This is a genomic window from Janthinobacterium sp. GW822-FHT07H10, from assembly GCF_058798675.1.
The window spans coordinates 209564-321768 of the sequence record NZ_JBXAKS010000007.1 but is presented as its reverse complement, the minus strand read 5'-3'; the positions used below and the strand labels follow the sequence as shown (position 1 = coordinate 321768).

General features: G+C 64.7%; 105 protein-coding genes and 1 riboswitch (2 of these 106 running past the window's edge). Of the genes, 65 read left to right on the top strand and 40 right to left on the bottom strand.

The annotated features are described in order from the left end of the window. The 7 genes from AC1RDJ_RS18105 to AC1RDJ_RS18075 form a co-directional block, all read left to right on the top strand. Positions 1 to 170, top strand: partial view of a DUF2818 family protein gene (locus AC1RDJ_RS18105; RefSeq protein WP_071322793.1) — the 3' portion only. 160 nt of this gene lie to the left of the window's left edge; only the last 170 of its 330 coding nucleotides appear in the window; its start codon lies beyond the left edge, outside the window; it ends in the stop codon at positions 168 to 170. 73 nt (positions 171 to 243) lie between these two features. Further along, a complete protein-coding gene (locus AC1RDJ_RS18100; protein WP_071322794.1) occupies positions 244 to 801 on the top strand; it encodes an NUDIX domain-containing protein in 558 nt (185 codons plus the stop codon). Positions 802 to 809: 8 nt separating this feature from the next. Continuing rightward, positions 810 to 1514 (top strand): hypothetical protein, encoded by a 705-nt coding sequence (locus AC1RDJ_RS18095; protein WP_493028313.1) that lies wholly within the window; start codon positions 810 to 812, stop codon positions 1512 to 1514. A gap of 26 nt (positions 1515 to 1540) precedes the next feature. After that, complete coding sequence (gene ispD / locus AC1RDJ_RS18090; RefSeq protein WP_493028312.1) at positions 1541 to 2260, top strand: 2-C-methyl-D-erythritol 4-phosphate cytidylyltransferase; 720 nt, start codon at positions 1541 to 1543, stop codon at positions 2258 to 2260. 11 nt (positions 2261 to 2271) lie between these two features. After that, positions 2272 to 2772, top strand: a complete 501-nt coding sequence (gene ispF / locus AC1RDJ_RS18085) for a 2-C-methyl-D-erythritol 2,4-cyclodiphosphate synthase (RefSeq protein ID WP_493028311.1) — start codon at positions 2272 to 2274, stop codon at positions 2770 to 2772. 173 nt (positions 2773 to 2945) lie between these two features. Beyond that, positions 2946 to 4121: a PQQ-dependent sugar dehydrogenase gene (locus AC1RDJ_RS18080; protein ID WP_493028310.1), complete on the top strand. Its 1176-nt coding sequence runs from the start codon at positions 2946 to 2948 to the stop codon at positions 4119 to 4121. A gap of 57 nt (positions 4122 to 4178) precedes the next feature. Then, the gene (locus tag AC1RDJ_RS18075; protein WP_071322798.1) at positions 4179 to 4481 is read left to right on the top strand and encodes a hypothetical protein; all 303 of its coding nucleotides are present in this window, start codon (positions 4179 to 4181) and stop codon (positions 4479 to 4481) included. A gap of 13 nt (positions 4482 to 4494) precedes the next feature. Here AC1RDJ_RS18075 and AC1RDJ_RS18070 read toward each other — a convergent pair whose 3' ends face one another. After that, positions 4495 to 5739, bottom strand: a complete 1245-nt coding sequence (locus tag AC1RDJ_RS18070; RefSeq protein ID WP_493028309.1) for an MFS transporter — start codon at positions 5737 to 5739, stop codon at positions 4495 to 4497. Positions 5740 to 5830: 91 nt separating this feature from the next. Between AC1RDJ_RS18070 and AC1RDJ_RS18065 the strand changes: the two genes are divergently transcribed. After that, complete coding sequence (locus AC1RDJ_RS18065) at positions 5831 to 6451, top strand: TetR/AcrR family transcriptional regulator (RefSeq protein WP_071322800.1); 621 nt, start codon at positions 5831 to 5833, stop codon at positions 6449 to 6451. A gap of 9 nt (positions 6452 to 6460) precedes the next feature. Here the strand turns inward: AC1RDJ_RS18065 and AC1RDJ_RS18060 are convergent, their stop codons facing one another. Both AC1RDJ_RS18060 and AC1RDJ_RS18055 read right to left on the bottom strand, forming a co-directional pair. Next, a complete protein-coding gene (locus AC1RDJ_RS18060) occupies positions 6461 to 6799 on the bottom strand; it encodes an MmcQ/YjbR family DNA-binding protein (RefSeq protein ID WP_071322801.1) in 339 nt (112 codons plus the stop codon). 14 nt (positions 6800 to 6813) lie between these two features. Further along, positions 6814 to 7086: a hypothetical protein gene (locus tag AC1RDJ_RS18055; protein ID WP_493028308.1), complete on the bottom strand. Its 273-nt coding sequence runs from the start codon at positions 7084 to 7086 to the stop codon at positions 6814 to 6816. Positions 7087 to 7325: 239 nt separating this feature from the next. Between AC1RDJ_RS18055 and AC1RDJ_RS18050 the strand changes: the two genes are divergently transcribed. Next, positions 7326 to 7982, top strand: a complete 657-nt coding sequence (locus AC1RDJ_RS18050) for a CCXG family PEP-CTERM protein (RefSeq protein WP_071322802.1) — start codon at positions 7326 to 7328, stop codon at positions 7980 to 7982. A gap of 104 nt (positions 7983 to 8086) precedes the next feature. Here the strand turns inward: AC1RDJ_RS18050 and AC1RDJ_RS18045 are convergent, their stop codons facing one another. From AC1RDJ_RS18045 to AC1RDJ_RS18020, 6 genes are all read right to left on the bottom strand, one after another. After that, positions 8087 to 9064, bottom strand: coding sequence for an FHA domain-containing protein (locus AC1RDJ_RS18045; RefSeq protein ID WP_071322803.1), 978 nt, complete (start codon positions 9062 to 9064; stop codon positions 8087 to 8089). After that, the gene (locus AC1RDJ_RS18040) at positions 9061 to 10464 is read right to left on the bottom strand and encodes a S1 family peptidase (protein ID WP_071322804.1); all 1404 of its coding nucleotides are present in this window, start codon (positions 10462 to 10464) and stop codon (positions 9061 to 9063) included. Before AC1RDJ_RS18040 ends, AC1RDJ_RS18045 begins: the two co-directional genes overlap by 4 nt. 74 nt (positions 10465 to 10538) lie before the next feature. Beyond that, positions 10539 to 11192 (bottom strand): GTP cyclohydrolase II, encoded by a 654-nt coding sequence (gene ribA, locus AC1RDJ_RS18035; protein WP_071322805.1) that lies wholly within the window; start codon positions 11190 to 11192, stop codon positions 10539 to 10541. A 258-nt stretch (positions 11193 to 11450) separates the two neighbouring features. Then, on the bottom strand, positions 11451 to 13688 hold the full coding sequence (locus tag AC1RDJ_RS18030) for a PhoX family protein (RefSeq protein ID WP_493028307.1): 2238 nt from the start codon (positions 13686 to 13688) through the stop codon (positions 11451 to 11453). A 156-nt stretch (positions 13689 to 13844) separates the two neighbouring features. Beyond that, on the bottom strand, positions 13845 to 14231 hold the full coding sequence (locus AC1RDJ_RS18025; RefSeq protein ID WP_493028306.1) for a DoxX family protein: 387 nt from the start codon (positions 14229 to 14231) through the stop codon (positions 13845 to 13847). 106 nt (positions 14232 to 14337) lie between these two features. Then, positions 14338 to 15039 (bottom strand): pirin family protein, encoded by a 702-nt coding sequence (locus tag AC1RDJ_RS18020; RefSeq protein WP_493028305.1) that lies wholly within the window; start codon positions 15037 to 15039, stop codon positions 14338 to 14340. A 166-nt stretch (positions 15040 to 15205) separates the two neighbouring features. On the opposite strand from AC1RDJ_RS18020, the gene AC1RDJ_RS18015 reads away from it, so the two are divergent. Beyond that, positions 15206 to 16129 carry a LysR family transcriptional regulator gene (locus AC1RDJ_RS18015; RefSeq protein WP_071322809.1) on the top strand — a complete coding sequence of 308 codons (924 nt, stop codon included), beginning with the start codon at positions 15206 to 15208 and terminating at the stop codon, positions 16127 to 16129. Positions 16130 to 16328: 199 nt separating this feature from the next. After that, entirely contained in the window at positions 16329 to 18485 is a 2157-nt protein-coding gene (locus AC1RDJ_RS18010) for a putative bifunctional diguanylate cyclase/phosphodiesterase (protein WP_071322810.1), read from the top strand. A 33-nt stretch (positions 18486 to 18518) separates the two neighbouring features. Here the strand turns inward: AC1RDJ_RS18010 and AC1RDJ_RS18005 are convergent, their stop codons facing one another. Together AC1RDJ_RS18005 and AC1RDJ_RS18000 are read right to left on the bottom strand one after the other, a co-directional pair. Beyond that, complete coding sequence (locus AC1RDJ_RS18005) at positions 18519 to 19052, bottom strand: DUF4256 domain-containing protein (protein ID WP_493028304.1); 534 nt, start codon at positions 19050 to 19052, stop codon at positions 18519 to 18521. Positions 19053 to 19116: 64 nt separating this feature from the next. Beyond that, positions 19117 to 20025 (bottom strand): LysR family transcriptional regulator, encoded by a 909-nt coding sequence (locus AC1RDJ_RS18000; RefSeq protein WP_071322812.1) that lies wholly within the window; start codon positions 20023 to 20025, stop codon positions 19117 to 19119. 99 nt (positions 20026 to 20124) lie between these two features. On the opposite strand from AC1RDJ_RS18000, the gene AC1RDJ_RS17995 reads away from it, so the two are divergent. Beyond that, positions 20125 to 21348 carry an MFS transporter gene (locus tag AC1RDJ_RS17995; protein WP_493028303.1) on the top strand — a complete coding sequence of 408 codons (1224 nt, stop codon included), beginning with the start codon at positions 20125 to 20127 and terminating at the stop codon, positions 21346 to 21348. A 3-nt stretch (positions 21349 to 21351) separates the two neighbouring features. On the opposite strand, the gene AC1RDJ_RS17990 is transcribed toward AC1RDJ_RS17995, so the two are convergent. Further along, positions 21352 to 22239, bottom strand: a complete 888-nt coding sequence (locus tag AC1RDJ_RS17990) for an EamA family transporter (RefSeq protein WP_071322813.1) — start codon at positions 22237 to 22239, stop codon at positions 21352 to 21354. Between the two features lie 73 nt (positions 22240 to 22312). On the opposite strand from AC1RDJ_RS17990, the gene AC1RDJ_RS17985 reads away from it, so the two are divergent. After that, entirely contained in the window at positions 22313 to 22813 is a 501-nt protein-coding gene (locus AC1RDJ_RS17985) for an Lrp/AsnC family transcriptional regulator (RefSeq protein ID WP_493028302.1), read from the top strand. A gap of 16 nt (positions 22814 to 22829) precedes the next feature. On the opposite strand, the gene AC1RDJ_RS17980 is transcribed toward AC1RDJ_RS17985, so the two are convergent. Both AC1RDJ_RS17980 and AC1RDJ_RS17975 read right to left on the bottom strand, forming a co-directional pair. Further along, complete coding sequence (locus AC1RDJ_RS17980) at positions 22830 to 23963, bottom strand: YbfB/YjiJ family MFS transporter (protein WP_493028301.1); 1134 nt, start codon at positions 23961 to 23963, stop codon at positions 22830 to 22832. After that, the gene (locus AC1RDJ_RS17975; RefSeq protein WP_493028300.1) at positions 23960 to 24835 is read right to left on the bottom strand and encodes a LysR family transcriptional regulator; all 876 of its coding nucleotides are present in this window, start codon (positions 24833 to 24835) and stop codon (positions 23960 to 23962) included. The genes AC1RDJ_RS17980 and AC1RDJ_RS17975 overlap by 4 nt, the downstream gene beginning before the upstream one ends. Before the next feature lie 97 nt (positions 24836 to 24932). Here AC1RDJ_RS17975 and AC1RDJ_RS17970 point away from each other — a divergent pair, with 97 nt between their 5' ends. From AC1RDJ_RS17970 to AC1RDJ_RS17960, 3 genes are all read left to right on the top strand, one after another. Beyond that, the gene (locus AC1RDJ_RS17970; protein WP_493028299.1) at positions 24933 to 26009 is read left to right on the top strand and encodes an NAD(P)H-dependent flavin oxidoreductase; all 1077 of its coding nucleotides are present in this window, start codon (positions 24933 to 24935) and stop codon (positions 26007 to 26009) included. Positions 26010 to 26099: 90 nt separating this feature from the next. Next, complete coding sequence (locus tag AC1RDJ_RS17965; RefSeq protein ID WP_493028298.1) at positions 26100 to 26399, top strand: hypothetical protein; 300 nt, start codon at positions 26100 to 26102, stop codon at positions 26397 to 26399. Between the two features lie 132 nt (positions 26400 to 26531). Then, entirely contained in the window at positions 26532 to 26966 is a 435-nt protein-coding gene (locus AC1RDJ_RS17960; protein WP_493028297.1) for a DUF5071 domain-containing protein, read from the top strand. 155 nt (positions 26967 to 27121) lie between these two features. Here the strand turns inward: AC1RDJ_RS17960 and AC1RDJ_RS17955 are convergent, their stop codons facing one another. Beyond that, entirely contained in the window at positions 27122 to 28312 is a 1191-nt protein-coding gene (locus AC1RDJ_RS17955) for a serine hydrolase domain-containing protein (RefSeq protein ID WP_493028296.1), read from the bottom strand. A gap of 98 nt (positions 28313 to 28410) precedes the next feature. Here AC1RDJ_RS17955 and AC1RDJ_RS17950 point away from each other — a divergent pair, with 98 nt between their 5' ends. Both AC1RDJ_RS17950 and AC1RDJ_RS17945 read left to right on the top strand, forming a co-directional pair. Then, entirely contained in the window at positions 28411 to 28899 is a 489-nt protein-coding gene (locus tag AC1RDJ_RS17950) for a MarR family winged helix-turn-helix transcriptional regulator (RefSeq protein WP_071326318.1), read from the top strand. Positions 28900 to 29078: 179 nt separating this feature from the next. Then, on the top strand, positions 29079 to 29462 hold the full coding sequence (locus tag AC1RDJ_RS17945; protein ID WP_071322820.1) for a glutaredoxin domain-containing protein: 384 nt from the start codon (positions 29079 to 29081) through the stop codon (positions 29460 to 29462). 18 nt (positions 29463 to 29480) lie between these two features. Here AC1RDJ_RS17945 and AC1RDJ_RS17940 read toward each other — a convergent pair whose 3' ends face one another. Then, positions 29481 to 29717, bottom strand: coding sequence for a DUF3820 family protein (locus AC1RDJ_RS17940; protein ID WP_071322821.1), 237 nt, complete (start codon positions 29715 to 29717; stop codon positions 29481 to 29483). A gap of 232 nt (positions 29718 to 29949) precedes the next feature. On the opposite strand from AC1RDJ_RS17940, the gene AC1RDJ_RS17935 reads away from it, so the two are divergent. From AC1RDJ_RS17935 to AC1RDJ_RS17925, 3 genes are all read left to right on the top strand, one after another. Beyond that, positions 29950 to 31881: an esterase/lipase family protein gene (locus AC1RDJ_RS17935; protein ID WP_493028295.1), complete on the top strand. Its 1932-nt coding sequence runs from the start codon at positions 29950 to 29952 to the stop codon at positions 31879 to 31881. Positions 31882 to 31909: 28 nt separating this feature from the next. Further along, positions 31910 to 32143 carry a hypothetical protein gene (locus tag AC1RDJ_RS17930; RefSeq protein WP_493028294.1) on the top strand — a complete coding sequence of 78 codons (234 nt, stop codon included), beginning with the start codon at positions 31910 to 31912 and terminating at the stop codon, positions 32141 to 32143. Between the two features lie 128 nt (positions 32144 to 32271). Continuing rightward, positions 32272 to 33483 (top strand): MFS transporter, encoded by a 1212-nt coding sequence (locus tag AC1RDJ_RS17925; RefSeq protein WP_493028293.1) that lies wholly within the window; start codon positions 32272 to 32274, stop codon positions 33481 to 33483. A gap of 42 nt (positions 33484 to 33525) precedes the next feature. On the opposite strand, the gene AC1RDJ_RS17920 is transcribed toward AC1RDJ_RS17925, so the two are convergent. Continuing rightward, a complete protein-coding gene (locus AC1RDJ_RS17920; RefSeq protein ID WP_493028292.1) occupies positions 33526 to 34743 on the bottom strand; it encodes a YeeE/YedE family protein in 1218 nt (405 codons plus the stop codon). Positions 34744 to 34894: 151 nt separating this feature from the next. Between AC1RDJ_RS17920 and AC1RDJ_RS17915 the strand changes: the two genes are divergently transcribed. The 12 genes from AC1RDJ_RS17915 (at position 34895) to AC1RDJ_RS17860 (ending at position 56975) form a co-directional block, all read left to right on the top strand. Continuing rightward, a complete protein-coding gene (locus tag AC1RDJ_RS17915) occupies positions 34895 to 35242 on the top strand; it encodes a hypothetical protein (RefSeq protein ID WP_083411687.1) in 348 nt (115 codons plus the stop codon). Between the two features lie 111 nt (positions 35243 to 35353). Then, positions 35354 to 36832, top strand: a complete 1479-nt coding sequence (locus AC1RDJ_RS17910) for a sodium:solute symporter (protein ID WP_493028291.1) — start codon at positions 35354 to 35356, stop codon at positions 36830 to 36832. Between the two features lie 63 nt (positions 36833 to 36895). Beyond that, the gene (gene sppA, locus AC1RDJ_RS17905) at positions 36896 to 38770 is read left to right on the top strand and encodes a signal peptide peptidase SppA (protein ID WP_493028290.1); all 1875 of its coding nucleotides are present in this window, start codon (positions 36896 to 36898) and stop codon (positions 38768 to 38770) included. Positions 38771 to 38966: 196 nt separating this feature from the next. Next, a complete protein-coding gene (locus AC1RDJ_RS17900) occupies positions 38967 to 39506 on the top strand; it encodes a GNAT family N-acetyltransferase (protein WP_493028289.1) in 540 nt (179 codons plus the stop codon). A gap of 453 nt (positions 39507 to 39959) precedes the next feature. Further along, complete coding sequence (locus tag AC1RDJ_RS17895; protein WP_493028288.1) at positions 39960 to 41333, top strand: efflux RND transporter periplasmic adaptor subunit; 1374 nt, start codon at positions 39960 to 39962, stop codon at positions 41331 to 41333. Then, on the top strand, positions 41330 to 44443 hold the full coding sequence (locus AC1RDJ_RS17890) for an efflux RND transporter permease subunit (RefSeq protein WP_071322828.1): 3114 nt from the start codon (positions 41330 to 41332) through the stop codon (positions 44441 to 44443). Before AC1RDJ_RS17895 ends, AC1RDJ_RS17890 begins: the two co-directional genes overlap by 4 nt. Next, a complete protein-coding gene (locus AC1RDJ_RS17885) occupies positions 44440 to 47691 on the top strand; it encodes an efflux RND transporter permease subunit (RefSeq protein WP_493028287.1) in 3252 nt (1083 codons plus the stop codon). The genes AC1RDJ_RS17890 and AC1RDJ_RS17885 overlap by 4 nt, the downstream gene beginning before the upstream one ends. Further along, the gene (locus AC1RDJ_RS17880) at positions 47688 to 49127 is read left to right on the top strand and encodes an efflux transporter outer membrane subunit (RefSeq protein WP_493028286.1); all 1440 of its coding nucleotides are present in this window, start codon (positions 47688 to 47690) and stop codon (positions 49125 to 49127) included. The genes AC1RDJ_RS17885 and AC1RDJ_RS17880 overlap by 4 nt, the downstream gene beginning before the upstream one ends. A 127-nt stretch (positions 49128 to 49254) precedes the next feature. Then, entirely contained in the window at positions 49255 to 51849 is a 2595-nt protein-coding gene (locus tag AC1RDJ_RS17875; protein WP_289885807.1) for a chemotaxis protein CheB, read from the top strand. Continuing rightward, positions 51846 to 53975 (top strand): PAS domain-containing sensor histidine kinase, encoded by a 2130-nt coding sequence (locus tag AC1RDJ_RS17870; protein WP_232251108.1) that lies wholly within the window; start codon positions 51846 to 51848, stop codon positions 53973 to 53975. The genes AC1RDJ_RS17875 and AC1RDJ_RS17870 overlap by 4 nt, the downstream gene beginning before the upstream one ends. Positions 53976 to 54074: 99 nt before the next feature. Further along, the gene (locus AC1RDJ_RS17865; protein ID WP_493028285.1) at positions 54075 to 56231 is read left to right on the top strand and encodes a S46 family peptidase; all 2157 of its coding nucleotides are present in this window, start codon (positions 54075 to 54077) and stop codon (positions 56229 to 56231) included. Between the two features lie 201 nt (positions 56232 to 56432). Beyond that, positions 56433 to 56975, top strand: coding sequence for a DUF4303 domain-containing protein (locus AC1RDJ_RS17860; RefSeq protein WP_156894722.1), 543 nt, complete (start codon positions 56433 to 56435; stop codon positions 56973 to 56975). A gap of 291 nt (positions 56976 to 57266) precedes the next feature. Here AC1RDJ_RS17860 and AC1RDJ_RS17855 read toward each other — a convergent pair whose 3' ends face one another. Further along, positions 57267 to 57902: a TetR/AcrR family transcriptional regulator gene (locus tag AC1RDJ_RS17855; RefSeq protein WP_071322833.1), complete on the bottom strand. Its 636-nt coding sequence runs from the start codon at positions 57900 to 57902 to the stop codon at positions 57267 to 57269. A gap of 79 nt (positions 57903 to 57981) precedes the next feature. Between AC1RDJ_RS17855 and AC1RDJ_RS17850 the strand changes: the two genes are divergently transcribed. The 3 genes from AC1RDJ_RS17850 to AC1RDJ_RS17840 all read left to right on the top strand — a co-directional run bounded on the left by AC1RDJ_RS17850 (position 57982) and on the right by AC1RDJ_RS17840 (position 59735). Next, on the top strand, positions 57982 to 58500 hold the full coding sequence (locus AC1RDJ_RS17850; protein ID WP_493028283.1) for a DUF2867 domain-containing protein: 519 nt from the start codon (positions 57982 to 57984) through the stop codon (positions 58498 to 58500). An 87-nt stretch (positions 58501 to 58587) separates the two neighbouring features. Beyond that, positions 58588 to 59199, top strand: coding sequence for a nicotinamide riboside transporter PnuC (gene pnuC / locus AC1RDJ_RS17845; RefSeq protein WP_289885815.1), 612 nt, complete (start codon positions 58588 to 58590; stop codon positions 59197 to 59199). Next, positions 59196 to 59735, top strand: a complete 540-nt coding sequence (locus tag AC1RDJ_RS17840; protein WP_493028282.1) for an AAA family ATPase — start codon at positions 59196 to 59198, stop codon at positions 59733 to 59735. Before pnuC ends, AC1RDJ_RS17840 begins: the two co-directional genes overlap by 4 nt. Before the next feature lie 7 nt (positions 59736 to 59742). Here the strand turns inward: AC1RDJ_RS17840 and AC1RDJ_RS17835 are convergent, their stop codons facing one another. From AC1RDJ_RS17835 to AC1RDJ_RS17825, 3 genes are all read right to left on the bottom strand, one after another. Then, the gene (locus AC1RDJ_RS17835) at positions 59743 to 61698 is read right to left on the bottom strand and encodes an alpha/beta hydrolase family protein (RefSeq protein WP_493028281.1); all 1956 of its coding nucleotides are present in this window, start codon (positions 61696 to 61698) and stop codon (positions 59743 to 59745) included. A 137-nt stretch (positions 61699 to 61835) separates the two neighbouring features. Continuing rightward, positions 61836 to 64004: a TonB-dependent siderophore receptor gene (locus AC1RDJ_RS17830; protein WP_493028280.1), complete on the bottom strand. Its 2169-nt coding sequence runs from the start codon at positions 64002 to 64004 to the stop codon at positions 61836 to 61838. Between the two features lie 86 nt (positions 64005 to 64090). Further along, positions 64091 to 64188, bottom strand: a riboswitch (TPP riboswitch). 77 nt (positions 64189 to 64265) lie between these two features. Continuing rightward, positions 64266 to 65423 carry an iron-containing alcohol dehydrogenase gene (locus AC1RDJ_RS17825; protein ID WP_493028279.1) on the bottom strand — a complete coding sequence of 386 codons (1158 nt, stop codon included), beginning with the start codon at positions 65421 to 65423 and terminating at the stop codon, positions 64266 to 64268. Positions 65424 to 65570: 147 nt separating this feature from the next. On the opposite strand from AC1RDJ_RS17825, the gene AC1RDJ_RS17820 reads away from it, so the two are divergent. Then, a complete protein-coding gene (locus AC1RDJ_RS17820; RefSeq protein ID WP_071322839.1) occupies positions 65571 to 65876 on the top strand; it encodes a ferritin family protein in 306 nt (101 codons plus the stop codon). 212 nt (positions 65877 to 66088) lie between these two features. Further along, positions 66089 to 66568: an Imm26 family immunity protein gene (locus AC1RDJ_RS17815; RefSeq protein ID WP_071322840.1), complete on the top strand. Its 480-nt coding sequence runs from the start codon at positions 66089 to 66091 to the stop codon at positions 66566 to 66568. A gap of 133 nt (positions 66569 to 66701) precedes the next feature. On the opposite strand, the gene AC1RDJ_RS17810 is transcribed toward AC1RDJ_RS17815, so the two are convergent. Continuing rightward, positions 66702 to 68060: a sensor histidine kinase gene (locus tag AC1RDJ_RS17810; RefSeq protein WP_493028278.1), complete on the bottom strand. Its 1359-nt coding sequence runs from the start codon at positions 68058 to 68060 to the stop codon at positions 66702 to 66704. 13 nt (positions 68061 to 68073) lie between these two features. After that, positions 68074 to 68775, bottom strand: coding sequence for an osmolarity response regulator transcription factor OmpR (gene ompR / locus AC1RDJ_RS17805; protein ID WP_223278807.1), 702 nt, complete (start codon positions 68773 to 68775; stop codon positions 68074 to 68076). 264 nt (positions 68776 to 69039) lie between these two features. On the opposite strand from ompR, the gene AC1RDJ_RS17800 reads away from it, so the two are divergent. Both AC1RDJ_RS17800 and AC1RDJ_RS17795 read left to right on the top strand, forming a co-directional pair. Further along, complete coding sequence (locus AC1RDJ_RS17800; RefSeq protein ID WP_156894723.1) at positions 69040 to 69429, top strand: hypothetical protein; 390 nt, start codon at positions 69040 to 69042, stop codon at positions 69427 to 69429. A 169-nt stretch (positions 69430 to 69598) separates the two neighbouring features. After that, positions 69599 to 71464, top strand: a complete 1866-nt coding sequence (locus tag AC1RDJ_RS17795; RefSeq protein WP_493028277.1) for a flagellar assembly protein A — start codon at positions 69599 to 69601, stop codon at positions 71462 to 71464. Here AC1RDJ_RS17795 and arfB read toward each other — a convergent pair. Beyond that, a complete protein-coding gene (gene arfB, locus AC1RDJ_RS17790) occupies positions 71461 to 71859 on the bottom strand; it encodes an alternative ribosome rescue aminoacyl-tRNA hydrolase ArfB (protein ID WP_071322843.1) in 399 nt (132 codons plus the stop codon). The two genes, AC1RDJ_RS17795 and arfB, sit on opposite strands and share 4 nt — an antisense overlap. A gap of 195 nt (positions 71860 to 72054) precedes the next feature. Between arfB and AC1RDJ_RS17785 the strand changes: the two genes are divergently transcribed. Next, a complete protein-coding gene (locus AC1RDJ_RS17785; RefSeq protein WP_493028276.1) occupies positions 72055 to 72543 on the top strand; it encodes a chemotaxis protein CheW in 489 nt (162 codons plus the stop codon). A gap of 40 nt (positions 72544 to 72583) precedes the next feature. On the opposite strand, the gene AC1RDJ_RS17780 is transcribed toward AC1RDJ_RS17785, so the two are convergent. The 7 genes from AC1RDJ_RS17780 to dapC all read right to left on the bottom strand — a co-directional run bounded on the left by AC1RDJ_RS17780 (position 72584) and on the right by dapC (position 81082). Beyond that, on the bottom strand, positions 72584 to 74578 hold the full coding sequence (locus AC1RDJ_RS17780) for an ATP-binding cassette domain-containing protein (RefSeq protein WP_071322845.1): 1995 nt from the start codon (positions 74576 to 74578) through the stop codon (positions 72584 to 72586). Positions 74579 to 74716: 138 nt separating this feature from the next. Continuing rightward, entirely contained in the window at positions 74717 to 75607 is an 891-nt protein-coding gene (gene prmB, locus AC1RDJ_RS17775) for a 50S ribosomal protein L3 N(5)-glutamine methyltransferase (RefSeq protein WP_071326325.1), read from the bottom strand. Positions 75608 to 75661: 54 nt separating this feature from the next. Further along, on the bottom strand, positions 75662 to 76798 hold the full coding sequence (gene dapE, locus AC1RDJ_RS17770) for a succinyl-diaminopimelate desuccinylase (RefSeq protein WP_493028275.1): 1137 nt from the start codon (positions 76796 to 76798) through the stop codon (positions 75662 to 75664). A 54-nt stretch (positions 76799 to 76852) separates the two neighbouring features. Further along, positions 76853 to 77206 (bottom strand): ArsC family reductase, encoded by a 354-nt coding sequence (locus AC1RDJ_RS17765; protein ID WP_289885829.1) that lies wholly within the window; start codon positions 77204 to 77206, stop codon positions 76853 to 76855. 135 nt (positions 77207 to 77341) lie between these two features. Beyond that, positions 77342 to 78889: an FAD-dependent oxidoreductase gene (locus tag AC1RDJ_RS17760; protein ID WP_493028274.1), complete on the bottom strand. Its 1548-nt coding sequence runs from the start codon at positions 78887 to 78889 to the stop codon at positions 77342 to 77344. A 122-nt stretch (positions 78890 to 79011) separates the two neighbouring features. Then, positions 79012 to 79839: a 2,3,4,5-tetrahydropyridine-2,6-dicarboxylate N-succinyltransferase gene (gene dapD / locus AC1RDJ_RS17755; RefSeq protein WP_071322849.1), complete on the bottom strand. Its 828-nt coding sequence runs from the start codon at positions 79837 to 79839 to the stop codon at positions 79012 to 79014. Between the two features lie 13 nt (positions 79840 to 79852). After that, positions 79853 to 81082, bottom strand: coding sequence for a succinyldiaminopimelate transaminase (dapC, locus tag AC1RDJ_RS17750; protein ID WP_071322850.1), 1230 nt, complete (start codon positions 81080 to 81082; stop codon positions 79853 to 79855). Positions 81083 to 81385: 303 nt separating this feature from the next. Between dapC and tsaB the strand changes: the two genes are divergently transcribed. The 4 genes from tsaB to AC1RDJ_RS17730 are packed head-to-tail and all read left to right on the top strand — an operon-like array spanning position 81386 to position 84492. Further along, complete coding sequence (gene tsaB / locus AC1RDJ_RS17745; RefSeq protein WP_289885832.1) at positions 81386 to 82111, top strand: tRNA (adenosine(37)-N6)-threonylcarbamoyltransferase complex dimerization subunit type 1 TsaB; 726 nt, start codon at positions 81386 to 81388, stop codon at positions 82109 to 82111. Then, on the top strand, positions 82108 to 82617 hold the full coding sequence (gene rimI, locus AC1RDJ_RS17740; protein ID WP_071322852.1) for a ribosomal protein S18-alanine N-acetyltransferase: 510 nt from the start codon (positions 82108 to 82110) through the stop codon (positions 82615 to 82617). Before tsaB ends, rimI begins: the two co-directional genes overlap by 4 nt. Continuing rightward, positions 82614 to 83549, top strand: coding sequence for a uracil-DNA glycosylase (locus tag AC1RDJ_RS17735; protein WP_493028273.1), 936 nt, complete (start codon positions 82614 to 82616; stop codon positions 83547 to 83549). Before rimI ends, AC1RDJ_RS17735 begins: the two co-directional genes overlap by 4 nt. Beyond that, complete coding sequence (locus tag AC1RDJ_RS17730) at positions 83536 to 84492, top strand: DUF1853 family protein (protein WP_493028272.1); 957 nt, start codon at positions 83536 to 83538, stop codon at positions 84490 to 84492. Before AC1RDJ_RS17735 ends, AC1RDJ_RS17730 begins: the two co-directional genes overlap by 14 nt. A 184-nt stretch (positions 84493 to 84676) precedes the next feature. Here the strand turns inward: AC1RDJ_RS17730 and lplT are convergent, their stop codons facing one another. Continuing rightward, the gene (lplT, locus tag AC1RDJ_RS17725) at positions 84677 to 85939 is read right to left on the bottom strand and encodes a lysophospholipid transporter LplT (protein WP_071322855.1); all 1263 of its coding nucleotides are present in this window, start codon (positions 85937 to 85939) and stop codon (positions 84677 to 84679) included. A gap of 245 nt (positions 85940 to 86184) precedes the next feature. On the opposite strand from lplT, the gene alr reads away from it, so the two are divergent. The 4 genes from alr to fliD all read left to right on the top strand — a co-directional run bounded on the left by alr (position 86185) and on the right by fliD (position 90812). Beyond that, the gene (alr, locus tag AC1RDJ_RS17720; protein ID WP_289885835.1) at positions 86185 to 87276 is read left to right on the top strand and encodes an alanine racemase; all 1092 of its coding nucleotides are present in this window, start codon (positions 86185 to 86187) and stop codon (positions 87274 to 87276) included. Between the two features lie 79 nt (positions 87277 to 87355). After that, positions 87356 to 88732: a DNA repair protein RadA gene (gene radA, locus AC1RDJ_RS17715; RefSeq protein ID WP_071322857.1), complete on the top strand. Its 1377-nt coding sequence runs from the start codon at positions 87356 to 87358 to the stop codon at positions 88730 to 88732. Positions 88733 to 88863: 131 nt separating this feature from the next. Further along, on the top strand, positions 88864 to 89184 hold the full coding sequence (locus tag AC1RDJ_RS17710) for a PilZ domain-containing protein (protein ID WP_289885836.1): 321 nt from the start codon (positions 88864 to 88866) through the stop codon (positions 89182 to 89184). Between the two features lie 242 nt (positions 89185 to 89426). Further along, positions 89427 to 90812, top strand: a complete 1386-nt coding sequence (fliD, locus tag AC1RDJ_RS17705; protein WP_493028270.1) for a flagellar filament capping protein FliD — start codon at positions 89427 to 89429, stop codon at positions 90810 to 90812. 127 nt (positions 90813 to 90939) lie between these two features. On the opposite strand, the gene AC1RDJ_RS17700 is transcribed toward fliD, so the two are convergent. Next, the gene (locus AC1RDJ_RS17700) at positions 90940 to 91710 is read right to left on the bottom strand and encodes an AraC family transcriptional regulator (RefSeq protein ID WP_083411692.1); all 771 of its coding nucleotides are present in this window, start codon (positions 91708 to 91710) and stop codon (positions 90940 to 90942) included. A gap of 130 nt (positions 91711 to 91840) precedes the next feature. On the opposite strand from AC1RDJ_RS17700, the gene AC1RDJ_RS17695 reads away from it, so the two are divergent. The 4 genes from AC1RDJ_RS17695 to AC1RDJ_RS17680 all read left to right on the top strand — a co-directional run bounded on the left by AC1RDJ_RS17695 (position 91841) and on the right by AC1RDJ_RS17680 (position 96141). Beyond that, entirely contained in the window at positions 91841 to 93091 is a 1251-nt protein-coding gene (locus AC1RDJ_RS17695) for an MFS transporter (RefSeq protein WP_071322861.1), read from the top strand. A gap of 32 nt (positions 93092 to 93123) precedes the next feature. After that, positions 93124 to 93618, top strand: a complete 495-nt coding sequence (rraA, locus tag AC1RDJ_RS17690; RefSeq protein ID WP_071322862.1) for a ribonuclease E activity regulator RraA — start codon at positions 93124 to 93126, stop codon at positions 93616 to 93618. A gap of 355 nt (positions 93619 to 93973) precedes the next feature. Then, positions 93974 to 95272 (top strand): isocitrate lyase, encoded by a 1299-nt coding sequence (gene aceA, locus AC1RDJ_RS17685; protein ID WP_493028269.1) that lies wholly within the window; start codon positions 93974 to 93976, stop codon positions 95270 to 95272. A gap of 227 nt (positions 95273 to 95499) precedes the next feature. Beyond that, a complete protein-coding gene (locus AC1RDJ_RS17680) occupies positions 95500 to 96141 on the top strand; it encodes a choice-of-anchor C family protein (protein ID WP_493028268.1) in 642 nt (213 codons plus the stop codon). Positions 96142 to 96199: 58 nt separating this feature from the next. On the opposite strand, the gene AC1RDJ_RS17675 is transcribed toward AC1RDJ_RS17680, so the two are convergent. Next, positions 96200 to 96589 (bottom strand): DUF4952 domain-containing protein, encoded by a 390-nt coding sequence (locus tag AC1RDJ_RS17675; RefSeq protein ID WP_493028267.1) that lies wholly within the window; start codon positions 96587 to 96589, stop codon positions 96200 to 96202. Between the two features lie 28 nt (positions 96590 to 96617). Continuing rightward, positions 96618 to 97001, bottom strand: a complete 384-nt coding sequence (locus AC1RDJ_RS17670) for a MerR family transcriptional regulator (RefSeq protein ID WP_493028319.1) — start codon at positions 96999 to 97001, stop codon at positions 96618 to 96620. Between the two features lie 86 nt (positions 97002 to 97087). Between AC1RDJ_RS17670 and AC1RDJ_RS17665 the strand changes: the two genes are divergently transcribed. The 4 genes from AC1RDJ_RS17665 (at position 97088) to AC1RDJ_RS17650 (ending at position 100690) form a co-directional block, all read left to right on the top strand. Next, complete coding sequence (locus AC1RDJ_RS17665) at positions 97088 to 97525, top strand: hypothetical protein (RefSeq protein ID WP_289885844.1); 438 nt, start codon at positions 97088 to 97090, stop codon at positions 97523 to 97525. 90 nt (positions 97526 to 97615) lie between these two features. Beyond that, complete coding sequence (locus tag AC1RDJ_RS17660; RefSeq protein WP_493028266.1) at positions 97616 to 99433, top strand: DUF4153 domain-containing protein; 1818 nt, start codon at positions 97616 to 97618, stop codon at positions 99431 to 99433. Between the two features lie 136 nt (positions 99434 to 99569). Further along, a complete protein-coding gene (locus AC1RDJ_RS17655; RefSeq protein ID WP_156894725.1) occupies positions 99570 to 100004 on the top strand; it encodes a hypothetical protein in 435 nt (144 codons plus the stop codon). A 287-nt stretch (positions 100005 to 100291) separates the two neighbouring features. Further along, positions 100292 to 100690, top strand: coding sequence for a VOC family protein (locus AC1RDJ_RS17650; RefSeq protein WP_071322868.1), 399 nt, complete (start codon positions 100292 to 100294; stop codon positions 100688 to 100690). A 15-nt stretch (positions 100691 to 100705) separates the two neighbouring features. On the opposite strand, the gene motA is transcribed toward AC1RDJ_RS17650, so the two are convergent. The 4 genes from motA to AC1RDJ_RS17630 form a co-directional block, all read right to left on the bottom strand. After that, entirely contained in the window at positions 100706 to 101569 is an 864-nt protein-coding gene (motA, locus tag AC1RDJ_RS17645; RefSeq protein WP_071322869.1) for a flagellar motor stator protein MotA, read from the bottom strand. A gap of 164 nt (positions 101570 to 101733) precedes the next feature. Continuing rightward, positions 101734 to 102090, bottom strand: coding sequence for a glyoxalase superfamily protein (locus tag AC1RDJ_RS17640; protein ID WP_071322870.1), 357 nt, complete (start codon positions 102088 to 102090; stop codon positions 101734 to 101736). Positions 102091 to 102353: 263 nt separating this feature from the next. Then, the gene (locus tag AC1RDJ_RS17635) at positions 102354 to 103058 is read right to left on the bottom strand and encodes a hypothetical protein (RefSeq protein ID WP_493028265.1); all 705 of its coding nucleotides are present in this window, start codon (positions 103056 to 103058) and stop codon (positions 102354 to 102356) included. A gap of 24 nt (positions 103059 to 103082) precedes the next feature. Further along, on the bottom strand, positions 103083 to 103322 hold the full coding sequence (locus AC1RDJ_RS17630; RefSeq protein ID WP_156894726.1) for a hypothetical protein: 240 nt from the start codon (positions 103320 to 103322) through the stop codon (positions 103083 to 103085). A 31-nt stretch (positions 103323 to 103353) separates the two neighbouring features. Between AC1RDJ_RS17630 and AC1RDJ_RS17625 the strand changes: the two genes are divergently transcribed. The 8 genes from AC1RDJ_RS17625 (at position 103354) to nosR (ending at position 111366) form a co-directional block, all read left to right on the top strand. Further along, positions 103354 to 104412: an Lnb N-terminal periplasmic domain-containing protein gene (locus AC1RDJ_RS17625; protein ID WP_493028264.1), complete on the top strand. Its 1059-nt coding sequence runs from the start codon at positions 103354 to 103356 to the stop codon at positions 104410 to 104412. A 183-nt stretch (positions 104413 to 104595) separates the two neighbouring features. Next, on the top strand, positions 104596 to 105852 hold the full coding sequence (locus tag AC1RDJ_RS17620; protein ID WP_493028262.1) for a DEAD/DEAH box helicase: 1257 nt from the start codon (positions 104596 to 104598) through the stop codon (positions 105850 to 105852). An 86-nt stretch (positions 105853 to 105938) separates the two neighbouring features. Next, on the top strand, positions 105939 to 106400 hold the full coding sequence (locus tag AC1RDJ_RS17615) for a hypothetical protein (RefSeq protein WP_156894727.1): 462 nt from the start codon (positions 105939 to 105941) through the stop codon (positions 106398 to 106400). A gap of 149 nt (positions 106401 to 106549) precedes the next feature. Beyond that, positions 106550 to 107416: an ATP-binding response regulator gene (locus tag AC1RDJ_RS17610; protein ID WP_083411694.1), complete on the top strand. Its 867-nt coding sequence runs from the start codon at positions 106550 to 106552 to the stop codon at positions 107414 to 107416. Next, complete coding sequence (locus tag AC1RDJ_RS17605) at positions 107413 to 107763, top strand: hypothetical protein (RefSeq protein WP_071322874.1); 351 nt, start codon at positions 107413 to 107415, stop codon at positions 107761 to 107763. Before AC1RDJ_RS17610 ends, AC1RDJ_RS17605 begins: the two co-directional genes overlap by 4 nt. Further along, positions 107760 to 108599 carry an HDOD domain-containing protein gene (locus AC1RDJ_RS17600; protein WP_493028261.1) on the top strand — a complete coding sequence of 280 codons (840 nt, stop codon included), beginning with the start codon at positions 107760 to 107762 and terminating at the stop codon, positions 108597 to 108599. The genes AC1RDJ_RS17605 and AC1RDJ_RS17600 overlap by 4 nt, the downstream gene beginning before the upstream one ends. Beyond that, positions 108596 to 110038, top strand: a complete 1443-nt coding sequence (locus AC1RDJ_RS17595) for an ATP-binding protein (protein ID WP_071322876.1) — start codon at positions 108596 to 108598, stop codon at positions 110036 to 110038. The genes AC1RDJ_RS17600 and AC1RDJ_RS17595 overlap by 4 nt, the downstream gene beginning before the upstream one ends. Before the next feature lie 14 nt (positions 110039 to 110052). Next, on the top strand, positions 110053 to 111366 hold the full coding sequence (gene nosR, locus AC1RDJ_RS17590; RefSeq protein WP_232251118.1) for a response regulator c-di-GMP phosphodiesterase, NosR family: 1314 nt from the start codon (positions 110053 to 110055) through the stop codon (positions 111364 to 111366). Between the two features lie 5 nt (positions 111367 to 111371). On the opposite strand, the gene AC1RDJ_RS17585 is transcribed toward nosR, so the two are convergent. Beyond that, positions 111372 to 112205: the 3' portion of an ATP-binding protein gene (locus tag AC1RDJ_RS17585; protein WP_071322878.1), read on the bottom strand. Its footprint extends 465 nt past the window's final position; the window shows 834 of its 1299 coding nt (coding positions 466-1299); the start codon falls outside the window, past its right edge; the stop codon is at positions 111372 to 111374.

Below are 112205 nucleotides of genomic sequence, written 5' to 3'. Positions count from 1 at the left end.
TGGAGATGGTGATCCTGTATTTCATCGTCGGCGCCGTGGCGTTTGCGCTCGAAGCGCGTATCGGCAACGGTTTCCCGCAGACGTGGGAGTTCTACGCCATCACCGGATGCCTGTTCCTGGTGCTGGCCTTCCCCGGCTTCGTCACCCGCTACCTGCGCAAACGCCGTTAGCAGCAACGACCGAAAGCGGCGCCTCTGGCGCCGTTTTTTTATTGAGCATAATCAATGTATGGATACTCAACGCATGGATACGAATTTGACTGAAACCAAGGTGGACGGCGAGGTCGTCTACCAGGGCGGCTTCCTGCGCGTGCAGCGCGACCGCGTGACGCTGCCCGATGGCAAGATCACGGCGCGCGAATTCATCCTGCACCCGGGCGCCGTCGTCATCCTGCCGCTGCTCGACGATGGCACGGTGCTGATGGAGCGCCAGTACCGCTACCCGCTGGAACGCGTCTTCATCGAATTCCCTGCTGGCAAGATCGACGCGGGCGAAAGCCACCTGGCCTGCGCCCGGCGCGAGCTGCTGGAAGAGACGGGCTACACGGCGACAAGCTGGCAATTCGTCTCGACCATCCACAACGCCATCGCCTACTCGGACGAGCACCTGGAACTGTTCCTGGCGCGCGGCCTCGTGGCGGGCGAACGCCGGCTCGACGACGGCGAATTCCTGGAAACCTTCACGGCGACGGTTCCCCAGTTGCTGGACTGGGTGAAGGATGGCACGATCACCGACGTGAAGACCGTCATCGGCATCTTCTGGCTCGACAAGATTACCAGTGGCGCCTGGCAAGCGGCTTGATCTTGCGCATGCGCCGGCCCGCTCTCCTGCTGCTTGCCTGTGCCAGTCTGGGTGCGCAGGCCGCGCCGCGCACGCCGTTCCAGGTGCGCTGCGAAGACACGATCAGCAAGACGGTGTCGGTGCTGACGGCGCAGCAGCATGGCTATAGCGTCGACACGCACCTGCCCTACAAGGCCCTGACGGCGATGAAGGGCGTGGCGCGCGGCAATACCTGGGTGCTGGGACTGACGAAGACGGATTCGCAGGTGCGCATCGCGCTGGCCGGTCCCATGCTGCAGGACCCCGCCAGCGGCTACGAATGCGTGGCGCCGCAGATTACCGTGAGCCTGACGTATGCGCCCGTGGTGATCTACATCGGCCGCGAGTTCGCCCCCGGTACCTGCGCGTATGATGAGATACTCGCGCACGAGCTGCGGCACATGCAAACGTATATGGAACATTTGCCGCGCGTGGAAAAGACCGTGCGCGCGGCGCTCGACAAACGCTTCGAGGCGCGTCCCCTGTACGCGCCCAGCGGCACGGCGAAGGCCGCGCTGGCGCGCGAGATCGATACGGGCTGGTTGCCGTATATCAAGGCGGAGATGCGCAAGGTGGAAATCTTGCAGGCTGCCATCGATTCGCCGCAGGAATATGCGCGCCTGGGCAAGGCGTGCAAGGGCGAGATCCAGGCTATCCTGGCAGCCAAGGCGGCGCCGGCGCAACAGAGCAAGTAGTACAGCAAGCCCAAATAAGGAGTGGCATGACAGTAACAACGAATTCCCCGCGTAATTTTGCGCTGATCCCCGCCGCGGGCGTGGGCGCGCGCATGGAGGCGGGCAGTCCCAAGCAATACCTGCCCATCGCGGGCAAGCCCATGCTGCGCCACGCGCTCGACGCCTTTCTCGCCAGTCCCCTGATCGCGCACACCTATGTGGTGGTCAGCGCGGACGATGGCGTGATCGATACGGTGGTGCCGCAGCAGGGCGTGGACCATGGCGTGACCGTGCTGCGCTGCGGCGGCGCCACGCGCATGGAGACCATCCTGAACGCCTTGCGGGCGTTGCACGCCAGCATAGGCGCGGCCGACCAGGTGCTCGTGCACGATGCGGCGCGTCCCGGCCTGACGCCGGCGCTGATCGAAAAACTCATCCGCGAAGTGGGCGACCATGCGGCCGGCGGCTTGCTGGCCTTGCCCGTGGTCGACACGGTCAAGCGGGCCGGGCCGGCCAACGCATCGGCGCAGACCGTGCCGCGCGACGGCCTGTGGCTGGCGCAGACGCCGCAGATGTTCCGCTATGCCTTGCTGCACCGGGCCTTGTCCGAAGCCCCCGACCCGCTGGCCATCACGGACGACGCCAGCGCCGTCGAAGCGCTGGGCCTGGCGCCCAAACTGATCGAAGGTCATCCGCGCAACCTGAAGGTGACCCTGCCGCGCGACATTCACACGGCCGAGCTGTACCTGGCTAACCCTGGCATTTGAAAGAAATTCACATGAACACAAGCACTCCCGTACTCCCTTTCCGCATCGGCCAGGGCTATGACTGCCACGCGCTGGTGGAAAACCGCGACCTGATTATTGGCGGCGTGAAGATTCCCCATCATCTGGGGCTGCTCGGCCACTCCGACGCCGACGTGCTGCTGCACGCCATCACGGACGCGCTGTTCGGCGCGGCCGCGCTGGGCGATATCGGCCGTCATTTCCCCGACACGGATGCGCAATTCAAGGGCGCCGATTCGCGCACGCTGCTGCGCGAAGCCGTGCGCCGCGTGCAGGCCACCGGCTACAGCATCGGCAATGTCGACGCCACCATCATCGCCCAGCGCCCGAAGATGGCGCCGCACATCGCCGCCATGTGCGCGAACGTGGCCGAAGACCTGGGCGTGAACGTGAGCCAGGTCAACATCAAGGCCAAGACGAATGAAAAGCTGGGCTACCTGGGCCGTGAAGAAGGCATCGCGGCCGAAGCCGTGGCCTTGCTGCTGCGCGCCTGAGCGTACCCGGCAGCCCCTTGTAATGATTTCTGAGGATTAATGTTACCTGCTGTATCACCGATCGCATGAGAACGGCGGCGCACCCGCCGTGTAATCCATGTTATTTTTAGAGGGCGGCGCGATGGCAGAAACCATCCCGGCCGCCTTTTTTCATTCAGACAGGAGAATTCCGGATGCCAACGATCAAGCGCACACACCTTGCCACCGCACTGCTGCTGGGAGTCTTCGCGGCCGGCGCCATGCCCGCCCATGCCGAACTGCAAGCGACGGGCGAACCACCGGCGGCGAAACAGCAATGGAAGGCCGTCACCGTGGCCGAAGGCGTGCGCCAGCCATGGGGCATCGCCTGGCTGGGCGAGGGGAGGGCGCTGGTCACCAGCAAGCAGGGCACCTTGCATCTGCTCAGTGGCAAGAGCTTCGCCGACGTGGCGCTGCAAGGCATGCCCAAAGTGTTTACGGGCGGGCAGGGCGGCCTGCTCGATATCGTCATTCATCCGCAGGATGCGGGCAAGCCGAATCCGCGCGTGTACATGACGGTGTCGACGGGCACGAATGACGCGAACCGCACGACCCTCGTGCGCGGCGTGTTCGACGGCAAGAAGGTGACGGGCATCCAGACCCTGTTCCAGGTGGCCACCGACAAGAGCGGCGGCCAGCATTTCGGTTCGCGCCTGCTGTGGCTGCCGGATGGCACTTTGCTGATGAGCGTGGCCGATGGCGGCAATCCGCCGCTGCGCATCGGCGACCGGCTGGCGCGCGAGCAGGCGCAAAACCTGGCCACGCACCAGGGTTCCATCCTGCGCCTGACGGACGAGGGCAAGCCGGCGCCCGGCAATCCCCTGGCCGCCAAGGGCGCGCTGCCGGAAATCTGGTCGTATGGCCACCGCAACGTGCAGGGACTGGCGCTCGATCCCGTTTCGGGCCGCGTGTGGGCCACCGAGCACGGTCCGTATGGCGGTGACGAGCTGAACCTGGTGGTAGCGGGCGGCAACTACGGCTGGCCGCTGCAAAGCTATGGCGCCGACTACCAAACGCATGAGCCGGTCGGCAAGCACGAGGTGGCCGCCATGCTCAATCCGAGCGTGGCCTGGGTGCCGTCGCCGGCGCCGTCGGGGCTGGCCGTCTACACGGGCCACAAGATTCCCGCCTGGCGCGGCAGCATCTTCAGCGGCGGCCTGGCGGCCAAGGATATCCGCCGCATCGCCGTCGATGCCAGCGGCAAGGTGACGGGGCAGGACCGCCTCGCCATCGGCGCGCGCGTGCGCGACGTGCGCCAGGGGCCGGACGGCTATCTGTATGCGCTGACGGATGAAGACAACGGCAAGTTGCTGCGCATCGTGGCGCAGTAACACGGCAGGCGCCGTCTTCGCTTAAGATGGCGCCTTTATTCAAGACAAGGTGGCGGCATGGCCCGTGATACTTATGCATACCGGCACGTTGCCGTCGAATCGCGCGATATCCGCGGCAAGGTGGAAATGCGTCCCGTGCCGGGCCAGGCCTTTTCGCCGGAGCTGGCCGTGCAATGCTCGCGCCGCCTGGCGGACTTGCAGCGCTATCCGCTGGGCAGTCGCTTTTTGTTGTTCGCCAAGCTGACGGACCGCCTGGGCGGCACGCCCTTCCTGTATGCGTATCACGGCGATGCGGACGTCTTGATGACGCCGGCCGAGGTGGCGAAATTCCTCGGCGAATTTCGCCGCGGCCGCATCTGACCCAGTTTGCCGCCTAGGCTTTGCAGGCTGCGGAGCCGGCTGGCGCCTGGGCGCTCGCTGCGGCCTTGCCGAAGAGGGCGATCGTCAAGGCGCAGCCGAGCGCGAACAGGCCACCCACCACCATGGCGCTCGTTACGCCCAGCTGATCGACGGCCATGCCGCCGAGCAGGGCGCCGGAGGCCAGCGATACCTGCACGATGGCCACGAAGAGCGCGCTGCTGCCTTCCATCAGGTGCGGCGCCGCCTTGAACATCCACGTCTGCACGGCAATCGGCATGGCGCCGAAACCGAAGCCCCACACGGCCACCAGCAGCATGGCGGTAATGGAGTGGCTGCCGAACGCGGCCAGCGCCAGGGTGGACAGGCCCAGCACGGCGCCCGTCACCACCAGGGTCGGGCGTTCGTGGCGGCCGGCGGCCCAGCCGCCCGCAAGGTTGCCGATGAAGCCAGAGGCGCCATACACGAGCAGCATGGCGCTGACGGTGCCGGCGGCCAGGTGCGACACTTGCGTGAGGAAGGGCGCGATATACGTGTAGGCGGCGAACTGGCCCGTAAAGAGCATGGCCGTGGCGATCAGGCCCAGCCTGGCCTTGCGGATGCCGAAGATCATCGGCAGCTGGCGCAAGCGGATGGCTTGCGTGGGCGGCAGCCTGGGCAGCAACCACAGCTGGCCGATGAAGACGAGCACGGCAATGGCGCTGGCCGCGCCGAAGGCCACCCGCCAGCCCACGAGCTCGCCGACCAGCGCGCCGGCCGGCACGCCCGCCACCGTGCCCAGCGAGACGCCGGCAAAGATGATGGACATGGCGCGCGACGCATGCTGCGGCGCCACCAGGCGCGGGCCGATGGCGCTGCCGATGGCCCAGAACCCGCCCACGCCCACGCCCAGCATGGCGCGTCCCAGCAGGATCGCGCCATACGACGGCGCCAGCGCCACCAGCAGGTTCGAAGCGACCAGCAGCGCCGTCAGGGCCAGCAGCACGATGCGGCGGTCAAGGCGGCCCGAGCCGATGGTGACGAAGATAGCGGCAAACGCGGCAACGATGCCGGGCGTGGTGATCATCAGGCCCGCCTGGCCCTTGCTGATGGCCAGTTCGGCCGCCATGGCCGGCAGCAGGCCGACGGGCAGGAATTCGGACGTGACGAGGGCGAAGGCGCCTATGCCGACGGATAATACGGCCAGCCACGGCGCCACGGTGGTATCGTCGCCGGCGATGGACGTGCTTGCCTGGGCGGAGGAGTTGGGGGATGCTTGCATGATGGGTTCCTGAAAAGCCGAAAGGTTTTTAACCGGTCGGTATATAATAGCGGGAAATGGACATCGTTGTCATAATTTTTTACCGATCGGTATGAAACTAGAAAAAACAGCTGAGGCAGGCAAGGCAAAAACGGGCCGGCCGCGTACGTTCGACGCGGACGAGGCGCTCGATTGCGCCATGAAAGTGTTCTGGGAAAAAGGCTATGAAGGCAGCTCGCTGCCCGAATTGACGAAAGCGATGGGCATGAACCGGCCCAGCCTGTATGCCGTCTTCGGCAACAAGGAGCAGCTGTTCCACAAGGCGCTCGAGCGCTACAGCGACACGCGCATGCAGTTTTTCGATGCGGCGCTGGAACAGCCGACGGCGCGCCAGGTGGTGGAAGCGTTGCTGACGCAATATGTCGATGCGCAAACCATGCCGGACGGCCCGCACGGCTGCATGGGCGTGAATGCGGCGCTCGCCTGCAGCGACGACGCCTTGCCGATCCGCGATGAATTGTTTGCGCGCCGCCTGCGCGGCGAAATCAAGCTGCGCGACCGCTTGCGGCGCGCCAGGGAAGAGGGAGATTTGCCTGCCGATTCCTGCCCGGAGCAGCAGGCGCGCTTTGTCGTGACCCTGTCGCAGGGCATGGCCATCCAGGCTGCCGCCGGGGTCTCGCGCGAGCAACTGCAGCAGATGGTCGGCTTGTTGTTGCGCAACTGGCCGCTGTAGCCGGCAGTCTTACCCGGCCTGGTCGATGGTCTTGGCCAGGTCGCCGGGCGCCTTGCGCCGCCAGGCGGCCGTCAGGGCGGCGGCCAGCATGTCCAGTTCCGCATCCGCCAGGCGTACCGTGATGCCTGCCAGGCGCTCGCCCCACCACAGCTTTTCGCAGCCGGACGGCGTGATGACGGTGGCGATGTGCGCTGCTTCCGCATCGAGCAGCACGTTGATGTGCTCGTCGTCGGGCAGGGTCGCGAAGATCTTCCCGCCCACGCGGAAGGCCGGACGGTCGTGGTGTTCTTCCTCGCTCGTGTCGGGAAACGACAGTGCCAGATAGCGTAGTTCTTCCAGGTCGACCATTTCCTCTTTCCCCCTCATCGGACAGATAGCAGTGTGTATGCATTTTGCCATGCTGTTTCGCCGCGTGGTGCGGCATCATGCGAAAAGAAATGCGCGCGATGCGACAGTATCGGGCTGGTCTGTGGTGTCGCCGCGACACGCCACGCGCCGCCGCCATGGGGGCCTGGCCCTTGCGCCAGAGTGGCGGGCGGCACTTTTTCCATGCCGGGAAGGGGATTGCCAGAAAAATATCTTTCATGGTTAAAAGAAAAATACTTTTCTTCTAGGGAATTTAAGATAGAATACATTCATCGACTTACCTGACCCGTCAACTGTCTGGCCTTGTCCCGGGAACCCGAACCCTTTCCAGGACGCTTGCAGTGCCGCCATGGCACGCTGCAAGTCCGCATGATCACGCGGAAGTTCACGCCCCCGACCGCTCATCCTTGCAATTTAGCGCGCTACGCCGACACGCCTCAATGCAGCGTGTATTCAGCTCCAGCGCTCCCTGCTGCGCCCACTGAATACTTACTTACTGGATACCATCATGAAAAACTTGCCTAAACTCGCCCTGTCCCTGATCGCTGTCGGTGTGTTTGCCCACGCGAACGCCAGCACCATCACCCTGTCCACCGGCTACTCGGGCGCCGGCGCGCAAAGTTCCGCCGCCGACTACCAGTCCGTGGTGAATGCCGCCGTGGCCACGCCAGGCGCCGGCTATGGCTCGACGACGATCGCCAGCTACAACAACGTCAATAACAGCAGCCTGTTCGGCAGCGGCTCGAACATCGCCTTCAAGTCGGTGATCAACTTTGGCGTCAGCGCGGCCGATGCGGGCGCCTGGAGCTTCCGCAGCGGCGTCGACTTCGGCAAGGGCGGCGCCCTGTTCCTCGACGGCGTGGCGCTGGACTTCAAGAACAACGACATGTGGTGGGCCGGTAACTACAATAATGGCAGCCAGTTCCTCAGCGGTTCGGGCACCCTGGCGGCCGGCAACCATACCCTGAGCATCTACGGCCTGGAAGGCTGCTGCGATGGCGGCCAGCAAGTGCAGTTCAAGGCGGGCAACAACAATTTCGCCAGCTTCGGCGCCAATGACGGTTTGATCTCGGCTGTTCCTGAACCAACCACCTACGCCATGCTGCTGATCGGCCTGGGCTTGCTGGGCTTTACGGCGCGCCGCAAACAGGAAGCCAAGTTCTAAGCTGGTATCGTCGATCTCGCCGCGCCTGACGGCGCGCGATAAAAAAAGCCCGCCGGTCTGCAAGGACACGGCGGGCTTTTTTGCATGCTGGCACACCGATGCGCTTACTCGTCGCTGTCGTCCTCGTCGTCGCCCTTGGCGGACTTGCCGCGCTCGGCATCGACGGCGCGCTGCAGGCTGGCCGCATCGCGGAAGAAGGCGTCCATCGTGTGATTCGGGCTCAGGCGCAAGGCGGGCGGGTAGATCGCGGACATATAGGGCTCGTCGGCCAGGCGGCCGCTAATCTGCAGGTTGCTCAGTAAAATCAGGGTCGAGCCGATGATGGCCAGCACCACGGCCACGAGGGCGAAGCGGCGCGGGTGCTGCGGCTTGATCGTGCACAAATGGTAGTAGATCATCGCGCAGACAATGACGATGAACATATGCCGTCCGTAGCGCGTCAGTGCTTCGAGCGAGAACGCGTACGCCGCCATGTTGCTGGCCAGTTCCCACACCTCCATGGCCAGCAAGCCGCAGCCGATGATGAACAGGTGGCGGCCGAAGCGCGCCACATGGCCGAACAGGCGGTTCGCCACGGCCCAGACGGATGCCCACACGAGGCCGCCGGCCAGCGCGTAGGCGATGATCATCAGATAGGTGATCGGGTCGAAGGCTTCCGCGTCGCCGAGCCAGTTGCTGAAGGCGGCCGAGGCGCCGATCATGGCCAGGCCGGCCATGGCGGGGCGCAAGCCTTCCCAGTTGTGCATGGTGGTGTCGCCCAGTTCGGGCGCCACTGGATGGTCGCTGGCGCGCACGCGCAGGCGCGTGTGGCCCAGGCGCACGATGCTGTCGCCCGTCATGGCCACTTGCACTTGCCGCTGGCCGCGGTGGATCACGCCATTCTGGCTGCCCAGGTCGCGCAGCAGCAGGCCGCCCGCGCCGTCGTCCTCGATGACGGCGTGGCGGGCGGCCGTGTGCGCGTCGTCGAGGATGAAGTCATTGTCGTAGCCGCGGCCGATGCGGATCGGCAGGGCGGCCATGCGCTGGCGCTGCTGCACTTCGCCGTTCTCGGCGAGGATTTCGAGGTAATAGGGAGGCATCATGGCTTGCGACCGCCGGTGGTGGAGGGCGCGCGCGACAGCGCCTCGAGGAAGGTGCGCGTGACGCGCATGCCGTTGGCGTAGGACACGCCGCGCGCGTCGATGCGGCTTTGCAGACTCATCAGTGGCGCATCGGCGCTGGCGGCCAGCAGGGCAAAGTCGTACAGACCCGTAAACTTGCGATAGGCGCGCACGCACAGGACGGCGCGCAGGGGCAGCGTGGTGTTCTTGACGAATTGTTCGGTGCAATGGGGACCCGTCAGGTGCACGCTCTTGTAGCTGCCGAAACTTTCATTCTTGAACGAGGCGCTGGCCAGTTCGGAAAAACGCAGTGCGCCCAGTTCGTTGCTGCGCAGGAATTCGTGGCGCATCGACACTTGCCCCGTCTGCAGGGCGCCGGAGATGAAGATGGCCGATTCCATGGCGCAGCTGGTGTTGTCGAGCATATACGGTTTGTCGGACTTCACGTTGGAGCGGCCCCAGCAGCGCATCTGGTCGGATTCGCGCACGGGCACGCGGTACGGGCCCATGGCTTTCAGGCTCAGGGGCGTGTCCAGCAGGCGCGCCAGCATGACTTCCTGGTGCGCCAGCAGCTGCGCCGTCACCAGCGGCTTGAAGTCTTTCGGCGGCTTGCCCTGTTTCGCCACCTTGTCCAGCAATTGCTGGGCGTAGCGGGCGGGCACGAGGAAGCTGACCAGTTCGCCATCGAGGCGTTTCGACACGTTCACGCCGGCCACGTCGCCATTCGCGGTGACGCTGGGGCCGCCGCTCATGCCGGAATTGATCGGTCCCGTAAACATCAGCTGGTCATAGAAGCTGCGCGTGACGACGCCGTTGTACGAGCCTTCCGAAATGGCGAAGCCCAGGTCCAGCGGATTGCCCATCGAATACAGGTACTGGCCCTGCGTCAGCGGTGCCAGCTGCTCCGGCATCTTGAAGAAACCCGTGCCGTGGCGGTTTACGCGCAGCACGGCCAGGTCGTGCAGCACGTCGACGGCCAGCAATTCCACGTTGCCGCGCTGGCCGCCGGTATCCACCCATTCGCCCACATAGGTATCGGGGTCGAGCGCGAATTGCGACACGACGTGATAGTTGCTCACCACCAGGTCGCCCGTGCCGATCAAGAAGCCCGAGCCGACGGACGACTGCGTGCGGCCGTTCTTCAGCAGCACGCGCACTTGCAGGATGTCGGCGCGCGCCGCCGTGTACAGCTTTTGTGCGGCCGACGAGGGCGGCGGCAGGGCCGCATGTTCGGTGGCGGCGGGCGCGGCGGTGGCCGGCGGCGGCTTGACGGGGGGCGTGGCGGGAGCTGGGGCGGCGGGAGCCGGGGATGCCGGGGCCGCCTGTGCGCCTGCGGCGGCGCACAGGCCGGCCAGCAAGAAGGCGAAGTTAGATAATTTCATGCATCCTTTGTGCGTGAGCAGGAGCGAAGCTGGCGCGGGCCGGCGCGGCACACACGCTGCGCCGGCCCGGGCGATTACAGGGCGCCGTCTTCCAGCGCCGGCGCCGTTTCCGGCGTCATCATGTGACCGAGCTTGCTTTGCTTGGTATTCAGGTAGTGCTGGTTGAACGCATTGCGGTTGACCAGCAGCGGTACCCGTTCGGCCACCGTGATGCCCAGCGCTTCCATGGCCGCGATCTTGCGCGGGTTGTTGGTCATCAGGCGCAGGCTGTGGATGCCGAATTGCGCAAACATGGGCTTGCACAGGGTGTAGTTGCGCGCATCGGCCTTGAAGCCCAGCTGTTCATTCGCCTGCACCGTGTCGGCGCCCGCTTCCTGCAGGCGGTAGGCGCGGATCTTGTTGATCAGGCCGATGCCGCGTCCTTCCTGGCGCAGGTACAGCAGGATGCCGCGGCCTTCCTCGGCGATGCGTTTCAGCGCGCCTTCGAGCTGGGCGCCGCAGTCGCAGCGCTGCGAAAACAGCACGTCGCCCGTCAGGCACTCGGAATGCACGCGCGCCAGCACGGGGTCGCCATTGCCGATATCGCCCAGCACCATGGCCAGGTGTTCCTTGCCCGTGGCGTGCTCGACAAAGGCGTGCAGGGTGAACTGGGCCCACGGCGTCGGCAGTGCGCAGGAAGTCGTGTAATCCAATTCGCCTGTCGCCAGGATGTCTGCGCCGCTTTGCATGGTTGTGCTCATATAAGTAATTGTCAAAAATAAAAGGCGCGCGACACCACTCCGGTGCCGGCGCGCCTTGCCATCATACCAAAAAGCAGGGAAACGTTTTCCCTGGCTGCCATTCGGTGCTTGCAATGTCTGGTGATGGGCCTTACTTAGGGGCACTTCATTGTTTTACAAGGTGGATGGCGGGCCTCGTCCGTCGCCTGCCGCCGCCAGTGCGCGCAAGCGGCAATGGCGGCACAGGCACACGCTAGGCACGGACCATCAGCTGCCGATGCGTCCGCCGTCGTTCTTGGTGATCACGATGGTGGCCGAGCGCGGCCGCTTGCCGGCGCCATAGCCCGCGTTGGCCGGCCACTGGCTCGTGTACTTCGACGGGTCGCCGATATTCGCCAGCGACGTGGTTTCGCCCGGATGCTGGATGTTGATGAACATGGTCTTGCCATCGGGCGTTTCGCTGATGCCCGTGATTTCCGAGCCGACCGGCCCCACCAGGAAGCGCTTGAGCGTGTCGGCCGTGGGTTTCTTGCCGATGAAGGTGTCGACCGCCAGGTTGCCGCCGGCCGCCGTGGCGTAGTTCAGCGTGGACTTGGCGCCATCGCCGACCTTGCCCGGGATGGCCGCCAGCATCATGCAGTTGGTGACGTCCGTGTACGCGCCATCGTCGGTCTGGATCCAGCAGATGCCGGTGTAGGGGCTGAATGCCAGGCCGTCCGGGCTCGAGAAATCCTGGTCGGCCGTCAGGTTCGACAGGTTGATCTTGCTGGCGTCGGCGCCGCTCTCGGCGCCAAACAGGTAGACATCCCAGGTAAAGCTGGTGGCCGCGGCCGCGCCCGTGCCTTCCTTGAAGCGGATGATATGGCCGTTCGGATTGCCGTTCTGCGCGCTGCTGCCCTTCATGTCCGTGTAGGCGCGCGGGTTGGCGCTGTCCGGCGCCAGCTGCGACGAGCCGCTCGGATTGACGGTGCGGTTCGAATTGTTGGTCAGCGTGTAATAGATCTCGCCATTGGCCGGGTTGACCGAGCACCATTCCGGGCGGTCCATCTTCGTCGCGCCCACGGCGTCGGCCGCCAGGCGGGCGTTGACCAGCACGTCGGCCAGGTCGGCGAACTTGTAGGCGCCGTAAGCCTGGATCAGCGCGTTCGACATGGCCAGCTCGATCCACTGACCCGTGCCGTCGGCGGCCAGCTTGGCCACGTACAGCTTGCCCGAATCGAGGTATTTGTCGCCGGTGGCGATGCGGTCGGCCGGGTTGGCATCGGCGGCGGCCCAGACGGCCGCCGTGACGAACTTGTAGATGTATTCGTTGCGCGAATCGTCGCCCATGTAGACGGCCAGCTGCTGGCCCACGGCCGGCACGCTGAAGGCGGCGCTTTCGTGCGCGTAGCGGCCCAGCGCCGTGCGCTTGCGGATGGGGCGGGTCTTGTCGTACGGGTCCATCTCGACGATGTAGCCCATGCCGTTCAATTCATTGCGGTAGTCGTCGCTGCCGTTGGCCGAGGCGCCAATCTTGCTCAGGTTCCAGCGCGCGTACTTGTCGTCGCTGCCGCCCGTTTCCCAGCCGTGGCGCGAGGCGCCGCCCTGGCTGCGGCCATAGCGGTTCAGCGAAGCGACGGACTTGTCGCCGCGCGCGGCGTTGTCGCTGGCCGAGCGCGTGAAGTAGCCGGCCCAGTTTTCTTCGCCGGAGAGGTAGCTGCCCCATGGCGATTTGCCCGTGCCGCAGTTGTTGATGGTGCCGCGCGTCTTGGTGCCGGTCGGCGAATACTTGGTCACCATCAGGGCGTTGCCGCGTGCCGGGCCGGAGATCTCGATGTCCGTCAGCGGCGTGACGCGGCGGTTGAACGCGGAATCGTTGACGGTGGCCCAGGCGCTGCCCGTCTTCTTCACTTCGACCACGCTCAGGCCGTGGACGGCCACTTCCTTGTCGACTTCGGCGGCGGGGCGCGGCAGCGAGGTGGTGCCGCCGTTCACGTGCAGGAAGTGCGAGGACAGTTTTTCGTCCGTGGTCGCTTCGTGGTTCATCGCCAGCAAGCCCCGTTCGGCGCCGGACGCCAGCGGCGCGCCGGCGGCGGAGAGGCCGTAGTATTCCATGCCGTCGTGGTGGTCGCCGGCGCGGTTGTCGAAGTCGGTGTCGGTGCCGTCGTTCTTGTAGGCCGGGGTGGCCGCGCGCAGCGAGTCGCCCAGCGCATACAGGGCCGTGGCCGTGTAGCCGGCCGGCACCGACACGACGTCGGCCAGGCTTTTCGGCACGGCGGTAAACGCCAGCAGTTTTTCGGGCGTCGGCGTCGGCGTGACGGCGACCGCATCGCTGCCGCCGCCGCAAGCGGACAGGCCCATCGAACCCATGACGGCGGTAGCGGCCGTGACGGCGCTGCCGCGCAGCCAGTTGCGGCGGCTCAGGCGGGCGTTCAGGATGCTGTTGAAGTGGTTGTCGTGGGACGCGTTGCTGTCAATGTCGTTCAGATCGGTGGCGCGGATGGCCAGATCGTTGGGCTTGTTCATGGGCTGCGATGTCCTGTGGTTGCGTGATTAAATGGCAACCGCATGATAGTCAGTGTATGTGACAGCGCCGTGTCAGTTTGATGACGGTAAGGTGACAGGCTGCCGGCCGGGCGGGCCGCGTCCGTGACGGCCCCGTTCGATCCGGCAGCCCGGCGCTTACCTGGCCTGGCGAAAACCGCGTTCCACCAGCAAGAGCATGCCGCCGAAGATGGACAGATTCTTCAGGAAGTTCGTCAGCTGGTCCTGGAAGTGGGCCGCATCGGCGCTCCAGAAGGCGTGGAAGATCACGGTGGTCGGGATCAGGAACAGCGCCAGGGCCAGCGCCGCCCAGCGCGCCTGCCAGCCTGTGATCAGCAGCAAGCCGCCACCCACTTCCAGCGCGATCACGACGACCAGCAGGATGTTTGCCAGCGGCAAGCCCTGGCTGGCCATGTAGCCGGCCACGCCCGCAAAGCCGCCGATTTTCAGCAAGCCCGAGACAAAGAACAGCACGCCAAGGGCGGCGCGGCCGACGGGGTACAGCAGATCGGTGTTATTTTTCATGGTAATCCAGTTGTTTTTATCAGGATGTGAGGTCGATGTGCGGCGCCTGGCCCAACCGTAGCGGGCATCGCAGGGTGCGATGCGCAGCAGGTTTGGCCAGGTACCATCATTTAGGCAAGTCGAACAGCAGGAATTCCGCGTCTTCCGCCTGGGTCACTGTCACGGCCGCTTCCTGCGTCAGCTTCAGCGCATCGCCCGCCTTCAAGGCCACGCCATTGACCACCAGGCTGCCGCGGATCAGGTGCACATAGGCGCAGCGGCCGTCTTCCAGCGCGTGTTCCAGCTGCTCGCCTTCCTGCAGGATGCTGGCGTAGATGGCCGCGTCCTGATGGATCAGCACGGAACCCTGGCGGCCGTCGCCCGAGGCGATCAGGCGCAGCTTGCCCCGTTTGCTTTCCGGCGTGAAGTGTTTCTCTTCATAGCTGGGCGGAATGCCCGTCACGTTCGGCTGTATCCAGATCTGCAGGAAGTGCAGGCCGTCCGCGTTGGAATGGTTGAACTCGCTGTGACGCACGCCGCTGCCGGCGCTCATGCGCTGCACGTCGCCGTAGTGCAGGACGGAACCGGTGCCCATGCTGTCCTTGTGTTCGAGCGCGCCGTCGAGCACGTACGAAATGATTTCCATGTCGCGGTGGCCGTGCGTGCCGAAACCCTGGCCTGGCGTGACCCGGTCTTCATTGATCACCAGCAGCGGGCCAAATCCCATGTGTTTCGGATCGTGATAGCTGCCGAAGGAAAAGCTGTGGTGGGAATTGAGCCAGCCGTGGTTGGCGGCGCCGCGTTCTTCGCTATGACGAATCTGTAACATGGTGGACTCCGTTTCTATAAGTTAATGTGCGATAATTTCGAAGGTTGCTTGTGCGGTGACTGCCGTGGCACCTTTGCTGCCCTTCGCTGTACGATGGAGAAAGTATAGGCCCGTCAGCCGAGAAAGAAAAACGGAAAATCTACCACCTTATGATCGAAAAAATCGAATGTTAAGACTGAGCCTGGAAGCCCTGCAAATCGTCGACGCCATCGACCGCCGCGGATCGTTCTCGTCGGCCGGCAAGGAGTTGCATAAAGTCCCGTCCACCATTTCCTATACGGTGGCCAAGCTGGAGGACGACCTGGGCGTGCAGGTGTTCCAGCGCAATGGCCCGAAAGTCGTGCTGACGGCGGCCGGCCAGGAATTGCTGAAGGAAGGGCGCTACCTGCTGAAGGCGGCGCAGGACCTCGAGCACCGCGTGCGCCGCGTGGCCTCGGGCTGGGAGACGGAACTGGCCATCGGCATCGATTCCATGTTTTCCACCGTGGCCCTGGCCGAGGACGTGCGCGCCTTTTACGGCGTGGCGCAGCAGACGCGCTTGCGCCTGGCGCAAGATACGCTGTCGGGCACGTGGGAAGCGCTGCTGGACCGCCGCGTCGACTTGCTGGTGGGCGCGCCCGGCGACGGGCCGGCCGGCGGCGGCTATATCGCGCAGCCGATCGGCATGCTCGATTTCGTCTTTGCCGTGGCGCCCACGCACCCGCTGGCGCTGCTGCCCGGACCGCTGTCGCGCGGCGACCTGCAGCATCACCGCGCCGTCGTGGTGGCCGATTCGGCGCGCCAGATGGCGCCGCGCACGGTGGGCCTGCTGCTGGGACAAGATGCCTTGAGCGTGCCGAACATGCAGGTCAAGTTCGACTACCAGGTACTGGGGCTGGGCTTCGGCTTCCTGCCGGGACCATGCGCGCGGGCCGCCATCGCGCGCGGCCTGCTGGTGGAAAAAGCCGTGGAAGAGCCGAAACCGTCGGAAACGTTTTACCTGGCCTGGCGCGTCGGCGAGGATGGTGCCGCGCTGCGCTGGTGGATGGCGCGCATGCGCGAACCGGACGTGTTCGCCCGCCTGGCGCAGCATTTGCCGGGGCGTGCCTGAACGGCACGCGGGCGGGCTTGTGTCATTCTGTCATGCTTGCAAAATGTTGACATAAGCCAACATTTTCAGGTTACCATATTCATAGTATAAAGATAGTATTCCTGCCCGACCTCCATGCCCCATAGTGGGATTTTGATGATTACACAGACCGCAGCGCCCCTGATATGTTCCCCCGACCTGGTTCACGCGCGGGGTTGCCGTGCTTGAGGCGAAAGTCGCGCTGTGCCTGCGCCTGGCCCAGGATGCCCGCGAGCAGGCCGGCCCGCAGCAGGCCGCCACCCTGGCGCGCCTGCAGGATGAACTGGAGCGCTTGCGCGGCGCCAGCCGCCCCGTGGTGCGCGTGGCGCCGGCCGATGCCTTGCTGGAAATCGACCCCGACGGTTTCCTGATCGGCTGGAACCATGGCGCCGAACAGATGTTCGGCTATTCCGAGCTGGAAGCGCTGGGCCAGCACATCCTGTTCCTGTACCCGGAAGACGATGCGGAAGCGAGCGTGCTGGAGCTGCATTTCACGCAGGGCGACGTGGCCACCGATGTGCGGCGGCGCAAGAAGTCGGGCATGGTGACGTGGCTGCGCATGCACCGCCACGTGATCCACGACCAGGTGGGCAAGGCCTGCGGCATGGCCGTGCGCCTGTCGGCCATGAGCGAGCCGCTGTCCGACGTCGACAAGGTGAAGCTGCACGCGCGCATCATCGAAGACAGCGAGCAGGGCGTCCTGATCACGGATGCGGAAGAGCGCATCGTCTCGATCAACAGCTCGTTTTCCCGCATCACCGGCTATTCGCCGGCCGAAGCCATCGGCCGCACGCCGGACTTGCTGCGCTCGGGCGTGCACGACCCCGATTTCCGCGCCAAGGTGCGCGCCGCCATGCGCGGCCACGGCTCGTGGCGCGGCGAGATCATCGGCAAGCGCAAGAATGGCGAGCTGTTTCCGCAAGACGTCACCATCAGCGTCGTGCGCGACGAGTTCGGCGAAATCAGCCACGTGTTTTCCCTGTTTTCCGATATCTCCGTGCACAAGGATGCCGAGGCGCGCATGCAGCGCATGGCCAACTACGACAGCCTGACGGGCTTGCCCAACCGCTGCCTGCTGAACCAGCTGGTCGACCAGGGCCTGGCCGAAGCGAAGCGCCAGGGCACGCATGGCGCGCTGATGGTCATCGACATCAGCCGCCTCGGCTCCATCAGCGACACGCTCGGCCATGAAGTGGGCGACCAGCTGGTGATCGCCATCGGCCAGCTGTTCCGTGGCGCCCTGCGCGACGCGGACATCCTGGCGCGCGTCGACAACAACAAGTTCGTCGTGGCCCTGCTGCATATCGAAAAGCGCGAGCATGCGGCAAATGTCGCGCAAAAACTGCTGAACCTGCTCGAAGCGCCCATCACCATCGAAACGCACGCCTTGCACGTGGGCGCCAGCATCGGCATCACCGTGTATCCGGAAGACGGCCTGGAAGCGCCGGCCCTGTTCCGCTTTGCCGACGTGGCCGTGGCCAAGGCGGGGCAGACGATCGAATCGACCTTCCTGTTTTACCGCGAAGACATGAACCGGCGCGCCAAGGAACATCTGCGCCTGGAAAGCGAAATGCGGCTGGCGCTGGGCGACAAGGAGCTGGAACTGCATTACCAGCCGAAGGTGAGCCTGGCCAGCGGGCGCATCGTGGGCGCGGAAGCCTTGCTGCGCTGGAAGCATCCGATGCGCGGCATGGTCTCGCCCGGCCTCTTCATCCCCGTCGCCGAGGAAACCAGCTTGATCCTGGAACTGGGCACCTGGGTGCTGGACGAGGCTTGCCGCCAGATCCGCAGCTGGGAAGACCGTGGCCTGCACATGCCGGCCATCGCCGTCAACCTGTCGGCGCGCCAGTTCGACGAGCAGTTGCCGGCGCGCATAGCGGCCGTGCTCGAGCGCTACCAGGTGCGGCCCGACCAGATCATGCTGGAAATCACGGAAAGCCTGCTGATGCGCGGCGCCGACAAGGTCATCGACATCATGAACCAGCTGGTGGCCATGGGCCTGGCGCTGGCGCTCGACGACTTCGGCACCGGCTATTCCAGCCTCGCGTATCTGAAAAAATTCCCGATCAGCACCCTGAAAATCGACCGCTCGTTTGTCATCGGCTTGCCGTTCGAGGAAAATGATTGCGCCATCGCGCGCGCCATCGTCACCATGGCGCAGCAGCTGCGCCAGGAAATCGTCGCGGAAGGCGTGGAAACGGCCGAACAGATGCGTTTCTTGCGCGAACTCGGCTGCGACCAGCTGCAAGGCTATCTGTTCAGCCCGGCGGTGCCGGCGGCCGAATTCGAGCTGATGCTGGGCGAGGGCAGGCAGCTGCGGCTGGAAGCGGTGGCCTAGCGGCGCTCCCTGCCGCCGCCAGGATTTCCGCGGCTAGACGCGCAGCAGGCCGCGAAACCCGCGGGCCGCGTAATACGATTCGGCGCCATTGTGATAGACGAAGACCTGGCCGTAGCGGCGGTCGCAGAACAGGGCGCCGCCCAGCTTCCTGACGCTGGCCGGCGTGGCGATCCAGCTCGAGGTTTTCTGGTCGAATGCGCCCAGTTGCTGCAGTTGCCGGTAATGGGCTTCCGTCAGCAGTGCGATGCCCATCGCGTCGGCGATGGCGGCCGCGCTGCCGGCCGGCTTGTTGGCCTTGCGCGCGGCCAATGCCGCATCGTCGAAGCACAGGCTGCGGCGCCCGGCGGGACTTTCTGCTGAACAATCGCAAAACGTGACGGCACCCGTCTCGCCGGCATGCCCGATGACGTCGGGTTCGCCGCCCGTGTCTTCCATGTGTTGTAGCGCCGTGAGGCTGGCGGGAGCGGCGTTCAGGCGGGCCAGCACGGCATCCCATGCGAGGCCGGCATGGCGTTCCATGTGCTGGCTGAAGCGGGTTTGCAAGGTGCGGATCAAGTCATCATGCATGAGACGGCTCCCGGGAGGATTCACGATACGGGCGATTATACGGCGCGATGCCGGCAGGCGGCGCTCAGCCCAGCTTGACCTTTTCCAGTAGGTAATCGAGCATCACGCGCACGCGGGCCGGCACTTGCAGGCCCGGCCCCACGAAGACGGCGTGCACCAGTTCCCTGTCGCCCGGATTGTAGTCTTCCAGCACTTCCACTAATTGACCTTGCGCAATGTCGCGCTGCACGTGCTGGCGCGAAAAGCGTCCCAGTCCCATGCCCGCCAACACCAGCTGGCGCATGCTTTCGCCATCGCTGACGCAGGCATTGCCTTGCGGCGCCACGTGCACCGTTCCGCCAGCGCCATCGAGGAAGGGCCAGGTTTCGTTCTGGCAGCGGAAGTTGAACGCCAGCAGATTATGCGATGGCAGGTCCTGCGGCGTGCGCGGCAGGCCGTGGCGCGCCACATAGGCCGGCGACGCCACTACGACCATCGCATCTTCGCCGAGTTTGCGCGCCACCAGGTTCGATTCCTTCAGCTTGCCCGTGCGGATGGCGATGTCGGTGCGGTCTTCCAGCAAGTCGACGACGGCATCGCTGACGACGACGTCGAGTGTGATATCGGGATAGCGTTGCGCGAACTCGGGCAGGATGGGCAGCAAATGACGCACGCCAAACGGCACGAAGCAGTTGACGCGCAAGCGCCCGCGCGGTGCCGCGCCCTGCGCCGCCTCGCGCTCGGCGCCATCGATATCGTCGAGGATGCGCTTGCACTGCACGAAGAAGGCGTCGCCCTCGGGCGTCGTGTGCAGCTGGCGCGTGCTGCGTTGGAGCAATCGCGCACCGAGCCGCGCTTCCAGGCGGTTGACGAGCTTGCTGACGGCCGATGGCGTCAGGGCCAGGCGGCGCGCGGCGGCGGAAAAGGCGCCCGTTTCCACCACGGCAACAAACACGGCCATTTCGAATGCGCGGTTGATGTCTTGCCTGGCCATTATTGAATCCATTTCACAGGTGTTTCCATTGTGGGAGTCTATATCAAAAGCTGGAAGCCCGATACACTGGCCGGCTTGAACCATATGCCGGAGAATTCCATGCACACCGCAAGCCCTGTTTCCCCTCCCGCCAGCAAGATGCCGCCCGGCGTGCTGGCGCTGGCCGTCGGCGCCTTTGCCATCGGCGTCACCGAATTCATCGTCGTCGGCATCCTGCCCGCCATCGCCAAGGATTTGCGTATCTCCATCGAATCGGCCGGCTCGCTGGTCAGCCTGTATGCGCTGGCGCTGGCCATCGGCACGCCGCTGCTGGTGCTGCTGATGTCGCGCCTGCCGCGCAAGGCAGCCCTGCTGGGGCTGATGAGCATTTTCCTTGCCGGTAACTTGCTGGCCGCCTTTTCGCACACGTTTGAACTGTTATTGTTCGGCCGGGTCATCACGGCCGTGGCGCACGGCACCTTCTTTGCCATCGGCGCCACCGTGGCGGCCAGCCTGGTCAGCAAGGCGCAGGCGGGCAGGGCGATTTCCGTGATGTTCGCCGGCTTGACGCTGGCCATGGTGATCGGCGTGCCCTTCGGCAGCTTCCTCGGCAACCTGATGGGCTGGCGCCTGCCGTTCTTCGCCGTCGTCGTCCTGGCCGCCTTGGGCTTGGCGGCCATGGCGCGCTGGCTGCCGGCCGGCTTGCAACAGGGTAAGGGCGGCAAGGCCATGACGCAGCTGGCGGCGTTGGGCAGCGGCCCGATCCTGACCATGATGGCCGTCACCACGTTCGGCTTCGGCAGCAGCTTTGCCGCGTTTACCTTCATCACGCCCATCCTGACGGATGTGACGGGTTTTTCCGCCACCATGGCCAGCGCCTTGCTGATCGTGTTCGGCGCCGCCACCTTTGCCGGCAACCTGGCGGGTGGCTACCTGACCAGCCACCTGGGCTGGCAAAAAGCGCTGCGATGGATGCTGCTGTTGTTGGCCGCCACGCAAGTGGGCGTGGCCCTGAGCATCAGCTCGCCATGGATGATGACGGTCATGCTGTTTGTCTGGGGTATTTTCTCGTTTGGCCTGTCGCCCGCCTTGCAGGCCGGCATGCTGGCCACGGCCGAGCGCTACACGCCGAAAGCCGTCGATTTCGCTTCGGGCCTGAACATTTCGGCGTTCAACCTCGGCATTTCATTCGGCTCGATGCTCGGCGCGCTGATGGTCTCGCGCCAGCTGATGGCGTCGTCGCCATGGGCCGGCGTGGCCGCCGCGCTGCTGGCCCTGCTGCCGCTGGCCTGGCTGGCGCGCAAAAACCTGGCATCCCACGTGGCGGGCGCGGCGGTGCATTGAGCGTCAGGTATGCACGGCGGCGGCCGGCGCCCGTTTCAGGCGCTGCGCCATATAGGAACTGCCCATCGACGCGGCCATGATCATGGCGATGGCCAGCCATTGCCCGGCGCCGAGGCGCTCGTCGAGCAGGATGAACGCGAGCATGGCGGCCACGGCCGGTTCCATGCTGCTCATGATGCCGAAGGCCTGCGGCGTCAGGCGCTTCAGGGCCACCATTTCCAGCGAGATGGGAACGGCGCTGGAAATGAGGGCCACGCCCAGGCCCACGGCCAGCACGGCCGGCGACAGCAGGGCGGCGCCGCTGTGCGCCACGCCCACGGGCACCACCACCAGCGCGGCCATGGCCAGGCCCAGCGAGACGGAATGTCCCGCATGCAAATGGCTGGCGCGCTTGCCGAAGACGATATACGTGGCCCAGCAGACGGCGGCGGCCAGCGCGAACAGCACGCCGGTCGGGTCGAGGTTGCTGACGTCGTGTCCCAGCGGCAGCAGCAGCGCCAGTCCGGCCACGGCCAGCGCGACCCAGACGAAATCGAGCGGCCGGCGCGAGGCCAGCAGCGCGACGGCCAGCGGGCCGGAAAACTCGATGGCCACGGCGATGCCGAACGGGATCGTGCGCAGCGCCATATAGAAGCACAGGTTGGTCAAGCCCAGCGCCGCGCCGTACAGGGCCACCGTGCGCAGGTCGGCGCGGCTCAGCTGCCAGCGCCACGGGCGCCAGAACAGCAGCAACAACAGCGCGGAAAAGCCCACGCGCACGGCCGTCGTGCCTTGCGCGCCGACGAGCGGGAACAGGCTGTGCTTGGCCCACGAAGTGCCCAGGCCCAGGCAGGTGACGGAGCCGAGGATGGCCAGCAGGGGAATAAACGAGGAATAGCGGTGTGATGGCATGGTGGGGGCTTGATATCGGAATGATGAAAGTTTATTGTGTCTGTTCTGATATTTGCACTCCATTTTGACCATCATGACGCAACTTTCGCTCGCCAACACTACCGCAGCCCCCGCCCTCGACAGCTTCGACCTGGCCATCCTCGAGATATTGCAACGTGACAACACGACGTCGCAGCGCGAGATCGCCCAGGCCGTGCACCTGTCGGCGCCGGCCGTGCAGCGGCGCATCCGGCGCCTGCGCGAGAGCGGCGTGATCCGTGCCGAAGTGGCCGTGCTCGACGCCAGCCGGCTGGGCTGCCCCCTGACCCTGACGGTGGAAGTACACTTGCACGACGAGCATCCGCTGCGCACGGCCGGCATGCGCGCCCGCATCATGGCCGAGCCGGCCATCCAGCAGTGCTACGGCATCACGGGCGAGGCCGACTATCTGCTGGTGATCACGGCTGCCAGCATGGCCGAATACGAAGCGCTGACGGAGCGCCTGTTCGGCGGCGACGACAATATCCGCCGCTATCGCACGTCGGTGGCCTTGACTTGCCTGAAGGTGGGCCTGCACGTGCAGCTGGGCGGCTGATGGCCCGGCACTCGCCTTACAGTGCGAGCAGGCTCATGACGCCAGCCGCCGCCAGCGCCGTGGCGGCCGCGACGAGGGAGAGGGAAAAGCTGTGGCTATGGCGGTACAAGGCGCCGGCGACGAGCGGGCCCGCAATCTGCCCTGCGCCATAGGCCAGCGTCATCCTGGCCGCCAGGTTGGCGTTCGTCAGGCGCGCGATGCGCTGCGCGGCCGGCATGGCGATCGTCACCGTGCCCGTGAACGTGGCGCCCACGAGCGCGGCGCTGAGCAGGTAGCCGGCCGCATTGGCAAGGAATACGGGAACGATGACGCCGATGGCCTGCAGCAGCAAATTCCAGAACAGCGCCCGGCGCGTGCCGATGCGGTGATGCAGGCGATACCACAGGAAGCAGGACGGCGCCGCCCCCGCGCCGAACACGGCCCAGACATGGGCCGGGTCCAGGTCCGGCAAGGCGCCCTTGACGAGGGTCGGCAGATACGTGGCCGTGATGATGTAGCCGAAGCCGGCCAGGCCGTACAGCATGACCAGCGGCGCCGGCCTGACAGCCGCCAGCGGCGCGGTATCGACAGGCTGGCTGTCCGATACGGTTTCCGGGCCGCTCGCCGCCAGGCCGCGCGCGGCCAGCAGACCCGCCAGCAGGCTGACGCCGCCGAGCAGCAGCCACAGTCCGCCGCTGCGCAAGCCCGCCCACGCGCCCAGCGCCAGCAGTTCGGCCGAGACGGCGATGCCGACGCCGACGCCCGCATACAGCAGCGGCGCGCTGCGCGCCTGGCGCCGCTGTTCCAGCAGCCACAGCGACGCCGCGATCATGGCCAGCGCGCTGAAGACGCCGGCGACGCCGCGCACCAGTATCAGCACGGGCGCCGATTGCAGGACGCCGAGGATGGCCAGGCAGAGCGCCGTGCCCAGCATGGCCCACAGGCACAGGCGGTGCGCGCTGGCCGCCCGGGCGCGCATGCCGAGCAGGGCGCCCAGCAGATAGCCGGCGTAGTTGACGGATGCCGCCCAGCTCCCTTCGGCCAGGCTGATCAGGCCTTCATCGACCATCTGCGGATAGAGGGCCGTGAAGGCGAAGCGGCCGAAGCCCATGCCGATCAGCATGACCAGCGCCGCATCGACGGCCGAGCGCAGCGGCGACGCGGCGTTCATGCGGCCATGTCCCACAGCTGGGCCGTGAAGTGCTGGAATGCGGGCACGTCGAAGCCGTCGCGCCACACCAGGCAGGTGTCCGCCTGCCCCAGCGCGATGGTGCGCAGCGCCCCGGCCGCTGGACTCAGCTGCAGTACGCTGGCCGGCAGCACCGTGACGCAGGCGCCGGCAGCCACGCAGGCGATCATCGCGTGATACGAGCTCATCTCCTGAATCCGCCAGCCGCCGCTGCCGGCCATGCCCAGCCAGTGCTCGGCCAGCTGGCGATAGGCGCAGCCTTGCGGGAAGGCGGCCAGCGAACGCGGCTGGACGTCGCGGGCCGCGTGCACGGCAGGCTGGCCGGCCGGCAATAGCAGCAACAGCTCTTCGGTCCAGACGGGCCTGGCTTGCAAGCCCAATTCCGCCATGGTGTCGAGCTCATCATTGTTGGGCGGCAGCGCGGCGAAGGCGCAGTCGAGCTTGCCCATGCGCACTTGCTCGATCAACTGGCGCGACGGCCCCGTCTGCAATTCGAGGCGGGTGGCCGGATGCTGCCGATGGTAGGCGGCCAGCACGGCCGGCAGGCGGCTGGCGGCCGTGCTCTCCATGCTGCCTATGCGCAACGCGCCGCCGTCGCGCCCGCCCGTCACGACGTGGCGCGCTTCCTCTTCCAGCGCCAGCATGCGCCTGGCATAGTCGAGAAAGCGCTCGCCGGCGGCGGACAGGGCGATGCGCTTGCCCGCGCGCACGAACAGCTCGGCGCCCATCTCCGCTTCCAGCTGCTGGATGCGCGTGGTGACATTCGACGGCACCCGGCCCAGCCGCGTGGCGGCGTTGGTGATGCTCAGTTCAGCGGCGACGGCGCAGAAGATCTTCAGCGATTCGGAATCCATATCATTTCTCCATTAGGAATGATATTATATATTGATTCTTAATTTAAGAATAAACTTCGCTGAGAATAACGCTGATCGTCATTGGAAGGAAACGGCCATGTCTTCATCCCTGAATTTCTTTGCACAGTTGTCCGTGCAGCATCCCATCGTGCAGGCGCCGATGGCTGGCGTGTCCACCCCGCAGCTGGCCGCCGCCGTCTCGGACGCCGGTGCGCTCGGTTCGCTGGGCATCGGCGCCAGCACGCCGGCGCAGGCGCGCCAGATGATCGCCGAGACGCAGGCCCTGACCGGCAAGCCCTTCAATGTGAACGTGTTCTGCCATGCGCCGGCGCGCCGCGATGCCGCCCGCGAAGCGGCTTGGCTGGCGCATCTGGCGCCCCTGTTTGCGCAGGCGGGCATCGCCGTGCCGGCGGTCCTCGATGAAGTCTACCCATCCTTCAATGGCGACGACGAGGCGTTCCGGCTGCTGCTGGAACTGCGTCCCGCCGTCGTCAGTTTTCATTTTGGCTTGCCGCCGGCAGGGCAGCTGGCCGCGCTGCGCCAGGCCGGCATACGCACGATGGCGACGGCGACCAATGTGCAGGAAGCCGTGCTGATCGAACAGGCGGGCATCGACGCCATCGTCGCCCAGGGCGTGGAGGCGGGCGGGCACCGCGGCATGTTCGATCCCGAGGCGAGCGACGAGCGCCTCAGTATGGCGGTGCTCGTGCGCCTGCTCGTCAAGCGCTGCACGCTGCCCGTGATTGCCGCCGGCGGCATCATGGACGGGGCCGGCATCCGCGCCGCCCTCGACCTGGGGGCAGCCGGCGCGCAGTTGGGCACGGCCTTTATCCTGTGCCCGGAAACGGCCGCGAATGCCGCCTACCGCGCCAATCTGCAAAGCGAACGGGCAACGCACACGCGCCTGACGGCAGCCCTGTCCGGCCGCCCCGCGCGCGGCATCGTGAACGACCTGATGGCGCACGGCGACGCCGCAGGCGCACCGCTTCCCGCCGCCTATCCGGTGGCCTACGATGCGGCCAAGCAACTGCATGCGGCCGCTGCCCAGGCCGGCAACCATGGTTATGCGGCCCATTGGGCGGGGCAGGGCGCGCCACTGGTCCGCGCCATGCCGGCGGCCGAACTGGTGCGCACCCTGCTCGAGGAAATGCGTATCCCCGGTAGCGCCAGCTGATACGCCCAGACCATGGCTTCCTGCGGAAATGGAGCGGCCAGGAGCGACCGTGAGGCGCGGCCACGGCCGTCGGCGCTGGCCGAGCAGTTGATGACAGAACTGCAGCGCTATCGCGCGCGCGGCGGTGCGCTGGCGCCGACTATGCAGCGCTTCCTGCGGGCCATCGAGGACAGCGCGGACGCGCCTGACGGCGCACGCCGGCGCGCCGCCGCCATCGCCTACCGCCTCGACCCGGCCATGCTCGATGCGCTGCACGGTGCGGGCACGGCGGACATGCCTCCCGCTGAGTTGTCGCGCATCAAGGCCGCGTTGCCGGACATCGTGCGGCAGGTCGCCAGGATCGCGGCGGGGCTGCCGGTGGCGACGCTGGGCCTGGACGCGCAGGGATAGGCAAGCACATGCGGGGTGCTGGTTGCCGCCGTCATTCCGGCGTAACATGACGCCCGATGCGTTGCAGGCCCGAGCGGCCGGGGCAGCGTCGGCTTTCCGCCAGCAGCCCGGAGCGGACATATCGGGAGACCCATGAAGAGTGCCTTGAATTTACTATTGCCACGCGACAAACACGATACGGATGCGGCCGAAGCCCTGGTGGCGCTGGGCTGGGAAAAGCTGGAGCGTGTCATGCCGCAGATCCTGGAATGGATGCAGGACATCAACTGGCCGGTTGCCGCCATTTTCCGCCCGTTCTTGGTGGCCCAGGGCGCACGCCTCGCGCCCTGCCTCAAGCCGATTTTCGCCGGCGATGACGATATCTGGAAATACAATATCCTGTCGGGGATTGTCCTCCAGTCGCCGGAACTCGCGTCTGCAATCAGTGCGGAACTGGAGCGCCTGGTCCGCAGCCCGACAAGTGGCGAACGGCAGGAATGCGTGACGGAGCAAGCCGAGGAAATCTTGGCGAGCTGGACGGGTAGACCTGTCGCGGCCGGTAGCGGCCAGTCGGTTGACCCACGATAAGCTAGGGAATTCCTGGTGAATGTTGCAGATAAATCAGCCATCGCTCCGGCAGATACGCCAGGCGCCGGGCCCATGCACGCCATTGGTGTCATCGCGGGCATAGACAGCGCGCTTATGTGCGCCTCGATGAGCGCAAATATCATTGCCTTGAATTCTTAGGTGGCCAGTTGAAACAGCCGATTGGCGATATTCTTGACGGCGTCTCTACTTTCCGCCGAGGTGCTCGCGTTGGTGAATACCGCCACGCCGCTGCGCGTGAGCGGATTCAGATACACGGCGGTAAAGACGCCCGGATCGCCGCCCCAATGATTGGGCATCGCCTGCCCTCCCAGCGGGGATGCCATCCAGCCCAGCCCCTGGCCGCTCAGCCAGGCCGGTAGTCCGACCGGCGTCTGCATATCCAACATCTGCGCCATGGCGGACGCTCCCAGCACGTTAACGCCCGCCGAATGACCGGCGTTTGCCGCCGCGGCGACGAACTTCATGAAATCGCTGATCGATGATCGCAACATGCCAACCGGCCAGTCTGGAAAACCGACAGGTTTCACGGCGACCAGCGCCCCATCCACCAGGTCATATGGCTCGGCGCTGCGCAAGGGCGGGGTGCCTTTGATCGTCCAGCTCGTGTCATTCATGGCGAGCGGCGCAAAAATATCCCTGCGGGTCTGTTCGCGCATGTCCACCCCTCCGATGCGGCCAGCAAGATGCCCCAGCAAGGCGAAGCCCACGTTGCTGTAGTCCCATGTGGACGCAGGGGGCATGGCTGAGAAGCATTGCGCTGCCGAATAATTGACACCCTCGGGCGTGAGATACTGCTTGAGGAAGTCGGACAAGACTTGCTCGGCATCGCGGCCCTGCTGCCGGAAGTCGATTTCGTAATACCGGGCGTCGGAAATGCTCGATGTGTGCGTCAGCAGCTGTCGGAAGGTGATTGCCGTGTCGCGGAATCGCGGGTTGATAACGGGGAAATCCAGATGGCCCGCGATCGATTCATCGAGGGCGAGCTTGCCCCGCTCGGCCAGACGCATGACCATGGTCGCGGTCACCACTTTGGTAACGGACGCAAGATGAAACATCGTGTTGGCGGTCACGACCCTGCGCTGGGCGATGTTGGCCATGCCGTAACCTTGAGCAAATTGCACCACGCCATCGCGGGCAAAACCGGCGGCCAGGCCTGGGATGTTGGCCGTGCGCATTTCGTTCCGGATAAAGGACTCCAGGTCGGCGGCCGGAGGCGCGAGACGCTCTCCCGTCGCGACGGCCGGCAACAACAGCGCTGACAGTCCCGCTCCGAGAAACGCGCGCCGGGAAATCGGGGACACAGGCTTGGGGATATGGACTGGCATGTTTCGCTCTCTCTCTACATGGAAGTGGTGCAAACGGGAGGCTGCATGCTATTATGTGTAGGCACCTACATAAATGTCAACTTAAAAACAGAGAGAGCATGATCATGCACGATTATTCGCGGCTTGCCGGCGGAGCAGCGATCGGCGCCAGGCTGAGGCGCCTGTCGGAAAGCCTCGACGGTGACTCGACGCGGGTGTACGCCGCATTGGGAATTTCATTCGAGCAGCGCTGGTTTGGCGTGCTGAACCAATTAGCCTTGAGGGAATCCGCTACCGTGGGGGAACTGGCGGCGACGCTGAAAATCACGCATGTTTCCGTGAGCCAGACACGGCAGTCACTTGAAAAAGCGGGCATCGTGACGTCGGAGTCGGACCCCGAGGATGCGCGCAAGAAGAAAATAACGCTCACTGCGGAAGGCAAGCGACTGGTTGCACAGTTGCGGCCAATCTGGCTTGCATGTGACGAAGCGGCCCGTGAGCTGAACGCGGAGGCGGGTGACGTCGTGGCGTCGCTAAACAGGCTCGATGACGCTCTGGAGCGGCAATCCATCTTTGATCGCATCATGGTCCGCATTGCCAGGCGATAAGGTGCATTTCCCGCTCACACTCACGGCGCTCAAGCGGTATGGCAGTGCCTGCTTCGTGGCGCAAGCTGTCCGACAGCCATTGTCACGGCAGGGCAATGATTGCCAGCCGGGGCCTGCGGCATGGCACAATGCGTGACTCGCACCCCGTGTGCCTAGCTGCTTTTCTCTACAGGACTTTCATGACCCGCGCCATTCTCGACGAAACCCAGATCCATCCCGCCGCCCGCCCCCTGATCGGCAGCAGGCACACGGCGATCGTGCGCGAGGTGCAGGCTGCCATTGCCGCGCATCAGGTGGTGGTGGTCGGCATGGCGCTCAATCCGTTTCCGCGCAAGGCGCGCAAGATCCTCGACGTGCTGGGCACGCCGTATCAGTATTTGCAATACGGCAGCTACCTGAACCAGTGGCACCGCCGCAATGCGCTGAAGATGTGGACGGGCTGGCCCACGTTTCCCATGATCTTCGTCAATGGCGTGCTGATCGGTGGCGCCAGCGAGCTGCAACAGCTCGTGGAAAATGGCGAGTTCAGCGCCATGCTGGCAAAGAAAGTGCGCCAGTTCTGACGCATTTCTTGCGCTACCTTATTCCCCCGGCCGCCATGGCGACTTGTGCGTGCGCAAGGGGTCGAGCAGGCTGCGCAAATCATTGTGGTCGAGTTCATACATGAGCGCGATCAGGCTGCCCAGTTCGCCCGAAGGAAAGCCTTCGCGCGCGAACCAGCCCAGGTAGTGGCCGGGCAGGTCGGCCAGCAAGCGCCCCTGATATTTCCCATACGGCATTTCGCGCGTGACCAGCAGCGCCAGTTTTTCTGAATTCATGATGGTGCTCCCCATTTCCTGAGCGGCAGTGTAGCAGATGCATGGCAGCGTTATGGCGGCAGATGGGCGAGAGAGTTCCCTGTCATTTGCCATCATTATGGCTGGATCAAACCAGCGCCACATGAGCGCTGCGCCCGCCCCGATTCAGCGCATACTGCGGCGATGGTTACTGAGGAGTGCGACGATGCGAGCAGCCATCGCCCCGCGCCGCCCGAGGTGGTGGACATCGATCGTGGCGGCATTGTTTGCCCTGCTGGCGGCATGCGACCAGCCGGCGGCCATGAACCGCGAGGATCCCGGCTGGGTAGACCGTGCCGATCCGCAGCACAGGATCGCGCTCGTGTTTGTACATGGCATCTTCGGCAGCACGCGCGGCACGTGGACAGGCGAAAATGGCGAAAGTTTTTTCCGCCTGCTGAAAAAGGATGCGCGGCTGGGGCCGCAAGTCGATACGTATGCCTTCGGTTTCAGCTCCAACATCATGTCCGGCGGTTCGCTCGATATCCGCGAAGCGGCCAACAAACTGCAAAGCTATCTGACCCCGGCTGGCGTGCTCGACTACCAAGCCATCGTGTTTGTCGGGCACAGCATGGGCGGGCTCGTCATCATGCGCTACCTGGCCAACAATCTGGACAAGCATCCGGAGCTGGCGGAAAAAGTGCCGCTGATTGTCCTGTTCAGTGCGCCGATGGAGGGGGCCCAGGTGGCGCAGCTGGCAACCCTGGTCTTAAAAAATCCCGCGCTGTCCAACATGCGGCCCGTGGACAGCAACGACATGCTCAAGCAGCTCAGCGACGACTGGGCCAGCCTCGCCGTCAAGCCGCGCGTCAGCTGCGCCTATGAGACGGCGAATGTGGGCGGCATGCGCATCGTGCCATGGGGCAGCGCCACCCGGGTGTGCATCGGGCGCCCGCTGGCGATCGACAATGCCGACCACATCACGCTCGTCAAGCCGGACCGGCCCACGCATCCCGCGTACATGTTCCTGTCCGGCGAGCTGATCGAACATGTGTTGCCGCTGCAATTGGGGGCGCGCCTGGAATTGCCCGATTTCCAGCGCGACAAGAACGTCTACACGTTTACCCTCGCCTCGCCCGAGGAAAATGCCCGGCTGATGAACACGGGACGGGGCAGGATGAAGTACTGGATCGCGGAGAAATCCAGCAAGGCACTGCTGGTGTCGCCGGGCGCCACGCCACAGCAGATCAATGGGCAATCCACCGAGCTGCTGACGGTGGCGCTGCGCGTGGATGCCGATCAAACTGCCTATGCCTTCACGCTGAAGAGCGACCTGCCTTCCGAGCAAAGGGTGCGCGTGCTCGTGCCCGACCTGCGCCAGCTGCGCGAAGGCCATCGGCGCAATGCCGTCAAGGTCGCGGCGGAACTGGCCGACTACCTGCGCGATGCAGCCAGGGCGGGCGAGCTTGCCGCCTTGCAGAACGATCCCGACCGTCTCAATGCGCAACTGGCGGCGGTGGCGCGCAAGGCGCTCGGCGAACAGATCAAGCGCCTGCCCAGCGCCGAGCAATGGCTGCTGACGGCGGACTTGCTGGCCGCCGCCAACCTGACCAAGGTCGCCTCCGCGGCCCTGGCGCAGAGCGCCGGCATCGATGCGTTTTACCAGCCGGCGGCGCAGGAGCTGCACGACAAGCTGCTGGCGCAGGGCCGCGCGGACGCGCTGCTGCGCGAGCGGGCGGAGGCATGGATCGAGCATGGCGGCGCCGGACCACCGCAAGACTTGGCGGGAGACCCCGCGCAGCCGGTACAGGCCAGGCCGGCCATTCCGGCGTGGCTGGATACGGAAGATTACCAGCGGGCTACGCGCCAGCTGGTGCAGGAAATGTCGGCCGTGGCCTCGCTGCGGCGCGACGCGGCCAGCCTTCAGGTGGCCACCATGAAAATGCCGCCCGATCTGGCGACGATGGTGCACAAACGGGCCGTGCTGGAGCAGTCTGTGCTGCCGGGTGACGCCATGACGCCGAAGCTGTTTACGCCGTCGGCCACGACCGGGCAGGCGTATCCGGTCAAGCCCGGTCTGCAAGGGTTGGACAGCACTTCGCGCGGCGTGGAGGTGAAAGCACGCGAGAAGCTGCAAAAGCCGGAGAAATTCGAGCAGTGGGAAAAGGCGAAGAGGCTGGAAAACAGGGATGGCAGGGAGCAATAGCGGAAGCCAGGCAATAATTCATGGAGGCATGGAAGGAGAAAATGCTGCGGAAATAGCCGAAATAGCCGAAATAGCGGAAATAGAGGAAATAGAGGAAATAGAGGAAATAGAGGAAACATCCGCAGAAACAGCTGCAAAAACAGCTGCAAAAACAGCTGCAAAAACAGCTGCCTGGCGCCCGCATGAGGGCGCCAGGCAGCGCGGCCATGCCGCTGGCGCTGCTGGACGGCGCTATGGATGGTGCCGGAGGCGCGATGGTTGATGTTCATATTGTTGACTCATGGGCAAATATCTTCTGTCCGGAGACGTATTTTTCGAAACAAAGAAAGCCCCGATACTGCAAGCCTTGCATTTGCATACCCTTTGCATGCACTTATATCGGAGTCTTTCATGCCCATTGCCTTGCTCGCGCTGACCCTCAGCGCATTTGCCATCGGAACCACCGAGTTTGTCATCGTCGGGCTCTTGCCCACCATCGCCGCGGACCTGGGCGTCAACTTGCCATCGGCCGGCTTGCTGGTCAGCCTGTACGCGCTGGGCGTCGCCGTGGGCGCGCCCGTCCTGACTGCCCTGACGGGCAAGATTCCCCGCAAGACCCTGCTGCTGTCGCTGATGGTCTTGTTTACCCTGGGAAATTTGCTGGCCTGGAAGTCGCCCGGCTATGAAACCCTGGTGGTGGCCCGCATCCTGACGGGGCTGGCGCACGGCGTGTTCTTCTCGATCGGCTCGACCATCGCCACTTCGCTGGTGCCGAAAGACAAGGCGGCCAGCGCCATCGCCATCATGTTTACGGGCTTGACCGTGGCCCTGGTGACGGGCGTGCCGCTCGGTACCTTTATCGGCCAGCATTTCGGCTGGCGCGAAACTTTCCTGGCCGTCTCGGCCCTGGGCCTGGTCGCCTTCGTCGGCAGCCTGCTGTATGTGCCATCCAATATCGCGCATAGCAAACCGGCGTCCCTGCTGCAGCAAGTGCAGGTGCTGGCCCAGCCCCGTCTGTTGCTGGTGTATGCGATGACGGCCGTCGGCTATGGCGGCTCCTTCATCGCCTTTACCTACCTGGCCCCCATCCTGCAGCAAGTGTCGGGCTTTGGCGCCGGCGCCGTGGGCGTGGTGATGCTCGTGTATGGCGTGTCCGTCGCCTTCGGCAATATCTGGGGTGGCAAGCTGGCCGACAAGCGGGGACCCGTCAGCGCCCTGAAACTGATCTTCGTGTTGCTGGCCGCCGTCTTGTTGCTGCTGACCTTCACGGCGCCGCACCCGGTTCTCGTGGTCATGACCGTGCTGTTGTGGGGCGCCGTGGCCTTCGGTAACGTGGCCGGCTTGCAAGTGTATGTCGTGCAGCAGGCTGAACACTTCACGCCGCGCGCCGTCGACGTGGCTTCCGGTTTGAACATCGCTGCCTTCAACCTGGGCATCGCCGGCGGCGCCTGGGGCGGCGGCCTGATCGTCGAACGCCTGGGCCTCGTGCATACGGGCTGGATAGGCGCACTGGTCGTGCTGGGCGCATTCGGCTTGACGGCCCTCAGTGGCCGCCTGGACCGCATCAATCCCATTCCCGTGCGCACCGGCGGCGAGAAATCGATCCATGCGGTAGGGCATTAACGATACGCGGGCCGGCCAGCGGACTGGCCCGCCGCGGCTGTTTCAGCAGCCGGTCGGCTTCACTCTTTCCACCTCCAGGCCGAACCATGGACGCAGGCGCGTGCCGACGACGTTGCCCAGGAAGGCGCAAACCAGCCACAGCCAGCCGTGCAGGCTGCCCGAGACGATGCCGCTGAAATACGCGCCGATATTGCAGCCATACGCGAGGCGCGCGCCATAGCCGAGCAGCAGGCCGCCGACCACGGCCGCGATAATCGAGCGCAGCGGGATGCGCCACACGGGCGCATAGCGGCCCGCCAGCGCCGCCGCCAGCATGGCGCCAAGCACGATGCCGATGTCCATCACCGAAGTCTTGTCTTGCGTCAGCGGCGCAGCCAGCGCGGCGGCGTTGGCCTTGGTGGACCAGTAGGCCCAGCTGGCCGTATCGATGCCGACCAGCGAAGCGGCCTTGGCGCCCCACAGCGCGAAGGCGGACGTCACGCCCCACGGCTTGCCCGACAACGCCAGGGTGGCGAAGTTCAGCACGACGAGCGCGACGGCCCCCGCCACCAGCGGCCACGGGCCGTGCAGCCACGGCGAGGCATGGGTCGGGCGCAGGGGCGTGGCGATCAGGCGGCCGTGGCGGCGTTTTTCAACGAACACCGTGATGGCGGCGATCAGCGCAAAGACTATCCAGTTCAGCGCCAGCGCGGGCGCCAGGCCCAGGGTCGTGACGACGGAGATGGGCTTGAGCTGCGGCAACGATGTCCAGAACGGCATGTGGGCGGTGCCGATCACCGAGCCGATGATGAAGGCGACCAGGGTGATGAGCATGCGCGTGCTGCCGCCGCCGACCGTGTACAGGGTGCCGGACGCGCAGCCGCCGCCCAGTTGCATGCCGATGCCGAAGATAAAGGCGCCCACGATGACGGACGTGCCGGCCGGCGAGACGAGGCCCGCGACGGGCGTGCCGAACAAGGTGCCGGCCGACAGCGCGGGAAAGAACAGCGCCACGCCGACGGCCAGCATCAGCATTTGCGCCCGCAGGCCGTCGCCGCGGCCATCGGCAATGAAGACGCGCCAGGCAGACGTGAAGCCGAACGCCGCGTGGTACAAGGTGACGCCGAGCAAGGCTCCCACCACGTACAGCGCGGACTGCGTGGCGCCCACCGTCTGCGCCAGATACCACGCGCCGAGCAGGATGAGCAACAGCGCAATGCCCAGCGGTTTCGGATTGATATCGGCGCGCAGGCGCAGGGTGGACGTGGCTGTATCGGACATGGGAGTGGGCGCACAGGGCGCAAGAGGGAGGGAAGCGCTATTCTCGCCCGTTTTATTGTTTTCTGCCAGCAAGTTACCTGCCGCCAGACGTTGCCATCCCTATTCTTTCTACTGGGCAAGATGCTAAAATTATAATTTAAGTGGAGCCGTCATGAAAAAGATGCATTTGCAGTTGCTGGGATTGATATTCGGTGTATCACTGAGCGGCGCGGCCTGCGCCGGTTATGCCATTGCCAAAATCAGTTCCATTCTGGTGTTCGAGGACGCGGACCTGGTATATGTGTATCCCGTGGGCGGCGTGGTGGACGCACCCGCCTGCCATGGTTCGAACGGTAACTATTTTTCCTTCTCCTTCAAGCGGCCGCGTGCCAAGGAATACTATGCAGGCTTGCTCATGGCATTTGCCTCGGGTAAGCCGGTGATGTTGCGCGGCAGCGGCACATGCAAGGATCAGCCGGTCGCGGAAACACTGCAGTTCTTCGAGATCCGCGACAACTAGGCGGCACGCGGGGGAGCGGCGGCAACCGGATCAGGACGCTGCCTGCGGCATGGCGGCGCGCCTTGCTGTATATTCTTGCCCCTGTCCAACCATGCCGCCAGCGCGTCGCCCATGTCTCCCGCCATCCTGTTTTCCGTCGTCCTCGCGTATTTCCTGATCCTGCTGGGCGTGGCGTGGCGCACCTCGCGCCATGCGACCAACGACAGCTTTTTTATCGGCAACAAGGACAGCAACTGGATGCTGGTGGCCTTCGGCATGGTGGGCACCACGCTGACCGGCGTCACCTTCATCAGCGTGCCCGGCGCCGTGGGGCGCGACGGCTTCGGCTATATCCAGCTGATGATAGGCTATGTGCTGGGCTACCTGGCCATCACGTTTATTTTGCTGCCGCTGTATTACCGGCTGCAGCTGACGTCGATCTACCGCTACCTGGAACTGCGCCTGGGCCGGCGTTCCTACCAGAGCGGGGCGGCGTTTTTCATCCTGTCGCGCCTGCTGGGCGCCACGGCGCGGCTGTATTTGGTGGTCAACATCCTGCAGGCGACCATCCTCGACAGCTTCGGCGTGCCGTTCTGGCTGACGGCGTGCGTCGTGCTGCTGCTGATCCTGCTGTACACGTATGAAGGCGGCGTGAAAACCATCGTCTGGACCGATACCCTGCAAACGGCGTGCATGCTGGCCGGCCTCGTCATCTGCAGCGTGTTCCTGCTGCGCGAGATGGACCTGTCCCTCATCGACAGCCTCGAGCGCATGCGCGCGCAGGGACTCACGCGCATCTTCACCGTCGACCCGGACAGTCCCGCCTATGTGTGGAAGCACATCATCGCCGGCATGTTCATCACGGTTGCCATGACGGGCATGGACCAGGAGATGATGCAAAAGAACATTTCCGTGCGGACCTTGCGCGACTCGCAAAAGAACATGCTCAGCCTGACCGTGGTGCTGACCGGCGTGCTGCTGCTGTTCCTCTTCCTCGGCGGCTTGCTGCACCTGTATGCGCCGCTGGCGGGCGTGACGGCCACGGGCGACAAGCTGTTCCCCGCCGTGGTGCTCGGACACTTTCCTGCCGTGGTGCAGCTGATCTTCTTCATCGCCCTCATTTCCGCGCTGTTTCCCAGCGTCGATGGGGCGCTGACGGCCCTCACGTCGACCTTCTGCATCGATATCCTCGGCGTGCAGCGGCGTGCCGAGCTGAGCCCGGCGGCGCAGATGCGCTGGCGCCGCCGCGTGCACCTGGGTTTTTCCGCGCTGTTTCTGATCCTGATCATGGCCTTCAAGTGGATGGACAGTCCCAGCATGATAGGCGTGATCCTCAAGCTGGCCAGCTACACCTATGGCCCTCTGCTGGGCCTGTTTGCCTTCGGCTTGCTGAGCCGGCGCGGCGTGCGCGACCGCTGGGTGCCGCTGGTGGCCGTGGCCGGTCCGCTGCTGTGTGCGCTGATCGAGCAAGAGCAGGCGCTGCTGTTTGCGCACTACCGTATCGGCCTGGAATTGCTGATCCTGAATGGTACCCTCGTGCTGGGCGGCCTGTTCCTCATTTCCACGCCGACGGGGCAGGGCGGCGAGGGCGCCGCACCCTTGTCAAAATAAGACGATTCCGGGCATTTTCAGTTATATTGGTTTCCTTTAGGTAAATAACCTCACGGAGCATCAATGTCACTCAACCCGTTCCCGCCGCTGCGCCGCGGTTTTGGCGCATTCTGGCGCGCGCTGGACGCCACGCGCCGCGCGGTCTTCAATCTGATTTTCCTGCTGATCGTCATCGCCATCCTGATCGCCATCTTCGGCGGCGGCGTCAAGCCCCTGCCCGAGAAAACCACGCTGGTGCTCGACCTGCAAGGCCCGCTGGTGGAGGAGACGCCGGGCGGCGTGCGCGAAGCGGTGCTGGCCAATGTCAGCGGCGAAGTCAAGAAAAGCGTGCAGCTGCGCGACGTGCTGGCCGTGCTCGACACGGCGGCCAAGGATGGCAATATCGGTTCCATGGTCATCCTGCTCGATGAATTGCAGGGCGGCGGCCTGGCTTCGCTGCGCGAAGTGGCGGCCGGCGTCGAGCGTTTCCGCGCCAGCGGCAAGAAAGTGACGGCCTGGGGTTCCAGCTATAACCAGCGCCAGTACCTGGTGGCGGCCAAGGCCGATGAAGTGTTCGTGCACCCGATGGGCGGCGTCATGCTCGAAGGCTTCGGCCGCTACCGCAATTACTACCGCGATGCGCTCGACAAGGTGGGCGTGACGGTCAACCTGCTGAAAGTGGGCACGTATAAAAGCGCGGCCGAACCCTTCATCGCCAACGGCCCGTCCGAAGCGGCGGCCGAAGCGGATCGCTACCTGAACAATGGCTTGTGGACCACCTACACGACGGACGTGGAAAAGGCGCGCAAGCTGCCGGCCGGCGCCATCATGCAGGCGATCGACGGGCTGCCTGCCTTGCTGACGGCCGCCGACGGCGACCTGGCCAAGGTCTCGCTGAACGCCAGGCTGGTCGACGGCTTGAAAACGCGCGATGAACTGCGCCAGTTCATGATGGCGCGCGGCGCGAAAAACACGGAAGGCACGAACTTCCGCCAGATCGCCTACAACGACTACCTGGCGCGCCTGCGTCCCGTGCATATCGGCGATGCCGTCGGCGTCGTCATCGCTTCCGGCGAAATCGGCGACGGCATCGCGCCGCCGGGCTCCATCGGCGGCCTGTCCACCTCGCGCCTGATCCGCCAGGCGCGCGAAGACAAGTCGATCAAGGCCGTCGTGCTGCGCGTCGATTCGCCGGGCGGCAGCGCCTTCGGCTCGGAACTGATACGCCGCGAACTGGAACTGACGCGCGCCGCCGGCAAGCCGGTGGTCGTCTCGATGGGCAACGTGGCCGCTTCGGGCGGCTACTGGATCAGCACCTCGTCCGATGAAGTGATCGCCGACGCGGCCACCATCACCGGTTCCATCGGCGTGTTCGCGATCTTGCCGACGGCTGACAAGGTGGTGGAAAAGCTGGGCATCCATACGGCCGGCTCGCCCACCACGTGGCTGGCCGACGCCGGCAACCCGTTGCGTCCGCTCGATCCGCGCTTCGCGCAAGTGATCCAGGGTTCGATCAACCACGTGTATGGCGACTTCCTGAACCTGGCCGCCAAGGCGCGCAAGACGACGCCGGAAAAGATCAATGAAGTGGCGCAGGGCCGCGTCTGGACGGGCTTGCAGGCGAAAGAGCGCAACCTGGTCGACCGCATCGGCAGCTATGGCGATGCGCTGGCATCGGCCGCCAAGCGCGCCAATCTGGGCGCCGACTACCGCGTGACCTATCTGGAGCAGGAAACGTCGAACGTGGATCGCCTGATCGGCATGTTCGGCTCCAAGGCCATGGCGTCGCTGGGACTGGGCGAGCACGTGAAACTGGGCCTGGCCACGAGCGGCTTGCCGGCCGACGCGGCGCTGGGGATGGCGCAGGACCTGAGCTGGCTGTCAGGCATCACGCGCGAGCGCAAGCCGTTCATGGCCCTGACGCACTGCCTGTGCGAAGTGCCACTCGGCAGTAAATAACACCTGACCAAATCGACTGCGCTCGATGATTTGCGGCCTGCGATGCTCACTGTGTTCAAGCACAGCTCCGCTTCTCGGTCACAACTCATCTTCGCTCGCTACGATTTTGTCAGGCGTTACACGGCAATATAGATGACATACCCAAGCCGGCTTCGCCCGGCTTGTTTCATATCAGGAGCAAGGCATGGCAAGCGAGATGAGCGGACAAACTGCGCCGGCAATTACCATCCGGCCCTGCGCGAAGGGCGATGAGCAGGCGCTGGCGCTGGTCGGGCAATCGACCTTCCTCGAGGCCTTCGCCGGCATTCTCGATGGCGCCGACGTCATCGCCCACTGCGCGCGCCAGCATGACGCGCAGCTGTACCGCGACTGGCTGGCGCTGCCGGCCATGCGGCTGTGGCTGGCCGAAGCCATGCCGGGCGGCGCGCCCGTCGGTTACCTGGTCCTCAGTCCGGCCAGCCTGCCGGTGGCCGATCCGCATCCGCGCGACCTGGAAATCAAGCGCATCTACCTGCTGCACCGTTTCCAGGGCCAGCGCGTAGGCCAGCGCCTGATGCAGGCGGCACTGGAACAGGCGCGCGCCGGCGGGGCGGGGCGGGTGCTGCTGGGGGTGTACGCGGAAAACCACGATGCGCTGGCATTTTATGTGCGCTGCGGCTTTGCGCAGGTGGGACGGCGCACCTTCCGCGTGGGCCGCACCGACTATCAGGACGTCATCCTCGGCATGACGCTGTAGGGCGCCGCTGTCAATCCAGGTAAAGCGGTGCGGGCGCCCGCGGCCGCTTGAAGCGCCGCCTGGCCCCCGGTCAAGCGGATCGGCGGGAGATTTGTAGCGAGTTTGTATCTGCATGCCAGTCGCGCGCGGCGCGCCGGCACCGTGGCGCCCACCCCCGCAAGCCTGATTTTTCCATCGTTCCCCATAGAGGGCAGGCAGGTCGCCGGCACGCGTGGCCTGGCCGCGTGCGTGCCGTCGTGTGGAATTGTTTCAAGTGGAAATGAAACAGATACATGACTATGCTAGAGTCGTTTCACGATGGGGAGCGATGTTTTTTCAGCTGATTTTCAGCTCTTGACTCCCTGTGGCTTTGTAACGATACCAACCCCGAAAAACGGTCGTCCGGCCTGAGTGTGTCCCACCTCGGCCGGCGCCACAGACTCGCCGTGCCAGCGGCCTATACAAGGATAAGCGATGGATTCGCAGACAGCACCCAATACCCCGCGGCGCAGCCGCCGTTCGAAAATCGTCGGCAGCGTCATCGCGCTGGCAGTGATGGCCGCGCTGGGCGGCGGTGCCTGGTATCTGACCCATACGGGCGTCAGCGCGCAGCCAGGCGCCGGCGGCCCTGGCGGGCCAGGCGGACCCGGTGGGCGCCGCGGCGCGCCATCGACCACGGTCGGCGTGGCCACGGCCGTGAAGTCGGACCTGCCCGTGGTGCTCGATGCGCTGGGCACGGTGACGGCGGCATCGACCGTGACGGTGCGCCCCCAGGTGTCGGGCATCCTGAAGGAGCTGAAATTCAAGGAAGGCGGCATGGTCAAGGCGGGCCAGGTGGTGGCGCAGATCGACCCGGCGCAGTTCGAAATGGCGCTGATGCAGGCCACGGGCCAGCGCCAGCGCGACGAGGCGCAGCTGGAAAATGCGCGCCTGACCCTGAAGCGCTATCAAACCCTGCTGGGCCAGGATTCCATCGCGCGCCAGGACGTCGATACGCAGGCGGCCCTGGTCAAGCAGCTGGAAGGCACCGTCATGACGGACCGCGCGGCCGAAGGCACGGCCCGGCTGAACCTCGGCTACACCAAGGTGGTGTCGCCGATCAGCGGCCGCGCCGGCCTGAAAGTGGTCGATATCGGCAACCTGGTGAGCACCGGCGACACGGGCGGCGTGGTGGTGGTGACGCAGCTCTCGCCCATCGACGTGGAATTCTCCGTGCCGCAGGATAAGGTGCAGACCATCCAGGAACGCCTGAATGGCGGCTCGGCCCTGGCCGCGCTGGCGCTGGACCGCACGCGCACGCATACGCTGGACCAGGGCAGCCTGACGGCGCTCGACAACCAGGTCGACGTGCAGACGGGCACCGTGCGCGCCAAGGCCCGCTACACCAACGAGAAGATGGCGCTGTTCCCCAGCCAGTTCGTCAACGTGCGCCTGGAGCTGGGCAATATCACGGGCGCCGTGCTGGTGCCCGTCACGGCTCTGCGCCACAGCAACAACGGCGACTTCGTGTATGTGCTGAAAGCCGACAAGACGGTCACCGTGCGCATGGTCACGCGCGGCCAGGCCACCACCGACATGGTGGAAATCCGCGCCGGCCTGGAGGCGGGCGAACAGGTCATCACGGAAGGCGCCGACCGCCTGAAGGAAGGCGCGAAAGTCATGCTGGCCGGCGACAAGCCAGCCGCCGGCGGCGCGGGCGCCGGCGGTGCAAACGGCGAACGCCGCCACCGCCGCCAGCACGCTGACGGCGTGGCCAGCGCACCGGCCGCCTCGGCCCCGGCTGCCGCCGCGGCCAGCGCGCCAGCTGCCGTGCCAGCCACGGCGCCAGCGAAGGGCGCCGCGCAATGAGTCCATCGACGCCCTTCATCCAGCGCCCCGTCGCCACGGCGCTGCTGATGCTGGCCATCGTGCTGGCGGGGCTGGTCGGCTTCAAGTTCCTGCCGCTGGCCGCCTTGCCGCAGGTGGACTTCCCCACCATCCAGGTGCAGACCCTGTATCCGGGCGCCAGCCCGGAAGTCATGGGGCAGACCGTGACGGCGCCGCTGGAGCGCCAGTTCGGCCAGATGTCGGGCTTGCAGCGCATGAGTTCCACCAGCGCGGCCGGCGTTTCCATCATCACCCTGCAATTCACGCTGGGCCAGACCCTGGACGTCGCCGAGCAGGAAGTGCAGGCCGCCATCAACGCGGGCGGTTCCTTGCTGCCCACCGACTTGCCGGCGCCGCCCGTGTACGCGAAGATCAATCCGGCCGACGCGCCCGTGCTGACCTTGGCCATCACGTCGGACACGATGCCGCTGACGCAGGTGCAGAACATCGTCAACACGCGCCTGGCGCTGAAGATCAGCCAGGTCAACGGCGTGGGCCTGGTGTCGCTGTCCGGCGGCCAGCGTCCCGCCGTGCGCATCCAGGGCGACACCAAATTGCTGGCCTCGTACGGCCTCGGTCTCGACAGCCTGCGCACGGCCATCGCGGCGGCCAACGTCAACAGCGCGAAGGGCAGTTTCGACGGCCCCACGCGCTCGTTCACCATCAACGCCAACGACCAGCTGGTGACGGCGGAAGACTACAAGCGCCTGATCATCACCTATAAAAACGGCGCGCCGGTGCGCCTGTCCGACGTCGCCAACGTCGTCGACAGCGCGGAAAACACGCGCCTGGGCGCCTGGTCGGGCAAGCAGCCGGCCATCATCCTGAACGTGCAGCGCCAGCCCGGCGCCAACGTCATCAAGACGGTCGACGCCATCAAGGCCCTGCTGCCGGACCTGCAGGCCAGCCTGCCGGCGGCCATGAAGCTCGACGTGCTGAGCGACCGCACGACGGGTATCCGCGCCTCGGTCGAACACGTGGAAATGGAGCTGCTGCTGTCCGTGCTGCTGGTGGTGCTGGTGATCTTCGCCTTCCTGCACAGCCTGCGCGCCACGGTGATCGCCAGCCTGTCCGTGCCGATTTCGCTGATCGGCGCCTGCGGCGTCATGTATCTGCTCGGCTACAGCCTGAACAACCTGTCGCTGATGGCGCTGACGATCGCCACCGGCTTCGTCGTCGACGACGCCATCGTCATGATCGAAAACATCGCCCGCTACATCGAGGAGGGCGAAACGCCGATGGCTGCCGCCCTGAAGGGCGCCTCGCAGATCGGCTTTACCATCATCTCGCTGACGGTGTCGCTGATCGCCGTGCTCATTCCGCTGCTGTTCATGGGCGATGTCGTGGGCCGGCTGTTCCGCGAATTTGCCATGACCCTGGCCATCACCATCCTCATTTCCGCCGTGGTGTCCCTGACCCTGGTGCCGATGATGTCGGCGCGCTGGCTGAAAAGCCACGCCGATGAAAAGGTCAGCGCCACGGGGCAGCGCATCCAGGCTTTCCTCGACCGTGTCATCCATCAGTATGACCATGCGCTGGTGTGGGTGCTGAAGCGCCAGGGCCTGACCCTGCTCGTGGCCCTGGCCACCTTGCTGCTGACGGTGATCCTGTACGTCACGATTCCGAAAGGCCTGTTTCCCACGCAGGACACGGGGCAGTTGCAGGCGCGCCTGGAAACCTCGCAAGCCGTCTCGTACGAGCGCATGGCCGTGCTGCAGCAGGCGGCCGCCAGCGCGTTGCTGGAAGACCCCGATGTCGACACCCTGAGCTCCCTCGTCGGCGTCGATGCGGCCAACAATACCATGCTGCACACGGGTAGCATGCTGATCAATCTCAAGCGCTCGCGCAGCGACAGCCAGGAAGACATCATGGAACGCCTGCGCGGCCGCGTGGCCAGGGTGGCCGGCGTGACCCTGTACCTGCAGCCGACGCAGGACCTGACCATCGATGCGGAATCGGGTCCGACGCAGTACCGCGTCTCGCTCGAAGGCGCCGACACGGCCACCGTCACCGAGTGGGCCGGCAAGCTGGCGGCCCGCATGCGCGAAAAATCGCAGCTGCGCAACGTCGTCACGGACGCGGGCGCCACGGGCGCCGCCGTCAGCGTGGCGATCGACCGCGACAGCGCCGCGCGCATGTCGATCACCACGGCAACCGTCGACGACGCGCTGTACAACGCCTTCGGCCAGCGCATCATTTCGACGATTTTCACGGAAACCAACCAGTACCGCGTCATCCTCGAAGCACAGCCCGGCATCGTCACCACGCCGTCCGACCTGTCGGACCTGCAGGTGCGCACGGGCTCCGGCAAGTCGACGCCGCTGTCCGCGTTCGCCAGCGTCAGCGAAAAACAGGCGCCGCTGCAGATCACGCACGTGGCGCAATACCCGGCCACCACGCTGGGCTTCGACACCACACACGGCGTGGCGCTGGGCAGCGCCGTCGACGCCATCCGCCAGGCGGCGAAGGATATCGCCTTGCCGCCGTCGGTGACGCTGACCTTCCTCGGCGCGGCCGGCGCGTATGAAAATTCGCTGTCGAACCAGCTGTGGCTCATTCTGGCCGCCGTCGTCTGCGTCTACATCGTGCTGGGCGTGCTGTATGAAAGCTACATCCACCCGCTGACGATCCTGTCGACCCTGCCGTCGGCCGGCGTGGGCGCCTTACTGGCGCTGATGCTGTCGGGGCAGGACCTGGGCGTGATCGGCATCATCGGCATCATCCTCCTGATCGGCATCGTCAAGAAGAACGCCATCATGATGATCGACTTCGCCATCGAGGCCGAACGCGACGAGGGCAAGAGCCCGCAGGAAGCCATCCACCAGGCGGCCCTGCTGCGCTTCCGTCCGATTCTGATGACGACGCTGGCGGCGCTGTTCGCGGCCGTGCCGCTGATGCTGGGCTGGGGCGAGGGCGCCGAGTTGCGCCGTCCGCTGGGCCTGGCCATCTTCGGCGGCCTGATCGTCAGCCAGGTGCTGACCCTGTTTACCACGCCCGTCATCTACCTGGCCTTTGACCGCCTGGGCCAGCGCTTCGCGCCGAAGACGCGCGGCGTGAACCTGGACAAGCCGGGTGCGGGGAGCGCCGCGTGAACCTGTCCGAACCGTTCGTCAAGCGCCCCATCGCCACCGTGCTGCTGACCATCGGCATCGCGCTGGCGGGCGTCGGCGCCTTCTTCGTGCTGCCCGTCTCGCCGCTGCCGCAAGTCGATTATCCGACCATCTCCGTCAGCGCCAGCCTGCCCGGCGCCAGTCCGGCCACCATGGCCACCTCGGTGGCCACGCCGCTGGAGCGGCGCCTGGGCGTCATTTCCGGCGTGAACGAGATGACGTCGTCCTCGGGCACGGGTTCGACGCGCATCAATTTGCAGTTCGACCTGAACCGCAAGATCGATTCGGCCGCGCGCGAAGTGCAGGCGGCGATTGCCGCCTCGCGCGTGGACTTGCCGGCCACCCTGCGCAGCAACCCCACCTACCGCAAGGCCAATCCGTCCGACGCGCCCGTGATCATCCTGGCGCTGACGTCGAAGACGCGCACGCCGGGCCAGATCTACGATGCCGTCTCGAACCTGGTGCAGCAGAAAGTGGCGCAAGTGAAGGGCGTGGGCGACGTGGAACTGGGCGGCGGCTCGCTGCCGGCCGTGCGCGTGGAACTGCTGCCTTACCAGCTCAATCACTATGCCGTGTCGATGGAAGACGTGCGCGCGGCCATCCAGGCCAGCAACGCCAACCGGCCGAAGGGGGCGATCTCCGGCGACGAGCGCAGCCTGCAGATTTACTCGGGCGCCAACACGGCTTCGGGCGGGCGCAGCGCGGCCGACTACCGCAGCCTGGTGGTGGCCTGGCGCGACGGCGCCGCCATCCGCCTCGACGACGTGGCCGAAGTGGTCGACGGCGTGGAAAACACGAATACCCTGGGCCTGTTCAACGGCGACCCCGCCGTCATCGTGCTGATCACGCGCCAGCCCGGCGCGAACGTCATCGCCACCGTCGATGGCGTGCGCGCGCTGCTGCCGCAACTGCAGGCGCAGCTGCCCGGCGACATCAAGCTGCAGGTGGCGTCCGACAGCACCAATTCCATCCGCTCCTCGCTGCACGAGATCGAATTCACGCTGATCCTGTCCATCGTGCTCGTCGTGCTGGTGGTCAGCGCCTTCCTGCGCAGCGTGCGCGCCACCATCATCCCCGCCGTCGCCACCATCGTCTCGCTGCTGGGCACCTTCGGCGTGATGTACATGCTGGGCTTCAGCCTGAATAACCTTTCCCTGATGGCGCTCACGGTGGCCACCGGCTTTGTCGTCGATGATGCCATCGTGGTGCTGGAAAACACGCAGCGCCACATCGAGGCCGGCATGGACCGCTTCAAGGCGGCCCTGCTGGGCGCGCGCGAGGTGGGCTTCACGGTGCTGTCGATCAGCCTGTCGCTGGTGGCCGTCTTCATCCCGCTGCTGTTCATGGGCGGGCAGGTGGGACGGCTGTTCCGCGAATTTGCCGTGACCCTGTCGGCCGCCGTCATGATTTCGCTGGTGATCTCGCTCACCACGACGCCGATGATGTGCGCCTGGCTGCTGAAAAGCGGCCAGCAGCACAAGCCGCCCGGCGCCGTGGCGCGCTGGTTCGAGCGCGGCTTCGAGCGCATGCTGAACGTCTATGAGCACTGCCTGGACTGGGCCCTGTCCAGCGCCGCGCTGGTGATGACCATCCTCGTGTTCGTCGTCGGCCTGAACGTGTACCTGTTCGCGGCCGCGCCGAAAGGCTTCTTCCCGCAGCAGGACACGGGCCAGATCAATGGCGGCATGCGCGCCGACCAGAGCATCTCGTTCCAGGCCATGCAGGGCAAGCTGCGCCAGCTGGTCAACATCATCAAGGACGATCCCGCCGTCGCCACCGTCGTGGGCTTCACGGGCGGCGGACGGGCGGGCGGCGGCTTCATGTTCATCGATTTGAAACCGGCGTCGCAGCGCACGGACAAGGGCCAGGCCGTGATCGCCCGTCTGCGTCCGCAGCTGGCCAAGGTGACGGGCATTTCGCTGTTCCTCAACCCCGTGCAGGATCTGCGCATGGGCGGGCGCTCGAGCAATTCCACCTATCAGTACACCCTGATCAGCGACAACCAGGCGGACCTGAAGAAATGGGCGGCGAAACTGGCCGACCAGATGAAGCTGCAGCCGGCCCTGATCGACGTCGACACGGACCAGGCGGAAAACGGCGTGGAAACCTTCGTCACCATCGACAAGGACCGCGCCACGCAGCTGGGCGTGCAAGTCAGGGATATCGACAATGCGCTGTACAACAGCTTCGGCCAGCGCCAGGTGGCGACCATCTACGATGAGCTGAACCAGTACCATGTGATCATGGAAGTGGCGCCGCGCTATGCGCAAAGCCCGGAAGCGCTGCGCTCCGTCTACGTGCCGGCCTCGAATGCGGCCGCCGCTGCCGCCAGTACTACCGCTACGGCCACGGCCACCGCCACCGCGACGGCAAGCGCGGCGACGTCCAACACGACGGCGGCCCGCGACCCGTCCAGCGGCTCGGCCCTGTCCACCACGCTGGCGCACATGGTGCCGCTGTCGTCGTTCAGCAGCTTCGCGGAAAGCTCGACGGCGACGTCGATCAACCACCAGGGCGGCGAACTGGCGACCACCGTGTCGTTCAACCTGGCAGACGGCTATCCGCTCAGCGACGGCCAGGCGGCCGTGGCCCAGGCGGAGTCGGAAATCGGCATGCCGGTCAACGTGCGCGGCAGCTTCCAGGGTTCGGCGAAGAGCGCGCAGGACAGCAACAAGGAGCAGCCGCTCTTGATCCTGGCGGCCATCGTGGTGATCTACATCGTGCTGGGCATCCTGTACGAAAGCCTGATCCACCCCGTCACCGTGCTGTCGACCCTGCCCTCGGCGGGCGTGGGCGCCGTGCTGGCGCTGCTGCTGTTCCGCATGGAATTTTCCATCATAGCCCTGATCGGCGTGTTCCTATTGATCGGTATCGTGAAGAAAAATGCTATATTGATCATCGACTTCGCGCTGGAGGCCGAGCGTTCGCGCGGCCTGACAGCGGTGGAAGCGGTGCGCGAGGCATGTTTGCTGCGTTTCCGCCCCATCCTGATGACCACCCTGGCGGCGGCGCTTGGCGCCTTGCCGCTGGCGATCGGTTTCGGCGAGGGGTCAGAGCTACGCCAGCCCTTGGGGGTCGCCATCATCGGCGGCCTGATTGCCAGCCAGTTACTCACATTGCTGACCACCCCGGTGGTCTACATCCTGCTCGACAAGCTGCGCACGCGCAGCGCCGACGAGCAGCAATTGAGCCGCATTCCTGGGCCAGATAACCCGAGCACACAATCATGAAGCAAGTAAAACCTATCCAGTCCGCCGTTCCCGCACGCCTGCGCCGGCATGTCCTGTCGCTGGCCACCGCGGCCGCCTTCGTCCTGCTGGCCGGCTGCGCCGTCAGCCCCGCGTATGACGTGCCGACGGCCGCCGCGCCGCAGGCGTTCAAGGAGGCGGCCGGCTGGCAGCCCGCCGTGCCGGCCGATACCCTCGAGCGCGGCCCATGGTGGACCCTGTTCGGCGACGCGCAACTGAACCGGCTGGCCGACAGCATCGAAGTGTCGAACCAGAACGTCGCGGAAGCCATCGCCGCGTACGAGCAGGCGCGCGCGCTGGTGCGCGAACAGCGCGCGTCGCTATTCCCGACCGTGAATCTGACGGGCAGCGGCGCCCGCTCGGGTGGCGGCGGCGAGCAGCAGACGAACAACAACTTCAAGGCCGCCATCGGCGCGTCGTGGGAACCGGACGTGTGGGGCAAGCTGCGCGCCGGCGTAACGGGGGCGGACGCCAGCGCCGCCGCCAGCGCGGCGGACCTGGCCGCGGCGCGCCTGTCGGCGCAGGGCGAGCTGGCCACCAATTATTTTTCGCTGCGCCAGAGCGATGCGCAGATCGCGCTGCTCAATGCCACCATCGACGGCTACAAGCGCGTGCTCGACATCACCAGCAACCGCTTCAATTCCGGCATCGCCGCCAAGTCCGACCTGCTGCAGGCGCAGACGCAGCTGGCCAATGCGCAGATCGACCTGTCGAGCCAGACGCGTCAGCGCGCCCAGCTCGAACACGCGATCGCCATCCTCTTGGGCCGCGCCCCATCGGACTGCAGCCTGGCCGTGGCGCCGTGGACCCTGACCGTGCCCGACGTGCCGCTGGGCGTGCCGTCGACCCTGCTGCAGCGCCGTCCCGACATCGCCGCCGCCGAGCGCCGCGTGGCCGTGGCCAACGAGCAGATCGGCATCGCCCGTTCCGCCTACTACCCGAGCCTGAACCTGACGGGTTCCTACGGCTCGGGCGCCAGCAAGGTGGGCGACCTGTTCAATGCATCGAGCAGCCTGTGGTCGCTGGGCGTGTCGGCCGCGCAGACGCTGTTCAACGCGGGCGCCACGACGGCCAGCGTGGACGCGGCCAGGGCCGGCCACGAGGCGGCCGTGGCGCGCTACCGCCAGACGGTGCTGGCCGCCTTTGGCGCCGTGGAAGACCAGCTGTCGGCCACGCGCGCGCTGGCCGAGCAGCTGGCCTTGCGCCAGCAGGCGTCGGCGGCCGCCGACCAGGTGGAACAGCAGATGCTGAACCGCTACAACGCGGGCCAGGTCGGCTATACGGACGTGGTGACGGCGCAGGTGACGGCCCTGTCGGCGCGCCGTTCCCTGGTGCAGGCACAGGCGGATCGCCAGACGACGGCCGTGGCCCTGATCCAGTCGCTCGGCGGCGGCTGGCATACGCCGCAGGCGCAGTAAACGGCGAGGGCGCGCAGGGTGCAAGCCCGGCGCCAATTTCGGGGATTTCGGCGCGGCTTGAGTGCTAGAATGCAAGATTATCAATTGCCAGCCCCGCAGTCTTGCCGTGGCTGTTTTCTTGCAGACGATGACACGCAGCAAACACAGCACATTGTCCGTCCCCGAGGTGGCCGCCATCGTCTTTCCCGTGGTGGGCATCGGCGCTTCCGCCGGCGGACTCGACCCGATAGTCGCTTTCCTGGCCAATGTGCCGCAGGAAAGCGGCATCGCCTATGTGGTGGTCCAGCACCTCGATCCCACGCAGAAGGCCATGCTGCCGGAACTGCTGCAGCGCGCCACCAGCATACCCGTCGCGGAAATCACGCACCAGGCGGAATTGCGCCCCAACCATATCTATGTGATTCCCTCGAATGCCGACCTGAGCCTGTCCAGGGGGCGTTTCGTGCTCAGCGAGCCGGTGCAGCTGCGCGGGCACCGCTTGCCGATCAACACTTTTTTCGAAAGCCTGGCAAGCGAACTGGGCGAATTGGCCGTGGGCGTGATTTTTTCCGGCATGGGCAGCGACGGCACGCGGGGCCTGCAAGCCATCAAGCACGCGGGCGGCCTGACCCTGGCGCAGTACCCGGACACGGCCAAGTTCGACATGATGCCGCAAAGCGCGATTGCCGCCGAAGTGGTGGACTTGATCGATCTGCCCGAGAAGATGCCGGAAAAGATCATCAACTACCTGTTCCGCAGCAGTTTCCTCAGTTCGCCCGGCCACGAACCGAGCGGGCGCAATTCGCTGCAGGACATCGTCGGCTTGCTGACCGAACATACGGGCAACAGCTTCACGGATTACAAGATCAATACGGTGCTGCGCCGCATCGAGCGACGCATGAGCTTGTATCAGATGACGTCGATGGACGAATATGCGCCGTACTTGCGCGCCAACCCTACGGAAATCGATTTGCTGTTCAAGGAATTGCTGATTGGCGTGACGAGCTTTTTCCGCGACCAGAAAGTGTGGGAATACCTGAAGATGGTGGCCTTGCCGCAGATGCTGGCAGCCCACCCGGACGGACGCGCCTTCAAGGCCTGGATACCGGCCTGTTCCACGGGAGAGGAAGCGTATTCGCTGGCGATGGTGTTCCACGAAGTGGTGGCCGACATCAATCCGCCGTCGAAGTACAGCCTGCAGATCTTTGCCACCGACCTGTCGGCCGACGCCATCGACCGCGCGCGCCAGGGACGTTTTCCGCAAACCATCCGCAGCGACGTGTCCGCCGAGCGCATCGAGCGTTTCTTTGTGCTGGAGAAGAACGATTATTTTGTGAAGAAAGAGATCCGCAACATGATCATCTTTGCCCAGCAAAACATCATTTCGGACCCGCCGTTTACCAAGCTCGACATCCTGTGCTGCCGCAATCTGTTGATTTATCTCAATGCCAAGCTGCAGCAACGTTTGATTCCGCTGTTTCACTACGCCTTGAACCGCGATGGTATCTTGTTGCTGGGTAGCGCCGATACGCCCGGTCATTTTTCCGACCTGTTTTCGCCGCTGACCACGTCGACCCGGCTGTACCGCCGCCTCGACAATCTGGCGCGCCAGCGCCTGCCCACCTATTTCCCCACCAAGGTTTCGGCGGCCTCGCCGCCGGCACCGAGCGACACGAGAGAAGTCAGCATGACTGGAAAGATCCAAGCCCATGTCGAGCAATTATTGCTCCAGAAATATTCACCGGCCGCCGCGCTGCTGAACCAGGAGGGGGACATCCTGTATATCAATGGCCGCACGGGCGCCTTCCTCGAGCCGGCGGCCGGCAAGGCCAACTGGAATATCCATGCGATGGCGCGCGAAGGCTTGCGCTACGAACTGGCCGACCTCATCAAGCAAGCCCTGCAAAGCGAAAGCATGGTGCGCCTGAAGGGCCTGGTGGTGAAGGACCATCTGGGGCAGTCGCTGGGCGTGGACCTGAGCGCCGAGGCGCTGAGCCAGCCCGAGTCGCTGCGCGGCATGGTCTTCGTCACGTTTTCCAGCGTGCCGCTGGTGGCCGAGGCGCGCCGCGGCCGCTCGCCCAATCCCAAGGTGCTGGAGCTGGAACAGCAGCTGGTGCAGGCGCGCAATGAAATCCAGGCCGTGCGCGACGAGATGCAGACCTCGCGCGAGGAGCTGAAGTCGGCCAACGAGGAATTACAGTCGACCAACGAGGAATTGCAATCGACGAACGAGGAACTGACCACCTCGAAGGAAGAGATGCAGTCGCTTAACGAAGAGCTGTACACGGTCAATGCGGAATTGCAATCGAAGGTCGATGATTTGTCGCTGGTCAATAGCGACATGAAGAATCTGCTCAATAGTACCGATATCGCCACCATTTTCCTCGACAGCGCCTTGCGCATCCGCCGCTTCACGGCGCCGGCCACGCAAATCTATAAGCTGATCCAGACGGACTTGCGCCGGCCGCTCAGCGACATCGTCAACGACCTCGACTACCCTGGGCTGGAAGCGGATGCGCTGGAAGTCATCCGCAGCCTCGTGTTTTGCGAGCGCCAGGTGCAGACCAAGACGGGGCGCTGGTATAACGTGCGCATCATGCCGTACCGCACGATAGAAAATGTGATCGACGGCGTGGTGGTGACTTTCATCAACATCACGGAATCGAAACTGCTGGAAGCCCAGCTGCGCCAGATCCAGTCCGGCGGCGCGGCTGCAGGCAATGGCGGCGCGAGCGTGCCATGAGCGAGCCATTCGACGGCGGACTCACGCCGGCCAGGCTGAGAGAGCAGGCCGAACAACTGGCGGCGGAGTTGCGCCGGCAGGTGCCGCCGGTGCTGTCGAATGAAGAGGTGATGCGCCAGCTGCATGAGCTGCAGGTGAGCCAGATCGAGCTGGAGATGCAGAGCGCGGCGCTGGCCGAGCTGGAACAGCTGAAGAATGAATTTGAAAGCAGCCGCGACCGTTATGCGCAGCTGTATGAACAGGCGCCCGTCAGTTATTTTTCGCTGGCGCGCGAGGGCGTCATCACGCGCGCCAACGTGGCGGCCTGCGGCTTGTTGCAACGCGACAAGAACCAATTGCTGGGGCGGCGCTTCGAGCAGTTCGTCGCGCCGCATGCGCAGGGCGGCTTCCGGCGCTTCCTCGACACCGTCTTCACCAGCGGCGCGCGGCAAGTGCTCGAAGCGCAGCTGTTCGAAGGCGAAGCGGGCGGCACTGGCGGCATGGTGCGCATCGAAGCCAATTTCGACACCGCCAGCGCCACGGCGCGCATGCTGGTGACGGACCTGGGCGACGAGCATGCGCGCGAGTCGGCGCTGCGGCGCGCCTTCGTCATCCTCGACACCATCCGCGAAGGCGTGCTGGTGACGGACAGCGGCAATCGCATCATTTCCGTCAATCCCGCCTTCACGGCCATCACCGGCTACCAGGCGGAAGAGGCGATCGGGCGCGACCCATCCTTCCTCGGCGGCGGCACGCACCTGCCGCAGTTTTATGAAGCCATGTGGCGCAGCCTGCAGCAGGATGGCAGCTGGTATGGCGAACTGGTCAACCGGCGCAAGAACGGCGAGCGTTTCGTCGAGTCGCTGTCGATCACGCCGATGCGCACGCCGGACGGCGCCATCAGCCACTTTGTCGGCGTGTTTTCCGATATCACGGAACGCAAGCTGGCCGAGGCCGCCTTGCGCGAGCTGCACCGCGAACTGGACCAGCGCGTCATCGACCGCACGGCCGAGCTGCTGCGGGCCAACCAGCACCTGCAGCTGGAAGTGCAGCAGCGCGAGCGGGCGCAGGAAGCCTTGCGCGATGCGGAGCGTTTCTTCCACGCCACCATCGATTCGCTGACGGACCGCGTGCTGGTGCTGGACCAGGCGGGCAGCGTCGTGCATGCGAACCAGGCTTGCCTGGCCTTTGTCGGGCAGATGGAAAGGCCACTGCATTACCTGGAATTTTGCGAGACGGATGCGCGCTGGCAGCGCAGCGCCGGACGCGAACTGGCCGCCGGCATCCGCTCCGTCATCACGGGCGGCACCGACGCGTATGCGCTGGAATACGAATTCGCCGCGCGCAGCGGGCCGCGCTGGTCGCAGGCCAGGGTCAGCCGTTTCCTCGGCGAAGGCCCGCTGCGCGTGGTGGTGGCGCACACGGATATCACCGAACGCAAGCTGATGGATGGCGCGCTGCGCCAGTCGCACGCCCAGCTGCGCCAGCTGGCGCTGCACCTGGAGACGGCCAAGGAAGACGAGCGCAAGCGCATCTCGCGCGATATCCACGATGAACTGGGACAAAACCTGCTGGCGCTGCGCATCGACATCTCCATGCTCAGCGCGCGCACGGAAGGCTCGCATCCGCGCCTGCACGGCCGCGTCGGCGCCGTACTCAGCAATGTCGACACCACCATCAAGAGCGTGCGCGGCATCATGAACGAATTGCGCCCGATGGCGCTGGACCTGGGCTTGCAGGCCGCCATCGAATGGCAGGTGGGCGACTTCCGCAAGCGCAGCGGCGTCGCTTGCCGCCTGCTGATCCGCGACGAAGCCCTGTTCGCCGCCATCGGCAGCCAGGTCGAGATCGTGCTGTTCCGCATCGTGCAGGAAGCGCTCAGCAATGTCATGCGCCATGCCCAGGCCAGCCAGGTCGAGATCGAACTCAGTTCGGATGCCTGCGCCGTGTACGTGGCCATCAGCGACAACGGCATCGGCATCACGCCGCAGCAGCAGCGCAAGAAACAGTGCTTTGGCCTGATCGGCATTGCCGAGCGGGTGACGGCGCTGGGCGGGCACTTCGAGGTGGGCACGCCGGCCTCGGGCGACGGTTGCCGGCTGGCCCTGCAGATCCCCTTGCAAGGCGCGGGGCGGCCAGCCGTTTGATGCGGCAATCGATACAGTAATTGCAGCAGGATAATTTTTGCCGACTCATGCAGGCTGGACAGGCTATACTTTCGCCTGCTTTTTATGGAGGGGCATATCTTGTTCAAAACAATCGTTTTACCAGTCGCCTTGCTGGGCGCGTTCGCCGGCGCACACGCCGACGAAGGGCAGTGGCAACCACACCAACTGCCGCAGCTGAAATCCGAATTGAAAAGAGTGGGCATCGAGATTCCTGCCGAGAAACTGGCAGACTTGAGCAAGCACCCGATGAGCGCCATCGTTTCGCTCGGCGGCTGCTCGGCCGCGTTCGTCTCCGACGCGGGCCTGGTGGTGACGAACCACCATTGCGCCTACGGCGCCATCCAGCGCAATTCGACGCCCGAACACAACTACATCACCAACGGCTTCCTGGCCAAGACGCGCGCCGCAGAGCTGCCGGGCGGTCCGAACAGCCTCGTGTATGTGACGGACAAGGTGGAAAACGTCAGCGAGCGCGTCCTGAAAGGCTTGACGGCCGACATGACGGGCCGCGCGCGCCATGAAGCCGTGGAAAAGCGCATCAAGGACCTGATCGCCGAATGCGAGACGGACAAGATGTACCGCTGCTCCGTGCCCGCCTTCCACCGCGGCCTCGAGTACTACCGCATCCGCCAGATGATGATACGCGACGTGCGCCTCGTGTACGCGCCATCGGACAAGATCGGCAACTTCGGCGGCGACATCGACAACTACGAATGGCCGCGCCACACGGGCGACTACTCGTTCCTGCGCGCCTACGTGGGCAAGGATGGCCGTCCGGCCGACCCGTCGCCGGACAACGTGCCCTACAAATCGAAGGATTTCCTGGTGGTCTCGGCCGAAGGCTTGAAGGCCGGCGACGGTATCTTGCTGGCGGGCTACCCCGGCCGCACGAGCCGCTACAAGCTGCCGTCGGAAATCCGCTTCGCGCGCGATACCGCCTTCCCGCTGAAAGTGTCGGAACTGCAAGCCGACCTGGCCGTGATGGCCGACGCCACGAATGGCGACGCGGCGGCCGCCGTGCGCTACGCCAGCGTGGTGAAAAGCATCAACAACGTGCTGAAGAAAACCCAGGGCTTGCTCGACGGCTTCGCGCGCAAGGATATCGCCGCCATCAAGGATGGCCAGGATGCCGAGTTCCGCGCCTGGTATGCCAAGCAGCCGAATGTCTCGTCGACCCTGCTGGCCGAACTGGACGCGGCGATCGCCAGCGACATGGCCCTCAGCGAAGAAGAGTTCGCCTGGTCCGTGGCCACCAACAGCGACCTGCTGAAGAGCGCGCGCTCGCTGTACCGCTTGTCGCAGGAGCGCCAGAAGCCGGACGCCGAGCGCGAATCGGGCTTCCAGCAGCGCGACCTGGCGTTCATCAAGGCGCGCCTGGCGCGCCTGGAGCAGTCGTACGTCAACAAGGTCGACCAGGCCCGTTTTGAGGCGGGCCTGAAGCGCTACGCCCAGCTGGCGGCGAAGAGCCATCCGCAAGGCCTGGACGCGCTGCTGCCGGTGCCAGCGGCCGTGGCGGCCCTGTACCAGCAGACGCAACTGGCCGACACGGCCAAGCGCCTGGCCTGGCTGGACAAGGACCAGGCTGCGATTGCCCAGTCCGACGACGCCTTCATGCAACTGGCCATCAAGCTGCAGCCGGTGGAAATGGCGCTGGAAGAGCGCCGCAAGGAAATCGACGGCAACCTGGAGCGCGTGATTCCGCAATACATGCAAGCTGTGATTGCCTGGAAGAAATCGCAAGGCAAGCCGGTGTATCCTGACGCCAACTCGACCCTGCGCGTAACGTACGGCACCGTTTCGGCCTTCTCGCCACGCGACGGCATCACCAAGGGGCCGTTCACGACCGTGGAAGGCATCGTCGAGAAAGTCACGGGCAAGGCCCCGTTCGAAGCGCCGCAAGCGCTGCTCGACGCCGTCAAGGCAAAACGCTATGGCCAGTTCCGCGACCCGGTGCTGGGCACCGTGCCCGTCAACTTCTTGACCAGCGCCGACACCACGGGCGGCAATTCCGGCTCGGCCGTGATGAACAAGCGTGGCGAACTGATCGGCCTGAACTTCGATTCGACGTATGAATCGATCACCAAGGACTGGTACTTCGACACGGCCATCACGCGCGCCATCCACCTCGACATCCGCTACCTGCTGTGGGTGATGAAGGAAGTGGACCACGCGGATAATCTGCTGCAGGAAATGACGGTCAAGTATCCGCAGGCGGCCAAGGCTGCGAAGAAGTAAGCTGTCACTTGCGCTAGCGCAAAGCCGCATCCGCCTGATCGGGGGATGCGGCTTTTTTTATGCGGGGCGCAGGGCGCGCAAGCGCCTTTATTTGCCGGGTGGCGGTCGCCGCACCGCACACCGCAGAGCCGCCTGTCGCCTTGAAGGGGCATCGTATAATTGCCCTCACTTTCCACCACCATTTTTCCGACAGGCCCCGCCATGCCCATGACTCCCGATTCGCCGCTTGACTGGCACACGTTTGAAACGGCATACGACGTTGAAGAGACGTGGTTCCAATTGGCCCGCGCGTCGCTGGCGGCGCTTGGCGCGTCCGCTTTCAAGGATCAGACATTTTCAGCATTTGCCTTCAACGCCGTATCGTTCCCATCCATTTCGTTGAGCCTGGATACCGATCCCGATAGCCGGAAGCGCGACTATTACCCTCCCGACTGGTCGAACGAATGCATGGAGGTCGATGTGCCGGAAATGGGACAACTCTGGACGGATGGCTGCGCAAGGATCGACGGCGCGCTGATCGAGCTGATCGACGCCGCCGATGACGAGCAGCTGGGCGCCATCGAGGAAGGCTATCTGCACAGCCTCAGGAAAACCATGGTGCGGCTGGAAACGAGCCAGGCCTTCGACCAGATCAAGACATGCGCGGGTTTCTGGACCGTGGTCACGCAAGTCGATGCCGATACCGATGCAGAGGAGCGGCTGCTCGAGCAGGTGCGGCTGGCGGCAGCGAACAGCGACGCATGACGGGGCGGTGCGGGCAGGGACACCTGCAAGGCGGCGCCGCCGGCAGCCCCTGAAAATGGCCTTCGCTGCAACGGCGGCTTGCATGCCATATCAGGGCTGGCCATAGCCTGATTCCTCCATCCCCGAGCGCCGGATCCCGGCCGCCACGCAGGGCGGCATCCTGCCGCACATACGCTGCTTCTCCGGTGCAGCCGCATCATGCCTGCCGCAGAGGTGCTGGCGCGACAGCCGCCACGCAGGGCGGCACATGACAGCAGGTGCGGCCGGCAACGCGATTGCCTGTCATCATTGCTATTGTTGTTCTCCCGCTTGCGGCTGCGCGGGCCGCAACGCTTCCACCGGCAACTGAAAAAAGCGCGGCACCATGGCCGGCGACAGATCGTCACCGCCGTCCGTCATGGCCAGGCGGCCGCTCAGGAGCAGCATCACGTAGCCGTGGCCCAGCGACCAGCCGGCGCTGGCGGCGGCCTTGTCCCAGCGCGCATCGAGGCCCGCCTCGCGTACGGCCGCGCCCGCCGTCTGCAGCACGTACTGGAAACACGCCTGCGCCGCCTCCTGCAGGGCGGGGAACTGGCGCACGTCCTGGTGCTCGAACATCAGCCGGTAGTGGGCGGGCGCGGCCAGGGCGAATTCGATGTATTGCTGGCCCAGCAGCTGAAAGCGCTGTTCGGCGGGCAGGCTGCCCGGCGGCGGCAATTCGGCCTCCCATGTGGCGATCAGGCTGGCGAAGCCGGCCGCCGCCACCTCGGCCAGCAGGGCTTCCTTGCTGGGGAAGTGGCGGTACACGGCGGCGATCGACACGCCTACCGTGCGCGCCAGTTCGCGCAGCGACAGGGCGGCGTCGCTCTGCTGCGCCAGCTGGGCGATGGTGGCGGCGACCAGTGTGTCGCGCAGGTTGCCGTGATGGTAAGTACTGGTGTTGCTCATCGCTGTTTCCATTGCATGTTATCGCTGTTCACATTGTCGTGTATGATGCTCATGTTATCACTGAAAACATGGAGATCGCATGCAAGAGATGCACATTGCCGTCCGCACCGTGGCCCTGCCGTCCCGCGCCGGCATCGCCCCCCTGTATCCGGGCAGCCACCTAGCCGACGCGTATGCCGTCGATTTGCCGAACGCGCGCGCGCGGGAGCTGGACATGGAAAGCCTGGCACGCATGCTGCTGGGCAGCCAGCCGGGCTGGGCGCAAAAGCTGATGGTGCTGCGCGACGCCATCGTGGCGCTGTTCGGCATCAAGACGGCGAAGCAGATGGAAGCGAAGCCAGGCAAACGCATCGGCATCTTCCGCATCTTTGCCGTCAGCGACGACGAGATCATCGTGGGCGAGGATGACAGCCACCTCGATTTCCGTTTGTCGGTGCTGCGCAACAGGGAGGCGGGGCGGCATGGCAGCGTGACCCTGGCCAGCGTCGTGCACTGCCATAACCGGGTGGGGCGCGCGTACATCCTGCTGATCCGCCCGTTTCACAAGCTGATCGTGCGGCGTTCGCTGGCGCGCGCGGCCAGGATGGGCTTCGTCTGAGCGGGGACTGGCGGCGGACGGCAGGGGCAATCTTGCTTATTCATGCCCGGTATTGCATACTGCGCCACCAGCCTCATCACGATTCCCATGAACGATACGCTTCTCCTGCTGGGTTTTGCCACCACGCCGCTTGAACTGATTTCCTTTGTCCTGGCATTGACAACCGTTGCGCTGAACATCCGCCAGAACCACTGGGCGTGGCTGTTCGCCATCATTTCCTCGGCCGCCTACGGTTTCGTGTTTTTCGAGTCGCGCCTGTATGGCGACATGGCCTTGCAGCTGCTGTTCATCACCGTCTCGTTCTGGGGCTGGTACCAGTGGCTGCACCCGGTCAGCGGCGGCAAGACCCTGCCCGTGACGCGCCTGAATGGCCGTGGCTGGCTAGCCTGCGCCGTCGGCTGGCTGGTCGGCTTCCTGCTCATTTCCTGGTTGCTGACGACGACGGACACGGACGTGCCCCACGCGGACGGCTTTCTGACGGCGGGCAGCCTGGTCGGTCAATTCCTGCTGTCGCGCAAGAAACTGGAAAACTGGGTCGCCTGGATCATCGTCGACGTGCTGTATGTGTGGCTGTACCTGCACAAGGGCCTGACCCTGACGGCCGTGCTGTATGCGTTCTTTGTCGTGATGGCCATCATCGGCCTGCTGGCGTGGCGCAAGGCGGCGCCGGCCGCGCCAGACGCCATGGTCCTCAAGTGACCGGGCGTTGCGTGCGCGTGGCCATCCTGGGCGCGGAATCGTCGGGCAAGTCGACCCTGGCGGCCGGCCTGGCCGAGCGTTATGGCAGCGTGTGGGTGCCGGAATACCTGCGCGAGTTTGTGGAAACGCAAGGCAGGGTGCCCGTGGCATCCGACCAGTATGGCATCGCCCGCATGCAGCTGGAGCGGGAAAACGCGGCCGCCGCGCAGGCGCGGCAATTTTTATTTTGTGACACGACGCCGCTGATGACGGCCGTCTACAGCCGCCATTACTTCCATGGCATCGATGCGCCGCTGGCCGCCCTGGCCGACGACTACCACTATGGCCTGACCCTGGTCACGGCGCCCGACAGCCCGTGGGTGGCCGACGGCTTGCAGCGCGAGTCGGAAGCCGTGCGCCAGCTGATTCATCGCCGGCTGCTCGAGGAACTGGCTGAGCGCCAGATTTCCTACCTGCTCGTCAGCGGTAGCCTGGCGGCTCGGCTGGCGCAGGCGGATGCCTGGTTGAGCACCAACACCCCTGGCAGGGCGGGCTAAGCCGGCCTTATTTGCCGATGTGCTCGGCCAGGAAGCTTTCCAGTTGCTGATAGAACGCGGTGGCGTTTTTCGTCATGTAGAAGCCATGTCCTTCGTTTTGCGCCATCATCCATTGCGGCGCATTGCCAGCCCTGACCAAGGCCTTGCGCATCAACTCGGCGTGTTCCGGTGGCGCCGTCGTGTCCTTGTCGCCGTGCACCAGCAATACCGGCACCTTGATCCGGTCAGCCAGGCGTGAAGGCGAGATGGCGTCGAGTTCCGTGTTGTTTTCACCGATATAGTCCTGGTAGGCATGCCGGATATATTTGTGGCGGCGTGCATTATCCTCTTCTTTGAACAACCTGAGCTCATATACGCCGGCATAGCCGATAGCGCATTTGAAGGCGCCAGGTGCACGTATGGTCAGCATCATTGCCGAGTAGGCGCCGAAGCTGGCGCCGTATGAGCAGACGCGCCCGGCATCGACTTCGCCTTCAGCAATGACAGCGGCGAGGCCGTCCAGGATGTCGTCCTGGATTTTTTCGCCCCATTGACGGTAGCCTGCCCGGATGAAGGTCTCGCCACGGCCCCCGGAACCACGGAAATTAACCTGGAGTACGGCGTAACCGCGGCTGGCGAGGAACTGCGCATCGCTGTCGAACGACCAGGTGTCGTAGACGCCGTGCGGTCCGCCGTGGGGCATGACAACCAGCGGCAATTTGACGCCTGGCGCGTGCGTCGGCATGGTCAGGTAGCCATGCAGTTGCAATCCGTCGCGTGCCTTGAAGGCAATGGGACGGCGCTCTGCCATGCGATCCGGGTCGATGCCAGGCATGGTCGAGTACAGCAGTTCCGCCTTGTTGCTGGCCTTGTCGTACAGGTAATAGCTGCCCGGGTCGCGATCGCTGTAGACGGAAAACAGCAAGGTGGCGCCGTCATCTGTGAAGTTGACGAAGCGTACATGTTCGTCCGGAAAAGATGCGCTCAATTGCTGGTGCAGCCGGGCGTCCGCACTATTGGCGTCCAGGTAGATGGCGCGGGTACGGCCCAGCTGGTGAGATACTGCGAAAGGCATCTCGTTGGCGTCATACATTACGCTGCTCAGGTCGGCAACAGGATCTTGCGCCAGAACCACTCGTTTTCCGCTCGCCAGCTCTTCCCGCACCAGGGCCTCAGGGCCACCATTGACGGCATGGGTAGCAAAAAAAGCGCTGTCGTCCATCGTGAAGTGGAACGGGATTGTGGTTTGTTTTGGGATGGGAGGAGTGAGACGCCACTGGCCGCTGGCGTCATCAAGACGGTACAACACCGGCTCGTTCTTGTCGTCCCAGCCGTAGGCGAAGCGCGGCACGCTATTGCGCTGCTGCACAAACTGCAGGCGTGGCGCAGCGATGTCGGCCAGGGTCTTGCGATGGGCCTTCTTGCTGTCGACGTCGTATAACTTTGACCGGTCACGATCCCATTCCTGGGCGGACAGAAAGACGTGACTATTGCGCGGCAAGGGAACGCCGTTGATGCGGGCATAGCCATGATCATCGTCGAGGCGGTCGCCTCGACTCGACGAGCGGAACATATCGTAGCCGAACAGGTATTCCTGGTTGGAGCCGTCGAAGTCAAAAGCAATGATTTCACCCGTTGATACCGGTTGTTCCAGCTCTCCCAGTTCCAGACCCTTGCGCAATACCAGGCGCGTGTTCGTCAACCAAAGGTAGTTAAGCGGCACTTCAAATATGCGCAGGCGCAGCATGCCTACCGCTTTCATGTCCGGCAATGCATAGATGGTGATGATGGGGATGTTGCGCCCACCCTGCTGCATCTGAGTCGTGACCGCTATGTGTTTGCCGTCTGGCGACAGGCGTGGTGTACTGAACCGATCCTTGCTGGTGAATTGCTCTATGGGAATCGCGGCCTCGGTGGCGTGGGCGCCGCCGCCCGTGATCAGGATCAGGCTGGCAAATACCAGTGACGCCACATGTTGTTTCATGGAGATGCCTTGCACGGATAATCAAAATAAGGGTGGCAATTATAGCAATTTAATAATTGCCATAGTGTAATATTTTAATTATTTGCTATGCGCATCCATGAACAGGGGCATGTCCGGCGCATGCCCCCATGCGGCTGTTAAAAGTCGAACTGCGCCGACACCTTCAAGGTCCGGCTGGCGCCCGGGAACAGGTAGCCGCCCGCTTCCGGTGTCACGTCGCGCCAGTAGAACTTGTCCGTCAGGTTGTTGACGCTGGCGCGCAGCACGGCGGGCGTGCCGGCCAGGCGCGTGGCGTAGGCGGCGCCCACGTTGAACACGCTGTACGATGGCACGAAGGTGGTGTTGCTGTACTCAAAGGCTTTCCTGCCCGCATATTCCCAGCTGCCATTGACGTTCAAGCCCGCCACTTGCGGCACGGCGTAGTCGGCGCGCACGGCCGCCTTCAGGGCCGGCACGTTGGGCACGCGCTTGCCGTCCAGGTCCGCATTGCCCGTGTCCGACTGCTGGCTGTTCAGGGCCGTCAGGGACGCGCCCAGCTGCAGGTTGGCGGATGCCTTGCCCTGGGCCGACAGTTCCAGGCCACGGTGCTGGGCCTGGCCGGCACGCACGAAGTTGTACGCGGTTTTGCTGCTGTCGAGGTATTGGTTGAATTCCAGGCCCTTGCGGATCTGGAACAGGCTGGCGGCCACCAGGAAGTCCGGCGTCACGTCCATCTTCACGCCGAACTCGATCTGCTTCGAGCGGCTCGGCGTCAGTTCCACGTTGGCGTTTTCCGCATAGCGGTCGGCCGTGCCGCCGTGTTCCATGCCCTGCGAGTAGGATGCATACACGGCGATATTGTCTTGCGGGTTGTACACCAGCGCCACGTTCGGCAGCAGGAAGTCGTGCTTGGCGCGGATTTCCTTGTCGGCCTTCAATACATACTGGTAGCCATCGACATCGATGTGGCGCAAGCCGCCATGCAGTTTCCAGTTCGGCGCCAGGCTGACGATGTCCTGCACGAAGACGGATTTTTCCTTGTCGTTGCGCACCAGGCGCACGGGGCCCGTGACGCCGTCGGACGGGGCGACGATGACGGGACGGTAGATATTGCTGATGCCCACTTCGTCGTACACGTATTTGCCAGCACGGTCCTTGCGGTTGAAATACGACACGCCGGCCGTGAATTCATGGCGCAGGCTGCCCGTGGCGAACTTGCCCTGGATCATGGCTTGCGCGCTCAGCGGCTTTTTCGTCTCGCCCAGGCTGCGGAAATCCCAGACGGAGAAGTCGCCGTTGCTGCAGAACACGGGGTCCCAGCCTTCCGGGCTGCAGCCGTACGGGTAGGCCGTATAGTCGTCGCGCTTGAACGAGTGCTGGTTGGCGGAGACGGTGGCATGCCAGTCGTCGTTGAACGCGTACTGGAAGCGCAGGCCGACGTTGCTGGTGATGGTTTCCACCGGATGCGTCCACGGCTGCTTGTTGAGCATGGTGTCGGCGCTGACGTTCGACGGCAGGCGGCCGTTGCTCAGCAGCTGGAAGCCGGGCGCCGTCACTTGCGCCTTGTCCTGGTAGTCGGCGTCCAGTTGTAGCAGCGCCTGCGGCGAGATTTGCCAGTCGAAGGCGCCGGAAATGAATTTGCGGTTGCCGTCGGCGCCCTTGATGTAGGAGCGCAGGCGCTCGGCCGCCACGTTGACGCGGTAGCCGAAGCGCGTGTCTTCCAGGCGTCCGCCCACGTCGACGGCGCCGTACAGCGTGCCCCGTTCGCGCGCTTCCAGCGTGACCGTGCGCAGCGGCGCATTCGTCGGGCGCTTGACGATGAAGTCGATCACGCCGCCCGGCGCGGCGATGCCTGCCTGCAAGCCTGCCAGGCCCTTCAGCACTTCGATGCGTTCCTTGTTTTCCAGCGGAATTTGCGTGTCGCCGGGAATGGCGACGCCATCCTTGCGGTAGCTGGAATTGGTGTCGAGCTTGAAGCCGCGTATCGTAAACTGTTCCGCATAGCCGACGGCATTGTAGGAATCGTTGATGCTGGCGTCGAGCTTGACGGCATCGCTGAGATTGCGGATCTGCAGGTCCTGCAATTCTTTTTGCCCGATGACGGTGACGCTGGCCGGCGTCTGCAGCAGCGGCGCGTCGGAAAAGCCGCCCACGGAGGCGCGCTTGGCGGCCGGCGCCTTGCTGGCCGTGACGATGACTTCGGTCATGCTTTGCGCATCGGCTTCGGCGGTGTCATTGACGGCCAGGGCGGGCGCGGCAAACGCGTGCAGGATGGCCAGGGTCAGTACAGGACGTGAAAAATGCGCAGATAAATTCGGTGTGGACATAGATTGCTCGTGGTTCAAGCCGTCTCTGGGAAAGAGCACGGCAGGCTGCTTGTTCGGCTGGCGCCAACGCAGGAGCTATCAAAGGAGGGAGGTACTTTGCGCTTTCCTTCGCTGGCATTATCCAGATCAGGTACGAAGGGTATCTCTCACCCGGATAACGACTCCAGGACCCCTAGCGAAACGACAGCTTAGCATGAACCACGGCCCGCTGTCCCGCTGGCTGACCGTTTTACAACAGTGTGGGCAGATTCTAAAACCAGGCTACAGGCTCAGCTCCAGCACCTTGCGGCTGACGGCGGGCGTCACTTCGCGCTGCTCGCCCAGCGCCGTCATGCCGTGCGCTTCCAGCGCCGCCACGATGGCGTCCACGCTCGCATGGTTCAGGCCATAGTCGGCCAGGCGCGTCTTGACGCCCATGTGGCGGAAGAAGAATTCCGTGCGCGCGATGGCCGCCTCGATGCGCCCATCCTCGTCGCCGCCGTCGAGGCCCCACACGCGGGCCGCATACTGCAGCAGCTTGGCGCGCTTGGCCTGCTTGCGCACGCGCAACATGCTGGGCAGGATGATGGCCAGCGTCTGCGCGTGATCGAGCTCGTACAGGGCCGTCAATTCATGGCCGATGGCGTGCGTGGACCAGTCCTGCGGCACGCCCACGCCGATCAGGCCATTCAAGGCCAGGGTGGCGCTCCACATCACGTTGGCGCGCACGTCGTAGTCGTCCGGGTGGGACAGGGCCTTCGGGCCTTCCTCGATCAGGGTCAGCAGGATGCCTTCGGCGAAGCGGTCTTGCACGGACGCGTTGACGGGGTAGGTCAGGTATTGCTCCATCACATGCGCGAAGGCATCGACGACGCCATTGCCCACCTGGCGCAGCGGCAGGGTGAACGTCTTCGTGGGATCCAGTACCGAGAATTTAGGATAGACCTTGCGGCTCATGAACGAGCGCTTTTCCTGCGTGGCCTTGCGCGTGATCACGGCCGAGCCATTCATTTCGGAACCCGTGGCCGGCAGGGTCAGCACGGTGCCGAAGGGCAGGGCGGCGTCGACGATCTTGCCGCCTTTCGCCAGGATGTCCCAGGCCTCGCCTTCATGCAGCGCGGCCGCGGCGATGAACTTGGTGCCGTCGACCACGGAACCGCCGCCGACGGCCAGCAGGAAATCGATGCGCTCGCTTTTCACGAGGGCCACGGCCTGCATCAGGGTTTCATAGCTGGGATTCGGTTCGATGCCGGCAAATTCCAGCACCGTGTGGCCGGCCAGCGCCGCGCGCACCTCATCGTAGACGCCGTTCTGCTTGATGCTGCCGCCGCCATACGTCATCAGCACCCTCGCCTGCGGCGGGATCAGCGCCGTGATGGCGGCGATCTGGCCCTGGCCGAAGAGGATTTGCGTCGGATTGTAGAAATCGAAATTGAACATGGGGCTCCCGCTGCGATGTGTAGGCTAATGCCGAGCCATGATTATGGCCGAACGGGGCGAAACGTGTCGTGGGCGCTTGAGCTTTTCGCCCGCGCGGCGGAGAATGCAGCGCAGGCCATATCACCCACTACGCGAAAAGGAAGCCGCATGACCACCGTCCCACTGGAAGAATCCGATTTGCCCGCCACCGCGCTCGACATGCACCGCGCCATCGGCGCCGCCATCGCCGCGCTGCAAGCGCTTGACCTGAACAGCCAGCGCTTCGAGGCGTGCACCGACCCGGAACTGCGCCGCGTGCTCGCGCATGCGGGCGATACCAGCCGCAAGGAAGTCGCCATGCTGCTCGAATGGATGCGCCGCCGCGACGCGCGCCTGGACAAGGAAATGAAGGAAGCGCTGTTCAAGGCGGGCCCCATCGTGGCCCAGTATCATTATGATGAAAAAGTATCGTAACTATTGGTTTGTTGCCGTGGCGTACCATGCGCCACACCGGCCTTGCTTCGCGTAGACTGTGGCCCTAATTGAATTTAACGTCGGCGAGCGGCGTTGCGAGCGGATGCGCGTTGTGGCCGAGGAGCGGAACTGTACTGAGGTACAGCGAGCACCGGAGGCCGCAAATCGCGCCGCGCAGTCGCCGTTGCCCGGCGTCTTCCTGAGGGTTTTATATGAAGTCATTACCATACCGAGAAGGCAGCTGGTTTGCCGTGCCCTTGCCGGGCGGCGGCTATGCCGTCGGCGTGGTGGCGCGCACGGCGCCTGCCGGACGCATCATGCTGGCGTATATGTTCGGGCCGAAGCGCGACAGCCTGCCCGCGCTGGATGAACTGGAAGCCTTGCAGCCGGAGCAGGCCGTGCGCCGCCTGCGCACGGGCGACATGGCCCTGCTCAACGAACGCTGGCCCCTGCTGGGCGACAGCCGCCATTGGAACCGCGCCGCCTGGCCCATGCCGGCGTTTATCCGCCGTAACGAATCGCTGCAGCGCGCGTGGCGCGCCAGCTATGCGGACGCCGATCCGGCCAAGCTGGACCGCGAGGAATCGATACCCTTCGATACGCCGGGCATGGAAAGCGATTCCCTGTACGGTTACGGGGCCACGGAATTGTTGATGAATAAATTGCTGGCGCAGGAGCAGGCGTCCGCTTGACCGTTGTCGGGCGGCGGAGACGCCGGAGCCGGCAGCGTAGGCGGATTGGCGCCTGGCGCGCAATCCGACAGGAATAGCCAACAATGTTGTCGGATTACGCGAGGCAAGCCCTCGCCGATCCCACCTGCGCCGCTTATGCCGCCGGCAAGCTGATCTGAAACGCCAGGCCGCCGCCTTCGCGGTTGCGCACCTGCAGTTCGGCGCCGTGGCGCAGCAGCACGCGGTCGACGATGGCCAGGCCCAGCCCGGCACCGTTTGCCTGGCCGCGCGCCGTGTCGAGGCGGGTGAAGGGTTTCAGCAGCTGCTCGATCTTTTCCGCCGGCACGCCGGTGCCATGGTCCTGCACTTCGATGATGACTTTTTTCGCGCCATGGCTGGTGCGCACCTGGCAGGCGATGTCGATTTCCGTCACGTCGCTGCCCGGCGTCTTGCCATAGCGGCGCGCATTCTCGATCAGGTTGTTCAGCACGCGGCGCAGGTCCGTGGCATTGCCCATCGCCTGCGCGCCATCGGCGATCGTCGCATTGATCTTCACGTCGGGCAGGCGCATCGCTTCGCGCGCCATGTCGCTGAGCAAGCCGCTCAAGTCCACATTCGTAAAACTCGACGCTTCCGTCGGCCTGGCGTAGTCGAGGAACTGGCCGATGATGGCGTCCATCTGCCCGATATCGGACTGGATGCCTTCGCGCGCCTCGTCCGACAGGTTCGCCATTTCCACTTCCAGCTGCATGCGCGCCAGCGGCGTGCGCAAATCGTGCGAGATGCCGGCCAGGATCACGGCGCGGTCCGATTCCACCTGCTGCAGGTCGTCGACCATCTGGTTGAAGCTGCGGTTCGCCTCGATGATCTCGATCGGGCCTTTTTCCGGCAGCGGCGCCGGCTGCTTGCCCTTGGCGATATCGCGCGCGGCCGCCGTCAAACGCGACAGCGGCAGATTGATCAGGCTGGAAATGATGGCCGCGCCCAGCACGGACAGCAAGGATACGAGACTGGCCCAGCCCAGCCACTGGAAGCCCGTCAGGCCGCGCAGGCGCTCGCGCTCGAGCATCAGCCAGTATTCGTCGTCGTCGATCTTGAAGCTGACCCAGAAGCCGGCCACGCCGTTGACGCGCGCGGAAAAGCGCGTGTCCTCGCCCAGCTTGGCCTTCACCAGCGCCTCGATGTCGGGCATCAGGTAATTGTCGGGCGGCGGCTCGATGCGGTCATCCTCTTCCAGCGGGAAGATGCGGATGCCTTCGTTGCTGACGAGGTCGAACAGCAGTTCGCGCCGCAGCTCGGGCGCCGAGTGCGTCAGGGCCGCATGCGTGATGGTGACGACGGAAATGACCTGGGCGGAAATCTGCTGCGCCTGCGGCTCGCGCTGGATGACGGAAATCATGCCGATCCAGGCGATCATGCTGACGGTGGTCAACGTACCCAGCAGCAAAAAGGTGCGCCAGAACAGGCCGCTTTTCAGCCGTGCCAGGCTGATATCGGGAACAAGCTTCATCATGCCTCGCCAGCGATCAGCGCGGCTGTCCGTCCGGGATGAAGACGTAGCCGAGGCCCCACACGGTCTGGATGAACAGCGGGCTCGACGGATCAGGCTCGATCAGCTTGCGCAGGCGCGAGATTTGCACGTCCAGGCTGCGGTCGAAGACTTCGTATTCGCGTCCGCGCGCCAGTTCCATCAGCTTTTCGCGCGACAGCGGCTGGCGCGCATGGCGGGCAAATACTTTCAACACGGAAAACTCACCGGTTGTCAGCGGCACCGTTTCGCCATTCTTTTTCAAGGTACGCGTGCCCAGGTCCAGCACGAAATCGCCGAATTCGAAGGTTTGCGGCGTTTCCGACGGCGCGCCCGGGATTTCATCGGGACCCTTGCGGCGCAGCACGGCGCCGATGCGGGCCACCAGTTCGCGCGGATTGAACGGTTTCGGCAGGTAGTCGTCGGCACCCATTTCCAGGCCGACGATGCGGTCCACGTCTTCGCCCTTGGCCGTCAGCATGATGATCGGCGTCTGGTCGCCCGCGCCGCGCAGGCGGCGGCAGATCGACAGGCCGTCTTCGCCGGGCAGCATCAGGTCGAGCACGAGCAGGTCGTAGCGCTCGCGCAGCCACAGCTTGTTCATCGCAGTGGCGCTCTCGGCCGTGAAGACATTGAAACCTTGCTCGGTCAGGTAGCGGCGCAGCAGGTCGCGCAGGCGCACATCGTCGTCCACCACCATGATTTTCGCCTGGTGGCCATGGATCGATTGCGTATTTGCATTGCTGCCGGTTGTGGAGGTTGTGGTCATTTAGGGTGTCGTGTTATCTTATATTAGTTGCTATAGTAACGCCTCGCGCGGCGTCGGCAAGGGGCTGTGGCGACCCATTACAAACTGTTACAAACTTTACCCAATTACTCTTACTGCACCGTGTAAAGCATCATACACTGGGGCCACAGTGGAAATCAGCTTTAAGTTTATACGGCATCGCGGAAGAGGAACTCAATGAATATCGTTACCCCAAAAATTCACGCCGCTCCCAGCGCATCAGCCTTCGCACGTGCCGTGCTGTCCACGTTCGCCGTTTGTTCCGTGTTGGCGGCCAGCCTGGCGCACGCGCAAAACCAGCCGCCGCGTCGCGACGACCAGCAGCAGCAACAGCAGCAAATGCAGGCCCAGCGTTACGAACAGGTGCAACGCAGTAATGATACGCGACTGCGCGAACAACGTGACGCACGCAGCTTCGACACGCGTGCCGAAGAGCAGCGCCGCGCCAACGACGGCGCCGAGGCATCGCGCCGCACGGGCCGCATGACGCCCGACGAGCGCCGCGACCTGCGCCGCCAGATCAATGAAGTGGGCCAGGACATCTATTCCAACCCGCCACGCCGATAACTATTTTCGGCAATCCATCCGACAGGGCCATCTCGCAAGACTTGGCCCTGTTCGCATTTGGTGGCCCGATTTTTTGCTGAGTCAGGCACGCCGCCACGCCCCGTGATATTGTTCAAGTGTACTGAGTAAGTGCAATTTAGCAAGTTTTCTGTTTTGGGGGAGGCAAGTGGTGAGCGACGACGACACGCCCGTTCCAGATGCGGCCCACGCGGCCAGCTTGCCGCATGGCCTCGTCCAGCGCCACGACGGCGTGTTCTTTGACCTTTCCCTGGCGCCCTCCCAGCTGCGCGCCGCCGTTGGCCAGCTGTTCCTGTCCGGCCAGCTGCTGGCCGGCCTCGACTACCCCTTGTTCCTGCTGACACTATTCCATGCGCCGGTGCCGCGCGCCGCGCCCAAGGGCGACGCCTTGCTGCGCGTCGCCGCCCGCGTGGCGCCATTCCCGGCCGCGCGGCGGGCCCTGTATAAACAGGTCAAGATCCGCGGCGACGTGGCCGAGTTTTACTTTGAGGCGCTGGCGGCCGATGCGGATGGCCAGGTGCCGGCGCGCCGCGAATTTGACGAGCTGGTGGCCGACCTGTGGGGCAAGGGCGTGCTCTACGGCCTCGACAGCGTTGCCGTGCGCGCCATCCTCGATACTGGCAAGGCCGAGCGCATCACGGTGGCGCGCGCGCTGCCGCCGCAGCCGGGGCGCGACGCCCAGCTGGTCGAGGTGTCGCAGGGCATCCACCGCGACGATGCGCCGCGCGAGCGTCCCGACGGCCGGCTCGATTTGCTCAGCTTCAAGAACCGCTTCCCGCAAGTGAAAAAACATGCACGCCTGCTGCGTTTGCTGCCGGGGGCGCCCGGCCAGCCCGGCTACGACCTGGCCGGCAACGTGCTGCCGCCGCCCGCGCCGCTGGAGCTGGACCTGGCGGCGGCAGCGGGCGTGGGCACGGTGGCCGAGCATTTCAGCGATGGCGACTTCATCGTGGCCACGCTGGATGGCTACGTGAATGTCGATGAGCAGGGCAAGATTTCCGTCGAGAACAAGATTGTCAGCCGCGAAGGCGTCAGCAGCCGCACCACGGGCAACCTGAAGCTGCGCGCCGCCTACGAGGAATATGGCGAGGTGCAGGAACAGCGCCAGCTCGACGGCAGCGACATCACCATCCACGGCGACGTGTATGGCCATCTGCATTCGCATGGCGGCTTGATCTTGCTTCATCGCAACCTGGTGGGCGGCACGGCCTTCAACGAGCACGGCGACGTGCGCATCGAGGGCGTGGCCTCCGGCTCCGTGGTGCAGTCGCTGAGCGGCGAGGTGCACTTGCGGCGCGCGGAAAGCTGCGTCATCGCCGGCACGCGCGTGGTGATCGACCACGCCAGCAATTGCGAGATCATCGCCGACGACGTCGTCATCGAGCTGGCCGAAGGCTGCGCCGTGGCGGCCCGCACCATCAAGGTCGGCAGCGCCGGGCCGCGCAAGCAGGTGGAAATGCTGCTGTTTCCGCTGGTGCCCGATTTGAGCAGCCTGGAGCAGAAGATCGCCGACAGCCTGGCCAGGGGCGCGCAATACCTGCAGATGCGCGACAAGCGCCAGCAGGAAATCGATGCCATCGCGCAGCTGCCCGAGGTGCGCAACTACCTGACCCTGGCGGGCCAGCTGCGGCGCGGCGAACTGCAGCTGCAGCCGGCACAGCAGTTGCAGTACGACAAGCTGGCCGCGCGCATCGCGCCCGTGCTGAAGGAAGTGGCGCGCCTGCGCGTGGAAGTGAAACAGTCGGAAATCCTGCAGGCGCAGATGCTGGCGCTGGTGGCGCAATTGCGCCAGGAGCGCCAGGCCATGGCCGGCCAGTCGCGCTGCACGCTGGGCCTGGTCGATGGCGAGACGACGGTGCGCGCCCTGGTCGTGCCGCGCGGGCCGGCCAAGGTCTACGACCGGCCGCCGAAGGAAATCAAGGCCTTGCTGCGCAGCGCCACGCCGGCCACCCAGCTGGTGTTTGCCGACAGCACGGGGACCCTGGACTGGACGTATGCGCCGCCGCCGGGCGGCTAGTCGGTGACCTTGCCGCGCGACTGTTTCAAGATGCTGTGCGTGCTCTTGCTGTCGAGGCGGCGCCGCTGCGAGCTGCGCGTGGGCTTGGTGGCGCGCCGCACGGCGGGCAGGAAGGTCACGCTGTCGATGATTTCCTGCAAGCGGCGCAGGGCTTCTTCCTTGTTCTGTTCCTGGCTGCGTGACTGCTGCGCCTTGAGCACCAGCACGCCATCCTTGCTGATGCGGCTGTCGCGCAGGGCCAGCAGGCGTTCCTTGTACGCGTCCGGCAGCGACGAGGCGGCGATGGGGAAGCGCAGGTGGATGGCGCTGGAGACCTTGTTGACATTCTGCCCGCCCGGGCCTTGGGCGCGGATGGCGGAAAATTCGACTTCAGCGGGATTGACGAGGTGTTGCATGGCCTGCCTGTGGGGAAACGGTGCGGCTATTGTAAGGGAAGATGGCTGCGCCGGCGCAAGGGCGGGCTTGCCGGCCGATGATGTCTTCCGGGAAAGTTGATGTTTCTCAACGCCGGCTGCGGCGATGCTGGTTAGCATGGGCCAACGTTGCGCCACTGCGCATCCTGGCAGCGCTTACCGGATGAAAGGATCATCATGCAGCCCACGACGACCGCTGGCGCCGCAGGAGCGGCGGAACGTAGCACCGTGCAATACCTGAGTTTCCGGCTGGGCGGCCTCGAATATGGCCTCGATTACCGCTGCGTGCGGGAATTGCGTCCGCTCAAGGAGCTCGACCGTTTTTCTTCGGAAGGGGAAGTCTTGCAAAGCGTGGCCGTGTCGCGCGGCGTGATCATTCCCATCGTCGACATGCGCGCCGCGTTCGGCAGCATGCAGGGCACGCCCGACCCCGCCACCGACGTGATCATCCTGCAGCTGAGCAATGGCGTGATGGGCATGGTGGTCGATGGCGTCACCGATATCGTCAGCCTGGCACCCTGCGACATTGCTCCCGTGCCCGGCCTGGGCGACACCGAGGCCGATTATCTGCTGGGCGTGGGCAAGGTGGCGGGGCGCCGCCTGATCCTCGTCGACATCGACCGCCTGATGGCCATCCGCAGCGCCAGCCCCATGCAGGTGGCATAAAAAAAGACGACCCGTCGGGTCGTCTTTTGTCGTCGCTTGATCAGCCGAGCTTTTCGAGTTCATCCTGCAAGTCCAGCCATTCCGCTTCCAGCTGCGCCAGGTCCTTGGTGAAGAAGGTCTGGTCCGCCAGCAGCTGTTTCAGCTTGGCCTTGTTGGCCGCGTCATAGATGGTCGGCTCGCCCAGCTTGGCTTCCGTTTCCGCCTTTTGCGCATTGCGCTTGGCGATTTGCTCTTCCTGGCGCTTGATCTTGTTTTCGATCGGCTTGCGCAGGGCGGCCGCCTTCTGGCGGTCTTCCGCTTCCTGGCGCTTGTCGCGCACGGGGGCGGCAGGGGCGGCGGCCGGCGCAGGGACGGACGAGGTTACCGGAAAGTCGGTCTTGTTGGCCTTGCCGGCGGCCGGCAGCACGTCCGTGCCCTTGCCCAGCTTGGTCTTGAACAGCCAGTCCTTGTAGTCGTCCAGGTCGCCGTCGAACGGCTGCAGCTTGCCGTCGGCAACGATGATGAATTCGTCCGTGGTGGCGCGCAGCAGGTGGCGATCATGGGAGACGACGACGAGCGTGCCTTCGAACTGCGCCAGCGCTTCCGTCAGCGCTTCGCGCGTTTCCAGATCCAGATGGTTGGTCGGTTCATCGAGCAGCAGCAAGTTCGGACGCTGCCAGACGATCAGGGCCAGCGCCAGGCGGGCTTTTTCGCCGCCCGAGAACGGCGCGATCGAGGCCGTGACCATATTGCCGGGGAAGTTGAAGCCGCCGAGGAAGTTGCGCAGCTCCTGTTCGCGCACGGTCGGCGCGATCTTGGCCAGATGCCACAGCGGCGATTCGTCATGGCGCAGCATTTCCACCTGGTGCTGGGCGAAGTAGCCGATGTTGAGGCCCTTGCCCATGGTGGCGTCGCCGTTCAAAGGCATCAGCTCTCCGGCGATGGTCTTGATCAGGGTCGACTTGCCGGCGCCGTTCTGGCCCAAGAGGCCGATGCGCTGGCCGATCTGCAGCGAAAACTTGATGCCGTTGACGATGGTCTTGTGCGTGATTTCGCCCGTCGCTTCGTTTTCTATTTTGTAGCCCGCATCGACGTCTTCCATCACCAGCAGCGGGTTCGGCGCGCTCAGCGGCTCGCGGAATTCGAACGAGAATTCGGCGGCGGCGCGCAATGGCGCCAGCTCTTCCATCTTCGCCAGCGCCTTCATGCGGCTTTGCGCCTGGCGCGCCTTCGAGGCTTGCGCCTTGAAGCGGTTGACGAACGATTCCAGGTGGGCGCGTTTGCGCTGCTGCTTTTCCAGCGCGCCGGCGGCCAGGATCATCTGCGCCGCGCGCTGGCGCTCGAAGCTCGAGTAGTTGCCCGAGTAGCGTTTCAGCTTGCGCTCGTCGATATGCACGACCACGTTGACCACTTCGTCGAGGAAGTCGCGGTCATGGGAAATGATCAGCAGGGTGCCGGCGTAGCGTTTCAGCCAGTCTTCCAGCCAGATGATGGCGTCCAGGTCCAGATGGTTGGTCGGTTCATCGAGCAGCAGCAGGTCGGACGGGCACATCAGCGCCTGCGCCAGGTTCAAGCGCATGCGCCAGCCGCCGGAGAAGCTGGCCACCGGTTGCTGCATCTGGTCCAGGGTAAAGCCCAGGCCCAGCAGCAACTGCTCGCCGCGCGACTGCACCGTGTAGGCGTCGGCATCGGCCATCGCGCTGTAGATTTCGCCGATGGCGATGCCGTTTTCCGACGTTGCCGGTTCCGATTCCAGGCGCGCCAGTTCCGCTTCCAGCTTGCGCAGGGTGACGTCGCCGTCGATCGCGTAGTCGAGCGCGGCGCGGTCCAGCGGCGGCGTTTCCTGCGCCACGTAAGCCACGCGCCACTTGGCCGGGAAATCGATCTCGCCCTGGTCAGGGTGCAGCTCGCCGCGCATCATCGCGAACAGGCTCGATTTGCCCGCGCCATTGGCGCCGATCAGGCCGATCTTGTCGCCCGGGTTGAGGGTGACGTCGACTTGTTCGAGCAACGGTTTGATGCCGCGCATCAGGCTTACTTGTAGGAAACGTATCATTTTTTTCTTTGTAAAGGCTGGGCTTTGACCCCCGCCGTAAAAACATCGTGTAGGTCGGATTAGTCCGCAGGGCGTAATCCGACGGGTGCCGCACAGGCATGTCGGATTACGCTACGCTAATCCGACCTACCAATTCCATTAAACCAGCTTCAACTGCTCGGCCGTCAGCAGGAAGACCATGTCGTCGCCGGCGCTCGTCGTCAGCCAGGTCAGGCCCAGCTCGCCGAAGGCCGCTTCCGCGTATGCGCGTTCGTTGCCGATTTCAATCATCAGGATGCCGTCGTCCGTCAGGCGCTCGGCCGCGCCGGCGATGATCTTGCGCACCAGATCCATGCCGTCGCTGCCGCCGTCGAGGGCGATCTGTGGTTCGGCCAGGTATTCCTGCGGCAGGGCGCCCATCGAGGCGGAATTCACGTACGGCGGGTTGCTGATGATCAAGTCGTATTTCTTGGCCGGCACGTTCGCGTACAGGTCCGATTCGATCAAGGTGACGCGGTCCTGCAGCTTGTAGGTGTCGACGTTGCGCTTGGCCACGGCCAGCGCGTCGGCGGAAATGTCCACGGCGTCGACCTGGGCGTTCGGGAAGGCGTCGGCCATCATGATCGAAAGGCAGCCCGAGCCGGTGCACAGTTCCAGGATGTTTTCCACGGCTTCCGGTTCCGCCACCCACGGCGAGAAGTATTCAGGGATCAGCTCGGCGATGAAGGAGCGGGGCACGATCACGCGCTCGTCGACGTAGAAGTTGTAGGTGCCCAGCCAGCCTTCCTTGGTGATGTAGGCGGCCGGCACGCGGTCGATGCTGCGGCGGTCGATGACGCTCATCACGCTGGCCACTTCCGACGGCAGCAGCTTGGCGTCGAGGAAGGGTTCGAGTTTGTCGAGCGGCAACTTCAAGGTGTGCAGGATCAGATAGGCCGCTTCGTCGAACGCTTCGGCGCTGCCGTGGCCGAAAAACAGCTTGGCGGTGTTGAAACGGGTGACGGCGTAGCGCAGCAGGTCGCGTGGCGTGGAAAACGGGTTCGGGGTCATGGCATTCTCGAAAAGACGGTGTTCTGGCCCGCCGTGACGGGCCTCGGTATTCATTCAGACGGGCAGCAAATGCTCCAGCGTACGCCGGTAAATATTTTTCAGGGGATCGATGTGGCGCAGTTCGATGTGCTCGTCGATCTTGTGAATACTGGCATTGGGCGGCCCGAATTCTATCACTTGGGGGCAGATCTGCGCGATAAACCGGCCATCCGAGGTGCCGCCCGTGGTCGACAGCTCCGTCGTGATGCCCGTTTCCGCATGGATCGCGGACGACAGCGCGTCGGAGAGGGTGCCGCGCGGCGTGAGGAAGGGCTGGCCGCTCAGGGTCCATTGCAAATCGTATTGCAAGTCATGCTTGTCGAGGATGGCGTGGACGCGCCCCTGCAGGCTTTCCGTCGTGCTGGCCGTGGAAAAGCGGAAGTTGAAATCGATCACCATGTCGCCCGGAATCACGTTGTTGGCGCCCGTGCCCGCGTTGATGTTGGACATTTGCCATGACGTCGGCAGGTAATATTCGTTGCCTGCGTCCCATTTTTCCTCGACCAGGTCGGCCAGCGCCTGCGCCGCTTCGTGGATGGGGTTCTGCGCCAGGTGCGGGTAGGCGATATGGCCTTGCACGCCCTTGATCGTCAGCCGGCCCGACAGCGAACCGCGGCGGCCATTCTTGATCATGTCGCCCAGCTGCGCGCTCGACGTCGGTTCGCCCACCAGGCAATAGTCGATCCGTTCGCCACGTTCCTTGAGCTTGTCGCAGACGATGACGGTGCCGTCCGTGGCCGGGCCTTCCTCGTCGCTCGTGATCAGAAAGGCGATCGAGCCCGTGTGCTCGGGCGTGGCGGCGATGAATTCCTCGCAGGCAACTACCATCGCGGCGATCGAAGTCTTCATGTCGGCCGCGCCACGGCCGTACAGCTTGCCGTCGCGGTGGGTGGGAATGAATGGCAGCGAGCGCCATTGCTCGACGGGGCCGGTCGGCACCACGTCCGTATGGCCGGCAAAGACGAACACGGGCGACGTCGTGCCGCGGCGCGCCCACAGGTTGGTGACGTCGTTCGACTGTATCGTCTCGCAGGCAAAGCCCAGCGGCGTGAGGATATCGATCAGGTGCTGCTGGCAGCCCTTGTCATCGGGCGTGACCGAGGACAGGGCGATCAGTTTTTCGGTCAGGGCGAGGGTTTTGGAGGTGGTCATGGTGTCGAGCGGGGTCGTACCCTTGGGGGCGCCCCAGCCTTGCAGGTGGCGGGTTTAAACTGAAAAAATGGTCTTGTACTGCGCATCGGAAAACGCCACGCTGAACTGGCCATCCTTGTCCAGCACGGGGCGCTTGATGATGGACGGGTTTTCCAGCATCAGCTCGAGGGCGCTGGCCGCGTCGGTGATCGATGCCTTGCGCTCGTCGGACAGGGCGCGCCAGGTCGTGCCTTTCCTGTTGACCAGCACATCCCACGGCAGCTGCTGCAGCCACGCTTCCACGGTGGCCCGTTCCAGGCCCTGTTTCTTGAAGTCGTGGAAGGCGAAGTCGAGTTGCTGCGCGGCCAGCCAGGTGCGGGCCTTTTTGACGGTATCGCAGTTGGGGATACCGTAGAGTGTAATGGTCATAGTGATAGTGCTAACGGGGAATGAATGCGGTTCGCTTGATCGCGGCGCTTGCGCCAGCACGATATGCGATGTTAGCCGTCATTATACAGTCGATGTGCAGCCGATGCGGCGCTGCAACATGTCCCGCGGATTCCCCTACACGGGCCGCGGCGCCGCCTTGCCCATCTCTGGCGCACCGAAATGCAGGCCCAGGCGCAAGGCCAGGGCGCGCAGGGCGCCGCTTTCCTGCAGGTGCAGGGCCAGCGCGATATGGCCGTCGGGGCGCACCAGGTAGGCGGCGTCGCGGCCCAGTCCGGCCAGCTTGGCGGCCACGTTGAAGGTATAGCAATGCACGGGCAGTTTGAGCACACGCGCCTCGTCCAGCAGTTCGGGCGCCGGCTCGCCATAGATATGCAATTGCCAATCCATGCTGCGCAGGCCCGTGAAATTGTCTTGCGTGCCATCGGAGAACCACGGCAGGCGGTCGCCGCCGCGCAAGTGTTCCGCGTAGCCGGCGGACAGGGCGCTGTCTTCATAGCTGATCTGGATTTGCGATACCGTCTTGAACAGCAAACGGCGCGCGCGCTCGAAGCCGGACAGGAAGGGCAGCGCGTGCGGCACCAGCCAGCGCCGCAGGAATTGCCCGGCCATGCCTTGCGCGACGATGGCCTGGAAGGCGCGGTCGGTGGTGGCGACGAGGCGGCGCGCGAAGACGATGCGCTCGCTTTCATAGGTGTCGAGCAGGGCGTCGTTGCTCTGGCCGTGCAGCTTTTGCGCCAGTTTCCACGCCAGGTTGACGGCGTCGCCCAGGCCCGTGTTCATGCCCTGGCCGCCGACGGGGCTGTGCAAGTGCGCCGCGTCGCCGAGGAGGAAGCAGCGCCGCTGGCGAAATTGCCCGGCCACCCGGTGATGCACTTTATACGTGGAAAACCAGTTGACGTGCTCGACCTGGGCTCCCAGCAGGGTTTCCACGTCGGCGCGCACGTCGTCGAAGACGGGCGCGGGCGCGCCTTCCGGGCGGTCGGGCAGGATGCCGATCAGGCGCTGCATGCCGCTGGTGCGCACGGGCAGCATCAGGGCGAAGGAATTCGCGCCCAGGTGGGCGTGCAAATCCGTGTTGCCGCCGGCCACCTGCGCATCGGCCACGTAATACAGGTGGTCATAGGTGCCGCCGGAAAAGTCCACGCCGGCGATCGTGCGCACGGCGCTGCGGGCGCCGTCGCAGCCGCAGATATAGTCAAACGTGCAATATTGGCGTTCGCCATCTTTCAATAGAATGGCTTGCACTTCGCTATCGTCCTGCGTCCACAGGTCCAGCGTGAGGTTCCATTCCACGTGCACGCCGGCCGCCGCCAGCTTGCTGATAAGAAAACGTTCATGTTCGTCCTGGGGCAGGCTCAGCACGAAGGGATAGGGGCTCAGGCCTTCGCCGATCTCGCCCAGCGTCAGTTTCACCAGTTCCTCGCCGCCTTCATGGATGTGCGCCGCATTGATCTTGATGCCGAGGCTGACCAGCTCGTCGGCAAAGCCCAGCTGCTGGTAAAACTCCAGGGTGCGCGCATGCACGGCCATGGCCCGCGACGCCTGGCCCGGTCCGCTATTCTTGTCGATGATGCGGCAATCGACGCCATGGCGCGCCAGGCGCAAGGCAAGCATGAGGCCGGTAGGGCCGGCGCCGACGATCAATACGGGAGGTGTATTCATGCCATCCAGTATAGGACAGGATGGAAGGCGGGGGCGGGACGATTGAAGTTGCGTACCGGAAATGAAAATGTCCCGCCAGAGCGGGACATCCGGGGTGCGGCGTGCGCCTTGCGGCGCAGTGATTAAATTCCGCGCAGCAACTCGTTGATGCCGGTCTTGGCGCGGGTCTTCGCATCCACGCGCTTGACGATCACGGCGCAGTACAGCGAGTACTTGCCGTCTTCCGATGGCAGGTTGCCCGACACCACGACGGAGCCGGCTGGCACGCGGCCGTAGGTGACTTCGCCCGTGGCGCGGTCGTAGATCTTGGTCGACTGGCCGATGTAGACGCCCATCGAGATGACCGAGTTTTCCTCGACGATCACGCCTTCGACGATTTCCGAGCGGGCGCCGATGAAGCAATTGTCTTCGATGATGGTCGGGTTCGCTTGCATGGGCTCGAGCACGCCGCCGATGCCGACGCCGCCGGACAGGTGGACGTTCTTGCCGATCTGCGCACAGGAACCGACGGTGGCCCAGGTGTCGACCATGGCGCCTTCATCGACGTAGGCGCCGATGTTGACGTAGGACGGCATCAGCACGACGTTCTTGGCGATGAAGCTGCCGCGGCGGGCGACGGCTGGCGGCACCACGCGGAAACCGCCCTTGGCGAAGTCTTCCTTCGTGTAGTTGGCGAACTTGGTCGGCACCTTGTCGTAGAACTGCATCGTGCCATCGGATGGCAGGACGACGTTGTCTTCCAGGCGGAACGACAACAGCACGGCTTTCTTGACCCACTGGTTGACGACCCAGTCGCCCGTGGTTTTTTCCGCCACGCGGATGCTGCCGTTGTCCAGGCCATTGATGACGTGGGCGACGGCGTCGCGCAGTTCGGCAGTGCCGTTGCCCGGATTGATCTCGGCGCGGTTTTCCCAGGCCTGGTCGATGATGTTTTGCAGTTGTTGGCTCATGATGATGTCTTGTTTAGTTGATTGATGCGGATGCGGAAAGCTGCTGGCAGAATTTTACTATGCGCAGCGCCGCTTCCAGCCCTTCGGCCGTTTCGGCCACGAGGGCCATGCGGATGCGGTTGCGGCCCGGATTGATGCCGTGCGCGTCGCGCGCCAGGTAACTGCCAGGCAATACCGTGACATTATATTCGGCGTACAGGCGTTGCGCGAATTGCGTGTCGGACAGTCCCGTGCGGCTGACGTCGGCCCACAGGTAGAAGCCGGCGTCCGGCAGTTGCACGTCCATCACCGTTTGCAGCAGCGGCGTGATGGCGTCGAACTTGGCGCGGTACTTGGCGCGATTTTCCTCGACATGGGTTTCGTCGTTCCAGGCCGCGACGGAGGCCGCCTGCACGGCGGGGCTCATGGCGCCGCCGTGGTAGGTTCGGTACAGCAGGAATTTTTTCAGCACTTCCGCGTCGCCGGCGACAAAGCCCGAGCGCATGCCCGGCACGTTCGAGCGCTTCGACAGGCTGGAAAACACCACCAGGCGCGCATATGGACGCTCGATGGTGGACAGGCCCAGCATGTGCGCCGCCTGCAGTGCGCCCAGCGGGGGCGTGTCGCCGTGGTAAATCTCGGAATAGCACTCGTCGGCGGCGATGACGAAGTCGTGGCGCTCGGACAGGGCGAACAGGTGTTCCCAGTCCGTCAGGCTCAGGACGGCGCCCGTCGGGTTGCCCGGCGAACACAGGAACAGCAGCTTGACCTTTTCCCACACGGACGCGGGCACGCTGTCGTAATCGCAGCCGAAATTGCGCGCCGGGTCGGAATTGACGAAATACGGTTCGGCGCCGGCCAGGTAGGCCGCGCCTTCATAGATCTGGTAAAACGGATTCGGGCTGATCACGAGCGAGCCGGCCGACGGATCGATCACCGTTTGCGCCAGCGCAAACAGCGCTTCGCGCGAACCGTTCACGGGCAGGATTTGCGTGGCAGGATTGAGCTTGGGGATGCCATAGCGGCGCTCGAGCCAGCCGGCAATGGCGGTACGCAAGGCTTCCGAACCGATGGTGGTCGGATAGCTGGCCAGGCCATGGATATTGTCCGTCAATGCCTGCTCGATGAAGGCTGGCGTCGGATGCTTGGGTTCGCCCATGCCCAGGCTGATGGGCGCGTAGTCGGGATTGACCGTCACGCCGGCAAACAGCTGGCGCAGCTTTTCAAACGGATATGGTTGCAGTTTAGCAAGAAGTGGATTCACGGAGCGGACCAGGGCAAGAGTGGAATGATGGTGTCGCCGATCATGGCCGGCGCGGCGCAATGACGCAGGTCAAATAAATCGGCTCAGCCTTTTATTATAGCCGTCCTCGCGCATGGGCTGTGCAAGCGGGGCCTGGCAGGGCGATGCCTTGGCTGCGGCTGCGGCTGGTGCCGGCCTCGTGGCCATGGCTGGCGCCGGGCCCGGTTCATGCCAGGTCCTGCCAGCCCCGGCGCGCCGCCTGCCCATCACGGCCTTGCCGCGCCGGGGAGTGCCGCGCCATGGCGCGGCAGGGTAAAATACGCTATGTCTACCTTACTTCCCACCCTGCTTGCTATTGAAACTTCGTCGGAACTCGCGTCTTGCGCCTTGCTGCGCGGCGATGCCGTCCTGTCCCGCTCTTCCTCGGGCGTGCGCACCCATTCCCAGTCCATCTTGCCGATGGTGCAAGAACTGCTGGCCGAAGCGGGTGTGACCCTGGCCGAGGTCGACGCCATCGCCTATGGCTCCGGCCCCGGTTCGTTTACGGGCGTGCGCACGGCATGCGGCATCGCGCAAGGCCTGGCCTATGGTGCCAGCCTGCCCGTCGTGCCCGTCGTCACCCTCGATGCGATGGCGCTCGCGTGCCATCAGCAGCATGGCGCGCAACGCATCGTAACCGTGCTCGACGCCCGCATGGGTGAAGTGTACTGGGCGCAATACGATTATCAGGATGGCTTGCAAGCCGTCTTGCCGCCGGCCCTGAGCGCGCCGGCCGGCGTGGCGCCGCAAGGCGACGTCGCCGGCTGCGGCAATGGCTTCACGGCGTATGCCGAGGCATTGGCCGCGCTGCCCTGCGCCGCCACTGCCGATGCCGCCATCATGCCGCACGCCGTGCAGGTGGCGCAGCTGGCGCGCATCGCTTTTGCCGCCGGCCACGTCGTGAAGGCGGCCGATGCCCAGCCTTTGTACTTGCGCAACAAGATCGCCTACACGAGCGCCGAACGCCTGGACATGCAGGCCGCCAAGGCGGCCGCGGAGTCCGTGCAATGAGGGAGGCGGGCAAGGACGCGGTAACGCAGGCCGACAGCGCAGCCGGCTGGGACTTGCTGCGCCTCGACTATCAGCCGATGGGCGAAGCGGACCTGGCCGAAGTGCTGGCGCTGGAGCAGCGCGTATATCCGCATCCCTGGACGCATGGCAACTTTGTCGATTCGCTGCAGAGCGGCTACCCGGCCTGGGTCTTGCGCGACGTGGATGGCACCTTGCTCGGCTACTTCCTGCTGATGCTGGTCGTCGACGAGGCGCATTTGCTCAACGTGGCCGTCGACGGCGCCATTCAGGGCCAGGGGCTGGGCCGTTTCCTGCTGAACCAGGCCTGCGCCTGCGCGCGCCAGCTGGGCATGGAATCGATGCTGCTGGAAGTGCGCCCGTCGAATGTGCGCGCGCTCGATATTTACCAGCGCTATGGATTTGCACAGATAGGCCGGCGCAAGGGATACTATCCGGCCAGTAACTCGCAACGTGAGGACGCCATCGTGATGCGTTATACCTTATGAGCCGCAGCGCCGTTTTCCTCGATGAAATGGGCGTCGGCCCCCTGTGGCGCCTGCGCCAGGGCGCCGCGCCCGAGGCCGCCGAAGCAGCGCTGGCGGACATCGTTGCCACAGTGGAGGTTGCCGCGCCCGTGACGGTGCCGGCACCCGTCCACGTCCCCGTGCCGGTGGCCGCAACGCCGCCAGCCGAAGCGCCTGCGCCCGTGGCTGCGGTGCCTGCCGAAGTGGCCGTCGTGGCGGATGTGGCAGAGATGGCACCGGTCGCCGTTGCCGTCGTGCCCGTTCCAGCCGCCGCGTCGGACGACACGGCCTGGTTCGACGACGCGCCCGCGCCGCCGCCCGCCAGGCAGCTGAGCGACGCCGACATCGCCGCCCTCGACTGGGAAGGCTTGACGGCGGCCGTGGCCAAATGCGCGCGCTGCGACCTGTGCAAGACGCGCAAGGGCGTCGTCATGGGCCGTGGCGATCGCCAGGGCGATTGGCTGATGCTGGCCAGCAGCCCCTCGCGTGCGGAAGAGCGGGAAGGGCGCGGCTTGCCGGGCGAACAAGGCCAGTTGCTCGACAATATGCTGAAAGCCATCGCCGTCGATGCGGGGCGCGATGTGTATATTACCCACTTGCTGAAATGCCGTCCGCTCGATGATGCGGGACAGGAACGCTTGCCGACAGAGGCCGAGTCCGCCGCTTGCCGGCCGTATTTCGAGCGCGAACTGGCCCTGCTGCAACCGCGCACCATCGTCACCCTCGGTTCGATGGCTGCCGCCGGCATCACGCCGGGCGAAAAGCCCGTGCGCGGCAAGGTGCGCCAGATGGGCAATGCTGCCGTCGTGGCGACCTTCCATCCGGAAATGCTGCTGCAGGATGAGACGGGCAAGGCCAAGGCGCGCGCCTGGGCCGACCTGTGCCTGGCGAAAAGCACGCATGCCCGCGGCTGACACGGCCAGCGACAGCTTCCAGGCCCGTTTCGAGCAACGCTGGGGGCACCTGACCCGCCCCCACGTGCGGGCGCTGGCCTGGCTGCTCGACTCGCCCGACTTGCTGGCCCCGGCCAGCGCCCACTGGGGCGGGCGCATCGCCAGCCTGGGGCCGCTCACGCCCGCCGTGGTCGCATGGCTGGGCGCACTGCAGGTGGAGCCGGCGCCGCTCGATGCGGCGCTGGGGCCGCGATTCTATTCCCGCCTGGGCCTGTATGCTGAAAAGCTGCTGGCCTTTTATTTTGAGCAACATGGTGTATTGCAAGCCCACGGCTTGCAAGTGCAGGTCAACCGCAACGACACCGTGGGCGAGTTCGACTTCCTGCTGAAAAACATGGATGGCGACGGCAATTCCTTGCTGCACTGGGAATTTGCCACCAAGTTCTACCTGCTCGAAGGCGCGCCCGATCCCGGCATTTTCAACCACTTGATCGGCCCCAACCTGGCCGATACCTTGGGCTTGAAGATGCGCAAGATACTCGACAAGCAACTGGCCCTGTCCCGCCATCCGGCCGCGCAAAACTTGCTGGCGCAACCGGTGCGCGCGGCGCAGGCGCTGGTCAAGGGCTGGCTGTTCTACGCCCCCGGCACGGCGCCCCGCATCGACGGTATTTCCCTGGAGCATGGTCATGGCTTCTGGTGCACGCCGGCACAGCTGGCGGGACAGCGCTATGTCGTCCTGCCGCGCCTGCAGTGGCTGGCGCCGTTCAAGGGCCGCGACGTGGCGGTGCTCGATGCGGCCGCCTTGCAAGCGCAGTTGTTTGATCTGGCGCAACCGGTGATGGTGGCGCAGGTGGATAATATCGAAGGTTGGGAAGTGGAGCGCGCGAGGGGCTTTGTCGTGCCCGAGGATTGGACGGCGCAGGCTGCCGCGCGACGGCTGGCAGGTGGCTTACCGATTTAAAACTCTGAACCCAATACGAAATCCGGGGTTCGACCCTGATGGTCTGCCCCCATCCTTGGCTTGGGTTGAGTGTTTCAGTGTTTCTGCTTGCCAATCAACGACAGATTATGGTGCTCAGTTACGTAGGTCAGATTAGCGCGGTAGGTCGGATTAGCGCGTAGCGCGTAATCCGACGCCACATTGCTTAATGTTTTTGCTCGCCAATCAGCGACAGATTGTCGTGTTCGGCCTGGTTCAGCTTGTGCTTGCGCATGATCATGTACATGGTGCCGGCGACGAACAGGCCGAACAGGGTGATGATGATGTTCAGCGGCAGGTGCAGGCGGATCATGATGGAATACACGGCCAGCATGGTCAAAATGGACAGGTTTTCATTGAAGTTCTGCACGGCGATCGAATGGCCTGCGCTCATCAGCACGTGGCCGCGGTGTTGCAGCAGGGCGTTCATCGGCACGACGAAGAAGCCGGACAGGGCGCCGATCAGTATCAGCAGCGGGTAGGCGATCCACACGGAATGCACTTGCGTCATCATCATGACGATCACGCCCATGGCGATGCCGAGCGGAATGACGGTCAGCGATTTGCGCAGCGGAATGAAGCGGGCCGACAGCACGGCGCCGGCCGCCACGCCGATGGCGACCACGCCCACCAGGCTGGTCGCCTTGTCGAACGGCATATTCAAGGATTGCTTGGCCCATTCCAGCACGATCAGCTGCAAGGTGGCGCCGGCGCCCCAGAACAGGGTCGTCACGGCCAGGGTGATCTGGCCCAGCTTGTCTTTCCACAGGATGGAATAGCAATTGGCAAAATCGGTAATCAGTTTGATAGGATTGCGTTCCTGGTGCGGATACACGCAGCCCGTGTCGGGAATCTTCAGGTTGGCCAGCGTGGCGAGGATGTAGATGCCAACCACCACGCACAGGGCCGCTTCCGTCTTGTTGGTGATGCCCGTGTCGATCAGCGGGAAGTCGAAGGACAGCAGCATGTCGGACACGTGGCCGCTGACGAGCGCGCCGCCCATGACGGTGCCGAGGATGATGGAGGTGACGGTCAAGCCTTCGATCCAGCCATTCGCCGCCACCAGCTTTTCCGGCGGCAGCAATTCCGTCAGGATGCCGTACTTGGCGGGCGAGTACACGGCCGCGCCAAAGCCGACGACGGCGTAGGCCAGCAGCGGGTGCACGTGGAAAAAGACGAGGGCGCAGCCAAAGATCTTGACCATGTTGGCGATGAACATGACCTTGCCTTTAGGCAGGGCGTCGGCGAAGGCGCCGACGAAGGCGGCCAGCAGCACGTAGAACAGCACGAACGACAGTTTGAGCAGCGGCGTGATCCACGCCGGGGATTTCATGGACACCAATAAATCGACGGCGACAAAAAAGAGGGCGTTATCTGCCAGCGAGGAAAAGAACTGCGCCGCCATGATGGTATAAAAACCACGATTCATTCTGGAATGCCTGAAATCATATCTGGCTTGCTTTATACCACGAAAAAACGGCAAACCCCAAGTTTGGACGGGCCCGCTTTGCATCGTCTTGCCTAAGCGAAGCTTAATTTTTCTGCCGTAGAAAAATACACATACATATGAGCATTTTATAAATACTGTCGTGTGCGACCATCGTGCACGCCTGCCGACCCGCGTCCGGCCCATCCGGTAAAATACGGCTTTCCCACCTGCCGTGAACGACGCATATGCCCAGGCCCCTGATCGCCACCATCCATCTCGATGCCATGCAACATAATCTGGCGCGTGCCCGCGCCTGCGCGCAAGGCGCGAAGGTCTGGGCCGTGGTGAAGGCGAATGCCTATGGCCATGGCCTGGAGCGGGCGATGCGGGGCTTTGCGCAAGCCGATGGCCTGGCGCTGGTCGAGGTCGATTACGCAGTGCGCTTGCGCGAACTGGGCTGGACCAAGCCCATCTTGCTGCTGGAAGGATTTTTCGACGCCAGCGACTTGCCTGTCATGGCGCAGTACGGCTTGAGCGGCAGCGTGCACTGTGTTGAACAGATCGCCATGCTGGAAGCGGCGCGCCTGCCGCGGCCCATCGACGTGCAGCTGAAAATGAATACGGGCATGAACCGCCTGGGTTTCACCCCGCAGGCCGTGGCCGCCGCGTATGCGCGCCTGCGCGCCATGCCGCATGTCGGCACGATCACCCTGATGACGCATTTCGCCAATGCGGACGAAGCGGCGCCCACGCGCATGCCACTGGCGCAGCAGATGCTGCGCTTCGAGGCGGGCGCGGCCAGCATAGGCACGCCCTTGCCGCGCAGCCTGTGCAATTCGGCCGGCCTGCTGCTGCACCGGCTCGACAGCGACTGGGTGCGCCCCGGCATCATGCTGTACGGCGGCACGCCCAGCGGCGCCCCCGGCGGCACGTCGGCGCAGGCATTCGGCTTGCTGCCCACCATGACCTTGCGCAGTAGCATCATCGGCATCCAGGACATCGCCGCGGGCGAGGTGGTCGGCTATGGCAGCCGCTACGAGGCGGCCGGCAACGTCAAGGTGGGTGTGGTGGCTTGCGGCTACGCGGACGGCTATCCGCGCCACGCGCCCGAGGGCACGCCCGTGCTGGTCGACGGCGTGCGCACCGTGCTCATCGGCAGGGTGTCGATGGACATGCTGATGGTCGACCTCACGCCCGTGCCCGGCGCACGGGTGGGCAGCAGCGTGACCTTATGGGGGCAGGGCATGCCGATCGACGAGGTGGCGCTGGCCGCCGGCACCATCGGCTACGAGCTGATGTGCGCACTGGCGCCGCGCGTGCCCGTGACCGAGGGGTGAGGCAACAGTGACGCGAGCGCGCTGTTTGTATATACTGTATATATAGACAGCAGTTTCACCTTACCGGGCAAAGTACACCATGGCAAAAGTCAAGACCATCTACACCTGCAGCGATTGCGGCGCCATCAGCAATAAATGGATGGGGCAATGCACCTCGTGCAACCAGTGGAATACCATGGTGGAAACCGTGCCCGAGACGGGCGGCAACAACCGCTATTCGAATCCGCAGCACATGTCGCTGGCGCAGACGGCGCCCGTGCTGTCGCTCGACGATATCGACGCCATTGACGTGCCGCGTTTCGGCACGGGCATCGAGGAATTCGACCGCGTGCTGGGGGGCGGCATGGTGGCGGGCGGCGTCGTGCTGATCGGCGGCGATCCCGGCATCGGCAAGTCGACCCTGCTGCTGCAGGCGCTGGCGAACATGTCGCACCACAAGCGCGTGCTGTATGTGAGCGGCGAGGAATCGGGCGCGCAGATCGCCCTGCGCGCCAAGCGCCTCGTCATCGACGCCAAGGAACTCAAGCTGCAGGCCGAGATCCAACTCGAGAAGATCCTCGCCACGCTGGCCGACCTGAAGCCGGAAGTGGTGGTCATCGACTCGATCCAGACCGTGTATTCGGACGCCCTCAGCTCGGCGCCCGGTTCCGTGGCGCAGGTGCGCGAGTGTGCCGCGCAGCTCACGCGCGCGGCCAAGCAGACGGGCGTGACCATCATTCTGGTGGGCCACGTGACGAAGGAAGGCGCGCTGGCCGGCCCGCGCGTGCTCGAGCACATCGTCGACACGGTGCTGTATTTCGAGGGCGACGCCCATTCCAGCTTCCGCCTCGTGCGCGCCATCAAGAACCGCTTCGGCGCCGTCAATGAGCTGGGCGTGTTCGCCATGACGGAAAAGGGCTTGAAGGGCGTGTCGAACCCGTCCGCCCTGTTCCTGTCGCAGCACGACAACCAGGTGCCGGGTTCGTGCGTGATGGTGACGCAGGAAGGCACGCGTCCGCTGCTGGTGGAAATCCAGGCCCTCGTCGACACCAGCCACTTGCCGAATGCGCGCCGCCTGTCCGTCGGCCTCGAGCAAAACCGCCTGGCCATGCTGCTGGCCGTGGCGCACCGCCATGCGGGCATCGCCGCCTTCGACCAGGATGTCTTCATCAACGCCGTCGGTGGCGTCAAGATCACGGAACCGGCGGCCGACCTGGCGGTGTTGCTGGCGATTAACTCGTCGATGCGCAACAAGCCGCTGCCGCGCGGGCTCGTCGTGTTTGGCGAAGTGGGCCTGGCCGGCGAAATCCGTCCCGCGCCGCGGGGCCAGGAGCGCTTGCGCGAAGCGGCCAAGCTGGGCTTTACCCTGGCCGTGGTGCCCAAGTCGAACTTGCCGAAGCAAGCCATCGACGGCATCAAGGTCATCGGCGTGGAGCGCATCGACGAAGCGTTCAACAAGCTGCGCGACCACGAGTAAAAGTTGGTATGGTTTAAATGCCAAGCTTGAGACAAGTCAAACTAAATTTCCGTTTAGAACTATAATATTTGTCCGATGGATTCACCTCGTGAATCCGCGTCGACCATGAATTGATAGAGAAGCGGAATACAGTGTCAGTTGAGCAAAGGCAGGGCGCACGCAAGATATTGCGTGCCAAGGCAATGTTGGTGATGGATGGCGCGGGCCCCGTGGCGGCGCGCACGCTTGACGTGGGGCCGGGCGGCATGTCGGCCGTCGTGGCCGACCCGGTGCCGACAGGCAAGCAGGGCAAGGTGCTGTTCGAGCTGTTTTACGATGGCAAGGCGCATATCATCGAGGCGCGCACGTCCGTGTCGCATTGCATTTTCAGCAGTGCCGGTTTCAAGGTGGGACTCACTTTCCAGCACCTGGACATGGCCGTCAGCAGCGCCATTTCCAAGTTCATGCGCTAGCCGCGCCATCGGCCTGCGCGCAAGCGGCGGCGCTGTAGAAATGCGCTAAAATGGTGCAAAGGCAATGCACTGCGGTAAACATGGCTCTGCTCGCTGTTTTGATCTTTTGGCCATGCTGCATAATTATCAATCAGTAGAGACGACGCTGCCGCGCATGAGCGTTTGCCGCCTCATCTCTTGTAGACGCCGCGCACGGTCATGCCGATCCGTGGGCGCACCCCCTCACCGGATGAAAAGCCACCATGTTTAATTCGACTATCAACAGCAGGGCCTACACCAACAATACGCAGCAGACCACGCAGGGCAATATTTCGGCCGACGTGTATGCCAAGGTCGAGCGCCAGATGCAGTCGCAGAACACGGGCGTGGTCAAGCTCAACGCCTCGCTGGCGCGCGACCAGGCCAAGTTCTCGGGCCTGGGCCAGCTGCAGTCGGCGCTGGCGAAATTCCAGACCGTGGCCAAGAACATGTCCGGCAGCGGCTTGGCCACCTCGGCCACGCCGAGCGCCAAGGATGTGCTCAGCGCCACCACCACCGACAAGGCCGCCAGCGGCAGCCACGAGCTGAACGTCAAGCAGCTGGCGCAGGGGCAGACCCTGCTCAGCGGGGCGCAGAAGTCGACGACGACGCCGATCGGCACGGGCGCGCCGGCACTGGTCAAGATCGAACTGGGCACGGCCGACGGCAAGCAATTCACGCCCGGCGGCGGCAAGATCATTTCGCTCACCATCGACAGCAGCAACAATAGCCTGGACGGCATCGCCGCCGCGCTCAAGCAGCAGGGCATCGACGCCAGCGTCGTCAAGGGACCGGATGGCTATTCGCTGGCGCTGAACGGCAAGAGCGGCGCCGACAGCAGCATGCGCATCAGCGTGGCTGGCGACGCGGCCGTCAGCAACCTGCTCGCGTATGCGCCGGGCTCGGCCAAGGGCATGCAGCAGACGGTGGCCGCGCAAGACGCGCTGCTGACCGTCGACGGCAAGGAAATCAAGAGCGCCACGAACACCCTGACGACGGCCATCGAAGGCGCCACCATCGAACTGAAGAAGAAGGGCACGACGGACCTCGTCATTGCCAAGGACAGCAGCCAGATCGCCAGCAACGTGGCCAGTTTCGTCACCGCCTACAATGAGCTCAACAGCAAGCTGCAGAGCCTGCAGCAGGGCGACTTGAAATCCGACACGGCGCTGGGCCAGGTGCGTTCGCAGATGGAACAGGTGCTGCGCACGGCCAGCACGGGCGTGCCCGCCTCCGTTCTCGGCAGCGCTGGCGTGACCCTGGGCAAGAGCGGCGAACTGGTGCTCGACGAGAAAAAGCTGAAGGCGGCCATCGCGGCCGATCCCGATGCCGTCAGCAAGCTGTTTACGAATAACGGCAAGGGCGTGGCCGACCAGTTCGCGAGCAAGATCGGCGAGCTGACGGGGGAAACGAGCATTATCCGCAAGGAAGTGCAAACGGTCGGCAAGGAAATCACCACCCTCACCAACAAGAAAGCCGTGCTGGCCAAGGCGCTGACGGCGCAGGCGCAGGCCTTGGTAAAAGCGTATTCGGCGCAGGAACAGATGGGCTTGAATTCGGCCTTGCCCGGTTATACCGGCAAGAATTCGCTCTTCGACTTCATGGCCTGAGCGCGCGCTGGCCGGCCTGGGGTGCGGCTAAAATCACCTTGGCCGCGCACGCCGCCTTGCGTGCCAGGCTAAGGACTGCGGCGACGCGCCTCGCCCGGAACGCCGTATCGGCACGCTGCTGCGCTACTCATATCCTGTCGCCCTGGGCAAAGAAGGCCGACGGCGAACTGCCGAAAGTCTTCTTGAACATGGCGGAAAAGGCCGACTGGCTGGCGTAGCCCAGCTCTTCGGCCACCTGCGACAGCGGCACGCCGCGCGCGATCAGCGGCGCCGCATGCGCCAGGCGCACCTGCTGGCGCCACTGGCCGAAACTCATGCCCAATTCCCGTTCGAACAGCCGTGCCAGGGTGCGCTCCGAGGCGCCCACCAGCTGCGCCCAGTGTTCCAGCGTCTGGTTCAGGCCAGGCTTGTCGATCAGGCTGTCGCACAGGGTCTTCAGGCGCTTGTCGCTGGGCAAGGGAACGCGGATGGGACGCGTACCCGAGCGCTTCAATTCATCGAGTATCAGTTCGGCCAGCAGCGCTTCGCGCGCCGGTTCCTGGCCCGGATCCAGCTGTTCCAGCGCCATGATCAGCTGGCGCAGCAGGCTCGACACTTCCAGCACCTTGCAGTCGCTGCCCGTGAACGGGGCGCGCGCGGCATGGATGCACAGCGGGCGCAAGCGGGTTTTTTCCAGTATCGTGACGGCATGTTCCACATTCGGCGCGATCCAGATGGCGCGCATGGGCGGCAGCACCCAGCTGCTGTTGTTGGCCGTGATGCGCAGCACGCCTTCCAGCGCCATGGTGACCTGGCCCCAGGGGTGGGTGTGCGGCAAGAGAAATTCATCGGGCTGCAGGTCGCGCGCGATCATGGTCACGGGGATGGTCGCGCTGGGCGCCTCCCGTGGCGGACACATGCGAGTATGGTGGAGGATAGGTACACCCATCAGCTTGGCCTTAATTCGATAAATTATGTCGTTCTGTCGGAAAACAGACGATGGTATTTTGCATACACTTGAGCTTCACCAGTATAAGACAGGGTATGACATGATAACAACAAACTCGGCAACGCACCTGCCGCCGCATGTGCCACCATCGTTGCGCAGCGACGCGCGCGTCATCGCCCTGGTGGGCCTGGCGCATGGCGTGTCGCACTTCTACCATTTGATCCTGGCGGCCCTGTTCGTCTGGCTGAAACCCGCATTCGGCCTGTCGTATGCGGAGCTGGGCTTGCTGATGACGGTGTTTTTCATCATCTCGGGCGTGGGGCAGGCGCTGGCCGGCTTCGTCGTCGACCGTTTCGGCGCGCGCGCCGTGTTGTTTTCCGGCGTCTTCCTGCTGGGCGTGTCGGCGCTGGCCCTGTCCACCGCCCACAGCTATGCGGCCCTGATGCTGGGCGCCATGTTGGCCGGCATGGGCAACAGCGTGTTCCACCCGGCCGACTACACGATCCTCAACCAGCGCGTCTCGGCGGCCCGCGTGGCTTACGGCTTTTCCGTGCATGGCATCAGCGGCAACATCGGCTGGGCCCTGGCGCCCCTGTTCATGACGTATGTCGCTACAAATTATGACTGGCGGGTGGCGCTGCAATGCGCGGCCGTGCTGCCGTTCGCCGTGCTGCTGGTCCTGTTCCTGAACCGCCACGCCATCCGCCCCGAGCCGCTGAAGAAGGCCGCGCCGGGCCAGCCGGCCGGTGGCGAAGGCACGCTGGACTTCTTACGCCTGCCCGCCGTGTGGATGTGCTTTGCCTTCTTCTTCATTACCGCCATCGCCCTGGGCGGCATCCAGAGCTTTGCCAGCGTGGCCCTCGTCAAGCTGTATGGCATGAGCCTGGCGCTGGCCACCAGCGCCTATACGGCCTACATGCTGGCTTCGGCCGTGGGCATGCTGGCCGGCGGCATCGTCGGCGCGCGCAGCAAGCAGCCGGACCGCAACGTGGCGATCGCCTTTTCCGCCGCCGCGCTGCTGGCCGTGCTGCTGGCCATGGCCGTCGTGCCGGCCTGGGGCGCCGTCGTGCTGATGGGCGCCATCGGCTTGACCTCGGGCGTGGCGGGGCCGTCGCGCGACCTGATGATACGCGCGGCGGCGCCGAAGAATGCCACGGGGCGCGTGTATGGCGTCGTGTATTCGGGTCTCGACAGCGGCCTGGCCGTCGGCCCCCTGTTCTTTGGCGCGCTGATGGATGGCAACCATCCGGCCCTGCTGTTCGTCTTCATCGGCGTGTTCCAGGCGCTGGCCATTGCCACGGCCGTCGGCGTGGGCGGTAAAACGCGTGCCGCGGCGCTGCAAAAGGCATAGAATCGTTGTCATCTGTCACTGAGGGAGTAAGCATGACTTTTGCCACCACCGACCTGTGCGACGACCATGCTGCCATGCTGGACGACGGCACCCTGGCCGTGTTGCCGCCCGTCTACCGCGCCTTCGGCCAGCGCGTGCGTTTCAGCGGCCCCGCCACCACCTTGCAAGTGTTCGAGGACAACGCCCTCGTGCGCAGCACCCTGGAAACGCCGGGCCAGGGCCACGTGCTAGTGATCGACGGCGGCGGCAGCCTGCGCCGAGCGCTGGTGGGCGGCCAGCTGGCCGTGCTGGCCGACAGCAATGGCTGGGCCGGCATCGTCGTCGACGGCTGCATCCGCGACAGCGAGGAAATCCAGGTCTGCCAGATCGGCGTGCGGGCCCTGGCCACGCATCCGCGCAAGAGCAACAAGACGGGCGCCGGCCAGCGCGACGTGCGCGTGCAAGTCAGCGGCGTGACCGTGCAACCGGGCGACTGGATCTATGCCGATGCGGACGGCATCCTCGTGGCGCGCCAGCAACTCGATTAAGCGGGACACATCTGGTCATCCGCCATGCGCGCCTTCGGGCGCGTTTTTTTTGCGCCGCTTGTCGCCGCACAAATCCACTGGCGAGCTGGACGCTATGCTGGTGGCAGGCGCCGCTTTTCATCACCGTGGATGGCATTCCACATGGTGCAATGGCGTGACTGGCGGGACGCCCGTGGCTGTCCCATGCAGAGAAATACTCTTCCGCATCCTGAAAAATTATCATTAAGCAATTGATTTCATATGTAAAATTTTAAGTTATATGTCTTATATAAGACTGTTGCTGCGGCGCGCAAAGCAGCCTATGATTTACTCAACGGACGTCCTTCCAACCTGGCATGTCGAGAGGAGAAACACCATGGCAACGCGTGAAGAGCAGGCAGCAGCCTTGCAGGCAGACTGGGACGGCAATCCGCGCTGGCAAGGCGTGGTGCGCAATTACACGGCCGGGGACGTGGTGCGCCTGCGCGGCTCCGTGCAGGTCGAGCACACGCTGGCGCGGCGCGGCGCGGACAAGCTGTGGCAGCTGCTGCAGCATGAACCGTTCGTCAATGCGCTGGGCGCGCTGACGGGCAACCAGGCCATGCAGCAGGTCAAGGCGGGCTTGAAAGCCGTGTATCTGTCCGGCTGGCAAGTGGCGGGCGACGCCAACAATGCCGGTGAAATGTATCCGGACCAGTCGCTGTACCCGGCCAATTCCGTGCCCACTGTCGTCAAGCGCATCAATAACACCTTCCAGCGCGCCGACCAGATTCAATGGTCGGAAGGCAAGGACGACGTCGATTTCTTCGCGCCCATCGTGGCCGATGCGGAAGCGGGCTTTGGCGGCGTGCTGAACGCCTATGAATTGATGAAGGCCATGATAGACGCGGGTGCGGCTGGCGTGCACTTTGAAGACCAGCTCGCTTCCGTGAAGAAATGCGGCCACATGGGCGGCAAGGTGCTGGTGCCGACGCGCGAAGCGGTGGAAAAACTCACGGCGGCGCGCCTGGCGGCCGACGTGATGGGCACCTCGACCCTCGTCATCGCCCGCACCGATGCGGAAGCGGCCGATTTGCTGACATCCGACGTGGACGACAACGACAGCCCCTTCTGCACGGGCGAGCGCACGGTGGAAGGCTTTTACAAGACCCGCGCGGGCCTCGACCAAGCCGTTGCGCGCGCGCGCGCGTATGCGCCGTACGCCGACCTCGTCTGGTGCGAAACGGGCAAGCCCGACCTGGCGTTTGCGAAGAAGTTTGCCGACGCCGTGCATGCTAAGTTCCCCGGCAAGATGCTGGCCTATAACTGTTCGCCTTCGTTCAACTGGAAGAAAAACCTCGACGACGCCACCATCGCCAAATTCCAGAAGGAACTGGGCGCCATGGGCTACAAGTTCCAGTTCATCACGCTGGCCGGCTTCCACGCCTTGAATTACGGCATGTTCAACCTGGCCCACGGCTATGCGCGCCGGCAGATGTCGGCCTTCGTGGAATTGCAGGAAGCGGAATTCGCGGCGGCCGACAAGGGTTTTACGGCCGTCAAGCACCAGCGCGAAGTGGGCACCGGCTATTTCGACGCCGTGACGCAGGCCATCCAGCAGGGGCAAAGTTCGACGACGGCCCTGCATGGCTCGACGGAAGACGAGCAGTTTTTCGAGGCCAAGCAGGTGGCCTGACCGTTATCGCAGGCAGGAGGAGACGGGCAGGGGAGGCACATCTCCGCCCACGGGAAAGCCACGGCGGACGATGGACGCCGTGGCTTTTTTTCGTCCGCGGCTTGAAACGGGTGTTGCAAATTGGATAAATTCAATATTCTTTTGCAAAGTTCTTTGATTTTCATCAAAGCTGAGATATGATTTCACTTAAGGTAACTTAATTATCAACAAGGCAAGGAAATCACACCATGAAAATCACCGCCATCGCCGCCGTCCTTGCCCTGTTTGCAGCCGGCACCGCCAGCGCCAGCCCCGTCAACCTGATCACGAATGGCGACTTCGAAACCGTCGCGCCCGGCTACACGTTTGCCAGCGGCTTCCAGGTCGTCAACAGCGGCTCGTCCGCGATTACGGGCTGGAACGTGGGCGCTTCCTCGGTCGACCTGATCCGCAATGCCTACAACGCCATCGACGGCTACAGCATCGACTTGCTGGGCACGCCAGGCCCCGGTTTTCTGTCGCAAAGCTTCAGCGTCGTGGCCGGCCAGACATATAACCTGAGCTTTGACATGGCGCGCAATCCGAACGGTCCGGCAGGCCAGGGCGTGGCCGTCAGCTTTGGCGGCGTGGCGCAGGATTTCTACTCGACGGCAGGCGCCTCGAATACCTTGTACAGCAACAGCCTGAGCTTCACTGCCGCCTCCACGGGCCTGGCGACGCTGTCGTTTGCCAGCGCGGCCAAGGCCGGCACGCCGTTCGACAATTACTCGGGCGCCGTGATCGACAATGTGGCCGTGATGGCCGCCGTGCCGGAACCGGAAACCTACGCCATGCTGCTGGCCGGCCTGGGCCTGATGGGCTTCCTGCGCCGCCGCAAGGCCGCCAACTAATCCCGGCTTTGCCCCACGTCAACACCGCCTGTCGCATCGCGCAGGCGGTTTTTGTCTTTCAGGGGCCTTGCGCGTAGCCGTCGGCCCGCACGACAACGTTCCCGATCCGCGGCCAGGCGGCGCGCGTCCTGGCCGGCGTTTCGCCCGTAGCCATGAGCAGCACGTAGCCGTAGCCCGTGCGGCGGTCGCGCCAGGAATGGGGCGTGCTGTCCCACATGCAGCAATAGCGCTGGAGCTTGGGCAAGCCATGGGCGCGCCGCAGATACGCTTGCGCCTGCAGCGCATGCTGGTCCTCCACCTGGCAGCGCACCTCGAACGGCTGGTCCTGGCGTTGCCTATTCTGCTGGCAACCCTGGCAGACGAGATGCGCGGGCTTCTGGCCCGGCCAGGCCAGCACGTCGCCGCAGGCCGGTTCGGCGTCCTGCGCACCGCCCGCGCCCGATAGCAACAGCGAGGGCGGCAGCCTGGCAGCCTATTTAATTCCCGCCAAGATCGCCTCCCCGCAACGGACATGCGGCCGCCTGCGGCTCCAGGCGCCGCGCCAGTTCGCCGCGCAACTGCGTCAATCCCGCGATGCGCGCGTCGATATCGTCCAGCTTGCGCGCCAGCGCCGCGCGCAGCAGCTCGGCCGTGGCGGGGTCGCCGCTGGCCGCCAGCAGCGGCATGTCGGCCTCGATTTCCGCCAGGGTAAAGCCCAGTTGCTGCGCCGTGCGCAGGTAGCGCAGCCAGTCGGCCGCCTCGGGCGGATAGTCGCGGTAGCCATTCGCGCCGCGCCGCGCGCGCAGCAGGCCGCGCTTCTCATAGAAGCGCAGGGTGTCGCGGCTCAAGCCCGTCGCCTGCGCCATCTCGCCGATCTGCATGGGATGTTCTTTCATAAATAAAATGCTTGACCATGGAGTGTACTCCAGCCCTGATCATGGGCGCTTTCCACTGACAGGAGTGCCCCATGTTGTCCCTTTCCGCCTTCCGTCGCCTGGTGCGCGCCAGCGCCATCTACGACGTATTCATGACGGCCGCGTTTGCCACACCGTGGACGTTCCTGCTCTTGCGCGAGCACCTGAGCACCGTCAATGTGCGCCTGGGCGGCGTGCCCTTGCCTGTCTTCGAGCCGTTCCACTTGCTCATCAGCAGCTTGCTGGGCAGCGTCGTGATGGTCTGGTCCATGCTGCGCATCGTCGATCCGCAGCCGCGCCTGGGCCGCTATGACGCGGCGGCGCGCTACCTGTTTTCCCTGTGGATGGCGTGGGCGCTGCTGGTGACGGGACAGCCCGTGCTGTGGCTGTTCATCGTGCCGGAACTGGCCTGGGGCCTCGCGCAGAGCCTGCCGCTGCAGCGTCGCGGGGGCACGCGGGGAGGGGCGGCGCACGAATCGTTGTTGAGATGACGATAACGAAATGCAATAATGCGTCGTGAAATATGGCAATGAACGACTGATAAAGGATGCACTATGCAGCAGGACGCCGCTGGAAAAAACATGGCTTTGCTCGATCCGGTGGTGGCGCCGCGCATCGCGGTGACGCGCCTGGTGACGGGCCTGCTGCAAGGCTTGCTGCTGTACTGGCTGTACAGCACGGCGCAGGACAAGGTGTGGCCCGCCACGGAAGCCTACCTGCTGGGGCCGCTGATGTTGATCAGCTTGCTGTTGCCCGTGCTGCTGGTGTCCAGCCTGGGCCACATGTCGCTCAAGCGCATCGTGCTGTGGATGGTGGGCGCGGCCGCCGTGCTGGCCGTGCTGGCCTGGCACGACGTGGCGCGCGGCGCCGAACACGTGATCTGGGGCAATTACAAGCCCGGTGCGCCGCTGCGCGTGATTTCCGCCCAGCTGTTCGGCTTTTGCGTGGTGGGCTTTTATATCGCCCATGCGCTGGTGCTGGCCAGCGCCCAGGATGGCCAGCGCATCGCCCGCTATCCCACGTATTTCGAGATCGCCTGGAAGCTGGGCATCCAGCTGCTGTTTTCCCTGCTGTTTGTGCTGGGTCTGTGGCTGGTGCTGTGGCTGGGCGGGCAGTTGTTCCTGTTGATCAAGCTGAGCTTCCTGAAAAAGCTGCTGGGCCAGGCGTGGTTCGTGATTCCCGTCATCTGTTTCGCCTTTTCCTTCGCCATCCACATCACCGACGTGCGCCCGTCCATCGTGCGCGGCATCCGCACCCTGCTGCTGGTGCTGCTGTCGTGGCTGGTGCCAATCGCCGCCGTGCTCGTCTCCGGCTTCCTCCTGACCTTGCCCTTCATCGGCTTCGAACGGCTGTGGGCCACGCGCCATGCGGCGTCCGTGCTGCTGGGCATGGCCGGCGTGCTGGTGGTGCTGATCAATGCCGCTTTCCAGAATGGCGAAGTGGGCCATGGCGTGGCGCGCGGCATCCGCCTCGGCACGCGCCTGGCCTGTTTGCTGCTGCCGTGGGTGGTGGGCATCGCCATCTATGCGCTGACCCTGCGCGTGATGTCGCATGGCTGGACGGCCGACCGCCTGATCGCCGCCGCCTGCCTCTTGATCGCCACCTGCTATGCCGTCGGCTACGCCTGGGCCGCCAGCAAGTATGGCGACTGGCTGCACCTGATCGCCAACGTCAACGTCGCCACCGCCTGCGTCACCCTGCTGGTGCTGTTCGCCCTGTTCTCGCCGCTGGCCGACCCGGCCCGCATTTCCGTGGCCAGCCAGATGGCGCGGCTGGACAGCGGCAAGGTGAGCGTGGACAAGTTCGACTTCGAATACCTGCGCTTCCAGGGCGCCCGCTATGGCCAGGCGGCCTTGCAGGAACTCAAGACGCGCACGACGGGCGCCGATGCTGCCGTCGTGCGGGCCCGCGCCGACGCCATGCTCAAGCGCCAGAACCGGCTTGACGAGACGGGCGCCCTGAGCGACGTGTCGATCAACCTGACCCTGCGCCCGGCGACGGCAAAATTGCCGGAGAGTTTCCTGCGCCAGGACTGGACGCAAGTGGGCCCGGCCTGGCGCCTGCCCGCCTGCTTGAAGCGGGCAGGGCCGCAGTGCGACGCCTACCTGCTCGATTTCGACGGCGATGGCAAGCAGGATGTGCTGCTGATCAGCAATGACCCGCGCGCCTCGTCGGTCTTGCTGGCGGAGAAGGACGATGGTAGCTGGCATGCGCGCGGGCAAATCCCCACGGACGCCTTGCGCTGCAAGCCCCTGCGCGAGAAGCTGCAGGCCGGCCAATTCCAGCTGGTGCCGCCGAAGGTGCGCGAGCTGGAAGTCGACGGCCAGCGCGTGCCGATGACCTTATATACGCAGGAAGACGAGGTCAGCTGCCCGGATGAGACGGCGCCAGGCCCGTAAATGGCAGCGAGGGGAGGTGGCGCGACGGGCAGAACTGCTTGCTTGTCATGAAGGAAATAACTTCGTGCATCGGGCCTTTCTGGCCGTCCGTTATCGGCCAGAAGCGGACGATCACGGCAAGCGCATTGGAAACACGATGACTCAAACAGAGCAGTTCGAATTGACAATTAATGGAAGCGTGCCAGATTGGACGGAATCGATATGTGAGGGCTTCGTCTGTGAGTCTTTGCATATCAAAGGTGAACCGCCTGTGCCCGCGAATGTAAGTTACTTAAAATTCAACGGAGCTTGGTTTCGTCTTTATTTTGAATTTCGATGCGTATTCTGGCGCAGCTTTGAAGGGCAATTTCTTCCGTGGAATGCAGAGGCGCCGTGGACTGAGTACGTGGATCTGGCTGATGAACTCAAGATTGTTGGGCAACGTCTTGTGTCATGCGTAGCTAGCGCGACCGCCAAAGGTAGTGTGGTAGCGTTTGTCTTCGAAAGCGGATTGACAGTACTCATCCAGGATAGAGATGATCGGACTTCCTTTGAAATCACTGACCCTCTGCAGGCAGGATCGTTCGACTAGAGAGGCTGCCGCCGGCCAGGAGCGGACGGACGAAAGATAATGAAACCGCGTCGAGTAGCGATAGGCATGGTAAAAATAGACACAACAGGAACAATCATAAATTCTGAGCATCCAGTTCTGAATCGCCACGAGTTCACTAGACGCTTTCACCGTCGCTTTTTACACTGTCATTATTTATTGATATTCTAGAGGAGCTATTTTTTCGTCAGCGTGTCGATTTTGTGTGCCGTCACCCGTCGCAGCGATGACGCGCCGATTGCCCATTCCACCTTGATCAGGGAAGCGCCATGAACAAACAGATCATCCTCAACCTGCCCGTGAAGGACCTGGACAAATCCAGGGCCTTTTTTTCCGCTCTCGGCTTTGCCTTCGATCCCCGCTTCAGCGGCGAGAACGCGGCGTTCATGAACATCGTCGACGGCGCCATCCAGGCCATGCTGACGACCGAACCCTTCTTTCAGTCCCTGATCGACAAGCCGGTCGCGAACGCCAAGGAAGCCAATGAAGTCGTCATATGCCTCAGTTGCGAAAGCCGGGAAGAGGTGGACAGCCTGATCGCCAAGGCCGCGGCCGCCGGTGGCCGCATACCGCATCCGCCCGAAGACCATGGCTTCATGTATGACCAGGGCTTCGAGGATATCGATGGCCACCTGTGGAACCTGGTCTGGACGGCGCCGGAAGCCTGAGGCGAACCGGCCGGGTCAGTTCTTCGTGCGCACCTGGCGCACGTGGTTTTCCAGTTCGCTGAACGAGGGACGTTCCGTGGCGGAAATGACCTTGCGGCCGAATTCCACGGCCAGCGCCGGCGCGTAGCCGTTCAGGCTGGCCAGCAGGGTCACTTTCACGCACTGGTACATCTTGGCCGTTTCATGGTGTTTGCGGCGCAGCAAGCTGGCCAGCGGCGCGATGAAGCCGTAAGCCAGCAGGATGCCGATGAAGGTGCCCACCAGCGCCTGCGCGATCAGCACGCCCAGCTCGGCCGGCGGCAAGCCGACGGACGCCATCGTGTGCACCACGCCCATCACGGCGGCGACGATGCCGAAGGCGGGCATGGCGTCGGCCAGCTGCGAAATCGTCTGGATCGGCATTTCCGCATCTTCATGGTGCGTCTCGATCTCGTTATCCATCAGGTTTTCGATCTGGTAGGCGTCCATGTTGCCCGACACCATCAGGCGCAGGTAATCGGTGATGAATTCCAGGATGTGCTCGTCACCGAGCGTGTACGGATATTTCACGAAGATGGGACTGCGGTAGGGGTCGTCGATATCGTCCTCGACCGACATCAAGCCTTCCTTGCGGATCTTGCTGAGGATTTCGTACATCAGGCCCATCAGCTCCATATAGCGCGCTTTCGTGTATTGCGCACCATGGAACAGGGTGGGCAGGGCGGCGAACGTGGCGCGGATGGCCTTGGCGTCGTTGCCGACAAAGAAAGTGCCGAGTGCGGCGCCGCCGATCATCAGCAGCTCCAGCGGCTGGAACAGGGCCGCCAGATGGCCGCCCTGCATGGCAAAGCCGCCGAAGACGGAAAACAGCACGACGAGAAATCCGAGTATGACTAGCAAAACCTACTCCTTCATAATATTGCCATATCGCAATATTGTAGTTTAACCCGATTTGCCTGCATTGGCCGAGTCCGGCTGCAACTGCTGGCTGAGAAAATTGATAAAAGCGCGCACTTTGGCGGGCCGGTGCCGGCCTCGGTGCCGGGCCGGCGCGGGCGGCAAGCTTAAGCCGTCCTTTGCCAGAAGCGCAGCCTGTTGCCGAACGGGTCGGCCACTTCCAGGATGCGGCCCCAGTCTTCGTCGCGGATGCCGGGCCGCGCATACGGATAATCGTTCGCCTGCAGCTCCGCGTGCAGGGCGGCGATGTCGTCGACGGGAATCAGGAGCGCCGACCCTGGCGTGGCGTCGCCGTAATGCTCGCTGAGGTGCAGCACGAGGTCGCCGCGCGTCACCTGCAGGTACAGCGGCGCCGTGGGGTCGAAGCGGTGCTGCCAGTCCTGCGTGAAACCGAGGAAATCGAGGTAGAACTCGCGAGCTTTTTCTTCGGAAAAGATGCGCAGGATGGGAATGGCAGCTTGCATGGCGGGGCTTTCAACAAGGTGGCGATGCCGCCATTCTAAGTAATCCCCAGGAAATGATTGTGAATTCATGAAGAACAGAAGCGGATGGCGCAGCAGGGATTGCGCGGCACAAGTCCCGCGCCTGCGTAACGGTACTGCCCCGGTATGAGCAGTACTCCCGCCAAGGCGCCCGCTGCCAGCAGCGGGCAAGCCTGGTCGGCCACCTTGCACAGCGCCGCTGATGCAAGTCAGCAATCGCCATAATGTATCGGGCTTACCTGGCGTCAGGCCGGCGCCTGGCGTTTCAGCTGCGCGGCGGCGCTGGTCTTCTCCCAGCGGAACAGCCACATGATAATGAGCTTGGTCGCGGCGCTGACGCAAGCCAGCAGCAGCAAGGGCCAGCCCGTCGACAGTCCCATGACGCAGGCGAAGAAGATGGTGCTGACATCCATCGCCAGGATGAACTGGCTCATTTTGAGCGATACGGCGCCCGTCTTGCCCGAGCGCCAGATCAGGCCGATCTGGTGCGCGTAGCCCTGCGCCAGCAGCACGGTGACGGCGACGATCAGGCTTTGCGACAGCACGCGTTTTTCATCGGTGAAGGTGGGACCGAACAGCAGGCCCGCCACGCCGGCGCACAGCAGCAGGGCGCAGGCCAGCAGCGCACGGCGCGACGCCGCGCTGCGCCGGTCGCGCTCGATTTCATACAGGATGCCCAGCGCGATCAGCGAGGCGATCAGGCGCGGCCAGACGATGTAGTGGTTGAAGGGCGTAATCGAATAGCCGTACACGAAGAAGGCGCAGTAGGCGAGGAAGCTGACGGTGAACTGGTTGAGCGACAGGATGTCCGTCGTCTTGCCGGCGCCGATGCTGGCGTCGTGCTTGCGCCGCCAGATTTTTTGCAGCTGCGACCACAGCCCATACAGGCTGACGACGATGAAGAGGGAGTTGAGGCTGCCGGCAAGGGCGTAGAGCGCTGGATGCTGCAAGGTGTCACCTGAATGTTGTCGCGGTTATTGTGTTGGTAGCTGCCTGATGCCCTGCTCGGCGATGCGACAGTCGATATGCGTGCAGCCGTAGTCGTTGTGCAGCTCGAGTTCCGGCCCTTCGCGGAGGGGACGGCTCCGACCCTCGACGATGGAAAGGCCATGGAGTTGCATGCGCAGGTGCAATTGATTGTAAAAGAAATCATTATGCCATCGAAATAATATGGCATGGCTGTCCCAAGGCAGGCCGGGCACGCCCGAAATCATGCATGGCTTCACTTGCCCCTATAATGAGAGCATGACTTTCTTATCACAAGGTGCCAGCTCCGTGCTGGGCACCGTCGGCAAAATGGCCGTTACCCTGATTCTCCTGTTGACCGCACTGTGGGGCGCGCTGGCGCTGTGGTATCAGCTGTCCGGCGGCGTGGCCGCGCAAGGCATCGGTGCGCTGCTGTGGGGCGCGCTGGGCGTGGCCAGCGTGGCCCTGTGGTGGCTGCGCGGCGACGCGCGCGTGCTGCTGCCGTACGCGGCCGGCTTCGTGCTGCTGCTGGTCTGGTGGAGCCTGATCGCGCCGAAGCAGGAGCGGGTCTGGGCCGACGACGTGGCGCGCAACGTGACGGGCACGCTGAAGGGCAATATGGTCACGCTGGAAAACGTGCGCAACTTCGACTGGCGCAGCGACGACGACTACACGGTCAAGTGGGAGCAGCGCAGCTACGACCTCGACCAGCTGCGCACGGTCGACGCGGCGCTGTCGTACTGGACCGGGCCCTATATCGCGCATACGCTGATCTCGTTCGGCTTTGCCGATGGGCGCTTCCTGACGTTTTCCATCGAAATCCGCAAGGAAAAGGGCGAGAGCTTTTCCGCCATCGGCGGCTTCTTCAAGCATTTCGAGATGAGCCTGGTGGCGGCCGACGAGCGCGACATCCTGCGCGTGCGCACGAATGCACGGGGCGAGGACATGCAGTTGTACCGCGTGATGATGCCGAAGGCGGCCATGCGCTCGCTGTTTCTCGCCTACCTGGCCGAGGCGGAGTCGCTCAAGCGCCAGCCGCAGTTCTACAACACCCTGACGGCCAACTGCACCACCATCGTCTTCGAGATGGTGCGCCGCATCGTGCCTGGCCTGCCGCTCGACTACCGCCTGCTGGCTTCCGGCTACCTGGACCGCTACCTGTTCGACGTCAAGGGCCTGGTGCCGGGCCTGAGCTTCCAGCAGCTGCGCATAGGGGGCCACGTCACGGCGCGCGCGCGGGCGGCGAATGACGATCCCGACTTTTCGCACACGATCCGGCGCGGCATGCCGGGCTACGATGACGCTGGTTATCCGAAGCTGCAAATGCCCAGGCAGTAGGCGACAAAATGCCCAGGGCGTCGTTGCCCATGCCTTGCCGTCCTAGCGTACTGTCTGCGGCATGGCGCCTGGCCCCGAGCATTTTGTCAGCTTAGGCCTACCCTTGCTTTATACTGTCGCCATATCCCGACCGGCCGCCTTTCGCGGCCGGTCTCACTTTACGAATAGACAAGAAGGCCCGCTATGCCATTTTCCTCACTGGGTCTGATTCCCGCCCTGGTCCGTGCCGTCGACAAGGCCGGCTATGCCGCGCCGACGGCCATCCAGGCGGCCGCCATTCCCGCCATCCTGCGCGGCAGCGACGTGCTGGGCGCGGCCCAGACGGGTTCCGGCAAGACGGCCGCCTACGCGCTGCCGCTGCTGCAGGCGCTGATGGCGCCCGTTTCCGGCCCGCGCCAGGTGCGCGCGCTGATCCTCGTGCCGACGCGCGAGCTGGCGGCGCAGGTGGGGCAGACCGTGCATGCGCTGGCCAAGCCGCTGCCCGTCAAGCTGAAGATTTCCGTGCTGTTCGGCGGCGTCTCGATCAACCCGCAGATGATGGACCTGCGCGGCGGCGCCGATATCGTCGTCGCCACGCCGGGCCGTTTGCTGGACCTGGTGCGGCAAAATGCCGTGAAACTGGGCGGCGTGTCGCTGTTCGTGCTCGACGAGGCCGACCGCCTGCTCGACATGGGTTTTGCCGAGGAAATCAACGCGATTCTGGCGCTGCTGCCCCGGCAGCGGCAAAACCTGTTCTTCTCGGCCACCTTCCCCGACAGCGTGCAGGCGCTGGCCGACAGCCTGCTGACGGCGCCCGTGCGCATCGAAGTGGCGTCCGAGCCGCAGGACAAGCCCGACATCGTGCAGCGCGCCATCACGGTCGACGTGCCGCGCCGCACGCAGCTGCTGCGCTACCTGATCCTGCAGCAGCAGTGGGAGCGCGTGCTGGTATTCGTCGCCACCAAGTATGCGGCCGAACACGTGGCCGACAAGCTGCAGCGCGCGGGCCTGCACGTGGGCGCCTTCCACGGCGAATTCAGCCAGGGCACGCGCAGCCAGCTGCTGGCCGACTTCAAGGCGGGCCGCCTGCAGGTGCTGGTGGCCACCGACGTGGCCGCGCGCGGCATCGACATCGCCGGGCTGCCGGCCGTCGTCAACTACGACTTGCCCCGTTCCGCCGTCGACTACACGCACCGCATCGGCCGCACGGGCCGCGCCGGCGAGAGCGGCACGGCCGTCAGTTTCATCACGGCCGATACGGAAGCGCATTTCCGCCTGATCGAAAACCGCAACGACTTGCGCATCGTGCGCGAAGTGGTGGCCGGCTTCGAGCCGACGGAGCTGCCCACGCCCGTCAGCGCCGTGACGGACACGGTCAACGGCGGCGTGAAGGGCGCGCGCAAAAGCAAGAAGGATAAATTGCGCGAAGCGGCGGCCAAGGCAGCGGCAGGCGACAACTAAATCATCGTTATGTGCGCTAGCCGCTTGAACGGCTGGCCATCCCGGACTAAGATGGTCGTTCCATACGGCAATGAAACGGGATGAACATGCAACGCAAGACTATCACCATGGCGGGACCGCTGGCGGCGCTGGCGCTGTTGGCAGGCTGTGCCGGCATGTCCGGCAAGGACGGAGCCGCTTCCGGGCCAGCCATGCCGGGCGTCGTGGGCAAGGGCGAGGTGGTCGCCACCTGGTACAACCCGCCCAGCGAATTTCCCGGCATATGCATGACCCAGCTAAAGGATGGCCGCCTGCGCTTCGATGGCGGCTTCGCCTTCTACAATCCGGGCCGCTGGTCGTATGATGCCGCCACGGCCGAGCTCAGCCTGCAACTGGCGCCCACGCCCTCGCTGGAGCTGTCCCACTCGCAAATCGTCTTGCACAAGAATCTGCTGCGCATCGACGGGCCGAAAAACACGCTCGTCTATGGCGTCAAGGCCGACACGCAGGCCATCGGCCTGGGCGGCTTCGTGTTTTACCGCAATATGCCGTGTCCGGCCCGCGCATGAGGGCTGGCACCGCTGCCAAGGAAGGTGCCGTAAGGGAATATTTAGTCGTATAATTTCAGGCAAGTAAGCTTGCCACGCAAGGCTGCGCCGCGTGGCGTTTTTCCTCCAGGCATGCTCCGATGTCGCCACGGCGACGATAGGATGGTCCGATGGATTTGCACGACGAGCACGCGCTGCCAGCCAGCGACCCCGCGCGGCCTGTGGCGCCGCCGCGCACCCTGCTATTGGTCGACGACGAACAGAATATCCTCGCGTCGCTCAAGCGCCTGCTGCGGCGCGACCAATACCATATCTTGACTGCCGGCAGCGGCCAGGAAGGGCTGGCGGTGCTGGCCAGCCATGCCGTCGACGTGATCGTCTCGGACCAGCGCATGCCGGGCATGCTGGGCGCCGATTTCCTGCGCAAGGCCAAGCTGCTGTATCCGCAGACCATACGCATCATGCTGTCGGGCTATACGGAGCTGCAAGCCGTCACGGACGCCGTCAACGAGGGCGCCATCTTCAAGTTCCTCACCAAACCGTGGGAAGACCACCAGTTGCGCGAGCATATTGCCGAAGCGTTCCGCCTGAAGGGCATCGACGACGACAATGTGCGCCTCAATGCCCAGCTGCGCGAGGCCAACCTGGCCCTGGCGGCGGCGAATGCATCGATGCAGGCGCTGGTGCGCCAGCAGCGGCACCAGATCAGCCGCGACGAGGTCAGCCTGGGCATCGCGCGCGAACTGCTGCAATTCCTGCCGCTACCCGTGATCGGGCTCGACGAGGATGGCATGATCGCCTTCATCAACGCGGCGGCGGCCAGCCTGTTCGAGCGTGGCGCTGCGCTGCTGGGCAACGAGGCGGCGCTGGTCCTGCCGCAGCTGTTCGACGACATGGCGGGGACGAGGGACGCCGGCGGCCAGCATCTGGCCCCCATCAACGGCCAGCCGTATGCGGTGGCGATTCATTCGATGGGCGTGCATTCGCAGTCGCGCGGCAGCCTGGTCACGCTGACGCGCCAGGGAGCGCCGGCATGAGCGCCGTCAGCCACGCCGGCAGCCGCGACATCGCGCTCGAGCAGGCGCAGGAAGGCATGGTGCTGGCGCTGGCGCTCAGCGACGCCAGCGGCGCCGTGCTGCTGGCGCAGGGCGCCGCCCTGACGGCGGCCAACCTGGCGGCCCTGCGCCGGCGCGGCGTGGAGCGCTGCGTTATCGTCGCCGAGGATGAGGCAGAGCCGGACCCGGCCGCGCAGGAGAATGCCGAGCGCGAGCGCGAACGCCAGCTGGCGCGCCTGCAGCGCCTGTTCCGCGCCACGCCGCCAGAAAGCCCCGGCGCGCAGCTGCTGGCCTTGCTGCAGCGCTACCGGCAAGGGGGCAGCGCATGAGCCAGCCCACCTTTGACCAGCTGCTGCGGCAGATACAGGAGCTGCCGGCGCTGCCGGCCGTCGTGCTGGAATTGCTGTCGAGCATAGACCAGGAAGACACGGACGTGCATGTGCTGGCGCAAAAGATCGAGCTGGACCAGGCGCTGGCGGCGAAGACCTTGCGCATCGCCAATTCCTCGTTTTACGGCATGCAGTCGAAGGTCACCAGCATCCCGCAAGCCGTTTCCGTGCTGGGCTTTCACAGCATCCGCACCCTGGTCACGGCGTGCGCGTTGACGGGCAGCTTCGCGCCGGCCGGCGGCGGCTTCGATTTTGCGGCCTTCTGGCGCCATTCGCTGGCCACGGCCGTGGCGGCGCGCATGCTGGCGCCGCACCTGCAAGTCAATCCGGAGACGGCGTTTACGGCCGGCCTGCTGCACGACCTGGGCACGCTGGTGCTGGCGACGCGCTTTACCGCCGAACACGCGCTGATCCGCAGCTACCGCCAGGCGCACGATTGCCAGATGGCCGAGGCCGAGCTGGCTGTCATGGGTATCGACCATGCGCAGGTGGGCAGCGCCCTGGCCGCGTACTGGAAATTTCCCGCCGCCATACAGCAAGCCGTGGCCGACCACCACGCCATCGAACGCCTCGACGGCGGCGGTTTGCCGCTGGTGGTGCACGTGGCCAATGCCGTCGCCCATGCGCTGGACTTGTCCGGCCAGGACGACGCCCTCGTGCCGCCGCTGTCGGCCTCCGGCTGGGCGCGTTTCGCGCTCGCCGATGCGGCCTGGTTCGCCCTGTTCCGGCAGACCGAGCGCACCTTCGATGAAATGTCGCGGATCATGCTGGCATGAGCAAGCACACGGAGAGCGCCTTGCCCCCCGACGCGGTCGCGCTGTCGGCATTCTTCGATGGCCACCCCGTGGCCACCTTCGCCATCGATACGCAGCACGTGGTGACGCACTGGAACAGCGCCTGCGAGCAGCTGCTCGGCTATTCGGCCGCCGACATGGTGGGCACGCGCAACCACTGGAAGGCGTTTTACCGCCAGCCGCGCGCCTGCCTGGCCGACTTGCTGGTGGCCGACGATATCGCGCTGGGCGAAAACGAGCTGTACCAGGGAAAGCTGAAGCGCTCGCCCGTGATCCCGGGCGCCTACGAGGCCGAGGACTTCTTCGCGAATATCGGCCTCGACGGGCACTGGCTGCACTTCACGGCCGCGCCGCTGCGCGACCGCCACGGCCGCCTCGTGGGCGCCATCGAGACCTTGCGCGACGTGACGGAACGCCATCACGCGGAAAGCGCGCTGCGCAAGGCCCACGCCAACCTCGAGCACCTGGTGGCCAGGCGCACGGCGCAGCTGGCCGAAATGAATGAACGCCTGGCCGACGATATCCGCCAGCGCGAGCGCGCCGACACGGAATTGCGCGAGCGCAACCTGGCGCTGACGGAACTGAACAACAAGCTGTCGCTGGCCCAGCAAAAGCTGCTGCAGTCGGAAAAGCTCGCCTCGATCGGCCAGCTGGCCGCCGGCGTGGCGCACGAGATCAACAATCCCATCGGCTACGTCTTTTCCAATGTCGGCACCCTGGAAGGCTACCTGGACGACCTGTTCACCATGCTCGACGCCTATGAAGAAGCCGAGCCGGCCGTCGCCGACGCGGTGGTCGCCGCGCGCCTGCGCGCCTTGCGCGAGCAGATCGACCTGGACTTCCTGCGCACCGACATTCCCCAGCTGATGGGCGAGTCGAAGGAAGGCATCGTGCGCGTGCGCCGCATCGTGCAGGACCTGAAGGATTTCTCGCGCACGGACGCGCACCAGGAATGGGTGTGGGCCGACTTGCGCCAGGGCATAGACACGACGCTCAATATCGTGAACAACGAGGTCAAGTACAAGGCCGACGTCATCCGGCAGTATGGCGACATTCCCGACATCGAGTGCCAGCCCTCCGAACTGAACCAGGTGATCATGAACCTCGTCGTCAACGCGGCCCACGCCATGGGCGAGGGGCGGGGGCGCATCACCTTGCGCACGGGCAGCGACAGCGCGGAGGAGGTGTGGATCGAGGTCGAGGATACGGGCGCCGGCATCGCGCCCGAGCACCTGTCGCGCATCTTCGACCCCTTCTTCACCACCAAGGCCGTCGGCAAGGGCACGGGGCTGGGGCTGTCGCTGGCCTACAGCACGGTGCAGAAGCACCACGGCCGCATCGACGTGCGCAGCGCGCCCGGCAGCGGCACCACTTTCCGCATCACCTTGCCCGTGCGCCAGGCGCAGGCCGCCGCACCATGACTGAACAGGACAACATGAGCACCAGCACCGCGCCAGCGCCGCCCACCATCCTCTGCGTCGACGACGAGCCGAATATCCTGTCCGCGCTGCGGCGCCTGTTCCGCCCGCACGGCTACCGCGTGCTGACGGCCGACGGCGGCGCGGCCGGCCTGGCGCTGCTGGAAAGCGAGGCGGTGGACCTGGTCATTTCCGACATGCGCATGCCGCACATGGACGGCGCGCAGTTCCTGGCCCAGGTGCGCCGGCGCTGGCCCGCCACCATGCGCTTGCTGCTGACGGGCTACGCGGATATCCAGTCCATCCTCGACGCCATCAACGAGGGCGAAATCTACCGCTACGTGACCAAGCCGTGGGACGAGAACGACATCGTGCTGGTGGTGCGCCACGCGCTGGAACGGCGCGCGCTGGAACAGGAAAAACTGCGCCTGGAGGCGCTCACGGCCAGCCAGAACGGGCAGCTGAAGGCGCTCAACGCCAGCCTGGAAGAGAAGGTGGCGCAGCGCACGCAGCAGCTGAAGCTGTCGCACGACGACTTGCAGGCGGCGAACGACAAGCTGAAGGCCACGTTCGTGACGACGATCAAGGTGTTTTCCAATCTGATCGAAATGCGCGGCGGCAAGCTGGCTGGCCACGCGCGCCGGGTGGCGGAACTGGCGCGCAAGCTGGCGCAGGCGCTGGGCCTGGAAGCGCAGGAGGCGCGCGACGTCTTCATCGCGGCCCTGCTCAAGGATATCGGCAAGCTCAGTCTGAGCGATGCGCTGCTGGAATTGCCGGCCAGCGCCTGGACGGGCGAGCAGCTGGCCGCCTTCCGCAAGCATCCGCTGCGCGCCGAGCAGCTGCTGATGGCGCTCGAGGAATTGCGCGGCGTGGCCGTGATCCTGCGCTCGCAGCTCGAGCGCTTCGACGGCGCCGGCTTCCCCGATGGCATGACGGGCCTGGCCATCCCGCAGGGCGCGCGCATCCTGGCGCTGGCGTCCGACTATGACGGCTTGCAGATCGGCGCCATGGTGCAGCGCAGCCTGCGCGCGGACGAGGCGCGCACCCTGATCTACGACAGCAGCGGCAAGCGCTACGATCCCGCCGTGGTGGCCGCCTTCCGCGCCATCATGGACGAGACGGAAGCGCCGCCGCGCGACCTGGCCGTGCTGTCGGGCCAGCTGGAGCCGGGCATGGTGCTGTCGCGCGACCTGATCAGCCGCGACGGCCTGATGCTGCTGGCGGCCGAGCATGTGCTGACGGCGCGCGTGATTGCCCAGCTGCTCGATTTCGAGGGCAAGAATGGCGGCAGGCTCAACATTCGCGTGTATCCGCCGGCCAGGGACGGCTAGTTCCGTCAGGCCTTGGGCCGTGCCGCCGGCGGCGCCACGGGCAGGTGGATGGTGAAGCGCGTGCCCCGGCCCGGCTCGGACGCCACCTCGATGCGCCCCCCATGCTTCATGACGATGCCGTACGAGAGCGACAGGCCCAGGCCCGTGCCGCTGCCCACGGCCTTGGTGGTGAAGAACGGTTCGAAGATGCGGTGCAGGTGTTCGGGCGCGATGCCGGCGCCCGTGTCGCCGATCTCCACCCACACCCAGCCATCGGCATGGCCCGTGCGGATGCTGATCACGCCTTCGCCGCTGATGGCCTGGCCCGCGTTGACCAGCAGGTTCATGAATACCTGGTTCAGCTGCGAAGCGAGGCAGGTAATCGACGGCAACTCGCCATATTGCTTGTCGATGCGCGCCTTGTACTTGAGTTCGTTACTGACGATGTTCAGAGTACTGTCCAGGCCGGCATGCAGGCTGGCTACCTGCCAGTCCGTCTCGCCGACATGGGAAAAATCCTTCAGCGCCTGCACGATGTCGCGCACGCGCTTCAAGCCATCCATCGATTCGCCGATCAGCTCGACCACGTCCGTCTGCAGGTACGCCAGGTCGGCCTGTTCGCGCACCTGGGCCACGCGCGCGGCCAGCGCGGCGGGCATGGCCGCCTCATATTGCCCGATCACGTCGAACAGGGTGCCGACATAGGCTTGAAGCGAGCTCATGTTGGAATTGACGAAGCCGATCGGATTGTTGATCTCGTGCGCGATACCGGCCGCCAGCTGGCCGATGGACGCCATTTTTTCCGCCTGCAGCAGCTGGTCGTGCGCTTCCTGCAACTTGCTGATCAATAGTTGCTGCTC

What these genes read in the sequence shown, in the direction of transcription:
- prmB (WP_071326325.1), bottom strand. Translation starts at nt 75,607, where the DNA reads ATGACCCCGAACCCGTTTTCCACGCCACGCGACCTGCTGCGCTACGCC.
- AC1RDJ_RS18060 (WP_071322801.1), bottom strand. Translation starts at nt 6,799, where the DNA reads ATGGTCGACCTGGAAGAACTACGCTATCTGGCACTGTCGTTTCCCGAC.
- AC1RDJ_RS18015 (WP_071322809.1), top strand. Translation starts at nt 15,206, where the DNA reads ATGTTAAGACTGAGCCTGGAAGCCCTGCAAATCGTCGACGCCATCGAC.
- AC1RDJ_RS17625 (WP_493028264.1), top strand. Translation starts at nt 103,354, where the DNA reads ATGACTTTCTTATCACAAGGTGCCAGCTCCGTGCTGGGCACCGTCGGC.
- AC1RDJ_RS17700 (WP_083411692.1), bottom strand. Translation starts at nt 91,710, where the DNA reads ATGTGTCCGCCACGGGAGGCGCCCAGCGCGACCATCCCCGTGACCATG.
- AC1RDJ_RS17680 (WP_493028268.1), top strand. Translation starts at nt 95,500, where the DNA reads ATGAAAATCACCGCCATCGCCGCCGTCCTTGCCCTGTTTGCAGCCGGC.
- AC1RDJ_RS17950 (WP_071326318.1), top strand. Translation starts at nt 28,411, where the DNA reads ATGATCATGCACGATTATTCGCGGCTTGCCGGCGGAGCAGCGATCGGC.
- AC1RDJ_RS17650 (WP_071322868.1), top strand. Translation starts at nt 100,292, where the DNA reads ATGAACAAACAGATCATCCTCAACCTGCCCGTGAAGGACCTGGACAAA.
- dapE (WP_493028275.1), bottom strand. Translation starts at nt 76,798, where the DNA reads ATGACCACCTCCAAAACCCTCGCCCTGACCGAAAAACTGATCGCCCTG.
- AC1RDJ_RS18000 (WP_071322812.1), bottom strand. Translation starts at nt 20,025, where the DNA reads ATGGCCAGGCAAGACATCAACCGCGCATTCGAAATGGCCGTGTTTGTT.
- AC1RDJ_RS17855 (WP_071322833.1), bottom strand. Translation starts at nt 57,902, where the DNA reads ATGAGCAACACCAGTACTTACCATCACGGCAACCTGCGCGACACACTG.
- AC1RDJ_RS18080 (WP_493028310.1), top strand. Translation starts at nt 2,946, where the DNA reads ATGCCAACGATCAAGCGCACACACCTTGCCACCGCACTGCTGCTGGGA.
- AC1RDJ_RS17975 (WP_493028300.1), bottom strand. Translation starts at nt 24,835, where the DNA reads ATGGATTCCGAATCGCTGAAGATCTTCTGCGCCGTCGCCGCTGAACTG.
- AC1RDJ_RS17955 (WP_493028296.1), bottom strand. Translation starts at nt 28,312, where the DNA reads ATGCCAGTCCATATCCCCAAGCCTGTGTCCCCGATTTCCCGGCGCGCG.
- AC1RDJ_RS18040 (WP_071322804.1), bottom strand. Translation starts at nt 10,464, where the DNA reads ATGAAATTATCTAACTTCGCCTTCTTGCTGGCCGGCCTGTGCGCCGCC.
- AC1RDJ_RS17875 (WP_289885807.1), top strand. Translation starts at nt 49,255, where the DNA reads ATGACACGCAGCAAACACAGCACATTGTCCGTCCCCGAGGTGGCCGCC.
- AC1RDJ_RS17925 (WP_493028293.1), top strand. Translation starts at nt 32,272, where the DNA reads ATGCCCATTGCCTTGCTCGCGCTGACCCTCAGCGCATTTGCCATCGGA.
- AC1RDJ_RS18005 (WP_493028304.1), bottom strand. Translation starts at nt 19,052, where the DNA reads ATGCATGATGACTTGATCCGCACCTTGCAAACCCGCTTCAGCCAGCAC.
- pnuC (WP_289885815.1), top strand. Translation starts at nt 58,588, where the DNA reads ATGAACGATACGCTTCTCCTGCTGGGTTTTGCCACCACGCCGCTTGAA.
- alr (WP_289885835.1), top strand. Translation starts at nt 86,185, where the DNA reads ATGCCCAGGCCCCTGATCGCCACCATCCATCTCGATGCCATGCAACAT.
- AC1RDJ_RS17860 (WP_156894722.1), top strand. Translation starts at nt 56,433, where the DNA reads ATGCCCATGACTCCCGATTCGCCGCTTGACTGGCACACGTTTGAAACG.
- AC1RDJ_RS17895 (WP_493028288.1), top strand. Translation starts at nt 39,960, where the DNA reads ATGGATTCGCAGACAGCACCCAATACCCCGCGGCGCAGCCGCCGTTCG.
- AC1RDJ_RS18100 (WP_071322794.1), top strand. Translation starts at nt 244, where the DNA reads ATGGATACGAATTTGACTGAAACCAAGGTGGACGGCGAGGTCGTCTAC.
- AC1RDJ_RS17620 (WP_493028262.1), top strand. Translation starts at nt 104,596, where the DNA reads ATGCCATTTTCCTCACTGGGTCTGATTCCCGCCCTGGTCCGTGCCGTC.
- AC1RDJ_RS18095 (WP_493028313.1), top strand. Translation starts at nt 810, where the DNA reads ATGCGCCGGCCCGCTCTCCTGCTGCTTGCCTGTGCCAGTCTGGGTGCG.
- AC1RDJ_RS17990 (WP_071322813.1), bottom strand. Translation starts at nt 22,239, where the DNA reads ATGCCATCACACCGCTATTCCTCGTTTATTCCCCTGCTGGCCATCCTC.
- AC1RDJ_RS17730 (WP_493028272.1), top strand. Translation starts at nt 83,536, where the DNA reads ATGCCCGCGGCTGACACGGCCAGCGACAGCTTCCAGGCCCGTTTCGAG.
- AC1RDJ_RS17695 (WP_071322861.1), top strand. Translation starts at nt 91,841, where the DNA reads ATGATAACAACAAACTCGGCAACGCACCTGCCGCCGCATGTGCCACCA.
- rimI (WP_071322852.1), top strand. Translation starts at nt 82,108, where the DNA reads ATGAGGGAGGCGGGCAAGGACGCGGTAACGCAGGCCGACAGCGCAGCC.
- ompR (WP_223278807.1), bottom strand. Translation starts at nt 68,775, where the DNA reads ATGGTGGTGGACGACGATGTGCGCCTGCGCGACCTGCTGCGCCGCTAC.
- AC1RDJ_RS17920 (WP_493028292.1), bottom strand. Translation starts at nt 34,743, where the DNA reads ATGTCCGATACAGCCACGTCCACCCTGCGCCTGCGCGCCGATATCAAT.
- AC1RDJ_RS17900 (WP_493028289.1), top strand. Translation starts at nt 38,967, where the DNA reads ATGAGCGGACAAACTGCGCCGGCAATTACCATCCGGCCCTGCGCGAAG.
- AC1RDJ_RS17615 (WP_156894727.1), top strand. Translation starts at nt 105,939, where the DNA reads ATGCAACGCAAGACTATCACCATGGCGGGACCGCTGGCGGCGCTGGCG.
- AC1RDJ_RS17850 (WP_493028283.1), top strand. Translation starts at nt 57,982, where the DNA reads ATGCAAGAGATGCACATTGCCGTCCGCACCGTGGCCCTGCCGTCCCGC.
- aceA (WP_493028269.1), top strand. Translation starts at nt 93,974, where the DNA reads ATGGCAACGCGTGAAGAGCAGGCAGCAGCCTTGCAGGCAGACTGGGAC.
- AC1RDJ_RS17960 (WP_493028297.1), top strand. Translation starts at nt 26,532, where the DNA reads ATGAAGAGTGCCTTGAATTTACTATTGCCACGCGACAAACACGATACG.
- AC1RDJ_RS17915 (WP_083411687.1), top strand. Translation starts at nt 34,895, where the DNA reads ATGAAAAAGATGCATTTGCAGTTGCTGGGATTGATATTCGGTGTATCA.
- AC1RDJ_RS17655 (WP_156894725.1), top strand. Translation starts at nt 99,570, where the DNA reads ATGACTCAAACAGAGCAGTTCGAATTGACAATTAATGGAAGCGTGCCA.
- AC1RDJ_RS17890 (WP_071322828.1), top strand. Translation starts at nt 41,330, where the DNA reads ATGAGTCCATCGACGCCCTTCATCCAGCGCCCCGTCGCCACGGCGCTG.
- AC1RDJ_RS17640 (WP_071322870.1), bottom strand. Translation starts at nt 102,090, where the DNA reads ATGCAAGCTGCCATTCCCATCCTGCGCATCTTTTCCGAAGAAAAAGCT.
- dapD (WP_071322849.1), bottom strand. Translation starts at nt 79,839, where the DNA reads ATGAGCCAACAACTGCAAAACATCATCGACCAGGCCTGGGAAAACCGC.
- arfB (WP_071322843.1), bottom strand. Translation starts at nt 71,859, where the DNA reads ATGCAACACCTCGTCAATCCCGCTGAAGTCGAATTTTCCGCCATCCGC.
- AC1RDJ_RS17600 (WP_493028261.1), top strand. Translation starts at nt 107,760, where the DNA reads ATGAGCCAGCCCACCTTTGACCAGCTGCTGCGGCAGATACAGGAGCTG.
- AC1RDJ_RS17815 (WP_071322840.1), top strand. Translation starts at nt 66,089, where the DNA reads ATGAAGTCATTACCATACCGAGAAGGCAGCTGGTTTGCCGTGCCCTTG.
- fliD (WP_493028270.1), top strand. Translation starts at nt 89,427, where the DNA reads ATGTTTAATTCGACTATCAACAGCAGGGCCTACACCAACAATACGCAG.
- AC1RDJ_RS17820 (WP_071322839.1), top strand. Translation starts at nt 65,571, where the DNA reads ATGACCACCGTCCCACTGGAAGAATCCGATTTGCCCGCCACCGCGCTC.
- rraA (WP_071322862.1), top strand. Translation starts at nt 93,124, where the DNA reads ATGACTTTTGCCACCACCGACCTGTGCGACGACCATGCTGCCATGCTG.
- AC1RDJ_RS17595 (WP_071322876.1), top strand. Translation starts at nt 108,596, where the DNA reads ATGAGCAAGCACACGGAGAGCGCCTTGCCCCCCGACGCGGTCGCGCTG.
- AC1RDJ_RS17735 (WP_493028273.1), top strand. Translation starts at nt 82,614, where the DNA reads ATGAGCCGCAGCGCCGTTTTCCTCGATGAAATGGGCGTCGGCCCCCTG.
- AC1RDJ_RS17830 (WP_493028280.1), bottom strand. Translation starts at nt 64,004, where the DNA reads ATGTCCACACCGAATTTATCTGCGCATTTTTCACGTCCTGTACTGACC.
- AC1RDJ_RS17610 (WP_083411694.1), top strand. Translation starts at nt 106,550, where the DNA reads ATGGATTTGCACGACGAGCACGCGCTGCCAGCCAGCGACCCCGCGCGG.
- AC1RDJ_RS18075 (WP_071322798.1), top strand. Translation starts at nt 4,179, where the DNA reads ATGGCCCGTGATACTTATGCATACCGGCACGTTGCCGTCGAATCGCGC.
- AC1RDJ_RS17835 (WP_493028281.1), bottom strand. Translation starts at nt 61,698, where the DNA reads ATGAAACAACATGTGGCGTCACTGGTATTTGCCAGCCTGATCCTGATC.
- AC1RDJ_RS17910 (WP_493028291.1), top strand. Translation starts at nt 35,354, where the DNA reads ATGTCTCCCGCCATCCTGTTTTCCGTCGTCCTCGCGTATTTCCTGATC.
- nosR (WP_232251118.1), top strand. Translation starts at nt 110,053, where the DNA reads ATGAGCACCAGCACCGCGCCAGCGCCGCCCACCATCCTCTGCGTCGAC.
- AC1RDJ_RS17880 (WP_493028286.1), top strand. Translation starts at nt 47,688, where the DNA reads ATGAAGCAAGTAAAACCTATCCAGTCCGCCGTTCCCGCACGCCTGCGC.
- AC1RDJ_RS17660 (WP_493028266.1), top strand. Translation starts at nt 97,616, where the DNA reads ATGGCTTTGCTCGATCCGGTGGTGGCGCCGCGCATCGCGGTGACGCGC.
- AC1RDJ_RS17765 (WP_289885829.1), bottom strand. Translation starts at nt 77,206, where the DNA reads ATGACCATTACACTCTACGGTATCCCCAACTGCGATACCGTCAAAAAG.
- AC1RDJ_RS18025 (WP_493028306.1), bottom strand. Translation starts at nt 14,231, where the DNA reads ATGAAAAATAACACCGATCTGCTGTACCCCGTCGGCCGCGCCGCCCTT.
- sppA (WP_493028290.1), top strand. Translation starts at nt 36,896, where the DNA reads ATGTCACTCAACCCGTTCCCGCCGCTGCGCCGCGGTTTTGGCGCATTC.
- AC1RDJ_RS17980 (WP_493028301.1), bottom strand. Translation starts at nt 23,963, where the DNA reads ATGAACGCCGCGTCGCCGCTGCGCTCGGCCGTCGATGCGGCGCTGGTC.
- AC1RDJ_RS17630 (WP_156894726.1), bottom strand. Translation starts at nt 103,322, where the DNA reads ATGATTTCGGGCGTGCCCGGCCTGCCTTGGGACAGCCATGCCATATTA.
- AC1RDJ_RS18020 (WP_493028305.1), bottom strand. Translation starts at nt 15,039, where the DNA reads ATGTTACAGATTCGTCATAGCGAAGAACGCGGCGCCGCCAACCACGGC.
- AC1RDJ_RS18045 (WP_071322803.1), bottom strand. Translation starts at nt 9,064, where the DNA reads ATGATGCCTCCCTATTACCTCGAAATCCTCGCCGAGAACGGCGAAGTG.
- AC1RDJ_RS17945 (WP_071322820.1), top strand. Translation starts at nt 29,079, where the DNA reads ATGACCCGCGCCATTCTCGACGAAACCCAGATCCATCCCGCCGCCCGC.
- radA (WP_071322857.1), top strand. Translation starts at nt 87,356, where the DNA reads ATGGCAAAAGTCAAGACCATCTACACCTGCAGCGATTGCGGCGCCATC.
- AC1RDJ_RS17940 (WP_071322821.1), bottom strand. Translation starts at nt 29,717, where the DNA reads ATGAATTCAGAAAAACTGGCGCTGCTGGTCACGCGCGAAATGCCGTAT.
- AC1RDJ_RS17785 (WP_493028276.1), top strand. Translation starts at nt 72,055, where the DNA reads ATGCAGCCCACGACGACCGCTGGCGCCGCAGGAGCGGCGGAACGTAGC.
- AC1RDJ_RS18055 (WP_493028308.1), bottom strand. Translation starts at nt 7,086, where the DNA reads ATGTATTCTATCTTAAATTCCCTAGAAGAAAAGTATTTTTCTTTTAAC.
- AC1RDJ_RS17760 (WP_493028274.1), bottom strand. Translation starts at nt 78,889, where the DNA reads ATGAATACACCTCCCGTATTGATCGTCGGCGCCGGCCCTACCGGCCTC.
- ispD (WP_493028312.1), top strand. Translation starts at nt 1,541, where the DNA reads ATGACAGTAACAACGAATTCCCCGCGTAATTTTGCGCTGATCCCCGCC.
- AC1RDJ_RS17665 (WP_289885844.1), top strand. Translation starts at nt 97,088, where the DNA reads ATGTTGTCCCTTTCCGCCTTCCGTCGCCTGGTGCGCGCCAGCGCCATC.
- AC1RDJ_RS17995 (WP_493028303.1), top strand. Translation starts at nt 20,125, where the DNA reads ATGCACACCGCAAGCCCTGTTTCCCCTCCCGCCAGCAAGATGCCGCCC.
- AC1RDJ_RS17870 (WP_232251108.1), top strand. Translation starts at nt 51,846, where the DNA reads ATGAGCGAGCCATTCGACGGCGGACTCACGCCGGCCAGGCTGAGAGAG.
- ribA (WP_071322805.1), bottom strand. Translation starts at nt 11,192, where the DNA reads ATGCAAAGCGGCGCAGACATCCTGGCGACAGGCGAATTGGATTACACG.
- AC1RDJ_RS17670 (WP_493028319.1), bottom strand. Translation starts at nt 97,001, where the DNA reads ATGCAGATCGGCGAGATGGCGCAGGCGACGGGCTTGAGCCGCGACACC.
- AC1RDJ_RS17825 (WP_493028279.1), bottom strand. Translation starts at nt 65,423, where the DNA reads ATGTTCAATTTCGATTTCTACAATCCGACGCAAATCCTCTTCGGCCAG.
- AC1RDJ_RS18030 (WP_493028307.1), bottom strand. Translation starts at nt 13,688, where the DNA reads ATGAACAAGCCCAACGATCTGGCCATCCGCGCCACCGATCTGAACGAC.
- AC1RDJ_RS17970 (WP_493028299.1), top strand. Translation starts at nt 24,933, where the DNA reads ATGTCTTCATCCCTGAATTTCTTTGCACAGTTGTCCGTGCAGCATCCC.
- ispF (WP_493028311.1), top strand. Translation starts at nt 2,272, where the DNA reads ATGAACACAAGCACTCCCGTACTCCCTTTCCGCATCGGCCAGGGCTAT.
- lplT (WP_071322855.1), bottom strand. Translation starts at nt 85,939, where the DNA reads ATGAATCGTGGTTTTTATACCATCATGGCGGCGCAGTTCTTTTCCTCG.
- AC1RDJ_RS17780 (WP_071322845.1), bottom strand. Translation starts at nt 74,578, where the DNA reads ATGATACGTTTCCTACAAGTAAGCCTGATGCGCGGCATCAAACCGTTG.
- AC1RDJ_RS18050 (WP_071322802.1), top strand. Translation starts at nt 7,326, where the DNA reads ATGAAAAACTTGCCTAAACTCGCCCTGTCCCTGATCGCTGTCGGTGTG.
- AC1RDJ_RS17985 (WP_493028302.1), top strand. Translation starts at nt 22,313, where the DNA reads ATGACGCAACTTTCGCTCGCCAACACTACCGCAGCCCCCGCCCTCGAC.
- AC1RDJ_RS18070 (WP_493028309.1), bottom strand. Translation starts at nt 5,739, where the DNA reads ATGCAAGCATCCCCCAACTCCTCCGCCCAGGCAAGCACGTCCATCGCC.
- AC1RDJ_RS18065 (WP_071322800.1), top strand. Translation starts at nt 5,831, where the DNA reads ATGAAACTAGAAAAAACAGCTGAGGCAGGCAAGGCAAAAACGGGCCGG.
- AC1RDJ_RS17965 (WP_493028298.1), top strand. Translation starts at nt 26,100, where the DNA reads ATGACAGAACTGCAGCGCTATCGCGCGCGCGGCGGTGCGCTGGCGCCG.
- AC1RDJ_RS17930 (WP_493028294.1), top strand. Translation starts at nt 31,910, where the DNA reads ATGGAAGGAGAAAATGCTGCGGAAATAGCCGAAATAGCCGAAATAGCG.
- AC1RDJ_RS17810 (WP_493028278.1), bottom strand. Translation starts at nt 68,060, where the DNA reads ATGATGAAGCTTGTTCCCGATATCAGCCTGGCACGGCTGAAAAGCGGC.
- tsaB (WP_289885832.1), top strand. Translation starts at nt 81,386, where the DNA reads ATGTCTACCTTACTTCCCACCCTGCTTGCTATTGAAACTTCGTCGGAA.
- AC1RDJ_RS17800 (WP_156894723.1), top strand. Translation starts at nt 69,040, where the DNA reads ATGAATATCGTTACCCCAAAAATTCACGCCGCTCCCAGCGCATCAGCC.
- AC1RDJ_RS17605 (WP_071322874.1), top strand. Translation starts at nt 107,413, where the DNA reads ATGAGCGCCGTCAGCCACGCCGGCAGCCGCGACATCGCGCTCGAGCAG.